The organism is Helicobacter anatolicus (assembly GCF_021300615.1).
GTDB lineage: Bacteria > Campylobacterota > Campylobacteria > Campylobacterales > Helicobacteraceae > Helicobacter_H > Helicobacter_H anatolicus.
This window is the reverse complement of sequence record NZ_JAJTMY010000002.1, coordinates 115344-230686: the sequence shown is the minus strand read 5'-3', so window position 1 is coordinate 230686 and position 115343 is coordinate 115344. Positions and strand designations below refer to the sequence as shown.

Annotated in this window: 110 protein-coding genes, 2 tRNA genes and 1 pseudogene (2 of these 113 cut by a window edge); 40 read left to right on the top strand and 73 right to left on the bottom strand. The window is 32.0% G+C overall.

From position 1 onward, the window contains the following. The 4 genes from acpS to LW133_RS03805 all read left to right on the top strand — a co-directional run. On the top strand, window positions 1-76 hold the 3' portion of the coding sequence (acpS, locus tag LW133_RS03820; RefSeq protein ID WP_233076697.1) for a holo-ACP synthase. 278 nt of this gene lie to the left of the window's left edge; 76 of the gene's 354 nt are visible here — the last part of the coding sequence; its start codon lies off the left edge, out of view; the stop codon is at window positions 74-76. 133 nt (window positions 77-209) lie between these two features. After that, a complete protein-coding gene (locus tag LW133_RS03815) occupies window positions 210-1385 on the top strand; it encodes a NifS family cysteine desulfurase (protein ID WP_233076695.1) in 1176 nt (391 codons plus the stop codon). Beyond that, window positions 1385-2365 (top strand): iron-sulfur cluster assembly scaffold protein, encoded by a 981-nt coding sequence (locus tag LW133_RS03810; protein ID WP_233076693.1) that lies wholly within the window; start codon window positions 1385-1387, stop codon window positions 2363-2365. The genes LW133_RS03815 and LW133_RS03810 overlap by 1 nt, the downstream gene beginning before the upstream one ends. Before the next feature lie 71 nt (window positions 2366-2436). Continuing rightward, complete coding sequence (locus tag LW133_RS03805) at window positions 2437-3111, top strand: DUF2715 domain-containing protein (protein ID WP_233076691.1); 675 nt, start codon at window positions 2437-2439, stop codon at window positions 3109-3111. A gap of 435 nt (window positions 3112-3546) precedes the next feature. On the opposite strand, the gene LW133_RS03800 is transcribed toward LW133_RS03805, so the two are convergent. Next, entirely contained in the window at window positions 3547-5541 is a 1995-nt protein-coding gene (locus LW133_RS03800) for a methyl-accepting chemotaxis protein (protein ID WP_233076689.1), read from the bottom strand. Between the two features lie 50 nt (window positions 5542-5591). Next, window positions 5592-6881, bottom strand: a complete 1290-nt coding sequence (locus LW133_RS03795) for an adenosylmethionine--8-amino-7-oxononanoate transaminase (RefSeq protein ID WP_233076687.1) — start codon at window positions 6879-6881, stop codon at window positions 5592-5594. Window positions 6882-6952: 71 nt separating this feature from the next. Here LW133_RS03795 and LW133_RS03790 point away from each other — a divergent pair, with 71 nt between their 5' ends. From LW133_RS03790 to LW133_RS03765, 6 genes are all read left to right on the top strand, one after another. Beyond that, window positions 6953-8101 (top strand): aminotransferase class I/II-fold pyridoxal phosphate-dependent enzyme, encoded by a 1149-nt coding sequence (locus LW133_RS03790; RefSeq protein WP_233076685.1) that lies wholly within the window; start codon window positions 6953-6955, stop codon window positions 8099-8101. After that, a complete protein-coding gene (locus tag LW133_RS03785) occupies window positions 8092-8736 on the top strand; it encodes a pimeloyl-ACP methyl esterase BioG family protein (protein ID WP_233076683.1) in 645 nt (214 codons plus the stop codon). The genes LW133_RS03790 and LW133_RS03785 overlap by 10 nt, the downstream gene beginning before the upstream one ends. Further along, on the top strand, window positions 8724-9425 hold the full coding sequence (locus LW133_RS03780; protein ID WP_233076681.1) for a methyltransferase domain-containing protein: 702 nt from the start codon (window positions 8724-8726) through the stop codon (window positions 9423-9425). The genes LW133_RS03785 and LW133_RS03780 overlap by 13 nt, the downstream gene beginning before the upstream one ends. Before the next feature lie 61 nt (window positions 9426-9486). Continuing rightward, window positions 9487-10533: an N-acetylneuraminate synthase family protein gene (locus LW133_RS03775; protein WP_233076665.1), complete on the top strand. Its 1047-nt coding sequence runs from the start codon at window positions 9487-9489 to the stop codon at window positions 10531-10533. Beyond that, window positions 10530-11660, top strand: coding sequence for a UDP-N-acetylglucosamine 2-epimerase (gene neuC, locus LW133_RS03770; RefSeq protein ID WP_233076662.1), 1131 nt, complete (start codon window positions 10530-10532; stop codon window positions 11658-11660). The genes LW133_RS03775 and neuC overlap by 4 nt, the downstream gene beginning before the upstream one ends. After that, on the top strand, window positions 11660-12352 hold the full coding sequence (locus LW133_RS03765) for an acylneuraminate cytidylyltransferase family protein (RefSeq protein ID WP_233076654.1): 693 nt from the start codon (window positions 11660-11662) through the stop codon (window positions 12350-12352). The genes neuC and LW133_RS03765 overlap by 1 nt, the downstream gene beginning before the upstream one ends. Window positions 12353-12381: 29 nt before the next feature. On the opposite strand, the gene LW133_RS03760 is transcribed toward LW133_RS03765, so the two are convergent. The 6 genes from LW133_RS03760 to moaA form a co-directional block, all read right to left on the bottom strand. Further along, on the bottom strand, window positions 12382-14007 hold the full coding sequence (locus tag LW133_RS03760) for a hydrogenase small subunit (protein WP_233076653.1): 1626 nt from the start codon (window positions 14005-14007) through the stop codon (window positions 12382-12384). 93 nt (window positions 14008-14100) lie between these two features. Next, complete coding sequence (locus LW133_RS03755) at window positions 14101-14490, bottom strand: group III truncated hemoglobin (protein ID WP_233077011.1); 390 nt, start codon at window positions 14488-14490, stop codon at window positions 14101-14103. 56 nt (window positions 14491-14546) lie between these two features. After that, entirely contained in the window at window positions 14547-15719 is a 1173-nt protein-coding gene (locus tag LW133_RS03750; RefSeq protein ID WP_233076652.1) for a glutathionylspermidine synthase family protein, read from the bottom strand. Between the two features lie 3 nt (window positions 15720-15722). After that, entirely contained in the window at window positions 15723-16310 is a 588-nt protein-coding gene (locus LW133_RS03745; RefSeq protein WP_233076651.1) for a UPF0323 family lipoprotein, read from the bottom strand. A gap of 13 nt (window positions 16311-16323) precedes the next feature. Continuing rightward, on the bottom strand, window positions 16324-17406 hold the full coding sequence (gene mqnE, locus LW133_RS03740; protein WP_233076650.1) for an aminofutalosine synthase MqnE: 1083 nt from the start codon (window positions 17404-17406) through the stop codon (window positions 16324-16326). 2 nt (window positions 17407-17408) lie between these two features. After that, window positions 17409-18380, bottom strand: coding sequence for a GTP 3',8-cyclase MoaA (gene moaA / locus LW133_RS03735; RefSeq protein ID WP_233076649.1), 972 nt, complete (start codon window positions 18378-18380; stop codon window positions 17409-17411). Between the two features lie 109 nt (window positions 18381-18489). Here moaA and mobA point away from each other — a divergent pair, with 109 nt between their 5' ends. Together mobA and flhB are read left to right on the top strand one after the other, a co-directional pair. Beyond that, entirely contained in the window at window positions 18490-19062 is a 573-nt protein-coding gene (mobA, locus tag LW133_RS03730; RefSeq protein WP_233076648.1) for a molybdenum cofactor guanylyltransferase MobA, read from the top strand. After that, on the top strand, window positions 19052-20149 hold the full coding sequence (gene flhB / locus LW133_RS03725) for a flagellar biosynthesis protein FlhB (RefSeq protein ID WP_233076646.1): 1098 nt from the start codon (window positions 19052-19054) through the stop codon (window positions 20147-20149). The genes mobA and flhB overlap by 11 nt, the downstream gene beginning before the upstream one ends. Here the strand turns inward: flhB and LW133_RS03720 are convergent. The 6 genes from LW133_RS03720 to abc-f all read right to left on the bottom strand — a co-directional run bounded on the left by LW133_RS03720 (window position 20108) and on the right by abc-f (window position 26438). After that, entirely contained in the window at window positions 20108-21415 is a 1308-nt protein-coding gene (locus tag LW133_RS03720) for a Na+/H+ antiporter family protein (protein ID WP_233076644.1), read from the bottom strand. The two genes, flhB and LW133_RS03720, sit on opposite strands and share 42 nt — an antisense overlap. A gap of 2 nt (window positions 21416-21417) precedes the next feature. Continuing rightward, on the bottom strand, window positions 21418-22287 hold the full coding sequence (locus LW133_RS03715; RefSeq protein ID WP_233076635.1) for a carbon-nitrogen hydrolase: 870 nt from the start codon (window positions 22285-22287) through the stop codon (window positions 21418-21420). Then, window positions 22287-22451: a hypothetical protein gene (locus tag LW133_RS03710; RefSeq protein ID WP_233076633.1), complete on the bottom strand. Its 165-nt coding sequence runs from the start codon at window positions 22449-22451 to the stop codon at window positions 22287-22289. Before LW133_RS03710 ends, LW133_RS03715 begins: the two co-directional genes overlap by 1 nt. Before the next feature lies 1 nt (window position 22452). Further along, a complete protein-coding gene (locus LW133_RS03705) occupies window positions 22453-23109 on the bottom strand; it encodes a ThiF family adenylyltransferase (RefSeq protein WP_233076631.1) in 657 nt (218 codons plus the stop codon). Window positions 23110-23129: 20 nt separating this feature from the next. After that, a complete protein-coding gene (locus tag LW133_RS03700) occupies window positions 23130-24422 on the bottom strand; it encodes a methyl-accepting chemotaxis protein (protein ID WP_233076620.1) in 1293 nt (430 codons plus the stop codon). Between the two features lie 72 nt (window positions 24423-24494). Continuing rightward, on the bottom strand, window positions 24495-26438 hold the full coding sequence (gene abc-f, locus LW133_RS03695; protein ID WP_233076618.1) for a ribosomal protection-like ABC-F family protein: 1944 nt from the start codon (window positions 26436-26438) through the stop codon (window positions 24495-24497). A 59-nt stretch (window positions 26439-26497) separates the two neighbouring features. On the opposite strand from abc-f, the gene LW133_RS03690 reads away from it, so the two are divergent. Then, on the top strand, window positions 26498-27268 hold the full coding sequence (locus LW133_RS03690) for an MqnA/MqnD/SBP family protein (RefSeq protein ID WP_233076616.1): 771 nt from the start codon (window positions 26498-26500) through the stop codon (window positions 27266-27268). On the opposite strand, the gene LW133_RS03685 is transcribed toward LW133_RS03690, so the two are convergent. Genes LW133_RS03685 through pyrH form a run of 7 tightly spaced genes read right to left on the bottom strand, consistent with a single transcriptional unit; the run spans window position 27168 to window position 34584 of the window. After that, window positions 27168-28004, bottom strand: a complete 837-nt coding sequence (locus LW133_RS03685) for a hypothetical protein (protein WP_233076614.1) — start codon at window positions 28002-28004, stop codon at window positions 27168-27170. The genes LW133_RS03690 and LW133_RS03685 overlap by 101 nt on opposite strands. Window positions 28005-28013: 9 nt before the next feature. After that, window positions 28014-29150 carry an N-acetylmuramoyl-L-alanine amidase family protein gene (locus LW133_RS03680; RefSeq protein ID WP_233076612.1) on the bottom strand — a complete coding sequence of 379 codons (1137 nt, stop codon included), beginning with the start codon at window positions 29148-29150 and terminating at the stop codon, window positions 28014-28016. Further along, complete coding sequence (locus LW133_RS03675) at window positions 29151-30242, bottom strand: nitronate monooxygenase (RefSeq protein ID WP_233076610.1); 1092 nt, start codon at window positions 30240-30242, stop codon at window positions 29151-29153. A 9-nt stretch (window positions 30243-30251) separates the two neighbouring features. Further along, window positions 30252-31454, bottom strand: a complete 1203-nt coding sequence (gene tyrS, locus LW133_RS03670; RefSeq protein ID WP_233077010.1) for a tyrosine--tRNA ligase — start codon at window positions 31452-31454, stop codon at window positions 30252-30254. 18 nt (window positions 31455-31472) lie between these two features. Then, window positions 31473-33623, bottom strand: coding sequence for a RelA/SpoT family protein (locus LW133_RS03665; RefSeq protein WP_233076608.1), 2151 nt, complete (start codon window positions 33621-33623; stop codon window positions 31473-31475). 16 nt (window positions 33624-33639) lie between these two features. Next, window positions 33640-33846 (bottom strand): DNA-directed RNA polymerase subunit omega, encoded by a 207-nt coding sequence (locus LW133_RS03660; RefSeq protein WP_233076606.1) that lies wholly within the window; start codon window positions 33844-33846, stop codon window positions 33640-33642. A gap of 21 nt (window positions 33847-33867) precedes the next feature. Further along, entirely contained in the window at window positions 33868-34584 is a 717-nt protein-coding gene (gene pyrH, locus LW133_RS03655; RefSeq protein WP_233076597.1) for a UMP kinase, read from the bottom strand. A 561-nt stretch (window positions 34585-35145) separates the two neighbouring features. On the opposite strand from pyrH, the gene LW133_RS03650 reads away from it, so the two are divergent. The 3 genes from LW133_RS03650 to ftsZ are packed head-to-tail and all read left to right on the top strand — an operon-like array spanning window position 35146 to window position 39143. Then, window positions 35146-36609, top strand: a complete 1464-nt coding sequence (locus tag LW133_RS03650) for a peptidylprolyl isomerase (RefSeq protein ID WP_233076582.1) — start codon at window positions 35146-35148, stop codon at window positions 36607-36609. 9 nt (window positions 36610-36618) lie between these two features. After that, window positions 36619-37977 (top strand): cell division protein FtsA, encoded by a 1359-nt coding sequence (gene ftsA, locus LW133_RS03645; protein ID WP_233076580.1) that lies wholly within the window; start codon window positions 36619-36621, stop codon window positions 37975-37977. Window positions 37978-37988: 11 nt separating this feature from the next. Next, a complete protein-coding gene (gene ftsZ / locus LW133_RS03640) occupies window positions 37989-39143 on the top strand; it encodes a cell division protein FtsZ (protein WP_233076570.1) in 1155 nt (384 codons plus the stop codon). Window positions 39144-39426: 283 nt separating this feature from the next. On the opposite strand, the gene rpoD is transcribed toward ftsZ, so the two are convergent. Genes rpoD through LW133_RS03595 form a run of 9 tightly spaced genes read right to left on the bottom strand, consistent with a single transcriptional unit; the run spans window position 39427 to window position 47384 of the window. Further along, window positions 39427-41286: an RNA polymerase sigma factor RpoD gene (gene rpoD / locus LW133_RS03635; RefSeq protein ID WP_233076568.1), complete on the bottom strand. Its 1860-nt coding sequence runs from the start codon at window positions 41284-41286 to the stop codon at window positions 39427-39429. Then, a complete protein-coding gene (locus LW133_RS03630) occupies window positions 41283-42083 on the bottom strand; it encodes a carbon-nitrogen hydrolase family protein (RefSeq protein ID WP_233076559.1) in 801 nt (266 codons plus the stop codon). Before LW133_RS03630 ends, rpoD begins: the two co-directional genes overlap by 4 nt. Window positions 42084-42087: 4 nt before the next feature. Next, window positions 42088-42285 carry an exodeoxyribonuclease VII small subunit gene (xseB, locus tag LW133_RS03625; protein ID WP_233076557.1) on the bottom strand — a complete coding sequence of 66 codons (198 nt, stop codon included), beginning with the start codon at window positions 42283-42285 and terminating at the stop codon, window positions 42088-42090. After that, window positions 42278-43663 (bottom strand): cation:dicarboxylate symporter family transporter, encoded by a 1386-nt coding sequence (locus LW133_RS03620; protein WP_233076555.1) that lies wholly within the window; start codon window positions 43661-43663, stop codon window positions 42278-42280. Before LW133_RS03620 ends, xseB begins: the two co-directional genes overlap by 8 nt. 5 nt (window positions 43664-43668) lie before the next feature. Beyond that, a complete protein-coding gene (gene ubiE, locus LW133_RS03615; RefSeq protein ID WP_233076553.1) occupies window positions 43669-44388 on the bottom strand; it encodes a bifunctional demethylmenaquinone methyltransferase/2-methoxy-6-polyprenyl-1,4-benzoquinol methylase UbiE in 720 nt (239 codons plus the stop codon). Then, window positions 44388-45770, bottom strand: a complete 1383-nt coding sequence (argH, locus tag LW133_RS03610) for an argininosuccinate lyase (RefSeq protein WP_233076551.1) — start codon at window positions 45768-45770, stop codon at window positions 44388-44390. The genes ubiE and argH overlap by 1 nt, the downstream gene beginning before the upstream one ends. Window positions 45771-45786: 16 nt before the next feature. Next, complete coding sequence (hemJ, locus tag LW133_RS03605) at window positions 45787-46227, bottom strand: protoporphyrinogen oxidase HemJ (RefSeq protein WP_233076549.1); 441 nt, start codon at window positions 46225-46227, stop codon at window positions 45787-45789. A gap of 9 nt (window positions 46228-46236) precedes the next feature. Further along, window positions 46237-46821, bottom strand: coding sequence for an IMPACT family protein (locus LW133_RS03600; RefSeq protein WP_233076547.1), 585 nt, complete (start codon window positions 46819-46821; stop codon window positions 46237-46239). Continuing rightward, window positions 46818-47384, bottom strand: coding sequence for an META domain-containing protein (locus LW133_RS03595; RefSeq protein ID WP_233076545.1), 567 nt, complete (start codon window positions 47382-47384; stop codon window positions 46818-46820). The genes LW133_RS03600 and LW133_RS03595 overlap by 4 nt, the downstream gene beginning before the upstream one ends. A 232-nt stretch (window positions 47385-47616) precedes the next feature. Between LW133_RS03595 and LW133_RS03590 the strand changes: the two genes are divergently transcribed. The 8 genes and pseudogenes from LW133_RS03590 to LW133_RS03560 all read left to right on the top strand — a co-directional run bounded on the left by LW133_RS03590 (window position 47617) and on the right by LW133_RS03560 (window position 59499). After that, window positions 47617-47704, top strand: a tRNA-Ser gene (locus LW133_RS03590). A 252-nt stretch (window positions 47705-47956) separates the two neighbouring features. Continuing rightward, window positions 47957-48154 (top strand): annotated as a pseudogene (locus LW133_RS07430) (site-specific DNA-methyltransferase); the annotation flags it as partial. A gap of 202 nt (window positions 48155-48356) precedes the next feature. Then, window positions 48357-49925, top strand: a complete 1569-nt coding sequence (locus LW133_RS03580; RefSeq protein WP_408610456.1) for a site-specific DNA-methyltransferase — start codon at window positions 48357-48359, stop codon at window positions 49923-49925. Then, on the top strand, window positions 49919-51889 hold the full coding sequence (locus LW133_RS03575; protein ID WP_233076534.1) for a site-specific DNA-methyltransferase: 1971 nt from the start codon (window positions 49919-49921) through the stop codon (window positions 51887-51889). The genes LW133_RS03580 and LW133_RS03575 overlap by 7 nt, the downstream gene beginning before the upstream one ends. Next, on the top strand, window positions 51889-54435 hold the full coding sequence (locus LW133_RS03570) for a DEAD/DEAH box helicase family protein (protein ID WP_233076525.1): 2547 nt from the start codon (window positions 51889-51891) through the stop codon (window positions 54433-54435). Before LW133_RS03575 ends, LW133_RS03570 begins: the two co-directional genes overlap by 1 nt. A 287-nt stretch (window positions 54436-54722) precedes the next feature. After that, complete coding sequence (locus LW133_RS07405; RefSeq protein WP_332908890.1) at window positions 54723-55211, top strand: DEAD/DEAH box helicase family protein; 489 nt, start codon at window positions 54723-54725, stop codon at window positions 55209-55211. A 98-nt stretch (window positions 55212-55309) separates the two neighbouring features. Beyond that, on the top strand, window positions 55310-57640 hold the full coding sequence (locus LW133_RS03565) for a restriction endonuclease (protein WP_332908889.1): 2331 nt from the start codon (window positions 55310-55312) through the stop codon (window positions 57638-57640). Then, a complete protein-coding gene (locus LW133_RS03560) occupies window positions 57637-59499 on the top strand; it encodes a site-specific DNA-methyltransferase (RefSeq protein WP_233076516.1) in 1863 nt (620 codons plus the stop codon). Before LW133_RS03565 ends, LW133_RS03560 begins: the two co-directional genes overlap by 4 nt. A 249-nt stretch (window positions 59500-59748) precedes the next feature. Here LW133_RS03560 and LW133_RS03555 read toward each other — a convergent pair whose 3' ends face one another. Next, the gene (locus LW133_RS03555; protein ID WP_233076514.1) at window positions 59749-60735 is read right to left on the bottom strand and encodes a transaldolase; all 987 of its coding nucleotides are present in this window, start codon (window positions 60733-60735) and stop codon (window positions 59749-59751) included. Window positions 60736-60837: 102 nt separating this feature from the next. Between LW133_RS03555 and LW133_RS03550 the strand changes: the two genes are divergently transcribed. Beyond that, window positions 60838-65859 carry an autotransporter outer membrane beta-barrel domain-containing protein gene (locus tag LW133_RS03550; protein ID WP_233076512.1) on the top strand — a complete coding sequence of 1674 codons (5022 nt, stop codon included), beginning with the start codon at window positions 60838-60840 and terminating at the stop codon, window positions 65857-65859. A 70-nt stretch (window positions 65860-65929) separates the two neighbouring features. Here LW133_RS03550 and mnmE read toward each other — a convergent pair whose 3' ends face one another. From mnmE to LW133_RS03485, 13 genes are read right to left on the bottom strand one after another with little or no spacing between them, the layout of a single operon-like run. Further along, window positions 65930-67291: a tRNA uridine-5-carboxymethylaminomethyl(34) synthesis GTPase MnmE gene (gene mnmE, locus LW133_RS03545; protein WP_233076510.1), complete on the bottom strand. Its 1362-nt coding sequence runs from the start codon at window positions 67289-67291 to the stop codon at window positions 65930-65932. Then, entirely contained in the window at window positions 67288-68139 is an 852-nt protein-coding gene (locus LW133_RS03540; RefSeq protein WP_233076508.1) for a Jag N-terminal domain-containing protein, read from the bottom strand. Before LW133_RS03540 ends, mnmE begins: the two co-directional genes overlap by 4 nt. Further along, window positions 68136-69788, bottom strand: a complete 1653-nt coding sequence (gene yidC / locus LW133_RS03535; RefSeq protein ID WP_233076506.1) for a membrane protein insertase YidC — start codon at window positions 69786-69788, stop codon at window positions 68136-68138. The genes LW133_RS03540 and yidC overlap by 4 nt, the downstream gene beginning before the upstream one ends. Beyond that, the gene (gene yidD / locus LW133_RS03530; protein ID WP_233076504.1) at window positions 69785-70108 is read right to left on the bottom strand and encodes a membrane protein insertion efficiency factor YidD; all 324 of its coding nucleotides are present in this window, start codon (window positions 70106-70108) and stop codon (window positions 69785-69787) included. Before yidD ends, yidC begins: the two co-directional genes overlap by 4 nt. Beyond that, a complete protein-coding gene (gene rnpA, locus LW133_RS03525; protein WP_233037325.1) occupies window positions 70109-70441 on the bottom strand; it encodes a ribonuclease P protein component in 333 nt (110 codons plus the stop codon). It abuts the gene before it with no gap. 4 nt (window positions 70442-70445) lie between these two features. Next, a complete protein-coding gene (rpmH, locus tag LW133_RS03520) occupies window positions 70446-70580 on the bottom strand; it encodes a 50S ribosomal protein L34 (protein WP_104697692.1) in 135 nt (44 codons plus the stop codon). 59 nt (window positions 70581-70639) lie between these two features. After that, the gene (locus LW133_RS03515) at window positions 70640-71035 is read right to left on the bottom strand and encodes an ExbD/TolR family protein (RefSeq protein ID WP_233037323.1); all 396 of its coding nucleotides are present in this window, start codon (window positions 71033-71035) and stop codon (window positions 70640-70642) included. Next, window positions 71035-71490 carry a TonB-system energizer ExbB gene (exbB, locus tag LW133_RS03510; protein ID WP_233037322.1) on the bottom strand — a complete coding sequence of 152 codons (456 nt, stop codon included), beginning with the start codon at window positions 71488-71490 and terminating at the stop codon, window positions 71035-71037. Before exbB ends, LW133_RS03515 begins: the two co-directional genes overlap by 1 nt. Then, a complete protein-coding gene (smpB, locus tag LW133_RS03505; RefSeq protein WP_233037321.1) occupies window positions 71490-71951 on the bottom strand; it encodes an SsrA-binding protein SmpB in 462 nt (153 codons plus the stop codon). Before smpB ends, exbB begins: the two co-directional genes overlap by 1 nt. Before the next feature lie 9 nt (window positions 71952-71960). After that, on the bottom strand, window positions 71961-72758 hold the full coding sequence (locus LW133_RS03500) for a 4-(cytidine 5'-diphospho)-2-C-methyl-D-erythritol kinase (protein ID WP_233076502.1): 798 nt from the start codon (window positions 72756-72758) through the stop codon (window positions 71961-71963). A gap of 12 nt (window positions 72759-72770) precedes the next feature. Next, complete coding sequence (gene csrA, locus LW133_RS03495) at window positions 72771-73001, bottom strand: carbon storage regulator CsrA (protein WP_233037319.1); 231 nt, start codon at window positions 72999-73001, stop codon at window positions 72771-72773. Beyond that, window positions 72995-73825, bottom strand: a complete 831-nt coding sequence (gene truB / locus LW133_RS03490; RefSeq protein WP_233076500.1) for a tRNA pseudouridine(55) synthase TruB — start codon at window positions 73823-73825, stop codon at window positions 72995-72997. The genes csrA and truB overlap by 7 nt, the downstream gene beginning before the upstream one ends. Beyond that, entirely contained in the window at window positions 73818-74459 is a 642-nt protein-coding gene (locus LW133_RS03485) for a non-canonical purine NTP pyrophosphatase (protein ID WP_233076498.1), read from the bottom strand. The genes truB and LW133_RS03485 overlap by 8 nt, the downstream gene beginning before the upstream one ends. 82 nt (window positions 74460-74541) lie before the next feature. On the opposite strand from LW133_RS03485, the gene LW133_RS03480 reads away from it, so the two are divergent. Then, window positions 74542-75864 carry an MFS transporter gene (locus LW133_RS03480; protein ID WP_233076496.1) on the top strand — a complete coding sequence of 441 codons (1323 nt, stop codon included), beginning with the start codon at window positions 74542-74544 and terminating at the stop codon, window positions 75862-75864. A gap of 8 nt (window positions 75865-75872) precedes the next feature. Further along, window positions 75873-76640: a tRNA 2-thiocytidine biosynthesis TtcA family protein gene (locus tag LW133_RS03475; protein WP_233076494.1), complete on the top strand. Its 768-nt coding sequence runs from the start codon at window positions 75873-75875 to the stop codon at window positions 76638-76640. A gap of 12 nt (window positions 76641-76652) precedes the next feature. Here LW133_RS03475 and coaE read toward each other — a convergent pair whose 3' ends face one another. The 4 genes from coaE to LW133_RS03455 are packed head-to-tail and all read right to left on the bottom strand — an operon-like array spanning window position 76653 to window position 80832. Continuing rightward, window positions 76653-77276 carry a dephospho-CoA kinase gene (gene coaE, locus LW133_RS03470; RefSeq protein ID WP_233076492.1) on the bottom strand — a complete coding sequence of 208 codons (624 nt, stop codon included), beginning with the start codon at window positions 77274-77276 and terminating at the stop codon, window positions 76653-76655. Beyond that, window positions 77263-78576, bottom strand: coding sequence for a M28 family peptidase (locus LW133_RS03465; protein ID WP_233076490.1), 1314 nt, complete (start codon window positions 78574-78576; stop codon window positions 77263-77265). The genes coaE and LW133_RS03465 overlap by 14 nt, the downstream gene beginning before the upstream one ends. Continuing rightward, window positions 78551-79216, bottom strand: coding sequence for a 3-methyladenine DNA glycosylase (locus tag LW133_RS03460; RefSeq protein ID WP_233076487.1), 666 nt, complete (start codon window positions 79214-79216; stop codon window positions 78551-78553). The genes LW133_RS03465 and LW133_RS03460 overlap by 26 nt, the downstream gene beginning before the upstream one ends. Window positions 79217-79272: 56 nt before the next feature. After that, complete coding sequence (locus LW133_RS03455) at window positions 79273-80832, bottom strand: flagellin A (RefSeq protein ID WP_233076484.1); 1560 nt, start codon at window positions 80830-80832, stop codon at window positions 79273-79275. 198 nt (window positions 80833-81030) lie between these two features. On the opposite strand from LW133_RS03455, the gene LW133_RS03450 reads away from it, so the two are divergent. Continuing rightward, window positions 81031-81795, top strand: a complete 765-nt coding sequence (locus LW133_RS03450; RefSeq protein WP_233077008.1) for an NAD+ synthase — start codon at window positions 81031-81033, stop codon at window positions 81793-81795. Between the two features lie 11 nt (window positions 81796-81806). Next, window positions 81807-82715, top strand: coding sequence for a tetraacyldisaccharide 4'-kinase (locus LW133_RS03445; RefSeq protein ID WP_233076482.1), 909 nt, complete (start codon window positions 81807-81809; stop codon window positions 82713-82715). A 121-nt stretch (window positions 82716-82836) separates the two neighbouring features. Here the strand turns inward: LW133_RS03445 and hemE are convergent, their stop codons facing one another. Both hemE and LW133_RS03435 read right to left on the bottom strand, forming a co-directional pair. After that, complete coding sequence (hemE, locus tag LW133_RS03440) at window positions 82837-83859, bottom strand: uroporphyrinogen decarboxylase (protein ID WP_233076472.1); 1023 nt, start codon at window positions 83857-83859, stop codon at window positions 82837-82839. A gap of 14 nt (window positions 83860-83873) precedes the next feature. After that, the gene (locus LW133_RS03435; RefSeq protein WP_233076469.1) at window positions 83874-84737 is read right to left on the bottom strand and encodes a menaquinone biosynthesis family protein; all 864 of its coding nucleotides are present in this window, start codon (window positions 84735-84737) and stop codon (window positions 83874-83876) included. A gap of 111 nt (window positions 84738-84848) precedes the next feature. On the opposite strand from LW133_RS03435, the gene LW133_RS03430 reads away from it, so the two are divergent. Continuing rightward, complete coding sequence (locus LW133_RS03430) at window positions 84849-85595, top strand: SDR family NAD(P)-dependent oxidoreductase (RefSeq protein ID WP_233076466.1); 747 nt, start codon at window positions 84849-84851, stop codon at window positions 85593-85595. A 242-nt stretch (window positions 85596-85837) separates the two neighbouring features. On the opposite strand, the gene mnmA is transcribed toward LW133_RS03430, so the two are convergent. The 6 genes from mnmA to LW133_RS03400 all read right to left on the bottom strand — a co-directional run bounded on the left by mnmA (window position 85838) and on the right by LW133_RS03400 (window position 91625). After that, a complete protein-coding gene (mnmA, locus tag LW133_RS03425) occupies window positions 85838-86866 on the bottom strand; it encodes a tRNA 2-thiouridine(34) synthase MnmA (RefSeq protein ID WP_233076451.1) in 1029 nt (342 codons plus the stop codon). 28 nt (window positions 86867-86894) lie between these two features. Continuing rightward, entirely contained in the window at window positions 86895-87821 is a 927-nt protein-coding gene (gene accA / locus LW133_RS03420) for an acetyl-CoA carboxylase carboxyl transferase subunit alpha (protein WP_233076448.1), read from the bottom strand. A gap of 6 nt (window positions 87822-87827) precedes the next feature. Then, complete coding sequence (locus LW133_RS03415; protein WP_332908888.1) at window positions 87828-89060, bottom strand: beta-ketoacyl-ACP synthase II; 1233 nt, start codon at window positions 89058-89060, stop codon at window positions 87828-87830. 52 nt (window positions 89061-89112) lie between these two features. Then, window positions 89113-89346: an acyl carrier protein gene (acpP, locus tag LW133_RS03410; RefSeq protein ID WP_233037299.1), complete on the bottom strand. Its 234-nt coding sequence runs from the start codon at window positions 89344-89346 to the stop codon at window positions 89113-89115. Window positions 89347-89449: 103 nt separating this feature from the next. After that, complete coding sequence (locus LW133_RS03405; protein ID WP_233076438.1) at window positions 89450-89995, bottom strand: anthranilate synthase component II; 546 nt, start codon at window positions 89993-89995, stop codon at window positions 89450-89452. Continuing rightward, a complete protein-coding gene (locus tag LW133_RS03400; RefSeq protein WP_233076435.1) occupies window positions 89979-91625 on the bottom strand; it encodes a bifunctional chorismate-binding protein/class IV aminotransferase in 1647 nt (548 codons plus the stop codon). The genes LW133_RS03405 and LW133_RS03400 overlap by 17 nt, the downstream gene beginning before the upstream one ends. A 160-nt stretch (window positions 91626-91785) precedes the next feature. Between LW133_RS03400 and LW133_RS03395 the strand changes: the two genes are divergently transcribed. Next, entirely contained in the window at window positions 91786-92007 is a 222-nt protein-coding gene (locus LW133_RS03395; RefSeq protein ID WP_233076431.1) for a hypothetical protein, read from the top strand. 58 nt (window positions 92008-92065) lie between these two features. Here LW133_RS03395 and LW133_RS03390 read toward each other — a convergent pair whose 3' ends face one another. The 14 genes from LW133_RS03390 to LW133_RS03325 all read right to left on the bottom strand — a co-directional run bounded on the left by LW133_RS03390 (window position 92066) and on the right by LW133_RS03325 (window position 103278). Continuing rightward, window positions 92066-93010 (bottom strand): thiamine pyrophosphate-dependent enzyme, encoded by a 945-nt coding sequence (locus LW133_RS03390; protein ID WP_233076428.1) that lies wholly within the window; start codon window positions 93008-93010, stop codon window positions 92066-92068. A gap of 12 nt (window positions 93011-93022) precedes the next feature. Next, a complete protein-coding gene (locus tag LW133_RS03385) occupies window positions 93023-94243 on the bottom strand; it encodes a 2-oxoacid:ferredoxin oxidoreductase subunit alpha (RefSeq protein ID WP_233076426.1) in 1221 nt (406 codons plus the stop codon). Window positions 94244-94255: 12 nt separating this feature from the next. Continuing rightward, on the bottom strand, window positions 94256-94645 hold the full coding sequence (locus LW133_RS03380) for a 4Fe-4S dicluster-binding protein (protein ID WP_233076424.1): 390 nt from the start codon (window positions 94643-94645) through the stop codon (window positions 94256-94258). 9 nt (window positions 94646-94654) lie between these two features. Then, window positions 94655-95215 carry a pyruvate flavodoxin oxidoreductase subunit gamma gene (locus LW133_RS03375; RefSeq protein ID WP_233076422.1) on the bottom strand — a complete coding sequence of 187 codons (561 nt, stop codon included), beginning with the start codon at window positions 95213-95215 and terminating at the stop codon, window positions 94655-94657. 382 nt (window positions 95216-95597) lie between these two features. Continuing rightward, window positions 95598-96242 carry an HAD family hydrolase gene (locus LW133_RS03370; protein ID WP_233076420.1) on the bottom strand — a complete coding sequence of 215 codons (645 nt, stop codon included), beginning with the start codon at window positions 96240-96242 and terminating at the stop codon, window positions 95598-95600. Then, window positions 96239-97585 (bottom strand): MATE family efflux transporter, encoded by a 1347-nt coding sequence (locus LW133_RS03365; RefSeq protein WP_233076418.1) that lies wholly within the window; start codon window positions 97583-97585, stop codon window positions 96239-96241. The genes LW133_RS03370 and LW133_RS03365 overlap by 4 nt, the downstream gene beginning before the upstream one ends. Before the next feature lie 57 nt (window positions 97586-97642). Next, entirely contained in the window at window positions 97643-98032 is a 390-nt protein-coding gene (gene rpsI / locus LW133_RS03360; protein WP_233037287.1) for a 30S ribosomal protein S9, read from the bottom strand. A gap of 9 nt (window positions 98033-98041) precedes the next feature. Then, complete coding sequence (gene rplM, locus LW133_RS03355; protein WP_408610458.1) at window positions 98042-98461, bottom strand: 50S ribosomal protein L13; 420 nt, start codon at window positions 98459-98461, stop codon at window positions 98042-98044. An 80-nt stretch (window positions 98462-98541) separates the two neighbouring features. Then, window positions 98542-99273, bottom strand: coding sequence for a tRNA pseudouridine(38-40) synthase TruA (gene truA / locus LW133_RS03350; protein WP_233076414.1), 732 nt, complete (start codon window positions 99271-99273; stop codon window positions 98542-98544). A 1-nt stretch (window position 99274) separates the two neighbouring features. Next, entirely contained in the window at window positions 99275-100291 is a 1017-nt protein-coding gene (locus tag LW133_RS03345) for an LptF/LptG family permease (protein ID WP_233076410.1), read from the bottom strand. After that, window positions 100284-100745 carry a hypothetical protein gene (locus tag LW133_RS03340; protein ID WP_233076408.1) on the bottom strand — a complete coding sequence of 154 codons (462 nt, stop codon included), beginning with the start codon at window positions 100743-100745 and terminating at the stop codon, window positions 100284-100286. The genes LW133_RS03345 and LW133_RS03340 overlap by 8 nt, the downstream gene beginning before the upstream one ends. A 152-nt stretch (window positions 100746-100897) precedes the next feature. Next, complete coding sequence (locus tag LW133_RS03335) at window positions 100898-101530, bottom strand: protein-L-isoaspartate(D-aspartate) O-methyltransferase (protein WP_233076396.1); 633 nt, start codon at window positions 101528-101530, stop codon at window positions 100898-100900. Next, entirely contained in the window at window positions 101523-102254 is a 732-nt protein-coding gene (locus tag LW133_RS03330; protein WP_233076394.1) for a nitrilase-related carbon-nitrogen hydrolase, read from the bottom strand. The genes LW133_RS03335 and LW133_RS03330 overlap by 8 nt, the downstream gene beginning before the upstream one ends. Beyond that, on the bottom strand, window positions 102244-103278 hold the full coding sequence (locus tag LW133_RS03325; protein WP_233076392.1) for a ribonucleotide-diphosphate reductase subunit beta: 1035 nt from the start codon (window positions 103276-103278) through the stop codon (window positions 102244-102246). Before LW133_RS03325 ends, LW133_RS03330 begins: the two co-directional genes overlap by 11 nt. Window positions 103279-103421: 143 nt before the next feature. Between LW133_RS03325 and LW133_RS03320 the strand changes: the two genes are divergently transcribed. The 3 genes from LW133_RS03320 to LW133_RS03310 all read left to right on the top strand — a co-directional run bounded on the left by LW133_RS03320 (window position 103422) and on the right by LW133_RS03310 (window position 105709). After that, window positions 103422-103506, top strand: a tRNA-Leu gene (locus LW133_RS03320). Window positions 103507-103722: 216 nt separating this feature from the next. After that, the gene (locus LW133_RS03315) at window positions 103723-104775 is read left to right on the top strand and encodes a glycosyltransferase family 2 protein (RefSeq protein ID WP_233076390.1); all 1053 of its coding nucleotides are present in this window, start codon (window positions 103723-103725) and stop codon (window positions 104773-104775) included. Then, window positions 104741-105709 (top strand): glycosyltransferase, encoded by a 969-nt coding sequence (locus LW133_RS03310; RefSeq protein WP_233076380.1) that lies wholly within the window; start codon window positions 104741-104743, stop codon window positions 105707-105709. The genes LW133_RS03315 and LW133_RS03310 overlap by 35 nt, the downstream gene beginning before the upstream one ends. On the opposite strand, the gene LW133_RS03305 is transcribed toward LW133_RS03310, so the two are convergent. Continuing rightward, window positions 105655-106383 (bottom strand): glycosyltransferase family 25 protein, encoded by a 729-nt coding sequence (locus LW133_RS03305; RefSeq protein WP_269843728.1) that lies wholly within the window; start codon window positions 106381-106383, stop codon window positions 105655-105657. The genes LW133_RS03310 and LW133_RS03305 overlap by 55 nt on opposite strands. Before the next feature lie 45 nt (window positions 106384-106428). On the opposite strand from LW133_RS03305, the gene LW133_RS03300 reads away from it, so the two are divergent. Beyond that, a complete protein-coding gene (locus LW133_RS03300; RefSeq protein WP_233076367.1) occupies window positions 106429-107397 on the top strand; it encodes a glycosyltransferase family 2 protein in 969 nt (322 codons plus the stop codon). Beyond that, entirely contained in the window at window positions 107394-108398 is a 1005-nt protein-coding gene (locus tag LW133_RS03295) for a glycosyl transferase family 90 (RefSeq protein ID WP_233076366.1), read from the top strand. Before LW133_RS03300 ends, LW133_RS03295 begins: the two co-directional genes overlap by 4 nt. 106 nt (window positions 108399-108504) lie before the next feature. Here LW133_RS03295 and rpsO read toward each other — a convergent pair whose 3' ends face one another. Beyond that, entirely contained in the window at window positions 108505-108777 is a 273-nt protein-coding gene (rpsO, locus tag LW133_RS03290) for a 30S ribosomal protein S15 (RefSeq protein WP_233076362.1), read from the bottom strand. Between the two features lie 160 nt (window positions 108778-108937). On the opposite strand from rpsO, the gene flhA reads away from it, so the two are divergent. The 4 genes from flhA to LW133_RS03270 all read left to right on the top strand — a co-directional run bounded on the left by flhA (window position 108938) and on the right by LW133_RS03270 (window position 113773). Continuing rightward, complete coding sequence (gene flhA / locus LW133_RS03285; RefSeq protein ID WP_233077006.1) at window positions 108938-111118, top strand: flagellar biosynthesis protein FlhA; 2181 nt, start codon at window positions 108938-108940, stop codon at window positions 111116-111118. Window positions 111119-111130: 12 nt separating this feature from the next. Further along, complete coding sequence (locus tag LW133_RS03280) at window positions 111131-112210, top strand: DHH family phosphoesterase (RefSeq protein WP_233077005.1); 1080 nt, start codon at window positions 111131-111133, stop codon at window positions 112208-112210. After that, complete coding sequence (locus tag LW133_RS03275) at window positions 112207-112425, top strand: hypothetical protein (protein ID WP_233076359.1); 219 nt, start codon at window positions 112207-112209, stop codon at window positions 112423-112425. The genes LW133_RS03280 and LW133_RS03275 overlap by 4 nt, the downstream gene beginning before the upstream one ends. A gap of 145 nt (window positions 112426-112570) precedes the next feature. Then, on the top strand, window positions 112571-113773 hold the full coding sequence (locus LW133_RS03270; RefSeq protein WP_233076358.1) for an NAD(P)/FAD-dependent oxidoreductase: 1203 nt from the start codon (window positions 112571-112573) through the stop codon (window positions 113771-113773). A gap of 401 nt (window positions 113774-114174) precedes the next feature. Here LW133_RS03270 and LW133_RS03265 read toward each other — a convergent pair whose 3' ends face one another. After that, window positions 114175-115343, bottom strand: the 3' portion of a protein-coding gene (locus LW133_RS03265) for a methyl-accepting chemotaxis protein (protein WP_233076357.1). 517 nt of this gene lie beyond the right edge of the window; 1169 of the gene's 1686 nt are visible here — the last part of the coding sequence; its start codon lies off the right edge, out of view; the stop codon is at window positions 114175-114177.

The following is a 115343-nucleotide window of genomic DNA, read 5'->3' as shown; positions in this document are numbered from 1 at the left end:
TCTTGGTTTTCAAGATTTTTCACTAAGTATTACGCATGATGGAAATTTTGCAATCGCTGTAGTCATTGCAAAATAAAATAAACTTCATTGAAAAATGATTACATTTTTTTACTATAATACACCCAACTTCACTATTTTTATGGAAGTCAATAAAATTATTAAAAACTAATTTTTACATTTTTTTATTATTACTTTAGGAGATTAAAACTATGCAAAAACGCATTTATTTAGACAATAATGCCACAACAATGCTAGATCCTAGTGTTAAATCTCTCATGGATCCGTTTTTTTGTGAGCACTATGGGAACCCAAATTCCCTACATAAATTTGGAACAGAAATTCATCCTGCATTACATGATGCATTTAATAAACTCTATGAAGGAATCAACGCAGCAGATAGCGATGATATTATCATAACTTCTTGTGCTACAGAATCTAATAACTGGGTTCTGAAGGGTGTGTATTTCGATCTAATTGCTACAGGTAAAAAAAATCATATTATTACCACAGATGTAGAACACCCCGCAATTGGTGCAACTTGTAGATTCCTGGAAACTCTTGGGGTAAAAGTCACTTATCTAAGTATCAATAAGGATGGTAATATTTCTGCCGAACAAGTAAAAAATGCTATTACAGAAGATACGGCATTAGTTAGTATAATGTGGGCAAACAATGAAACAGGGCTTATTTTCCCTATTGAAGAAATTGGTGCAATATGTAAAGAAAAAGGTGTTCTTTTTCATACAGATGCGGTTCAGGCAATCGGAAAAATTCCCGTTGATGTACAAAAAGCAAATGTAGACTTTCTCTCATTTTCTGCACATAAATTTCATGGTCCAAAAGGTATTGGTGCACTTTACATCAAAAAAGGTAAAGAACTTACTCCCCTATTTCATGGCGGAGAACATATGAGAGGTAGAAGAAGTGGTACTTTAAATGTTCCCTATATCATAGGAATGGGTGAGGCTATGCGAATAGCAAACTCTTATCTAGATTATGAAAATTCCACGATTTTAAAATTAAGAAATTATTTAGAAGACGAATTATTAAAAATTCCTGATGTTGTTGTTGTTGGTGATAGAAAACATAGAGTGCCAAACACTACATTAATTAGTATTAGAGGAATTGAGGGTGAAGCTATGCTCTGGGATTTAAATAAGGCTGGCATTGCTTGCTCAACAGGTAGCGCTTGTGCAAGTGAAGATTTGGAAGCTAATCCTGTTATGGTTGCTATAGGTGCTGATAAAGAATTAGCGCATACCGCAGTAAGAATCTCTTTATCACGCTTTAACACACAAGAAGAAATTGACTATACAATAGAAGTATTTAAAAAGGCTGTTGAAAGATTAAGAAAAATTTCTAGTTCTTATGAAGGGAGTTTATAATGGCAAAAAATGATTTAATTGGTGGTGCTCTCTGGGATGCATATTCAAAAAAAGTTAGCGAGAGAATGGATAATCCTACTCATCTTGGTGTTTTAACACAAAAAGATGCTGATGAAAAAAATGCAAAACTAATTGTTGCAGATTATGGCGCAGAATCTTGTGGCGATGCTGTACGACTTTATTGGCTAGTAGATGAAAATGATGTAATTATTGATGCAAAATTTAAAAGTTTTGGTTGTGGCACAGCAATTGCAAGTAGTGATATGATGGTAGAACTCTGCTTAGGAAAAAAAGTTCAAGATGCGGTAAAAATTACAAATCTTGATGTAGAACATGCACTAAGAGATGATCCAGATACTCCTGCTGTCCCTGGTCAAAAAATGCACTGTTCTGTAATGGCTTATGATGTTATCAAAAAAGCTGCGGGATTATATCTTGGAAAAAATGCTGAAGATTTTGAAGATGAAATTATTGTATGTGAGTGTGCTAGAGTAAGTCTTTCTACAATTAAGGAAGTCATTCGTCTCAATGATCTAAAAACTGTTGAAGAAATCACTCAATACACCAAAGCAGGTGCATTTTGCAAAAGTTGCATTAAACCAGGTGGTCATGAAAAGCGTGATTACTATCTTGTAGATATCCTAGCAGATGTTAGAGCACAAATAGAATCAGAAAAATTAAAAGAAAATATTTCTAAAGAAAATAATGGGGAATTAAGTTTTGCTGACATGACAATGGTGCAAAAAATCAAAGCTGTAGATAAGGCTATTGATGAAAATATTCGTCCTATGCTCATGATGGATGGTGGGGATATGGAAATTTTAGATATCAAAAATAGTAGTGATGGATATATTGATATTTATATCCGATATATGGGTGCTTGCAATGGTTGTGCTAGTGCTTCAACAGGTACTCTTTTTGCTATTGAAGGTGTATTACAAGAAAAACTTGATCCAAAAATACGCGTTTTACCTATCTAAAACAAACTTACACCTCCACAAAAAGGTGTAAGTTTTTGATACAATAGCAAAAATATTTTTAAGGTATTCATTTGCTAAAAAAACAATTGTTTTTTTTATGTTATTTTTGCAGCTTTTTGCTTGCAGATCTCAAACCTCTTTCACCTATAAGTCCTACATTTGTACAGGATTATATCAAAGGTGGCAATAAAAGTGGTTTTTTAGTTGGGGGTGGTGTAGGACTACCTAGCACCCCTATCCAATCTTTAGAAAAGAAAACTTTTTCCCATTCTAGTGCTTATGGAATCCATGCACTCATTGGTTATCAAAATTTTCAATCCATGCTAATTCCCCTACCTCCAAATCTATTTGGTGCTAGAATTCTTTTTGAAACCTACAACACCTTTCACATCACACAAGAAGGGCCAATAAGCTCTCATGCTCTACTTTTTAGCTATGATATGCTTTATGATTTTTTCCCCAGAGATCGTCAAACTTTTGGATTTATTTTTGGTATCAATATGGGAGCGATTAAAATCCAAAAATATCAAAACTTTTCTTTTGGGATTGGATTAAAATTAGGCTTTAGTTATCTTTTTGATGAAAATCATCGCTTAGAAGCTACTTATATTCTTGCTCAATCTGGCCCACTCAAAGGAAACCAATTCTATCTTTATAGTCCTTATACAATCAATATTACCTATACTTATCGCTTCACTATTCCTTTTGATAAAATTTTCCCTAAACAATTTACAAATTCCAAATAAAATCTCTAAAAATACAAAACTACGCTATTATGTATCGTAATACATAGAACCCGATAGAAAGAATCCAGCCAAATATAATCACCCTAATCTATTTAAAAAAATAGCAAGAAACAATCAAAATAAAATTAGTCAAATAGATAATTAAAAAAATACAAATAGCTACAAAATTTTACACAAAAACCATAATACCAATATATATTTACTCACTATATAAATTATCCTGCATCTTTTGCTACAAAGTGTGTACTCACATATTTAAGTTTAAAATAAACCTTTCCTACCCTTCTCAAACAAATACATAATACTTAACATTAAAGATTTGAAAGTCTATAAAAAAATTTAATTGATAATTAAAAAATATATCTTATATTAAGAAGGTTGTTAAAAAGAGCTAAACCTATCGCGGAGAATAAGATATTCCCACGATAGATAAAATTAATATTTTTTCTTATTAATATCCGTTAGAATCTTTTCAGCAATACTTTCAATTTTATTACTAATATCAGAAGATTGTTTAGCAATTTCCACATTTTCTTGAGTGATTTTTTCCAAATCATCGATTGTAGAATTGATTTGTGAAACACTTTCTACTTGCTCATTGATAGAAGTACCCACTTCATTAATTGATTGCACCAAAATATTGGTATTTGCTTCAATTTCTCCCAAGCTTTTTTGTGTTCTTTCAGCAAGTTTTCTTACTTCATCAGCAACAACAGCAAATCCTCTACCATGTTCCCCTGCTCTTGCTGCTTCAATCGCTGCATTTAATGCAAGAAGATTGGTTTGATCAGCAATATCTCTAATAATACCAATAACAGATTTAATTTCTTCAGATTGTTTAATAACTTGGGTAGTTTTTTTATTAACATCTTCCATTGTTTGTGTAATGTTATAAATAGACTTTGTAGTTTTATTTAAAGAATCTGCTTGTAAATCAGAGGTTTGTGTCAAGCTTCTTACAGCCAAAGAAAGATCACTAGACACACGACCTAGATTTTTTGCAAACTCTTCAGAAGTTGCCAACATCTTTCTAATCTCACCACCTAATTCATTTGTTACCAATTCCACATCACCATTTGCATTTTTTATTTCAGTTGTAAAATCAAGATTTCTATAAGAAACAAATACCCTATTAATCTCATTAAGATCTTTCCCAATCTTTCTCTCAAATGTCGCAAAAGTCGAGTTTAATAAATTAATCAATTCTGTAAGTTGTGGATTTTTTGGTACCTCTTTAATTCTCACACTAAGATTACCTCTTTCTAATATTTTACAGGCATTTGCCGATTCTCTTAATGCTTTTGCATCCTGTTCTAATATCGCTTTAGATTGTTCGATATTTTTATTTAACAATGCAGCCATTTGACCAAACTCATCTTTTGTATCCACTTGAATTCTTGCAATTTCATCTTTTTCATGATTAACATAAGCAAAAAAACTATTTAGACCTTCTTGGATAATTTCAACAGGTTTTAAATAGTAAGTTACAATAAAATACATCAAACAAATCCCAATTGCTCCCAAAATGATTGCCGTAATTACATGTATTCTAGAATCTTCTTCAATTAAATTCATTACCTTTGCGGTATTTTCCACACTACAAATTGTATATGTAAAAGGTGTGCCTGCTTCTTCAGTTTTACACACTACAATATTTGCCTGATCATTCTTATCTTGAAAAGTAAAGGGTTGTAAATTTTTTGTCATCAATGCTTTTTCATATAATTTTGCATAATCCACACTCGCATGACCAGAAATCTCTTGAAGAGAAGATGCTACAAATGGTTTCTTACTCCTATCAATTGCCACAATATGCCCTGGCATACTTGTAAATTGCTCTTGCAAACTTCTCAATCGTCTATCAACACCTAAAACCCCTAATAGTTTTCCATCTCTATACAATGGTATTGCATAAGTAAAACAAAGCTCTTTTGTCACTTTATCTATATATACGGGAGTTGTGATAAATTTTCTATTTTTCAAAGCAAGTTGATACCACTCTCTTTGTCTTGCATCAAAGTCCTGTATCTTGCCGTAAGTTGTGTATTTTTTTCCTGCTCTATCTGTATCAAGATTGCTTAAAATCAACTCCCCATCATTAAATGCAAAAAATACACTCAAATAATTCCCACCATCCTTAAATGGCTTAAGCATTAAACCAATCTTTTCTGTTATAACACTTCTATCTTGAAAAACACTATTAGAAAAATCATTAATTCCTCGTAAAAAATGTACCATGCTAGAAAAAATTTGTTGCTTTGAAGATACAATAGAAATATCAGCAAACTCCACAGCATTAATATACTCTCCAATAGCTTGCTCTAAAGCATTAGATTTTGTTGTCCTATAAGATATAGTTCCGATTACCAAAAGTATAATTGCGATCATGCTAAAAGATATCGCCATTAACTTTGCTTTTATGCTATTCATTTAGAATCCCTTATTTTTGTTTTAATCCCATAAGTATAACAAATTTTACTCTAGTCATTAAAATACTTTCTTATAAGTATTTTTTCCACACTATCAAAAACTTTATCTACCTGATCTCTTGTAATCACATAAGGAGGCATAAAATAAATAGTATTCCCCAATGGCCTTAATAAAACTCCTTCTTTTAATACTTCTTGAAAAAAACTTAAACCTACTCTATACTTTTTTACTCTCAAATCAAAGGCAAATATCATCCCGCAATGTCGAATATTCTCTACATTTTTAAAATCACTTAGTTTATTTAATCTTCCTTGTATATACAAAGAAAGTTCCTTATTTTTCTCTACCACATTTTCTTTTTCAAAAATATCTAGCACAGCATTTGCACAGGCACAAGCCAAAGGGTTTCCTGTATAACTATGAGAATGTAAAAAAGCTTTATGAATCTGTTTATAAGGCGCATAAAAACTTTGATAAATTTCATCTGTTGTTACCACTACCGCTAAGGGCAAGAAACCTCCTGTAATCCCCTTTGATAGGCAAAGATAATCTGGTATTACTTCACATTGTTCTAATGCAAACAAACTCCCCGTTCTACCAAACCCCACTGCAATTTCATCAAAAATAATCTCAATATCATAGCTCCTTGCAAACTCTACTGCCTCTTTAACAAACTTTTTGCTATACATATTCATATTACCCGCACATTGCACTAATGGCTCTAAAATAAATGCACAAATATTTTGATGATTCCTTGTAACAACCTCTTTAAATGCAATAATCTCTTTTTCATATTCATCTCCATTTGGTACATCTACCTCAATGCAATCAAGCAATAATGGCGCGTAAATTTTTTTATAAAGATCTACATTCCCCACACTTAATGCTCCCAAAGTTTCCCCATGATATGCATTACGCAAAGAAAGAAATTTTGTTTTTCTTTTACCTTCAATTTGAGCTTTATGAAAACTCATTTTTAATGCTACTTCAATTGCAGAAGAACCATTATCTGCATAAAAACATTTATTTAAAGGATTTGGCAATAACTCACAAAGCCTTTTTGAAAGTTCAATAACAGGCTTATGCGTAAACCCTGCCAATAAAACATGTTCCAAGTTCTCTACTTGATCTTTTAATTTTTGGGAAATATATGGATTACAATGTCCAAAAATATTTACCCACCAACTACTAATTCCATCAATATAAGATCTATTTTCAAAATCATACAAATACACCCCCTCACCCCGTTTTATCGGAATCAATGGAATACTCTCATGATCTTGCATTTGCGTACAAGGATGCCAAATATACTTCAAATCTTCTTGTGCTAAATTTTGCATTTCATTCCTTTGAAAAATATAAATATGTTAAAATAATCTACATAGATTATATAGAACTTTAGGAATCTAAAATGCAAGACAAGATTAGTGTTATACTTAAAGATTTACAAAAAGACTCTCATTTAAGAATCTTGCAGCCTCTAAGACATCAAGGCAAATACCTCTTGCATAATAAAAAAAAAGTTCTCAATCTTGCGTCTAACGACTATTTAGGAATTGCGCAAGATCTAACATTGCAGCAAAATTTCTTAAAACAATGTCAATTAGATTCTACACCCTTTTCTAGTTCCTCATCACGCAGTCTAAGTGGAAATTTTGCAATTTTTGAAGAATTGGAAGAATTTTTATCCCAACTCTATGCACCCAAAAATGCTCTACTTTTTAATAGTGGTTATCATGCAAATATAGGGAGCATTAATGCATTACACCAAATTGGTGGGGTTTTATTTTTGGTAGATAGTTTTGTGCATGCAAGTATTTTTGATGGCTTAAGATTAGCACATGCAAAATTCAAAAGATTTAAACATAATAACATGCAAGATCTTAAAAATCTCTTAGAATCTTCTATTCATCAATATGAACATATCATTATTGTTAGTGAGGGAATTTTTAGCATGGATGGGGATTATTGCAAAATTCAAGAAATTATCGCTTTGAAAAAAAACTATAAAAATGTCTTTATTTATCTTGATGAGGCACATTCTCTTGGGGTATGTGGAGAAAAATTATTAGGACTTAGCGAGAATTTTCTTTCCTCTATTGATTTTATTGTCCTTGCTTTCGGAAAAGCAATTGGATCAATAGGAGGTTGTGTGTTGTGCGACAATATTTTTAAGCAATACTTCATCAATAAAGCACGATCTTTTATTTTTTCTACCGCACTCCCACCAATTAACATTGCCTTTACACTCTATATTTTCAAGAATCTGCAAATTTTTTTTGAAAAAAATAGACATCTCCAAACCCTAAGCCTCTATCTACAAAAAAAACTCAAAGAAAATAATTTTGATTTTCTTGGCGAAAGTCAAATTATTAGCCTTATGACTTATACAAATATTAAAAGCTTAGAAGTAATGCACATGCTTTTAGATTCTCAAATTTATGCCCCCGCAATAAGACCTCCAAGTGTCCCTATCAATCAAGCTAGAATCCGTTTCTCGCTTCATGCAAATTTAAGTCTAAAAGATTTGGATCTAATCATCGAGGCACTATGCAAATAAAAATTTTTAATCCTCATATTACCCGCTCCACAATTTTATTTTTTCTAGGATTTGGAAGCAATCCTAATTTCTTTTCTCATTATATTGATGAAGCTTATCACAAAACCTATCGTATTATTTTTGTGTATGACTACAAAGACAATCATCTTGATCTTACATTTTTACAAAACCAAGAAGTCTATCTTATTGCATGGTCTATGGGTGTGGCAATAGCAAATTATTTTATACCAAAAAATCTTAATATCAAAAAATCCATCGCTATCAATGGCACAAATCTTGGTATACATAAAACCTTAGGCATACCTCCTGTAATTTTTATGCATACAATCAAACATTTTAATCTTTTAGATTTTTATATCAATGTTTTTGATTCTAAAAATTTTTTAGATAACATTAAAGATATTTGCAATTCCCAACTTATTCTTGAATTACAAAACCTCTACGCCACACTTACTACAATACCTCCTAAGCAAAGCTTATGGGATTATGCTATTACAAGTCAAAATGATAAAATTTTCCAAGCCAAATATCAGCTACAAGCGTGGCAATCTCAAAATCTCTCCCCTATTATTTTGCCAAATTCTCCACATTTTATCTTCTTTGATTACTCTTTGGAATCCCTATGCAATTTATAGCAAATAAATTTTTCTCTGCCAAAGAAAGTTATGCACAACATGCCCATATACAAAAAATTATGCAAGATAAAATTTTAAAATTACTCCCCCATAATCATTTTTCACATATTTTTGAATTTGGTGCTGGAACAGGAACTTTTACACAAAAAATTATTAAAAATCTCACATATAAAAAGCTTACATGTAATGATATTAATGATTATGCAAAATCTTTTGCTCCACATATTCAATTTTTGCAATTTGACATTAATGATATTTCAAAACATCTTGATCAGCAAAATTTTGACCTCATTATCTCTAATGCTTGCATACAATGGCTTGATCAAAAAAAATTTTTTACAAATATCCAAAATTTTAGTCCAAAAGATGGAATCTTAGCTCTAGGAAGTTTTGGAGAATCTAATCTCCATGAAATTGCTACCATCACAAAAAAATCCCTAAAATACCTAAGTTTAGATCATTATCGCTCTTTATTACAACCTCAATGGAAAATTTTACACCTTTTTGAAGAAAAAATCCCCTTGAGTTTTCCCACTCCACTTGATGCTTTTAAACATCTCAAATTAACTGGCACAAATTCTTTACAGCAAAATTTCCCTCTCACAAAAAAACATCTCCAAGCCCTAAAAGAAAAATTTTACAACACTCTCACCTATCACCCTATCTACATTATTGCCAAAAAGTCCTAAACTAAAATATTGAAAAAATTGCTATAATCTGCAAAGTTTTACAACATATCTAAGGAGTAATGTGGAAAATAATTTTATACAAATACAAGATAGAAAAATTGGCAAAGATTTTCCCCCTGTTGTAATCGCAGAACTAGGAATCAATCATAATGGAAGTCTTGAAATTGCTAAAGAAATGGTTGATGCGGCATGTTTAGCAGGTGTTGAAATTTTAAAGCACCAAACCCATATAATCCAAGATGAAATGAGTAGTGCCGCAAAAAAAGTGATTCCGGGTAACAGTAATAAAAGTATCTATGAAATTATGCAAAATTGTGCATTAAATATGGAAGATGAAATCGCACTAAAAAATTATGTAGAATCCAAAGGAATGATTTTTTTATCTACACCTTTTTCGCGTGCAGGAGCGGATCGCTTGGAAAAAATGGGGGTTAGTGCTTATAAAATTGGCTCTGGTGAAATGAATAATCTCCCACTTATCAAACATATCGCGAATTTTAAAAAACCTATGATTATTTCTACTGGAATGAATAATCTAATCAGCGTGCGACAAACCGTAACAATTCTAGAAGACCTCAAAGTCCCCTATGCACTTTTACATACTACAAACCTCTATCCAACACCACCTCATCTTGTAAGATTTGGTGCTATGCTAGAATTAATGCAAAACTTCCCCAATATCCCTATTGGTCTAAGCGATCATACTTTAAATAATAATGCATGCAAAGGTGCAATTGCCATGGGTGCAAGTATTGTTGAGAGACATTTCACAGATCATAAAAACCGCCAAGGTCCTGATATTGTCTGTTCCATGGACACAGAGGAAGCAAAAGATCTTATCATGAGTGCTAAAGAGATTTTTTTAATGCGTGGAGGCAAAAAAGAAGCTACAAAAGAGGAACAGGTGACAATTGATTTTGCATTTGCTACTTGCGTAAGCATTGCCCCTATTAAAAAAGGAGAAAAATTTAGCATGCAAAATCTTTGGGTCAAGCGCCCTGCAATCGGCGAAATACCAGCTAAAGATTTTGAAAAAATTTTAGGATATACAGCAGACTGCGATATTCCTACTGATACACATATCTCTTGGAATATGATACAAAAATGAAAAAAATTGTTTTTTTAACAGGCACAAGAGCAGATTGGGGTAAAATCAAAAGCCTTGTAAGTGAAGTAAAAGATTCTAAAAGTTTTGAATATAAAATTTTTATCTGTGGTATGCATTTGTTAGAACTTTATGGAAGCACTTATTATGAAATTTTAAAAGATGGTTTTAATGAAGTAGCTTTTAGCAAGCCCTATCAAAATCATGATTCAATGGATCTTATCCTCTCTGAAGCCATAGAAAATTTTTCCTTTTTTGTTAAAGACTATCAACCTGATTTGATTGTGATACATGGAGATAGATTAGAAGCCCTATCAGGCGCACTTGTAGGAGCATTTAACAATATTTTAGTGGCACATATTGAGGGGGGTGAAGTAAGCGGCACGATTGATGAATCTATCCGGCATAGTATTAGTAAATTTGCTCATCTACATTTTGTGGCAAACAATGAAGCGTATATAAGGTTATCACAACTTGGCGAAAAAAAGGAAAAAATTTTTATCATTGGATCACCTGATATTGATTTAATGTTAAGTAAAAAACTTCCCACTTTTGAAGATGTACAAAAACATTATTATCAAATAAAAAACTTTCAAAAAGATTATGCAATTTTTATTTATCACCCCGTAACAACAGAAATAGAGACACTAGAAAACGATCTCATCAAAATTACAAATGCCCTAATAGAATCTAAAATCAATTACATCGTCATCTATCCCAACAACGACAATGGTTCAAAAATTATCATCAAACATCTCACACAACTCCCAGAAACCCACTTTAAGATTTTTACTTCTATTAAATTTGAATTTTTTCTTACTTTATTAAAAGAAGCAAAATTTATTATTGGTAATAGTTCTGCAGGAATCCGAGAAGCACCAGTATATGGTACTCCATGCATTAATATAGGAACAAGACAAGAAGGACGCTATAAAAAAGATAATCATATATTATCCATCAATCCAGAAAAAGAAGAAATCCTGCAAGCAATTCAAAAAATTCCTAGTATCCAAAATCTTGAGGTAAATTTACATTTTGGTACAGGAAATAGTGCTAAAAAATTTATAAAAATTCTTGAAGATCCAGAAATTTGGAAAACAAAACTTCAAAAAAAGTTTATAGATTTATAATGAAAGTTTTGGCGATTATCCCCGCTAGAAGTGGTAGTAAGGGCGTAAAAGATAAAAATATTCGCCCTTTTTATAATATTCCACTTATGGCTTATAGTATTCATAGCGCGCTAAAAAGTGGTGTATGTGATGAAGTATTTGTATGCACAGATAGTGAAAAATATGCAGAAATTGCTAAAAAATATGGTGCAAATGTTCCTTTTTTGCGTTCCAAAGAAAGTGCGCAAGATACAAGCAAGAGTATAGATTGCATTTTAGAATCTCTTGAAAAATATTGTCAAATTGGTAAAAACTTTGATACTCTTATTTTATTACAGCCTACATCGCCGCTAAGAACTGCATTTCATATTAAAGAAGCTTATAAGCTTTATTGCAAACATCAAAAAGATTTGGCAAGTATTTGCGAGGTAAATGAACATCCTATTTTTATGCGCACTACCAAAGATAATATTCTCACTCCATTATTGCAAACAAATAGCACAACACGTAGGCAAGACTTACCACCTTTTTATCGCATTAATGGAGCAATTTATATCAATAAAATTTCTACCTTAACAACAAACACAAGCTTTAATGATAATCCTATTGGCTATATTATGGACAAAGAATATTCTTTAGATATTGATGAAGAAAAAGACTTCACTCATCCCTTGCCAAAAAATTTTACCCTACCCTCATTTTTAAGATCATAAATTTAACAAAAATCAAAAAACTATTCTCATTATTTAAGTAACCATTTTTCTATCAAAGAATTTTGTACCAAATCCCCTCCAAGCACTACATCATTTTTTATCCCCTTTAAAACAATAAATTTAGACACTCCTTCTTTAAGTGCTTTACATAAGGTAGCCAGAATTCCATAAGCAATCCCATCATATTCCAATCCACCCAAAGCGTAACACAAAACAAGACGCATACCCTTTACTGTATCAATCACTATATTATCTTCACTCACTTTTACAGAAAAATCCATATCGCTCACCACCTTAAAAGGAAAAGACATGGCCTCTTGAAGTGCAAAATAATGGGTATTTTCTTTCTTTTCTAAACTAAGGATTTCATGCATCAAAAGGAGTATATCTGCAGGATTTTGTGATATTTTACTATCTAGCATATTGTGCATATTCTTTTGATAAAGTTTGGGAAAGTAAGTTTGATAATTTTCCACCAAACGCGAAGTAAGTTTGCTTTTTTTTGCCAATCCTTCCAAAAATAGATGCGTATTTAATTCTAAATTAAAATTTAAAATATTCTTGCCATTAAAAAGAATCTGCGTTTGCTTAGAATCTAAAAAAATCCCTATTTGATGGCTTTGTAAATTTAAAACAAAAGTATAAAAATCCTGCATACTAACAGCCTCTTTTTTTTCTTCTTTTGCAAAAGATTTATTTTGTTTAGTCATAGGAGTTTCAAAAACTCCAAAATCATCCCAAAAATTTGGCTCACTGCAAGCAATACAGCCATGCCCTGCTTGAATCGGCCAACTCGTCTTAGAATTAAATTTTACTTTTGGGCAATTATTGTATGCATAAGGTCCTTTACACCCTACTTTATAAAGACAATAACCTTGTGTCATTTTTTCATCACCGAAGGTTTGCACAAAATCACCAGATTCAAACTTTGCTTTCCTTTCACAAGTATCATGCACAGTTTTACCATACGCCCATAAGGGTCGATTTAATATATCTAGGCTCGGAGCTTCTTCAAAAATAATAGCATACATTAATGTGTAGATAATATTAATATCACTAGGTGGACAACCCGGAATATTCACCACTTCTCTTTGTATTAATTTGTCAATACTTTCTGTATTTGTAGGGTTTGGATTTGCAGCTTGCACACCACCAAAGCTCGAACAAGTCCCCACGCAAAGAACCATAAATGCATCTCTACCTAAATGCAATAGCTCTTCTGCACCGCTAGATGCCTCTGCTCCAAAAGTTGCAAAATACTCTTGTTGTGCACACACACTTCCTTCAACAACAAGAAAATATTCACCCTTTTTTAGTTTTTTGAGATTCTCTCTTGCTTGAAAACCTGCTGCACTCATCAACACTTCATGATAGTCTAAATTTATATATTCCAATAATAAAGAATCTATCCCTGGAATCTCATTACGCAAAAAACTCTCTGTACATCCCGTACATTCTGAAAGGCTGAGCCATACTAAATTTGTAGGTTTTTTATGTGATAAAAATTTTAAAATTGGCTCAACAAAGTCTTGAGAAAATTTAAAGGTTTTTACAAAAGATTCTACAAATTTTCTATCTTCATCTCTAATAATAAATTTTTGTGCCTGATCTATGTGTTGTATTTTCTGTTTGAGGTTATTGAGTAAAAAATCCATTTTTATGCCTTAAGTTAAAAACATATCTTATTTTAATAAAAAATTCTATATTTTCCAACTTAAAATACATAAAAATGAAAAGAAAAAAATTAACTATCCATGTATTTGCATATCATAAATAGCAATCTGAAATCTTTGTGCAATCATTGTTGCTTTTTGTAAAATAGATTTTGCAACATCATTTTCATAAATTTGATGTAAAGATTCTGAAAATAAATTTAACCATACATTAAAAAGTTCTCTAGGGAAAGGTGGTAAATCTAAATGTTTTTTTAAAGGTTGTCCATCAAAAACAGGTTCTCCTAAAAGCATTTGTCTCCAAAATCTACCAATTTTTTCTTTATGTTTTTCCCAACTTTCATTATCTTCACCCACAGCTGGCAAAAAAATCTTTGATAATTCTGGATCTTTTCTAACTTTTGCATAAAAAATATCCATAAGTTTTTGTATATTTTGTTGATTAATTACTGTTTCCATATTTATCCTTAATTTTGATACCGAATTGTGACAAAAAAAGATAAATTAATACATATAAAAAATTACTTTAAATAATGACCTACAAATTTAGAGTAATTATCTAAAATCAATCCACCTTTTCTAAATCCTAATCCGCAAGATTCATAGGCAAAAAACACATTTGGCTGATAATAAAATTCCCCATTCTTATTAAGTTCGCAAAATTCTTGATAAACTGCTTTATGATTTTGATAAATTCCAGTATTTTTTGTAATAATGTTTTGATTTTTATCTAAGATTTCTATATTTGCCCCTTCTCTACCAAAAGCCCTTTTTAACACTTGCTTTTTATCTTTTAAAGGCTCATAACTTGTCTCTAATAATAAAGGATGATTTGGAAAAAGATCCCATAAAATTTTTAAAATTCTCTTGCTTTGGAATAACAAAGTATATGCAGGATTTAAGAAAATTGTATTTTTATTTTCCATCATTTTTTGCATAATACTTGCAAGCTCTGGCTCATCAATCGCAATATTTTCCCATGGAATTAACTTAAATAAAAATTCATAATTCACACCCTCAAAAAGAACACCATCATGAGGTGAAAATTCTACTAAATCAATAGGTGCATAATGTGTTTCAAACCCTACAGATTGAGCAATTTCTTTTAAAAACTTTGTTGTTCTCTCTTCCTCAACATTTCCCCCAATGCTTGAAAATAAAATTTTCCACCCTTCATAAAGTTCTACAAACCTTGATGGATCATCTCCAAGGGTAATAATACGCTTAAAATTTTCTCCAATCATTTCAAAAATATTATTAAATTGCTTATTTTCATCTAAACCATTAGATTTTAACAATGCCCATTGCACAACAGCAGTTTCATATAGCATTGTAGGAGTGTCTGCATTAAATTCTAAAAGTTTAATAGGCTGTCCATCAAGCCCACCAGCAAAATCAAATCTCCCATACAAATGCCAATGAATATCCTCTTCAAAACTTTGCTTAATCATAGGAATAATAGCATTTGGAATATCTAATTCAAAAAACAAATCATTCTCAATCACATATTCAGCCGCCTCTACAAACATATCATAAAGCTCATTACCCGCCTCATAAAACTTTTGTGCCTCCTCTTCTTTAAGCACAACAAGCTCATCAGCAATATAAGGCGTATTATCAGGATCACTATGCCATTCTAAACCAATTTCTTCTAAGGTTTGGTTGTCTAAAGAATGAATTTTTTTTATTTCCATATTTTATCCCCCTATACTTTGTGATGTAGCACTAGAATTTTTAAAAAATCCACTTTTTGCACCACTTTTTGCTGCTGTATTTGACGTTGAACTCGTATTTTTAAAACTATTCTGGCTTCTCTCATAAGCCTGAGGGGATTTATAATTTCTTTGTTGATTTTGCTGGTAGTTAGGATTATTAAATAATTTATTTCCGATATAACTCCCCAAAATCGCACCAGCAGCACTTGCTAAAATTGCACTCCCCAAACCTAATCCTTGCGATCCACTAGAGGTTAACTCACTTGTATTATTATCAATTTTTCTTTCTTCCTCTTTCAATAATTGATCAATTTCTGCTTGACTCAAAACACGCTCTATACCATTTTTATCACGTACCACCACATGTGTCGTACCACTAGGATATTCTTCCAATATTTTATAGCTACCATCATTTTGTTCCTCTAACAAAACAAATGCACCTTTTTTAACACTTTGATTCAACTCTTGTTTTTGAGACTGATTATCACACCCCTGTAATGCAAAAACTACCATGGCACTTATTCCACCTATCATTGCCACATCTTTAATTACTCTAAAATGTCTCATCATCTCTCCTTTTTTCTCAATATTCCTGTAACTCATTATATAAGCTATCACGCTCAATAGGTCTAAATCCCGCATCTTTAATTTGTGCAATCATAAGCTCTTTACTGACACCATTTTTGCTTTTTGCACCACCTGCTGACTGGATTGATTCATTTTCAATTGTTCCATCCATATCATCTGCACCAAATTCTTGTGCAATCAATGCTACATTTAAAGACAAACTAGCCCAATATGCCTTAATGTGTGGAATATTATCTAATATAATTCTTGCAATACTTAAAGTTTTTAATATCTCTTGACCACTCAAATTTTCTTTAATATTTAAAAAATTATTTTGATTTTGATAAAGCAATGGAATAAAAGCATTAAAGCCTCCTTTTTTTGCCTCGACTATATTGCTATCTTGTTGAATATTACGCAATCTTAGCATATGATCAATACGATGCTCTCTTGTCTCAACATGCCCAAATAGCATTGTTGCATTACTCATTTTTCCAAGTTGATGCCAATAATTATGAATCTCTAACCACCTTTGAGAATTTACTTTTCCTTTACAAATATACTGACGCACTTTTTCATCAAAAATCTCTGCTCCACCCCCAGGCATAGAATCTACCCCACACTTTGCCATATCTTCAAGAATTTTTTGATATCCTTTTTCAAATTTTCTATCCAAATAATCTACTTCTGCTGCGGTCATGGCTTTGAGATGAATATTTGGTGCTGCTTTTTTCACTGCCATAAACATATCTAAATACCATTCATAAGAATAATTTGGACTATGTGCTGAAACAATATGCACTTCTTTTATTCCACGATTTTGACATGCTAATACTTGTGAGACAATCTCATCAATACTCATTTCATAGGGATTTGGATTTTTTCTACTTGCAGAAAAAGCACAAAACCTACATACATCTGCACAAATATTTGTCGGATTAATATGACGATTAATATTAAAAAATACTTTATTGCCATACTTTTTTTTACGCATTTCATCTGCAACTTTACCCAATGTAAAAATATCATAATCATAAAGCGCACTAAGCTCACTTGGTTTTAAATTTTCTTTATTTAATACTCGCTCCAATAAATCCACTTTTATCCTCCAGTATGATAGAAAGCACGCGCTGAAATTTTATCTTTTGGCATACTTTCATCCCATTGATTTTTTTCAGGTTTGTTAAAAACTGCTTGTTCTAAAACTTTTTTAATCTCCTTGGGATCTTTAGACATTAATGCAGATCTTGCATCTACGCTATCTTGATAATACAAACAAGGGCAAATCACGCCTTCTGCAGTCAAGCGGATTCTATTGCAAGTTTGACAAAAATCATCATTATGAGGTGCAATAATCCCAAAAATATAACCATCATCACATTGATAAAGTTTTGCAGGTCCAATAATTTGTTCATCAAGTATTTTAAATTTAAATTTTGTTGCGATTTTTTCTAAAATATCTTTTTCTCTAACCCCTAATATCACATCACTTGCATGGATATTTTCCATATATTCAATAAAGCGTATACTAATATTTTTACTCTTTGCATATTCCATGAGATCGAGAATCTCATCATCATTTACACCTTTTAAAATCACAGAATTAATCTTGATTCCAAATCCATGACGCAATGCTTCATCAATACCCAATAAAACATTATTTAATCCGTCTTTTTTGGAAATTTGCATAATTTTTTCACGCTTTAAAGAATCAAGTGATATATTAATGCGATCTAGCCCTGCCTTTTTTAAGATTTCAGCACTTTTTTGCAACAAAAATCCATTTGTAGTCAAAACAAGTTGCACATCTTTAGAATATTCTCGCAATTTTGCAATAAATTCCGGCAAATCTTTTCTTAAAAGTGGCTCTCCACCTGTAATTCTAATTTTTTTAATCCCTTGATCAATGCCAACTTTTAAAAATTCTAAAACATTATCCAAAGGAATATATTCATCTTTATCAAAAGCATCAAATGGGGTATTTGGCATACAATACTGACATCTAAAATTACACTGCTTTGTTACAGAAACACGTATATAGTCAATCGTCCTTCCAAAAGTATCTTGCAACATTTTATCAACCTTATTTATTTTATAATTAACTACATTACCTTATTCATTCTTAATCAGATTTTAAACTCTATAATCATACAATTAAAATTTTAATCTAAAAAGGGAAAATATGAATATACCTTGCGTAATTCTTTGCGGTGGAAAAAGTTCTCGAATGGGGAGTAATAAGGCTCTTTTGCCATTTGGAGAAAAAACCCTCCTGCAATATCAATTTCAAAAAATGCAAAAAATTTTTTCCCAAGTTTATATTGCAAGCAAGCAAGATTTTTTCAACCTTCCTTGCATTAAGGATAATCCTTTAGAAAGCACGCTCTACACCCCACTATTAGCTTTAGAAAGTGCATTTTTATCTCTAGATTCTGAAAAAATATTTTTTATTTGTGTAGATACGCCACTAGTACCTCCTAGCCTAATTATAAACCTCCTTACACAAGCACAAAAGAATACTCATGATGTTTTTTATATCAAAACGCCAAAAAAAGAACATTATCTTACAGCAATTTGGCATAAAAATACATTATCAAATATACAAAATGCTCTGAAAAATGAAAAATATAAAATCAAAAATATTTTACAAGAATGTAAAATATTTGAACTAAATCATGATAGCGATAAAGATTTATCCAATCTTAACACACCGCATGATTATCAACTTATTTTAAGGGAATATTATGGCAGATGAACAAGAAAAACAAGAAGCCCCATCTAGTAGAAAAATACAAAAAGCAAGAGAAGAAGGCAATGTTTCAAAAAGCCCAGAACTTGTGGCATTTATCAGCTTTATAGTAGGTATATTCACCCTTTTTGCTATTTTTCCTTTTTGGCTTAAAAACCTAGAGGGAATCTATATAACTTGTCTGCAATTCTTCCATCTTGATTTTAGTTTTAATAATATTTTCAATCTTTTCCTCACATTGCTCTGGAAAACCTTATTAATATTATTCCCTATTTTTGCAGCCTTGATGCTTGCGGGTATTATTGGAAATCTTGCACAAATTGGCTTTTTATTAGCCCCAAAAGTTTTACAACCAAAATTAAGCAAAATTAATCCCATCAAAGGTCTTAAAAACCTATTTTCTTTAAAAAAACTTCTTGATGGTTTTATGATTACTCTAAAAGTTTTTATTGCATTTTTGCTAGGTGGAGCAATTTTTATCAGCTTTTTACAACAAATCCCCAATGTAGCGATGATCAATATTTTTTCTCAAGCTGTATGGGTAAGAGACAAATCGCTCATTTTGATTTCAAGCTTATTGGTATTATTTTTTATCATGGCAATTGCAGATTATCTTATTAAAAGATATCAATATATTAAATCTCTCCGGATGAGTAAACAAGAAGTCAAAGATGAGTACAAACAACAAGAAGGAAATCCTGAAGTAAAAGCCAAGATTCGCCAAATTATGATGAAAAACACTCTAGGAAAAATGATGCAGGCTATCCCTAGTGCAGATGTTGTTGTAACAAACCCCACTCACTATGCAATTGCATTGCGTTTTGCACCCAATGATCCAGCTCCTGTTGTAGTAGCTAAAGGTATAGACCATCTTGCCATCAGAATTAAAGGTATCGCGCGTGAACACAATATTGAAATTGTAGAAAATCCAAAACTTGCCCGTACATTATACAAACAAGTAGATCTTGAAGAGCCTATACCTCATACACTCTTTGAAGTCGTAGCAGCTATCTTTGCACAAATTAAATCTTTTCAAGAAAAATACAAAAACTTATCCCAAGATAAAGGTACCAATAACACCAAAAATAAGTAGAGAGATATTATAAACCAAAAAGGTGGGTACACAGGTATCCCAAATATGATTATGTTGTCCATCAATATTTAATCCCATTGTTGGTCCAATAGTGGTATCTGAAGCAGGTGATCCCGCATCGCCTAAAGCTCCGGCAATCCCCAAAAGCAAAATTATTGCGGAAACACTAAAGCCTAATTCTATGCACAAAGGGCAATAAAAAGTTGCAATCACAGGTATAGTTCCAAAAGAAGTTCCTATCCCCATTGTCACAAGCAAACCTACAAGAAGCATTAAGACAATACCACCCAATTTTCCTCCAACTACATTAGCAGTAACTTCAACAAGTTGTTGTACACCTCCACTTTCTTTCAAAACCTCTGCAAATCCAGAGGCAATAAGCATAATAAATGCAATTAACGCCATAGATTTAATTCCATCATCTACAACCTTATCCATTTTTTCCCATTTAATCACACCTGTAACAATCATAAAAATGATACCTATAAATGCTCCTAATGGTAAAGAAGAAGTGATAATTTGCGCAGAAAACGCTATTGCAGCTCCTAATAATGCCATATAATCATCTTTTTGCAACCTTACTTCCTTAAGCTGCATAAATTTTTGATCCAATAACTCTCCATTGTATTCTCTAGGTTTTCTATATAATATTAAAACTGCAAGCATCAAACCAAAAAGCATTGCAAGTCCACCTATCCACATTACACTTGCAATATCAAAAATACTTACCCTAATCCCATTTTGCAACATCTGCTCTTGAATAATAGTTTGATAAATCAATCCAAAACCCACAGGAATACAAATATAAGGCGCCTCAAGACCAAAAGCAAGAGCACATGCCACTGCCCTTCTGTCAATTTTGAGTGCATTCATTAAACCCAAAAGTGGTGGAATTAAAATTGGAATAAAAGCAATATGAATAGGAATAAGATTCTCAGCAAAACACGCCAAGAAAGCAATCAAAAAAACAAAAAGATTTTTTTTATTCTCAACAAGCAAAGAAACACGATATACAAGAACTTTTGTCAAATTTCCTGTACTGATTGCCACTGCCAAAATCCCCAAGAAAATATAACTTAAGGCTATAGACATATTACCACTCATGCCTTTAATCATCAAATTTATTGTCTGAACAAGTCCCATATCAGACAATAAACCCGCAATCAACGTTGAAAAAACTATAGATAAAAGCACATTCACACGCAACAAACATAGGACAATCATTACAAAAATAGAAATTACAGCAGGATTAGTTAATAACAACATTTTTAATCACAATATCTTTTTAAAATTTCTGCATAATCTTCGATACGTCTATCACGCAAAAATGGCCAAATTCTACGCACTTCCTCGCTACATTTTTTATCAAGATCTGCATATAAAATTTCTTCTTTTTCTACCCCTGCTTGCACAATCAATTCACCTTGAGGTCCAAATACAAATGATGAACCCCAAAACAAGATTCCATTACTTTGTGCGCTATCATCTTTTTCAAACCCTACACGATTTACTGCAACAACTGGTATACCATTAGCCACTGCATGTCCTCTTTGAACAGCAATCCATGCATCAAGCTGTCTTTGTTTTTCATCCTCTGGATCTTCATTAAACCATCCAATAGCAGTAGGATAGATCAAAACCTCTGCACCCTTTAATGCCATAATACGTGCCGCTTCAGGATACCATTGATCCCAGCACACCAAAACACCAAGCTTTCCTACACTTGTAGATATAGGATTAAAACCTATATCACCAGGTGTAAAATAAAATTTCTCATAAAAATTTGGATCATCAGGAATATGCATTTTTCTATATTTTCCTGCAATGCTACCATCTTTTTCAAAAACTACTGCAGTATTGTGGTAAAGCCCTGCAGCCCTTCTTTCAAATAATGAGGTAACAAGCACCACTTGATTTTCTTTCGCAATTTGAGAATAAAATGCAATATCTTCATCAAAATGACAAGCAAAATCAAAATTTTGCGTATTTTCATTTTGACAAAAATAGTGCGTATTATGCAATTCCTGCAACACCACTAATTCTGAGTGTTTTGCAGCCTCTTTAATCTTTTGAAGAATATAAGAGCAAGTTTCCTCTCTAGTTGTTTTAAATGCATGTTGTATTAAAGCGATTTTCATTAGTCTTCTTCATAATCATTGTCGGGATTTTGATAGTCATCATCATCATATCCATTATAATAGTGACCTACTTTTTCATCCTCTTCATCAAAGTCATCAGAATACTCTGCTTCATCATCAAAATCATCATCTTCATACATCTTATAAACAAAACAATTTAACATTTCATCTCCTCGTTATAATATCTCTTATAATTTCACTACCAATTTGAAGTCCAAAACTCGCAGTTACCGCACTAAAACTCCCCAATTGCTTGCACTTCGGTTCCTCGGGACTAAAAACCACTTTAAACTTTCCTTTAAATCCACTCTTTTTTAACTCATCACGCATTTTTCTACCAAATCTATCACCATAACTATTCCAAATACTATCAACTTTAATCATTAATGGATTAAGTTTTTTTGCACTTCCTGTAGAGCTAATATATGTCCCATATAGCATCTTTTCACATCTTTTTGCCAATAATACCTTTGCAGGAATATCATCAATCGCATCAACGACATAATCATACTGATCAAAATTATGATTCTTAATAAACTCTTCATCTACTTTTTCTTGTAAGGGAATAACACCATGATACATTTCTGCTAATACATGAACTTTTGCCTTTCCTATCTGATGGGATCCAATCTGACGATTTTGATTAGTAATATCAAAAAAATCCTTATCAACAATAGTAATATTCCCAATTCCAACACGATAAAGACAATCCAGTGTAAAACCTCCAACTCCTCCTACACCAAAGATAATTACCTTTTTACCGGAAAATAATTCAAAATCATCCCCAAATAAAAATCTTGTCCGCGTAAATCTATCTTCCAAATATTTCTACCCAAAAAAGATTATTGCACAGAAATTGCACCAGCAACTTCTTCAGAACTTGCACGAATTTTATCCATAAATTCTTTTGCCTCATTGGCAAGTTTTACACTACTTTCTACTTCATTAATAGAAACATTAATAGATTCTACAACTTGCGAAGTTACATCCCTAATAGAGTTAATAGTAGTTGTAATTTCTGTAATTGATCTTCCTGTTCTTTCGGCAAGCTTTCTTACTTCATCAGCAACAACTGCAAATCCTCTACCATGCTCTCCTGCCCTTGCTGCTTCAATCGCTGCATTCAACGCAAGAAGATTGGTTTGATCAGCAATATCTTTAATAGTTTGAATAATAGATTTAATTTCATCAGATTGTGCATTCAAAGATATAACAAGGCTTGAACTTGTTTGCATTGTTTGTGCAATATGTCTTACATTTTGCGCAGTCTTCTCAATCACTTCTTTTCCATCGCGTGTTAATTTATCATTTTCCTGTGCAAGATTCAATGCGAGTTCATTTTTTTGTCTATCTCTTTCTATTTGTCCTGTAACATTAGATGCAAACTTAATTACTTTATAAATCTTCCCATCAACATCATAAATAGGATTATAACTTGCCTCCAAATAAATAACTTTGCCATTTTTAGCAATACGTTCAAACATTCCAGACTGATAACTACCACTTCTTAATCCATCCCAAAACTTTATATAATCTTGCGTTTTGATATATTTTTGATCACAAAACATACTATGATGCTTACCCACAACTTCATCCAATGCATACCCCATAGTTCTCAAGAAGTTATCATTTGCGTAAAGAATACTTCCATCTGGCTTAAATTCAATTATAGCCATGGATCTTTGTACTGCATTTATAGCACTTTGCAAATTCAACTCTTCTTCTTTGATTCTGGTAATATCATGAGCAAAAACAATAATTTTTATTACTTGTTTATTTGCATTTTTAATAGGCAAGAAGCTTGTTTCCAACCAAAGATTTTTACCACCTCTACCAATGCAACGCAATAAAACAGAACTATTTTTACCAGACTGCACATCACTCCATGCAGCCAAAAACTCTTGACTATTTGCTGTAGCTGGATGAATAAAATCTTCCACTCTCCTACCAATTGCCTGCTCTTCAGGAATCTCAAATATATTAGATAAATTTCTATTGGTTTCAAGTATAACACCATTAGGTTGCAACACAGCACCGGGAACACCGCCTCTAATTGCTTCTACTACACTTTGCAAATAATCATTCTGATTCTTTAGTGCTATAAATTCTTCTCTTACCTTATTGCCGAAAAGCATTTTTTCTCCTTGCTTAAACTAAAAAATAAATTGTCACAATTCTACCATATTTTTAGTTTTTATATAGACACTTTAAATTAAGTTTTGTCTTTTTTCTTCTAAAAAAAAATATCTCTCTAATTTTTCTTCCAAAATTCCTCGTTTCTCTTCTAACTCCTCAGCAATTTTTACCACCCCTTTTTCTGCATAAACACTAGAATCTGATAGTTCTCTCTCATTTTTTTTAATTTCTTTTTCAAGCGTATCAATAATCAATGGTAATTCTTCTAGCTCTCGCTGCTCCATATAACTTAATTTGCCTTGTTTTTTTTCCTTTTTTTGCTCATTTGCTAATGCTTTTTTTACCTCTTCATTAACTAATTCATCAGAAATTTTTTGATATTCAAGTAGTTCTTTTTGATTCTCCAAAAACTCGCTATAAGAAAAATAACTCTCTTCAATCACGCCATTTCCTTGAAAAACTAAAAGCTTATGGGCGATTTTATCTACAAAATAACGATCATGACTCACAAAAATAATACTTCCTTGAAAATTCTGCAAATATTCCTCTAAAATATTAATAGTTTGTATATCCAAATCATTTGTAGGTTCATCTAGTATCAAACAATCATATTTTTTTGTAAAAAGCAATGCTAAGCCCACACGATTTTTCTCCCCTCCACTTAAATTTCCAATCTTTTGATCCAACAACTCTTTAGGAAATAAAAAGTTTTTTAAATAACCATATACATGAATATTTTTACCATACACTTCCACATGATCTCCCCCATTTGGACAAAAAGTCTCTAAAAGTGTCTTACTGTCATCTAAAAATGTCTTTTGTTGGTCAAAATAACCAACACTAATTTCCCCTCTTTTAATACTCCCCTTATCTTGCTTTTCACCAAGCAAGATTTTCAACAAAGTAGATTTTCCACTCCCATTTTTTCCCACAATAGCAATTTTTTCATTTTGTAAAATTCTAAAACTAAAATCTTTTATCAATACTTTATTTTCAATACTTTTGCAGACCCCATCAAGCTCAAATAAAAGTTTTTTATTATTTTTAGGTTGATTTTCCTTAAGCACACCCTGTTCTCTTTGTAATTCTAGTTGCATTTTCCGTATTAAAGAAGGATTACTACGCGCTTGTTTGCGCAACTCCATCACCCTAGCCTTTCTACCCTCATTACGTTTTCTTCTTGCTTGCACACCCCTTTGCAACCATTCTTCTTCATTTTTCAAAAGCTTTAATAAATTTTCATGTTCTTGTGTAAGTTGATGCAAGATTTGCTCTTTGGTTTGCAAATATTTTTGATATCCACCAGAAAAATTTTGCAACCCCCCATTATCTACTTCTAAAATTCTATGTGCCAATGTATCAATAAAATAACGATCATGACTGATAAAAACTACACTTCCTTGTAATCTTAAAATCTGTTCCTCTAAAAACTCTACACTTTCTACATCTAGATGATTAGTTGGCTCATCCAAAATAAATAAATCTGCCTTTTTTACCAAAATTGTAGCCAAAGCAAGTTTTTTTTGCTCCCCTCCACTCAAGGTATTAGCATAGCGATCTCTAAAATCATAAAGATCAAAACGCTCTAGCATTTCTTTAATCTTTTCTTCCAAATTCCATGCGTTTTGTCTTGTAATAAAATCAATACATTCTGCTTGTTCTTCCAATAGCGCCTTATCTTGTCGTGTTGATAGTATTTTTTCAATCTCCTTTAGTCTTAAATGTGCATAACGCAAATCATCTAAACTTTCCTCACAAATCTCATATACATATTTTAATGGGTCAAAATAACTTTTTTGCTCTAAACTAACAATTTTTAGATCATTTCTAACCGCCCTTTTCCCTTCATCAAAATCAAGTGCCCCCAAAAGAATTCTAACAAGACTAGACTTACCACTTCCATTTTTTCCTATAATTGCTACTCGCTCCGAATTTTCAATACTCAAACTTACACGATTCAAAATCACTTTATGATCAAATTGTTTGCTCACTTCAATCAGACTTAACAATGCCATAAAAACCTCGATATTAATAAAAAATCCTTAAAATACTATCAAAAAATTAAAGTGTTTTTATGCGTTTTGGAAAAATCGATTATCTCAATCTTGCACCATTTGATGTTTTTATCAAAAGTTATCCTATGCCCTCAGGATTTAAAAAGTTCTTACAAATTCACAAATCCTACCCCGCAAAACTTAATCAAGAATTTTTATTTAAAAGAATTGATGCAGGCTTTATTTCCTCAATTGCTGGTTTTCACTCTTTTATAAAAAACAAACATACAAAAAGTGGAATTATCGCAAAAGGAGATGTGTGGAGTGTAATATTACTCCCCAAAGAATCAAAAAAAGACTATCAATCTGCAACTTCAAATGCTCTCTCTCAAGTCTTAAAATTACAAGGCGAAGTATTAATTGGCGACAGGGCTTTGTGTTATCACTATGCAAATAAACCTCATATTGATATGGGTAGAGAGTGGTTTAAAACTCATCATACACCATTTGTTTTTGGGTTACTATGCTACAACAACCACCAAAAACTCTATAAAAAAATCTCTAAAGAATTCAATGCAAAAAAAATCAAAATTCCTCACTATATTCTTGAGCAGTATGCAAAAAAAATCAATATTGATAAAAAATATATCCTAGAATATCTCAAGCATATTTATTATAAAATTGACTCTAAAGAAATGTTAGGACTCAAGAGATTTTACCGACAATTACTATTTCAAGGTATTAAAAAACCTATGCGTTTTCACTCTTTGTCAAATCTCCAAACATCCACTCACAGCACCAAGAAAAAAATGCAATTAAATATAAACAATACCGCACATTATAATAATTAGCCTTTGCTAAAATATCAGAACACGACAAAACAAGTAGTATTAAAAAAATAAGAATTAATAAATTTGCATATTCATAAAAATTAAATAAAAATTTCTTTTTAAAAAATAAAAAAATCATTATCATGAAAGCTATAATAAATAAGAAAAAATCAATATAAAGATAGAAATTAGCCTTATCATAATAGGGTTGAAAAGCACTTGCAATAAGCACCATGATACAAATATTTGTTGAAGGAAAAAATTTTAATGCAAAATTATGTAAAGGTTTTTGAATATCAAAATGCCAATTAAAAAGTAAAAAAACACAAGGGAGAAACAACAAAAATACATAAAAAAACCCCGCTACTAAAATTTCAAAAAAATTTAAATCTAACAAGGAAAAAAAATCCAAATACGCAATTCTATAAGAATAAAAATGCAGAGTATCAATATAGTTCTCCTCCGGCAAACTTACTAGATAAATAAAAATAAATAAGAAAAAAATACAAACACAAGATGCTAGGATATTTTTTGCAAAATCTTCTTTTTCACGATAATGCGCAGCAAATAAATACAGCAAACCTACAATAAAAATAAAAAAACATAGCATTTTAATCATTAAACTATAAGCTATTTTACTTTTACATAATAAAAAAAACAATTGTGAAAAAGCTTGCGTAGTTTCAGAAACCAAGATTCCTAAAAATACAAACACCACAAAAAAAAATAAAATACCAGAAGAAAAAATTTTAATCAATCCAGTCCCTTAAAAATTTTTTGTCACAAAACTATCTATACCATTAACAATACCATTAGCCAAACTCTCTTGATATTCCTTAGTGCTAAGTTTTCTCCCTTCTACAGCATTAGAAACATACCCAATTTCAATTAGTACAGAAGGCATCAAAGCACCAGCCAAAACCCAAAAAGGCCCCTCACGCACCCCACCATCTGTAACATTATTATATGTTCTTTTTAATTCACGCAAAATCCCAATTTGTATATCAATGGCCAATTTATTAGACGCAATAAGCCGATGCGAGTTCAATGTATTTAAAAAAGAAAGTTTGGAAAAATAACTCATTGTCTTCACATCCCCCTTATTTTCTTGCTCTGCAACATCTAATGCGCGCTCACTTCTTGCTGTAGAAAGAAAATAAGTTTCTACACCTTGTGAATGAATATTTCCAGTTTTTGCAACAGAATTTGCATGAATAGAAATAAATAAATCTGCATTTTTTGCATTTGCCATATCTGTTCGTGCTTTCAAATCAATATATACATCGCTATTACGTGTCATAAAAACCTGATAATTCTTTGCATTGAGCTTTTTTTTCACAAGTTTTGCTACATCTAATACAATAGTTTTTTCACAAATTTTATTTACCGCCATTGCCCCACAATCCTTACCACCATGTCCAGGATCAATCACCACACGATATTTCCTTGGAGATATATTATTAGATACACTTTGAGTGAGGGTTTTTGACTTATTTACTACAGGTCTTGCAATATTTTTTTTAGTGCCCACTTCTTGTTGCATACCTGTTTTTTCTTGAAGTTTTATATAGAGATTTTGATTAAAAAAGTTCGTGCTATATTCTTTTTTACCATAATTTACCAAAACAATACGCACGATTTTTGGAGTATTTTGTCCAATGACTATTTGATTTTTACCAGGAAAATTAAAGACCTTTCTAGAATAAGGAATTAAAGTCGCTTCTACTTCCATTATTACTTTATTTTTATCCAACCTTTTGATAATAAAATCATCTTTTTTAACTGGTTTATTAAAAATAATTTTTAAATTATAAGTATCAAAAGGTATTACTTTAAGAATCTTTAAATTATTCGCATTTAAAAAATTACATAAAAAAATAATGCAACAAAATAACGCACGCATTTATCCTCTTACTAATTCTCCTATCAATTCCTCCACACTCAGAATCTTATCGATTCTATAGCCATTTGCCCCACTAAAATATAATCCTTCCTGCAAATCCCCTAAGTGTCCTTTACCTAAGCTGTCTGCAATACAATATCCTACCATTTTTGCTTCTTTACCTCGCTGACAAGGTGATACGCAATTGCTAATACATCTTATTTTTGGTGCATTTCCTTCTTTAAGACGCTCAATCACACCCATATTTAAAGCTCTAGCAGGATATCCAACAGGGGATTTGACCAATAAAATATCTTCTTTCTTAATTAATGGTAGTATCTTTGCATAAGCCTTAGCATCACATTCATGAGTACCCAAAAAGCGTGTTGCCATTTGCACACCACTAGCTCCCAAAGAAATCATACGGTCAATATCAGAACGATCCCAGATTCCTCCTGCCGCAATTACAGGAATATCGCCCCACTGCTTAGCTTCATCTACTACATGAGGTAAAATGTTCTCAAGCTGATATTCTTCTTTAAAGCAATCTTCATATTTAAAGCCTTGATGCCCGCCACTCAATGGCCCTTCAATAATCACAGCATCAGGCAATCTTTTATAACGATCCTGCCATCTTCTGCATAATATTTTTAATGCCTTAGCTGAAGATACAATAGGAATCAACGCGACATCAGGAAAGTTTTTTACAAATTCTGGCATATTAGTTGGCAATCCCGCACCTGTAATAATAAAATTTGCCCCTGCCTCACAAGCATCACGCACAACACGTCCATACTCATTGATAGCATATAAAATATTTGCTCCTAATGGTTTATCACCACAAATTTTTCTTGCATTTTTAAAAATTTCATTCAAGGCATTTTTAGAATAAAAATTAATCGCTTCAAATGGCTTAGAAGCAACAATCTTTTCTACAAATCCCATTTTTTTATAATAGCCCGTCCCTACGGCACTAATAATGCCAAGTCCTCCTTGTTTTGATACATTGCCAGCAAGTTCATCCCAGCTAATACCCACTCCCATCCCTCCTTGAAAAATTGGATACTTGATAGTAAACTTCCCAATTTTTAATGGTTTTAATGTTGTTTCCATTTTTTTCCTTTACTTTATAATTATACGAATAAATTTTCTTTTTCCCATTTGTAGAACATAAGTTCCTTCTACAAACTTGTAATTTTCATCCTGAAGTTTTTCTTGATTAATTTTAATAGCACCCGCTTTAATATCGCGTCTTGCTTGCGAAGTTGAAGGACAAATCTTAGAATCTACCAACACTTTGCAAATCCACTCTCCTTTTTCAAACTCCATTGTCGCAATATCCTCAGGAATATTGTTTTTTCCAAAAACATTATCAAAAGCATCTTTTGCCATCTGTGCATCTTCTTGTGTGTGATATCTCTCTGTAATCTCTAATGCCAACATTTCTTTTGCTATTTTTGGATGCAAATCTTGATTTTCTACCCTTTGCTTTAACGTTCTTATCTCTCCAAGAGATTTACTACTTAATAATTCATAATACTTCCACATTAATTCATCAGATATGCTCATAATTTTAGCATACATTACTTGAGATTCTTCTGTAACACCAATATAATTTTTCAAACTTTTACTCATTTTATTAACGCCATCCAATCCTTCCAGCAAAGGAACAGTCATAATAGATTGTTCTTTATTTAAACCATAGGATCTTTGTAAACTTCGCCCCATCAATAAATTAAATTTTTGATCATTCCCACCAAGCTCTATATCACATTCCAATACTACAGAATCATAACCCTGTAACAATGGATAAATAAATTCCACCATACTAATTGGCATATTATTTTTATAGCGTTTTTCAAAATCATCTCTTTCTAACATTCTGGCAACAGAAAACTTTGTTGTCAAAATTATCATCCCCTCTGCCCCCAATGTATTTAGCCATTGGGAGTTAAAACAAATTTCTGTATATTTAGGATCTAAAACTTTAAAAACTTGTTCTTTATAGGTTTTAGCATTTTGCTCCACTTCTTCTTCACTCAAAGGCTTTCTTGTTTCACTTTTCCCAGAAGGATCTCCTATTCTTGCTGTAAAATCACCAATCAAAAATTTTACATTTCCACCGAATTTTTGAAAAGTTGCCATTTTTTGCAGTAAAACAGTATGTCCTAAATGCAAATCAGGCGCAGTAGGATCAAATCCTGCTTTTACTATAAACCTCTGATTATTTTCAAAAAATTTTTTTACAAGTCCTTTAATATAATCTTCTCCAATAAATTCCACACAGCCTCTTTTAAGCTCATCCATAGCCTCTTCAATCTTTATCTCTAATGCTTCCACTCTTCATACTCCTTCATTCTTATATGCATCCTGCATACTTTTAAACTCCACTATTTTGTATTGATTTAACAAAATATCTTTAATATTTTTCATTTCTTTTTTATCAACTTCAAAAATCACTTCACAATTTACAGAAAATTGATTTTTATATGCCATATAATTTAAACCTATAATGTTACAATGATTTTCAGAAAAAGTATGCAAAAATCTTACAATACCCCCTTTTTTATCTTCCAAAGCAGCTACTACTTTAAAAGATGGCAATGCATCTTGTATCCACTCCACAAAAACCATGGGAGATTCTTTTATAATCTCTTCATAGAGTTTTTCACACAATCTATGATGTACAACTACACTTTGATTAACATATACTCCTAAAATTTCATCACCATATTTAGGATGACAACAACAATCATAAATTGCTTCTTGAACGTTTTTTGTAGTATATACAATAAATCTCTCTAATCGTAAGCTTTTTACTTTAATAATATTTAATCGCAATCTTGCAAAAAATCCACTATTTTTCATAAGTATTTGCTTAATTGCAAAAATAGTTTCATGGAAAAAACTTTTATCTCTCACAACTTTCCACAATCCTTGCGTTGCAATACCTTTAATAGACAAAAATCTCTCAAAAGTCTTAGGGCGTTTATTAAAAATACCTGCCAATATATTAATAGCACTCTTTTTTTCTATATCTCTAATTCTATTTTGTCTTTGTGTTTTTAAACGACTTTTTGCCCTAGAAGTCTTTACTTCATCAATCCAAGCATACTTTGGCAATGCAGTTTTACTTGTAATAATCCTCACAATATCGCCACTTTTTAATACTTGCAACAAAGAAGCTTTTTGGTTATTTACATATGCTTTAAACGCGGTATCTCCAATTTGTGAATGTATCGCATAAGCAAAATCTAATGCCACTGCTCCAACAGGCAATGTGTATGTATCTCCAGCAGGTGAAAAAACTACTATATCTTCTTGATATAAATCGTTTTTTGCTAACTCATAAAATTCTTCAATAGAATTATTTTGATATTCAAAATTATTTAGCCAATCCATATTTGGTGGAAGTGCACCTGCTTTATATTTCCAATGAGCAGCAACACCAAATTGTGCACTGATATGCATATCAAATGTGCGAATCTGTATTTCATGCACCAAAGATTCATTAAAAACTGTAGTATGAATAGTTTGATAACCATTTTCTTTTGGCAAAGCAATATAATCCTTAAAACGCGACATAATAGGCTTAAAATAAGAATGAATAATTCCTAAAACCTTATAACATTGCAAGACATCTGATACAATAATTCGCACCGCCAAAAGATCTAATATTTCATCAATATCTACACCCTTTCTCTGCATTTTCAAATAAATAGAATAAGGGCGTTTTACACGATTTTCAATCTTAAAATCCCCTTCTATAAATCCATTTTTTAAAAGCAAGCTTTGGATTTTTTCTGTAAATTGATGAAGTCGCAAAGAAAAAGGCTGATTATTTTGCTCTAAAAAACTTTTAATTTTTTGATACTCTTGTGGAAAAAGATAATAAAATCCCCGATCCTCCAATTCATTTTTAATAGAAGAGATGCCAAGACGATGTGCAATAGGAGCATAAACTACAAGTGTCTCTTCAGAAATACTTTTTTGTTTTACTTCAGACAATGCATCAAGAGTTAACATATTATGTAATCTATCACTAATTTTTACGACTAAAGCTCTTGGATCTTTAACTGCTGCAACAAGCATCTTTCTAAAAGTCAATGCAGTGATAATAATTTTTTCTGAGGCCTTTGTTTGCAACTCTTCTTTGCGAACCTCAGAAATTTTAGTTAATGCATCAACCAAATTAGCAACATCTTTGCCAAAATTTTTTTCAACAGATTCTATACTATAATCTGTATCTTCTACCACATCATGCAATAATGCAGCACAAACCATAGAATCATCCCCACCGTAATTTGCAACAATACAGGCAACACAAATAGGATGAACAATATAAGGCTCACCGCTCTTACGATACTGGCCTTCGTGATATTTTGTAGCAATTTCTAAAGCATGTTGCAATTTTGGCGTTGGTGATTTAATAGAAAAAAGCTTTTCTATACCATCTTTAGGATCTTTAATTTTTGCTAATTTACCAAAATCCAATACACACGCTCAAAGATTAACTCATTTTTTCAAGTTTGATTTTCCCAGCAGCAATTTCCATCATCGCAATATCAGCAAGTTTATCAACTTTAATATTAGCAGATACCAAAGGCTGTGCTCCATTTTCCAATTGTTTCACGCGTGTGAATACCATATTTGACAAAATATATCTATCATTTGATGTTTGTTCTAACGCCTTTGCAATAATTTCTTCTATTCTCATTTGAACTCCTTAATTAATGATTTATTTTACAATCGAGCAAATGCCCGCACCATTTTTAATAATTTCAAAAAGATTTTGTTCTTTAAACATATTACACACAACAATTGGTAAGCGATTAACTTTTGCTAGTGCTATTGCTGTATCATCCATGACTTTTATATTTTCTTTCAAAGCATCATCATAACTTAAAATATCTAGTTTAACAGCATCTTTAAACTTTTCAGGATCTTTTGTATATACACCATCTACTTTAGTTGCCTTAATAATCATATCTGCATCAATTTCTACAGCCCTCAAAGTTGCAGCGGTATCGGTTGTAAAAAATGGATTCCCTGTACCTGCACCAAAAATCACTACGCGCCCCTTTTCCAAATGGCGTATAGCTTTGCGATAAATATAACTTTCACAAATTTCTTTAATTTCCAAAGCACTTTGCACACGCACATCCAAACCAATATATTCTAATGCTTCTTGCATTGCCACTGCGTTAATCACAGTTGCTAACATACCCATATAATCACCACTGGTTCTTCGTATAATCCCTCCAGCAGAAGCAGTTACACCTCTAATAATATTCCCCCCACCAATTACAATACCAACCTCAATATTGTTTTCCGCCAACAATTTAATTTCACCTGCAATATAACGCAAAATCTCTGTGTCAATACCAAAACCATTAGCTCCTGCCATAGCTTCACCAGAAAATTTAACCAAAACACGCTTATTTTTTTTATTCATAATTACACCCTATAAAAATAATCACTAACTAAATATGCTAAGAAATACCTCTAATCCACGATATAATATAAAAGCCAAAAAAATTACTAACTCTACACATAATAAGATTTGCGAGATTATACTATAAAAATTAAAAAATCCCAAAATTATTATTTATTACCCTACTCCTCTTGTTTTTTAAAATATCTCAATGGTCTATTTTAAAACCTCCGATCCCTGCATCTCAGGATCGCTGTTTTTAAAAATTATGCAATACCTTTAAAGAACAATAAAGTTTAAATAAATCTAATAAAATCGTTAATTTTTTATTTTTTTAAATCAATTTTAGGTGTTTATTCTGATATAATTACGCGAGATATCAGTATTTGATTTATAGATTCAAGTTTCCTAATTTTTCATCAAAACTTAATCTTATTTTCAATACTCTCAAAGAATCTGTAGTGTATTTGAAATTAAAAATTGCTGACTTTTAAATAAATTATTAAAAGTTTTAAATAAACACATAACAATAACATCTAAACAGATTCAAAGCTTTATTTATAAAGAAATTAAGGACATCAAATGATAGAATGGATGCAACGCCATAAAAAATACCTTGTAGTAACAATCTGGGTTAGCGTTATTGCACTTGTCTTTGCTGGTATGGTAGGATGGAATCCAAGTGATATTTCTTTATCTGGAGACAATGTTGCTAAAGTGGGAAAAATCAAAATTTCTAACCAAGAATTTCAATTTGCTTATGAAAAAACATTTAATGAATACAATGAATTATTAGGAGGAAATCTCACACCAGAACAAGCAAAGACTTTTAAAATTGATTCTATTGCATTGCAACAACTCATTCAAAAAGCGAAATTACAAAATTTTGCATTAGATATTGGATTAAGAATTACTGATAATGAAGTAAGAGATTTTATTTTAAAGTATGAAGCCTTTCAAAATAATGGTGTTTTTGACAAAAATCTCTACACTGAAGTTCTCAAAAATAATCGTTTGACAACAAAGTTTTTTGAAGAATCTATTCGCGAAAGTCTATTAATCCAAAAACTCCTTACTTTATTTCCCACCTCGATTACAACACTTGAACAAAAAAGCATAGGTGCATCTTTTGCTCTGACAGACACTATAGAATACACATCTTTCAAACTCCAACCATTAAAACAAAAAATCACACAAGAATCCATTAAGGAGTATTGGGAAAAAAATAAAGAAAAATATATCAACTACCCACAAGCAACTCTATTAATCACAAAAATTGCTATAGCAAAACAAGAGTATACGGATTCGGCCCTACAAGAATTTTACAATGAAAACAAGACACTCTATCTTGATAGTGCAGGCCAACTATCTAGTTTTGATGTGGTAAAAAAACAAGTAATAAAAGATTATCAAACTCAAAAAGCAAAAGAAAATGCACTTAGATTAAAAAGTAAATTCAAAAAAGATGATTTACAAGATCTTGAGATTTCAACCCTTCAAATCACCCTGGATCCTAAATTCAATAATCAAGAATTACGCGAACAGCTCCAAACTCTTAAACAAGGAGAAGTTATAACTCCTATACTTTATGATGAACAAAACTATATCATCGGAAAAATCAAAGAGCTTAAACCACAAAGTATTCAAGATTTTATACAAGCCAAACAACAGGCGCAAAAAGACTTAGAAAATGATTTACAGCTTAAAGAACTCAAAGAATTTGCTCAAAAACAATTGCAAAATTTTAAGGGTAAAAAAGCAAAAATCAACAATCTTGCTTCTGCGAATTTTGCAAATATTGATGAAAAATATTTCACTTTAATTGTTGGCAATATTTTTAATTCAAAAAAACAAAGCGATGTGATTATGCTTGATGATCAGGCATTTATCTATAAGATCGAAAAACAGATGCTTCCGAATGAAACGCCAAGTAATTTAATTCCTTTGGTACAAAATATTAAGTATCAATATATTTCTAATGCACTAATGGAATATATTTCTAAAAAATATCCGACAAAAATCTATAATAATCAAATTTCGCAATAGGAGTCTCACTTGAATAACAAAATCTTAGCCATAGATATTGGCTCAACAAAAATTTGCACAGCAATTGCAGAAATAAGAGATAACGAACCTCATGTAATCGGTTATGGCAAGCAAAAATCTCAAGGCATCAAAAAAGGTATGATCAATAACATTGAACTTGCCGCACAAGCCATAAAAAATGCAATCAATGAAAGTAAAAGAATGGCAGGGGTAGAAAATCTTCCTAGCGCCATAGTCTCTCTTTCTGGTAGTTACACAAAAAGTTTTAATAGCTCAGCTGTCGTAAATGTTGCAAATAATGAGATTACTATTAAAGAAGTTACTAGAGTGCTAGAAACTGCCCTCTATAATTCTACCGTTCCATCAGATCATGAAGTAATCCATATTTTACCTTTTAGATTCAAGCTTGATGATCAAGATTATGTAGAAGACCCTATTGGTATGGCTGGTTCAAGATTTGAAGCCTTTGTTCACATTGTCACTGTTAAAAAAACAAGTCTTGATACTTTCAAAAAAACAATCAATGCTGCCGGTGTAGAAATTGACAATATTGTATTATCTTCTTATGCTTCTTCTCTTTCCACACTTATTGATGAAGAAAAAGAATTGGGTGCAGCTTGCATTGATATGGGTGGAGAAAGTTGCAATATCATGATCTACCTTGGTAACTCCATGCGTGCCAATTATATTTTACCCGTAGGTTCAGAACATATTAACAACGATATTGCCTTAGCCTTTAATACCACAAAAGCTGCTGCAGAAGAAATAAAAATCAAACATATTGACCTTGCAGGATCTCCGCAAGATCTTGAAGGACAACTTGAAATCCCTTATGTAGGTAAACCTGGAAGCTTTCTAATCTCAAAAGAAATGATCTGGAACACTGCTACCGCTAGAGTAACTGAGACTTTTTCTATTCTTCATGGCTTTATTCAACAAAGCGGTCTTCAAGAGCAAATTGGTGCTTTAGTGCTAACAGGAGGTATGACAAAACTTAACAATATTATTAAAATTGCTGAAATGTTTTTCAAATTACCTATTCGTATTGCAAAACCTATAGAAATCAAAGGACTTAATGCAGAAGAACTTAATGATGAAAGCAATGCAGTTGTTATTGGTCTTATACTCTATGGTATAGGAAAACATACAAACTATGAGCGTGATTCTAAAAAAATTATACGCCATAAGATTAGCAAAACCTATAATGAAATTGTCATTCAGGATAATGATACACATATTCACACAGACTTAAGCAATCTTTCAAATAATTTCCCAAAAAATGAGAAAAATATGCAAAAATCTGTTATAATCCACAAGAAAAAAAGTCTTGCAGAAGCTTTTAAAGGAATGCTAAGTAAATTATTTTAAAGGAATAATCGATGAACAACGAACAGCTACAATCCCACAAAGAAAATTCTTCATCTCTAGGAGCAAAAATCATTGCTATTGGTGTTGGTGGTGGTGGATCCAATACAATTGCCCACCTTTTTAACACAGGTGAAGGAGATAATATCTCACTAGTTGTTGCCAACACAGATATACAACACCTCAATGCTTCTCCTATTAATAAGAAAATTACACTTGGTGAAAAGCTTACTAAAGGATTGGGAGCAGGAGCAAGACCTGAAGTTGGAAAAGAAGCAGCACAAGAGAGCTATGAAACTATTAAGGAAAATTTAGATGGTGCAGATATTGTTCTTATTTCTGCTGGTCTTGGTGGTGGCACAGGAACAGGAGCTGCGCCTATTATTGCCAAAGCTGCAAAAGAATTAGGTGCACTTACTATTGCAATAGTAACTAAGCCATTTCAAATGGAAGGTAAAAAAAGATCAAAATTTGCAGATGAAGGATTAAAAGAACTTAGAGATAACACTGATGGGATTGTAGTTATTCCTAATGAAAAATTGCTCTCTATTGTTAGTCGCAATACAGGAATCAAAGAGAGTTTTAAAGAAGTAGATTCTGTTTTGGCTCGTGCGGTAAATGGTATTTCTAGCATTGTAATCAAAAAGAGTAATAACAATGATATTAATACAGACTTTGCAGACCTCAAAACCATTATGCAATACAGAGGACTAGCTCTCATGGGTATTGGCGAAGCCAGTGGAGAAGATTCTGCAATTGAAGCAGTAAAAAAGGCTATAGAATCTCCTTTGCTTGATAATCTTTCTATTAAAGGTGCCAAGGGTGTTCTTATATCCTTTGAAATCCATCCAGATTATCCTTTAATAGAAATTAATCAAGCTATGAATCTTGTTTATGAGACTGCCAACGAGGATGCAGATATTGTTTTTGGTACTCACACATCTGACACTTTCCAAAAAGATGAAGTTAAAGTAACAATTATTGCAACAGGTTTTGAAAAAGATATTGTAAATAATACAACACAACCTGCGACAACTCCATCATCTAAAGAGCAACAAGGTATTTTAAGAAATATCGATACTACATCAATTATAAAAATTAGTGGTGGTGAAAATTTCAATATGGATGATCTTGATACCCCTACTTGGATGAGAAACCAAAAAGATTAATTCTCTCTTAGTTTTTACTTATCTTCTATTTATAAAATCCTATAAATAGAAGATTGCTATTTCACTTCATTTTAATTTTTATAACAATACAAATATTCTCGACTCACATTTCTAAAATAGATAGCCTTGCATCATCTCTTTTATTTCTTTAGTACTAATACAAATTTTATTTTTATATAAAAGTTTTATGCCACTATTTATTTTAATAATATTTTTTTACACAATAAATTTTTTAATCTCTTGTTTTTGGTGGGGAATTTAAAAAAGAAACAATGAAGAGATTTTACTCTTCAATATAGCTTTTTAATTTTCTGCCAACTTTAGGATGTTTTAATTTTTTAATTGCACTAGACTCTATCTGTCTTACCCTCTCTCTTGTCACATTCAATTCTTTACCAATCTCCTCTAAAGTCCTATCACTCTCATCATCCAATAGACCAAATCGCATCCGAATTACAGCCTGCTCCCTTTCATTTAACTGATCTAATACTTCAAAAATCTGTGCTCGCAAATCCTCTTTCATAATTTGATCCATCGCATTTGTAGAATTTTTATCCTCTACAAAATCACCAAACTTTCCATCATCATCACTACCAATTGGTGCTTCCAAAGAAATTGGCTCTTTTGTAATTTTAATCACATGTTTGACTTTATCTACACTAAGCCCAACTTCTTCTGCTATTGTTTCTACATCGGGTTCTTTTCCTGTTTCTTGAAGATGTTTTCGCATAATCTTGTGAATTCTATTAATCGTTTCAATCATGTGAATAGGAATTCTAATCGTCCTTGCCTGATCTGCAATTGCTCTTGAAATCGCCTGTCGAATCCACCAAGTCGCGTAAGTAGAAAATTTAAAATTACGCTTATAATCAAATTTATCTACTGCTTTCATTAAACCAATATTCCCCTCTTGTATCAAATCTAAAAATGGTAATCCTCGATTTGTATAACGCTTTGCAATACTCACCACAAGACGCAAATTTGACTTTGCCATCTTATTTTTTGCCTTATCAGAGATAACCTTACCACGTTTAATTTGTTCTAAAATTTCTTTGAGTTTTTCAGGTTCAAGATCAAACCCCTCTTCGCTTGCCTCTTTAGTTTGAAATAATTTTTTAATATCCATATAGATGTTTACCATTGTTGCTTCTGGAACAGTAGCTACAATATCCTCTCGAGACATATTTGTAATATTTTCTAAAATCTTCTTATGGTTTTCCACCAAAACATCATTAAAAAGTGGTAAACGATATTCCAAACGCTTTAATTCTTTTTCAAACCCATCACCACTTTTTAATGTATTTTCCATTGCTTTTACAAGTTCAGTAATAAGCTTACTTGTTGGGCCAAGATCTAATAGTTTTTCTTTTAAAACTTGCTGTTTATGTGCCAAACCTAAAATAAAAATCCACTCATCTTCATCTTCATTATTAGCACCCCCTTCCAAAAACTTCAACCAATCTTTTTTTGCTGTATCTAACGCCTTAAAACTCTCTAAAACTTTTTCAACGCGTTTTTGATCTTTTTTAGAAATTGGCTTTTTACTCTCTTCCTCTTCGCTCTCCTCTTCTTCGTTTTCTTCTTCGTTATTAGAAGTATCCTGCTCTTCTTCACTCTCATCATCAAAGCTTTTAAACAATTCTTTTACTCTACGCTCACGATTGATCAATGCCTCACGATAATCATAAATAAAATCAATTAAATAAGGTACAGAACAAATTGCATCAAGAATAATATTTTCACCCAGCTTAATTTGTTGACTAAGCTCTACTTCATCTTCTTTTGTCAATAGTTCAATTTGTCCCATTTCACGCAAATACATACGCACAGGACTATCACTACGACTCCATTCTAATAAGTCCCTTTCTTTCATTAAGTCAAATTCACTATCAAGCTCTTCATTCAAAATCTTTCGCTTTTCCTCTGCTTGCTTGATTTTATCTTTAATATTTAGCGTTTTTGCCAATTCTGAGGAACTTACCAACTTAACTTCATAATTTTTACAAAGCTCACGAATCTTCTTTACTTGTGCTGCTGTTGGCATTTTTGCCAATACTTCTGCAACCTTTTCAAAAGATAAAAAATCATTCTTATGTTCATTAAAAATACTTTCTAATTTTTGAGTTACTTCTTTTGCGCTCATTTTTTCTTTCCTTTTATTGATTTAAAAGTTCTAAATCCCCACTCTTTTGCCTCATTAACAATCTGTTCTTTTTGTATCTCAAGGCATAAAATTTCATCATTATTTCTCATTTTTGTCATCAAGTTTCCATTAGGAGTGACAAAAAAACTCTCACCATAAAATTCTATATTATGCTTTTCCAAAGTAGATCTACCCACACGATTAACTCTTAATAAGGCACACCCGTTACAAAAAGCGCGCATTCTACAAAGCATTTCCCATCTCTCATTACTTTGCAAAGCAGAAGCAGTAGGCATTATAACCATATCGACATTTTCTTCTTTAAGTTTGAGCCATAAAGCATCAAAATGTATTTCAAACCCAAATATTACACCAATGCGCATACCTTTATATTCAAAAACTAGAGGTGTTTTCAAGCGTTTATTTTTAGGATTATCAAAAAACTTTCTCTCATTCCAATGTTCATACTCAATCAAACATTGCTGCATATAAAATTGTGTTTTTTTAGAATCAATTACTGCAATTTGCTTATAAAGCTTATTTTTTTCATCCGTAGTAATCAAAGGTGCAATAATCACAACTCTATAATCTTTGGCCATTGATTGTAATAATTCCAACTTTTGCATACTCAATTGCGCAATCATATCCTTAGAAGTTTTTTGTAATTCACTCAAAAACAAATCAAAAACATACTCTCCAAAAACAACCACACTATCTTTTTCTACATATCTAAAATAAATTTCCAAACTTTCTTTTTGAAGCGGCACATTATTTGTCTGGCATATTGCTATTTTCAAATTCCTATCCTTTTATCTGACTTTTAATTTCTTCATACTCAATTTGTGCATTTTCTAGCATTTTTTGTGCTTCTTGTAAAATACTAATCCCCTCTTTATAAAGCAACACCCCTTCTTTAAGACTAAGATCGTCATGATTTAATTGCGACAAAATTTCTTTAATTTTTTCTACTTTTTTTTCAAAGCTTTGTGTCTCATCCATTATACACCTCCTTATTCAAACTACCCATTCCCTTATCTGTACAAATTGCTGATACCATGGCACCTGCTACATTACTTGTAGTCCTTGCCATATCAATAATAGGATCAATTGCAAGTACAATGCTTAATAACATAAAATGATCTCCAAATCCAATACCCGTTAGCATAATGCTTGCTGCCATTGTTGCTGCTCCTGGCACACCTGCAATCCCTAAAGACCCTAACACCACCATCAAAACAATCATTACAATAAAACTAAAATCAATCTGTACCCCCAAAGTATTTGCAATAAAAATTGCTACAAAAGCAGGAAAATATCCCGCACAACCATTAATTCCTATCGTAGTGCCAATAGAAGCCACAAAATTTGCCACTCCTGTACTCACTCCAAGTTTATTATGCAAGGTAGAAATATTTAATGGCAATGTCCCTACAGAAGAACGACTTGTAAATGCAAACACAAAAACTGGTAAAGCTTTTTTAAAAAACATCAAAGGATTAAGCCCCATAAAAAGTAAAATAATTGCATAGACTACAAACATCGCCATCATCGCAATATAAATCAAAATAACAAAATCAACCGCGGTTTTAATTGCTTCTAAACCATTAGACAACAAAACCTCACTCATCATACAAATCACTGCATAAGGCATAAAGCGAATAATAAATAAAGTCATATCCATAATAATTTTATGCATTGCTGTGATAAATTTTTCAAACACACCATAAGCATCTTTTAGCCCTTCTTCCCTACTTAATGCCTTAGCACCAAAGCCAATCAAAAATGCAAATACCACTAAAGCAATTACATTATTTTTTAGCATAGAATCTATAATATTGCTTGGTATAAGTCCTAATAAAATTTGCGTAAGATTTTTTACTTCTCTAATCTCACCTTGTGGTTCAAAACCATTAACATGTAAGCCCAAATGAAAACTATATCCCAAAAATACACCTACACATCCCGCAATTGCTGCAGTAAATAAAATCCAAAATAACGCTCTAGTAAGTAAAGAAGAAAGCTTAATATCTTTATCAATATCAAGCATTACTTTAATAATAGAAATTCCAATAATTGGAATTACAAGCATTTTGATAAAACCTACAAAAGCATCGCCAAAAAATCCAAACCAATTTCTCAATTCATAAAGCCATGTAATATTTTTTATTTCTTCTTGACTTGGATATCCTGCCATAAACTGCAACCCTATTCCAAAACAGATTCCACAAAATAATCCAATCAGCATACGCACAGAAAAATCAATCTGCTTATCCTGCATCTTTTTTAGCATAAAAAATAACATAAATAATACAAATAAAACCCCCAATGTTTGCCATTGAGAAATCATTACAAATGTCCCCAAAAAACTATTTTGCATAATCCTTACTCCTTGGTCGCAATAAATAATGTCGAAATATTTGCGCTATAACTTTTTAGCATCTTGATTTTCAGGCCATTATTTTCAATTTTTTCTATCAGATCTTTATTGCTTAAAAAACCATCAATAGAATCAGGTAAATATGCATATGCCTTATAATTACGCGATATTATTCCGCCAATAAATGGTAAAATTTTTTTTGTATAAAACCCCATCATTTTATCCATTAACCCTTTTTGCTCTTTTTTAGTAAATTCTAAAATTACAAGCAATCCTCGTGGTTTCAGAACACGTGCAAATTCGCTAAGCGCTTCATCAAGTCCAACAACATTCCTAATTCCATAAGCAATAGAAACAATATCCATACTCTCATCTTCAAGCATTTCTAGATTCTGTGCCTGTCCAATAAAAATCTTTGCCCTATTATTTTCTAATAAATCTTTTAGTTTTTCTTTTGCAACTTCAAGCATTCCTTTTGAAGGATCAATTCCAAAATACTCTACCTCTTTTGTATCTTTGTATTGCTCCCAATGTAAAATCATATCTCCTGTCCCACAGGCAATATCTGCGATTTTTAAATGCTTATTTTGTTGCATTGACAAAGCCTTTTTGCATGCATCTTTTCTCCATGCAATATCAATTCCAAGACTTAAAATCCGATTTGCTCTATCATAGCTAGGCGCAATGCTATTAAACATTTCTATAATTTTTTCTTGCTTATCCATCACTTATCCATTAAAAATTGTTGTAATTGCAAAATTTGCTCTCTTGTTTGCGTAGTTGCCGTTCCTCCCAAAGAATCTCTTGCATTCATTGATGCATGCAAACAAAGCACCTCTTTAACTCCACTTTTAATTCTAGAATCAATTGATAAAATCTCTTCTTCATCTAACAAAGAAATATCTACACCTTTCTGCTCTGCATAAGCCACTACCCTACCTGTAATATGGTGTGCCTCTCTAAAAGCAATACCACATTCTCGCACCAAAAAATCCGCCAAATCTGTAGCACTCAAATGTCCAATTTGTGCCATTTTTAACATATTTTCTTGACACACTTCCATATTTTCTAACATTGCATTTAAAATTTCCAAAGAAATTTTCAAAGTCTCTACGCTATCAAACACCCCTTCTTTATCCTCTTGCGTATCCTTATTATAGGCAAATGGCAATCCTTTCATTACTACCAAAAGCCCCATCAAATTTCCAAAAACTCTTCCGCTTTTTCCTCTTAATAATTCTGGCACATCAGGATTTTTTTTCTGTGGCATAATCGAACTTCCTGTAGCATAATCATCAGAAAGTCTAATAAATCTAAATTCATAACTACTCCAAAGCACAAGCTCCTCTGCCATGCGTGAAATATGCATCATCAACACAGAAAGATCATACAATAAATCTAATGCAAAATCCCTATCGCTCACGCTATCCATTGCATTCAAAGTAGGAGCAATAAATCCCAATTCCTTTGCCATCATCACGCGATCATTTTTATAAGGTGTACCTGCCATAGCACCAGAACCAAGTGGTAAATAATTATTACGCTTATAACTATCAGACAAACGCTCTAAATCTCTTTTTAGATTTGCACACCATGCTACAAGATGGAATCCAAAATTTATAGGTTGAGCATGCTGCAAATGTGTCATACCAGGCATAATATCTTCTGTGTGCTTACTTGCAATTTCTAAAAGTGTATGCATTAACTTTTTGATAAGTTCTTGAATTTGACGATTAGAATCCAAAACATACATTCTGAAATCTAAAGCCACTTGATCATTGCGACTTCTTGCGGTGTGTAATTTTTTGCCCACCTCTCCAATTTCTTCAATTAAAGCCTTTTCGATTGCCATATGAATATCTTCATCTGCAATATCAAATACAAAATTCCCTGCTTTAATTTTTTTTGCGATACATTCCAACCCTTCTATAATTTTTTGATATTCCTCATCCATCAAGATCCCAATTTTATTTAACATTTTTGCATGTGTCTTGGACCCTAAAATATCATAATGCCACAATTTATAATCAAAAGGCAAAGATGCATTAAACTGCTCTAGTAACTTTGAACTTTCTTTATTAAATCTTCCACCCCATAACTTTGCCATTTTTTCTCCTTAAATCTCAAAAACGCAATACAACACACACAACAATCACAACAAGTAAAATTGTAGGAATCTCATTATAAAAACGAAAAAACCTACCACTTGCTACCCGTATATCACGCATAAATTTTTTAAGATAATATAGACAAGAAAAATGAAAAACTAGCAACAAAATCACAAAAAGTAATTTTATGTGAATCCACATTCCTGTTTTAAACAACTCTGGCTGTAAAAAAATCATCGTGATTCCACTCAAAATACTCATCACCATAGCAGGAGTAGCAATACCATTAAAAAGCTTACGCTCTTGTATTTTTACCACTTCTACAAAATTTTCATTTTCAAAATTTTCGCTATGATAAACAAAAAGTCGTGGAAGATAAAAAAGTGCTGCCATCCAAGAAATCACAGATAAAATATGAAAAACCTTTACATAGTTAAAAAATTGTATAATCTCCATTATTCTCCCTTATAAATTAAATTGCATTGTAGAAAATTCTTGTCTAAAAATATCAAGCCCCTTCCTCTCTCCCATCAAAACTATCACGACTCCATCTGCTTCAAAAGTTTTTTTCTCCATTCGCAAAGCTAATTTTTTTGCCAAATACTCTACTTTACCTAACAAAGCATATTGACAACAAATTTCACAGCTCTCCTCTAACAAAAACTCATCTAACAATAAAGATTTTTCCGCTTCTTTAATACAATCTACCACACTTTGAGTATAAGCACGCACAAGTCCTCCCACACCAAGCAAAGTCCCTCCAAAATACCGCACAACAATCGCAGCACAATCTACTAAATCTCTACCACGCAATACATTTAAAACTGGCATTCCTGAACTCCCCTTTGGTTCTCCATCATCGCTAAATCGCTCAATAACTTTCCCATCTTCATAAATACGATACGCATACACAAAATGCACTGCCTTTGGATGTTTATCTTTTAATTTTTGCATTTTGGTTACAAAATTTGTATAGGGCAATAAAAATCCCAAGAATATAGATTTTTTAATTTCATTAGAAGAACAAACTTCTTGCACTATTTTTTTCATTTACTCTTTAAATAAATCATCACATCTTGATTTCTCAAAATCATAGCATTTTTACCTTTTTTTTCTACAAAAAATACACCCTTTAAAAGTCGTGAAAAGCGTATTTCAAAATTCATCACCACAAAAGGCGTGCAAAGCTTTCTTGTAACATTTACTCCATAAATCTCTATATTATCCGCATCTCTCCAGGTATAATCTGCAGAATAATGATTACACCCTGCAATGCCATAAATCTTATTTTGTGTAGGATCAAAACTCCAGGTAGAAATATTGTCATTTTGTGCTAACTCCTGCAATTCACCAACACCAATTGGCGTTTGTCCTTCATAAGGAGCAAAACTTTCATCATCAAATTTTTCACCCTTTAAACTAGATTTTTTTTCTTGCTGCTCCTCTTTTGTATCCAACACATTAAGATCTTTATTTTCAGAATCTTTTGTATTAAGCATTTCTAAAGCTTTATTTTTCATTCCCCGCAAGCCTTTATATTCCTTATTTTCAACTACAATTTTTTCCAACTCCCACTCATTGCGATCAAAATTGCCTTGAAAAATATTTAACAAAGAGCATCCACTAAAAATCACAACAAATACAGCAAAAAAGGGTAAAAACCTTGACACCAAAAAACTCCGATTATAAAAATTAGGCGATATAAATAAGGTTTGTATTTTAACAAAAACTTGATAAAAAAAAACTTAACAAAACCAAACTTTACGACTTTTTTACTCATTACAAAATCGCAAACTTCCTATAAAAATTGCATTTTTTTGCTATAATTTCGCACCCACTTTTTTTGGGGAGATGTCCGAGTGGTTGAAGGAGCACGCCTGGAACGCGTGTAAGGTGCAAGCCTTCGAGGGTTCGAATCCCTCTCTCTCCGCCATAGTTTTTCTTCATAATTTATAAATCATACATAAAAAATCACAAAACTTACTAAAATAGCTAAATAAAGGATATTTAGGTTATAATAAAAATTGCTTTTTTAATAAAATAAACCTAAATCATACCTAAAAAATATAAAAAAATACATTGACTGGGGACGGATTGGGGATAGGAAAAGCTTCAAAAATACCTAAACAAAAAGTATTAAAAAACAATCCTTAGCAAAATGAGGATGAGTTAAAAGGAAAAAATAATGCTAAAAGATTATTTATTACAAGATTTAAAAAATCGTTTTGAAACTTTGGGAATGGTGAGAAATTTAGCTCAAAAATATGATGAAGTTTTACTCAAATATCTTTTGGAAGAAAGTAAATATCAAGAGGAATTTAAAAGTCGTTTTTTTATGCAAACTTCTTTAAGCTTAATTTTTAAACTCAATGATTTTTTAAACTTTTTAGATCTTAAGAGTTTAGGGGGAAGCTATACAGGTTATGTAAGCAAAATCGGATTATCTACTAAAACAAAAGGTTTTTTAAAATCTAGCAATGAAGTGGTTTTAAATTTTGCTTTTAAAGATGGAGTAATCAAAGGAAGTCAAAGCAAAGATGAGCAAAAATCACAAGAAATATTTTTTCATGAGATTCTAGCAAAAGATGAAATCGATGTGCTTTTTTCAAAAAAGGCTTTGCAAAATTTTGAATTTATCCAAAAAAGTGATGGGGGGGGGGGAGCAACACAATAGCCTTTTATTAGATACTAATCCCCTATTAGATTCTGTAGAATCTAACTTAATTGCAAAATCTACTAACAATAAGCAAAGTTTAGAATCTAACTTAAGCTTAGCACTTACTAACTCACCCAACCTCCTTATAAAAGGAAATAATCTCCTAGCCTTACATTCTCTAAAAAGTAAATACGCCAAACAAGTTAAACTTATTTATATTGATCCACCCTATAACACTGGCAATGATAGCTTTAATTACAATGATAGATTCAATCATTCTACTTGGCTTACCTTTATGAAAAATCGCCTTGAAGTAGCCAAAGAATTTTTAAAAGATGATGGAGTGATATTTGTACAATGTGATGATAATGAACAAGCTTACCTTAAGGTGTTGATGGATGAAATTTTTGGGAGGGAGAATTTTGTGGGAGATTTTATACGAAAAACAAAATCGACAACAAATGATGCTAAAACGGGCATTAATATTCAGCATGAAAACTGTTTGTGTTTTGCAAAAGATAAATCAAAAATTTGCTTATTAGGTGGTCAAAAAGATTTAAGTAAATATAAAAATCCAGATAACGATCCAAATGGCGCTTGGATCAGCGATAATCCAAGTGCAAAAAGTGGCAATATAGAGACAGGTTATTTCGCAGTAGAAAATCCCTATACAGGAAAAATTGACTATCCGCCAGATGGGAGATTTTGGATTTTTTCAAAAAATACAATGCAAAAACATATTGATGAGGGGCGAATTTGCTTTAAAAAAGAGCATAGAGAAGATGAAAGAGGATTTATTTATAAAAGATATTTAAAGGATTTAAAAACAACATTAAAAACTTTTGATACTTTAGAATTTGCAAACAATGAATATATGAATCAAGTAGCTACAAAAGAAGCTATTCCATTAGGATTTGTAGAGAATTTTAAATATCCTAAACCAGAATCTCTATTAAAAAGAATTATAGAAGTAAGCACAAACTCTAACGACCTCATTATGGATTTTTTTGCAGGTAGCGGGACTACATTAGCAGTGGCTCATAAGATGCATAGAAGATATATAGGGATTGAACAAATGGACTATATAGAATCTATTACCAAAGAAAGACTTAAAAAAGTAATAGATGGAGAGCAAGGAGGAATCTCTAAAGCAGTGAAATGGAGCGGTGGAGGAAGCTTTATCTATGCAGAGCTAATGCCTTTAAATGCCCTCTATAAAGAAAAAATAGAAAACTCAAAAGATGAAAAAGAGCTAGAAAAAATCTATCAAGATTTAGAATCTAAAGCATTTTTAGATTATCGAGTGGATTTAGAAGATGTAATTAAAGATAAAGATTTTAAAGATCTAGATTTAGAGAATAAAAAAGAAGTCTTAAAGCTTATTTTAGATTCTAATATGGACTATCTCCCTTATGAAGAGATCAAAGATATGACTTACCAAGTCTCTCAAGAAGTGATCGCTTTGAATGAAAAATTTTATGGGGATAAGCAATGCTAAAAGATTATTTATTACAAGATTTAAAAAATCGTTTTGAAACTTTGGGAATGGTGAGAAATTTAGCTCAAAAATATGATGAAGTTTTACTCAAATATCTTTTGGAAGAAAGTAAATATCAAGAGGAATTTAAAAGTCGTTTTTTTATGCAAACTTCTTTAAGCTTAATTTTTAAACTCAATGATTTTTTAAACTTTTTAGATCTTAAGAGTTTAGGGGGAAGCTATACAGGTTATGTAAGCAAAATCGGATTATCTACTAAAACAAAAGGTTTTTTAAAATCTAGCAATGAAGTGGTTTTAAATTTTGCTTTTAAAGATGGAGTAATCAAAGGAAGTCAAAGCAAAGATGAGCAAAAATCACAAGAAATATTTTTTCATGAGATTCTAGCAAAAGATGAAATCGATGTGCTTTTTTCAAAAAAGGCTTTGCAAAATTTTCAAGCCTTTGGTGAGCAAGATCTTCAAACTCAACTCTCCTCTTCCCCTAATCTCCTCATCAAGGGAAATAATCTCCTAGCCTTACATTCTCTAAAAAGTAAATACGCCAAACAAGTTAAACTTATTTATATTGATCCACCCTATAACACTGGCAATGATAGCTTTAATTACAATGATAGATTCAATCATTCTACTTGGCTTACCTTTATGAAAAATCGCCTTGAAGTAGCCAAAGAATTTTTAAAAGATGATGGAGTGATATTTGTACAATGTGATGATAATGAACAAGCTTACCTTAAAGTGCTAATGGATGAGATATATGGGAGGGAGAATTTTGTGAATTGTATAGCTGTTAAAAGAGGTACAAAAAGTCTAAATTCACAATTTGAAAAAATTAAAACTTTAAATGTTGGATTTGAATATATTTTAGTATATAAAAAAAGCTCTGAGTTTTATTACACAAATCCTTATGTTAAAGAAGCCAATGAAAAACAAAAATCAGGGTTGTGGGCTGGATTGTATTCTAATGCAAACAGACCAACAATGAGATATGAAATAGATGGTATAAATATCACAAGGGGACAGTGGAAATGGAGTAAAAGTAGAGGATTAAAAGCTCTACAAAATTACAAGGACTTTGAACAATCAGACTTTCATGATTTGAAGTCATATTATGAATATCATAAAAATCGAGGCAATGATTTAGAATTTGTAAGAAGAAATCAAAATAACACTATAGAATATTGGGTAAAACCAAGAGAAAAACTAATTATTGATACTAATTTTATGGATTTACATACCAGCGGGAATAGTGAAATCAAAGCCCTTTTCTTAGATCAACAGCGTGCTGGGGGTTTGGGGGATAAAAAGGGGGATAAGGGGGACGCTTCGCAAGTAGAGCTCCTTGTCCCCCTTGATAAAGAAAAAGATAATTTACAAGAAAATCAAAAAATAGAGCTTTTTGCTACCCCCAAACCCGAAGCCCTACTTCAAAGAATAATCGAAATATCTACCAATGAAAACGACCTTATTATGGATTTTTTTGCAGGGAGTGGGACTACATTAGCCGTTGCTCATAAGATGCATAGGAGATATATAGGCATTGAACAAATGGACTATATAGAATCTATTACCAAAGAAAGACTTAAAAAAGTAATAGATGGAGAGCAAGGAGGAATCTCTAAAGCAGTGAAATGGAATGGTGGAGGAAGCTTTGTGTATGCAGAGCTAATGCCTTTAAATGCCCTCTATAAAGAAAAAATAAAAAACTCAAAAGATGAAAAAGAGCTAGAAAAAATCTATCAAGATTTAGAATCTAAAGCATTTTTAGATTATCGAGTGGATTTAGAAGATGTAATTAAAGATAAAGATTTTAAAGAATTGGATTTAGAGAATAAAAAAGAAGTCTTAAAGCTTATTTTAGATTCTAATATGGACTATCTCCCTTATGAAGATATTGAAGATAATAGCTATGAGATTGATACAGAGGTAATAGAGTTAAATAGAATATTTTATGAGGATAAGTAATGAGTGATAAAAAATTATATGAAAAGCTTACAGAAGAATTTGGAAAAAGAGGATTGAAGGATCTTAAGATCCCTGCGTATATTAAAGAAAATCTAAGTAAAGAACTTAGAATTTATCAAGAAGAGGCACTTAAATATTATCTTGCAAACTTTGAAAGTATTAAAGAAAGACATTTGATGTTTAATATGGCCACAGGGAGTGGAAAAACTCTTATGATGGCAGCATTAATTCTTGATTGCTACAAAAGAGGTTATAGGGATTTTATTTTCTTTGTGGATAAAACAACTATCGTAGAAAAAACAAAAGCAAATTTTGCAGACAAAACTTCAAGTAAATATCTTTTTAAAAATCCGATTGTTGTTAATTCTTCTCATGTAGAGATTAATGTAATCCATAATCTTTTTGAAAGCAAAGAAGGATGCATCAATCTTTATTTTACTACGATCCAATCTCTTTTTTCGCTTTTAAAATATGAAAGAGAAAATGCTTTGAGTTTTGAAGATTTTAAGGATAGAAAATTAGTTTTTTTAGCAGATGAGGCACATCATTTAAATGCCGACACAAAAAAACAAAATAAAGAAGAACAAGAGAAAAAAGAAGGATGGGAAGCCATTACCAAAAGAGCTTTTGAAAGCCATAAAGAAAATTTAATGTTTGAATTTAGTGCAACAATCCCAAGAGATGACAATGTTTTAAAGAAGTATAGAGATAAAATCATCTATGAATATAATTTAGCAAAATTTTGCAAAGATGGATATTCTAAGCGTATTTTTGTGATGAAATATGAAAATAAAAGCCTGCAAGATCGCTTCTTAGGTGGGATTCTTTTAAGTCTTTATAGAGAGCTTCTTGCCCAAAAATATCAAATCGCTTTGAAACCTGTAATTCTTTTTAAAAGCGAAGCTATCAAAACTTCAGAGGCAAATCAAGAGGTTTTTTTAGAATTTTTAGACAATCTTGATATACGCATGATTGATAATTTTTACAAAAGCACTGATTCAAGGGAGAGTGAGCTTTTTGCAAAAAGTTTAGAGTTTTTTCAAAAAGAGTTTAAAGAAGCATATTTAGAAAATATTGTCAATTATCTTAAAAATAATTTCAAACAAACCTACATTCTTAATACAAATGATGAAAAAGAACTTGAAAAAAATCAAATTCTTTTAAATTCTTTGGAAGATTCTCATAATCAAGTGAGAGTAATTTTTACTGTGGATAAACTAAATGAAGGCTGGGATGTGCTCAATCTTTTTGATATCGTAAGACTTGGAAATAAAACAAGCGGAGCCGTTACAACAAAAGAAGCTCAACTCATAGGAAGAGGAGCAAGATACTATCCTTTCAAAACTAACGAGTTTGCTCCAGATTTAACCTATAAAAGAAAATTTGACAATGATTTAGATAATGAATTAAGTATGTTAGAGAGGTTAAGCTATCACACGCTAAATGAAGTAGAATTTATCAAAAATCTTAATAAAAGCATGAGGGATCAAGGACTTTCATTTGAAAACAAAAAAAGATGCATTAATCTTACCCCAAACAAAAAACTAGAACATATTATCAAAGACAATAAAATTTATTATGCAAAAAATAAACGAATTAAAAAGCAGGATTTGAAACATTTTGAGATCACAAAAGAGGAAATGAAGCAAAAAATCAAAAGAAATATTCCATTATTTGCTAAAGGAATCAAAGAAAGTGAAGAACAATTTAAAGAGATAAAAGAAGAACGCAACTTTCAAGAGCTTGCAAAACTAAATCGCATTCCTACAAAATTTTTTCTTAAGGCAATGAATATGCTTGGATTAGGCTTTAAAGAAATTAATGAAAATTTTAATGTTAAAAGTAAAAATGAGTTTATAGAGAATTATTTAAAAAATATTGATTTTTCATTTTCAAAAAAACAAGTTTTTAACACAGAAAATAATTTAGAAATTGCAAAATTTATTCTAGAGAATTTTAAAAAGATAAAAGAAGAAATCAAGCAAGAATACGAAGTGACAGAATTTAAAGCCTATAGGCTAAATTTAGGGGAACGAGTAATTTTTAAGTCAGAAGAAAAAGATGTCACTAATTTAAATTTAGATTCAGATAATTTTGAGTGGCTTTATTATCATAACTTAAGTCATGATAGTGGTTTAGAAAAAGAGTTTTTGAATTTTATTGAAGGAAATAAAGAGAAAATTAATGCAGTTTTTTCGCAATGGTTTATTGTGAGAAACGATGGATTCGAAGAATTTAAACTCTTTGATAATCGCGAAGGCTCAACTTATGGACAAGGTTTTGAACCTGATTTTATTTTCTTTGGAAAAAAGAAAAATGAAAATGATAAGTTTTTAAGCATTGAATGTTTTTTTGAGGCAAAAGGTGGGCATTTAACCACACAAGATGCTTGGAAAGAAGAATTTTTGCAAACTATCCAAAATAAAAAAATGCAAGCTGAAGATAAAAAACTCACTCTTTACTCTCTACCATTTTTTATAGAAAAAAAAGTTGGAAAAAATCAAAAATTTATTGATGCCTTTAATGATTTTTTTAGAGAAAAATAAAAAATATTTTAAATTATCAAAGATCTAAGGCTTAGCAGAAAAACTCTAAGCCTAAAGAAAACTAAAATTAATCATTTTGACTTAAAACAATATAAAAAACTCCATCAATAAAATTTAAGTTTAGATATAATTTGAGCAAGTTTATATAATAAAAACCCAAAAAATCTCGAATTTTAATCTATAAAAACATCAATCACGAGAAAAAATATAAAGTGTTTTATTGTGTAAAAAGAGAAAAAATGAGATAGAATTTTCAATCCCATTAAATCATAAAACTAAGGTATTTGATGATTTTTGAAACACAAAAGTATCAACAAGATTGTATTAATAACATCATTACACTTCTAAAAAATTTTGACTTTAGTACCCATGATGCTGAAAGTTTGCGGGAGTGTTTTAAGGCTTTTTATACGCAAAACCCTCAACCTATGCAAAATCTAAGCAATAGAAAAAATATTGATATTTTGATGGAAACAGGGACGGGCAAAACTTTTACCTATCTCAATACGATTTTTGAACTCCACAAACATTATTTTCAAAATAAATTTATTATTTTTGTCCCGCGTAAGGCTATTGCTGAATCTGTTAAGCAAAATATCAATCTTACAAAAGAGTATTTTTATACTCAATATTCCAAGCATCTTAAAGCCTATTATTATAATAATGAAAAATCCTTGAGCCAAATTATCAATGGCTACATTAAAAATGAAAATGAACTCTCTGTATTGATTCTTACAAATAGTTCTGTCGATAAAGGGGGGGGGATAATAAACTAAATCTTTTACGACGCCAAAATGAAAAAGTTTTTAACAACAACACAATATTAGATAATATCATCAATCTTAAACCCATTTGCTTTATTGATGAGCCTCATTTGCTTAAAGGTGAGGAGTTTGATAAGGTATTTCAAAGTTTTCAAACGCTTTATTTTCGCTTTGGTGCTACATTCCCCACAGAAGAACCCCACAATCTAAGCAATCTTATTTATTGTCTTGATAGTATTAGTGCTTTTAGAGAATACCTTGTTAAGCAAATCAATGTCCATACTCTCTATGAAAATACACTCACCCCTAAACTTATCTCAAGCCACCCTAAAGAAAAATACGCTACCTTTTCTTATATGCTTGAAAATATCACTCATAAAGCAAGTGTATCTTTTGGGGATGATATTGGAGAGAAATTACGTTATCCACAATGGAAGGGCAAAGAAATTCTTAGAGGTAAAGCAAATTCTATCATTCTAAGCAATAGTGAAGAAGTCCATAAACTCTCTACTTCTTATGAGCTAGATGATTCTCAAATCTCAAATCTCATTGCCAAAGCCATAGATTTGCATTTTGAAAAAGAAGAAAAACTTTTTAAAAAAGGAATAAAAGCGCTTTGTTTATTCTTTATTCCTCACATTGATGATTTTAGAGGAGAAAACCCAAAAATTAAAACTACCTTTGAAAAACTTTATATTCAAAAACGAAACCAAATTCTTGCAAAGTCCAACCTCTCAGAAGAATACAAATCCTATCTAGCCAAAGATTTTAATGATAAAAATGAACTTTGTGTCGCAGAGGGATATTTTAGTGGGGATAAGGGAACAAAAGATGATAAAGAAGCTGAAGGAGTAAAACTTATTCTAGAAGAAAAAGAAAAGCTTCTCTCTATCAAAATCCCTCTAAAATTTATTTTTAGCGTTTGGGCTTTGCAAGAAGGGTGGGATAATCCCAATATTTTTACTCTTGTTAAACTTGCAAGCTCTACCACTTCTACAAGCCGTCATCAGCAAATCGGAAGAGGGTTAAGACTTGCAGTCAATCAAGAGGGAAAAAGAATCACACATCACTATTGCAATGAAAATGACAATCTCTTCTATGATATCAATGCTCTTGATGTGCTTATTAGTGGAGAAGAGGGATTGTTCATCGAAGAGCTACAAAAGGAGATTGAGGACACAAGTTTTACCTTCAATGGGCAAACAATCCAACTGGAAGCATTAGAAAAAATCATCAAAAATAAATTCAAAGCAATGCAATTTATTATTAAACTTAAGGAGATGGGAGCTGTAGATAGTGATGAGTGTAGTGATAAAATTGCTTGCACCAAGCCCATTTTTCCAATACTCCAAGAAAATGAAAATGTGTTTTTGCAAATCTTTGACAAAGAAACTTTTGATGCCATCTTCAATTTCTTTAAGCCCTCTTCTAATAAACACAAGCAAACCAATGATGCCAATAGAAAAAAACTCACAGCAGGGATACGAAAAGAACTTGCAAAAGAGTTTTCTACTCTATGGAAAAGTATCAATCAAAAAGCACAAATCATCTACAAAGATATTCAAACTAAAGAGCTTGTGGATAATATCAGTAAGACTTTTAATTCCCTCTCTATTCTTGAAGAAACTACCACCCTTATTTCCAAGACTTATAATTCCCAAACTAGTAAAATCAAAAATACTAAAGAAGAAGTGCTATCTACCAAGCTTTACACAGATAAGTCATTATTAATGAATAACTTCATTGAGTTTGCAAAGAGCGAAAAACTCCCTCTTAACTTTTTGCTTCAAGTCTATCAAGCTCTCGATAAAAACAAATTCTTTACAAACCCTAAGCAATCTTTCCAAGAACTCAAAACCATTATTAAAGATGAAATCCACTCCAGCATTATTCAAAGTATCTCTTATGATTTTATTCAAACTCAAGTTAGCAGTGAAGATTTGCTCTATGATTTACAAGGCAATCCAAAAGGGAATATTCTTTGTGAAAAACTAGGGCGATATATTAACAAAGAGCATAAACCTCCAGAAAATTATCTCTATGAAAATGTTGTTTATGATAGTCAAATTGAGCTTACAGCCATCACACAAGATCCTAAACAGATCAATAACCTCACAATCCAAGTCTATGCCAAACTCCCCAAATTCTCTATCCCTACACCTTACAAAAACTATGAGCCAGACTTTGCCTATCTTATTAATACTCAAGATAATCAAAAAATCTTCCTTGTTTGTGAAACAAAAGGCTATGAGAGTGAGAGGGATATCCCACCCACAGAACAAAAGAAGATTGATTATGCTAAGAAGTTTTTTGAAAAATTGCAAGAGTATTTGAACAAAAAAGAGAATAAGAATGTGAAGATCTACTTCAAAACACGCATCAATAAACAAAATCTTACAAATTTACTTCAAAACATCACCACTCAAGGAGAGAATAAATGATAGATAAGCAAAAAGCACAACAAAATGGACTAAATATCATCGATAGCACGAAAGAAAATAATCCTCTAAAATCCATACTAGAAAAACACTTCCCTAACACTCTAAGTGAGGGGCAAGTCAATCTCAAAGCTCTTGCTATGCTTTTAGGACTTGATTCTCACTCCAACACTCAAGGCTATGAGCTCACTTTCACAGGCAAAGGCTTAGCCAATACTCTCTACACCACACCAGTAGAATATGAGCTAAAAGAAGAAGTAGAGATAGGAAAAGAAAGAGAATTGACAGAGAATTCAGTCATCATCGGTGATAATCTTGATGTGCTAAAAATCCTCAAGTCTGCCTATTATGAAAAGATTAAAATGATCTATATTGACCCGCCCTATAACACCAAGAGCGAAAATTTCATCTATCCTGATGATTTTAGAAAAGACTACAAGAAAATCTTGCGTGAAGTGGGATTACTTGAGATTGATGAAGAGGGTAATGAAATAGAGAGTAAAACACTTCAAACTTTTAGAAATATCACGGGTTCAAGAAGTCATAGTGGATGGCTTAGCTTTATGCTCCCACGCCTTAAACTTTCTAGAGATTTGCTCCGTGAGGATGGAGTGATTTTTATCTCTATTGATGATAACGAACAGGCTAACCTTAAGATTCTGTGTGATGAGATTTTTGGTGAGGAGAATTTTGTAGGAGATTTTATACGGAAGACAAAAAGCACGACAAATGACGCAAAAATAGGCATTAATTATCAGCACGAATTTTTGCTCTGTTATGCAAAAAATAAAGAATCAGCTAACCTACTTGGAGGACAAAAAGATTTAAGTAAATATAAAAATCCAGATAATGATCCAAATGGCACTTGGATCAGTACTGATCCAAGTGCAAAAAGTGGCAATATAGAGACAGGTTATTTCGCAGTAGAAAATCCCTATACAGGAAAAATTGACTATCCACCTAAGGGAATGTTTTGGCGTTTTTCAAAAAATACAATACAAAAACATATTGATGAGGGGCGAATTTGCTTTAAAAAAGAGCATAGAGAAGATGAAAGAGGATTTATTTATAAAAGATATTTAAAAGATTTAAAGACTAATCTTAAAACCTTTGATTCACTTGTTTTTACAAATAATCTTTTTATGAATCAAAGAGCTACAAAAGATTTGATTAAGCTTAATATGGTTGAATATTTTTCTTATCCAAAAGGTGTGGAATTTATCAAAACAATTCTCAATCACTCAACAAACAAGGATTCTGATCTCATTCTTGACTTCTTTGCAGGAAGCGGAACAACTGCACAAGCAGTAATGGAGCTTAATGCAGAAGATGGAGGGAATCGCAAATTTATCCTAGTGCAACTCCCTGAAGAGATCAAAGAAGATAAAAATAAAATAGCCTATGATTTTGTTAGAAATGAGTTAGGTAGAAGCAAGCCAAAGATTAGCGACATTACGATTGAGAGGGTAAATCGTGCAGGAGAGAAGCTAAGGGGTGAAAGTGGTGAGGAATTTAGTGTAGATATAGGCTATCGTGTGTATTCTCTAAGAGAAAAAGCAAGACTAAGTGATGAGGGAAGTATCATCCCTCATAGTGCCAATATCACTCCTTCTGATATTGCTAGGAATCTTGCACTCTTTGCAGGAAAGCCTTTACATATCCCACTAGAAGAGCTTGTCAAAGATAAGCTATTTTCCTGTGAAGATATCCTCTGTGTGGTAGAAATTGATAAAGAAGCAGAATTAAAGATTTTAGAAGATAAAAACAAAGCCATTTTTATCGATGGCTATGGTACTTATACTTTGGAATCCTTCCTCAATCTCAATATCCCCAATAATGAGCGTGTAAATGTGGTTTATTAAAAGATACCAAAGTAATCCCGCTTCTATTCTCAAATCTCAAATATTCTTACACACAAAAAACTACAAATTTTTACACAAATATACAAAAATCCCTACCCCTCTAATCCATTCAACAAGCTATCTTAAAAGATTCTAAATCACTTAATCCCCCTCTTTTTTCCATACCCCTTTTTTACAAAGCACCATAAAAACTTCAAGCCCTTATTTTTACCTAAATCCTACTTTTTTAAGTCCTTTTTCCCTAGATTCTCACAGACTTTTTAGCATCATCTCAAAAGCCACTTCAAAAGCATTCAACCCCTCACTTAATAACTTTTTAGTCAAATCTTCATATACCATGCCTTTTTGCGCCAATTCTTCCTTGATTTTTGCAAGATTTTCTCTAAAATCTCTAGCAGGTAGTCTTATATCACCTACACCATCATTACGCCCATGTTCCAAATAAGCCTTAATACTCTCAAGCGGCGCTGTATTTATGCTGTGTGGATGCATCAACTCCTTGATATAATAATCCTTTGGCATAGCCTCCCCCTTCACCCCAGTAGAAGCAAAAAGTGTCCGCGTATAGCCACCACCATTATTTTCTACATATTCATAACATTCCTGTGCATTCAAGATTCCAAGCCTTGCTTGCATTTCTTCCCCCAGCATAGAATCCACAGCACGATCAAATCGCGATACAAACACACTAATCACTCCTCGCACATCATCTCTACCCCCTTTTTTTCGCCCTCTAGCAAATGCCTCAAAACACTCTTTAGTTTGATTTTTATCAAAAATCAGTGTTGCATTTACTGCGATATTATCCCCCATCAATGCTTCCATTACCTCATACCCAGCACTTGTCGCAGGGACTTTGATCATCACATTTGGCATATTAATACTTTTATATAGTCGTCTCCCCTCATCTACACTCTCCCCTACCTTATCCCCCAAAAACGGATCAATTTCCAAACTAATATATCCATTATCTTGATTTTTTTCCCATAAAACAAAAAGAGATTTTGCCGCCATCTTAATATCATGAATTGCCAAATTCTCATAAACTTCCTTAGCCTTTCTTCCTTTTAATCTTTGAATCTCTTCTTGATAAATAGGATTTTTTAACGCATTTGCAAAAATCGCTGGATTACTTGTCGCACCATTAAAAGCCCCGTTTGCCAAAAACTCTGCAAATTCTTCCTGTAAAAACCCTCTTTCAATAAAATCACACCACAAACTAAAATTCTTATCCATTATCTTCCTTTCCTAAAAATATTTAAAATCTAAGTTAAATTTATTATACAATATCAAACTATTTTTTATAAAAGACATAAATCGTAAATCAAAAGGGACAGCATGAAAAAAACAAACCGCATTCTAGCCACCTCTTCTATTTCTTTGATTCTTAGTTCTTTTCTCACAACAGCCACAGCCACAGATGTAAATCTTGATCTCACCACCCCAACAGGAGAAGAAAAACCCTCCACAGGCCACCCAATTAGCTTTGATTATTCTTTTACAAAAGATGGCATGAAAAAATCAAGTCCTGAAACACCTACAAAACTCACACAAAATACTGATTATTTCTGGGCAAAAGATAATGGCTCTACCCTTTCACTAAAAACTAAAAGCACCGATGTAGCCACCGCTATTTTTTCCGCACCAGGCAATAGCGATAATCTTATCCTAAGCTCTTTTAACTACATATCTGTAAATACTGATAACACCACTAAAGGGCGTGATGACACATATTTTGCTATACTCAATGGTCCTATCCCTTATGCGAGTTTTGTCTTAAATGGTGCAAATATCTTTTCTGGTTCCAATCTCTATATCGGTGCAATAGGAGCAAAAAATAGCAAGACAGGGGGCTTTGCTAATGTCACACTAAAGGGTAATATCAAAGTTGATGCTAACGCGATTGATCAATCAGATACTAAAGGCAGCGGACAAAAAAATGCTACACTAAATTTTTATAGCGAATATAATAATGCTACCTATACAATTGATAGTAGTGCTACCTTAAATCTTACTTCTACCACCAGCACCAACTCAAGTCAAGTGATTTTTAATCTTGGTGAAACCAAAGATGGGACAATAGCCACAGGACAATCTGTAAGGAATCTAGGGACTATAAATATTACTAATCTTAATGCTAATAAAACCCCTGAAACAAACAATAAAGAAAAAAATTCAATTTTATTTAATATTGATCTAAACAATGAAGGCACAATCAATCTTCAAAATTCCACCTTGCATCTCACCTCTTCTCATCTAAAAATCTCAGAAAATGGAAGTAATGGAACGATCAATATCAAAGCTCTTGCTACAACAAAAGAAGAAGCATCAAGCATGGGAACAATGAAAATGCAAAAAATCGGAGAATCTCAAGTTGCAAATATCACAAACAATAGCACGATATTTTTTGAAAAAGGATCTATGGCTCCTAGCAAAGATGCAAATGACACTTCAAATGATATTATCTTTAAAATCCAATCTCAAAATATCAATATCACAGGAATTAGTGCTACAGATGCTTCAAAAGATGATGCACTCATCGGTGCAAAACTCACCATCAATATAGGCAAAGATGCAACCGCAGCTGCAGGTGTAGGTGGTGTCCCAGGCGCAGCTGCCGCTCAAGCTATGGACAAAAGAATCGTTCTTCTTACTGGTAGCAAAGATAAGCATACTACCATCACACTTGGTGATAAAGCAAATGATGATAGAAATACCACCCTATCCCTTGTTGGCGAATCTAGCAATAAAGCTACTTTCAAAATGGATAATTTTGCAACTATTAATATCGCAGGTGGTGCAAAACTTGATCTTAAAGATACAAACATCGCCACTGAGCGTAGCTATACATTAAAAGATTCTTCTGTGAATAAAAAAGCAACACCTACAAGCAACCTTCTAAGCTTTTATAATCAAGGAAATATCACTATCACAGGTGTAGAAAAATACTACACTAAAGATGGAGCTAAATCGCCACCAGAAAATGGCAAGATTTATATCAAAAATGGTTCGACAGACTACTTTACCTCTACTATTAATCCAAATGTAAGCCTTGATGCCACCGACAAAAAAGTAGTCCTTACTGACTATGCTACAACTATCACCACCGGTAAGAAAATCACCGATAGCAAAGCAGATTGCACTGACCTTACAGACTGTACCCTTGAGACCAAAGAAACTGCAAGCGCAGGATCACTAACCTTTAGCGGTGGCTACCATCAAATCCTAGCTGATGTTGTTTATAACTTTGGAAATCTCTATCTCAAAGACAATGCCACTCTCGATTTAACCACAATCGCCAAAACCCAAGATGGCATGACAGGAATTATGCTACAAGATGGAAAACAATCGCTACAAGATGGTATGCAAGACACTGCGATTGTAGGCTTTGTCAATGCGGGGATTTTTACCTCCACAGGTGGTATAATCGAGCTAAGAAAAACACAAGAAAAAGATGCTGAAGATATTGATGGAATGAATGCTAACAATAAAGCTTCTGCAGAAAAAACAATGACACCAAATGCCTACAAACTCATCATCACAGAAAATCAAAAAGAAAAAATCAATGACACTACTAGCGCTACCAAGACAATTGATAGTGCCATGACAGAAGGAGCACTCTGGAAAGCTAATAAACACAATGAAACACGCGCAGAATTTATCGTAGATTCTGGATATACAACTATCCGTGCACAAAGCCTAATCAACAAAGGCCTTACCACTATTCAAAATAATGGTGTGCTAGACCTTACTTGCATAGGCACAGATTATTGCTACAATAACCGCTACTGGACAAAAGCTACAAGTAGTGGCGGAAAAGACAAAGACTATGTAAAACCACCAACACTAGATTCTACCACATCTACTAGCTCTAGTTCTAATGATACAGCAAAATTTAAACCTATCCAAATTGTATTTGACAATTTTAACGACACTACCACACAAAAAAAGGACAACGAAGGAATCTTGCGTCTATCAGGCGGAACGCTTAATGTAGTAGATAGCTACCGCTACCAAGACAAGGATAAAAACTATGCAGATGTGACAAAATATATCTACCATAGCCTAAAAATTGAAAGTGGAACACTAGAAGCAAGCGGAAACACAGGCTCAAGAATCATTGTCGGCTTGAATGACGCAAAGGATATGACAAGTGCTGTATTACAAGGTGAAGACATGGATCCAAATGCCAAAAAATACTCCGCACTCACGCTTAATAACACAGATCTAGGAATTATCGGAAATTCTAGTCTTTTTATCTTCACACAAAAAGATGAAAATACCACTAATACAAAAGCTGATGTCACTTGGGTTATCGGACCAAGTCAATCTATGTCACCACAAGCTGCTGGGACAAATACTTTTACCATGCATTTAAATGATGATAGCTTCACAAATAACACTGGAGGATTCTATGTCCTTGGAGCTGTTAATCAAGATGGCAACTACACTGGCGGGGTGTTTAATATCGATACTATGACAAATAAAGCAATGAAATCAGAGAGTGCAAATAATTTTGAATTTCTTGTTGATCTTAGTAATCTCTCACTAAAAAACACTATTTTACTTGATAAGCAATATAATTTCATCATCGCTAAAGAAATACAAAAAGATGGCACGGCAATTAGTAATGCAGATGATTTTACCATGAAAGTAAGCTTTGGCAAAAGTGTAGATAGTAGTGGCAAAGAAAAACCTTATGGCAAATATGATCAAGAACTCTGTAAAACTGATGCAAAATTCTGTCTTGAAGTCACAGATACAAATAAGAAAAATGGCTTAAGCGGCATGAAAAGTAATGGAGATAGTGGAAGTGATACCATCACCATCGGAAATTCTGACAATAAAGAAGGTGTGCTTGTTGTAGATAAAAGTGATGATTCTAAAATCTCTGATATTACAAGCAATGCTTGGATGAATGATAGCAATGCTTACGCAGATTTTGTAACTTTCAACAAAATCTACCAAAAAGGTAGCGGAAATTGTAATTTTGACACGCTTGAGGGTTGCGCACTTATTGGCTTTAGTGCAGTAAAAAGCAAAACTCTAGAAGAAGATGGTGTTCTTGCAGTATTTGATAGCATCAAAAAACGCGCTGCCCAACTCCCAAATACAGACAACACAAATCTTAAAAATGTCGCCATAGGTGTAACAAATATCGAAAATGCTAATCAAAACTCTAGCGCAATCTTACAAAGCATTATCAATACAAACAGCGCATTAAGCTCTAATATCTTGCTAAATTTACAAAAACTGCAATACACTGGCAATCTAGATACAGCTAATGGAATTGCTACAATGCTAAATACTATCAACAATTCTTTGGATTCTTTAGCACATATCACAAGACAACATGCAGATATTACAACACAAGTAAATTTTACTTCTACACTCAGCACAAATGCGCGTCTTGCACAAATTTCAAACCCTTATAACACTCGCTTTGCCAAAGCAATTAGATCTTTAAAAGATAAGAAATTTGCAGCCGCAGGAATTGATACAGAAGTTTATAATTACACAGATAGATTTGATTATGATCACAATGTTTGGGGAATGTTAATTGGTGGTGTTGGCGGACAATATACAAATGGTTTTGGCGCACTTGGCGGATTTAGCGCAGGATATGACAAAATCTTTGATAGAATCTTATTAGGAGGCTATGCAACTTATGCTTATAGCTACTCTAGTCTTGATAAATTTAACGATGATGCCACTGCAAATAGCAATACAAAAAGCCATAACCTCGAACTTGGGGGATATATGAGGGCTTATATTAATTCACATGAAATTGATGTGGTGTTAAATGAAACCCTTGGATTTAATAGTCTAAATTTTGATATCAATAATCCAATCAATCAAAAAGTAAATTTCAATACATTTACTACAAATATCAACACAAGATATGGTTATGTCTTCCCCATCAATCCACAAGAAGGATTTTATATTAAGCCGTATGGTGGAATCAACCTGTTTTATCAATACAATGGCACACAAACTGGAAAAGGTGCACTTGAGCTACATGGAAATTCACGCCATGCTGTAGGAATGACAATATCAGCTTTTGCAGAACTTAGAAAATATACCGATGAGAAAAAGTATTTTTATTTTACTTCAGGGCTTGAACAAGATTTATTCAATATCAGCACAGATTCCCAAATCTACATCGCACACAATATAAATCATGCACTAAACTACAAAATCGGCAATCAAGTACGCACTTACCTCACTTTAATTGGTGGTGGTGAAATTGAAATGACAAATAACTTATTTTTAAATTTTGGCGTGGGTGCTAGAATCTCATGGGATAGATATTTTATCAATGCAAATGTCGGATTAAAATACAAATTTAATACAAATTAACTTAAAAAAGGAGGGGTAATTAAAAATTTAAATAGCAATGACACAAAAAAAATAATCCAAAAAATGAGAATTATTTGCCTAGGCAAAATTCTCCAAACATCTTATCAAACATTTCATCAATATCATAAGGCTTTGTAAGTTGAGAAATAAAAGTAATCACTTCTTTTATATGATAAGAAAATAATTCCAACTCCAAAGTCTCTAGCATACTTTTTGCCGCTTGAAGTGCAGTAATTGAATCTCTTATAGCTTGTAATTGAAATTCTGCACAAAGCAATATCTCCCCATCTTTGCTATTTTCTAGCATTTTTTGTGATAATATTTCCTTAATTTGCAAAACCCCTTGCGTGTCCTTGGTATGCATACTTAAAGTTTTCACGCCCTCTAATCTCTCTTGAAAAATCCCTATATCCAACACACGGGGCAAGTCACTTTTGTTGTAAATTATGAGTAAAAATTTTTCTTGCGATAATGTAGTCAAATATTCTAATATTTGCAAATCTTCTTCATCTAAAGCACGAGATAAGTCAAATACAGCAAGGATAAAATCACTTTGTCTCATCGCTTCAATACTTCTTTGTATGCCAATACTCTCTACCCTATCTTCACTCTCTCTAATCCCCGCAGTATCAATAATTTTTACCAAATTCCCCTCAAGATTGATTGTTTCTTCAATCGTATCTCTTGTAGTCCCTGCAAAATCACTCACAATTGCACGATCCTGCATTAAAATTGCATTCAAAAGCGAACTTTTTCCGACATTTGGCTTTCCAATAATGCTTAGCGTATAGCCCTCTAAAAGCTTATTACGCATCTTAGAAAATTCTAAAATTTCTCCTAACTTCTTTTCTAATTTCTCTAAATTTTGAAAAAGATTTTGCGTGGTATCCTCAGGAATATCCTCATCACTATAATCAATCATCACTTCAGAAAATGCCAATGCTCTAAGTAATTCCTCACGACTCTCTTCTACAAAATCATTCAAAGAGCCCTTGAGCTGCTTACTCATCATTTTACTAGCCTGCAAACTCTGTGCATTGATAATTTGTGAGATCGCTTGTGCTTGTGAAAAATCAAGCCTACCATTTAAAAAAGCGCGTTTTGTAAATTCTCCTGATCGCGCAAGACGCGCACCAAAAAAAAGACAAAGCCTTAGAATCTCCTTTGCCAAAATCACTCCACCATGGCATTGAATCTCACAAACATCTTCACAGGTGTAACTTCTAGGGTTTGCAAAAAATAAGACAATCACTTCATCTAAAATTTCATTTTTTTCATCATAAACATGGCATAAAGTTGCATAGCGATCTTTAAAATCTTGATGTTTTGTAAGTTTTTTTACAATCTCTAAAGCCTTATCTCCACTCAAACGCACGACACTTATTGCACCCACCCCCATAGGTGTAGAAATTGCTACAATAGTATCTTTCATTCCGTACAACTTATTATAATATATTGTTCATTTTTTTCTTGTTTTAGAGTGATATATCGCCCTGGATATATTTCGCGTAATCTCTTTAGCATAATCACACCAAAGATTCCATACAAGGGCTTAGTTTTAAATGTTTGAGAAGTTTGCAAATCTTTTTGAATATTTTGAATATATTGCTCCACAATCTCTTCTTGCATTTGCAAAAAATGCGCAACCTCAAGACGAATATTATAATGATATTGATGCCAAATCCAATTAAAAAGCAAATAAGAAAGTGCCTTATATCTATAGCCTTTTTCTCCAATCAATAACGCACTATCCTTGCCATCTAAAAAAATTTTCAAAGTTTGTTTATCATAAGGTGTGACACAAACCTGATCAATTTCATAAGGCATAAAACTCAAAAGTTTCTTTAATTCTTCTTCAATATTTTTACATAATTCCTCTATATCTTCTTTTTCCTCCTGAAAAGAAACAAAAGACTTAGCAACATAAGATTCAGAGCTTTTATGTATATTTTGAACACCATTTGTAAAATCTTTATGAACAGATTCTCTATCTTCATAAGAAGAATCTATACATAAATCTTTTTCATAATGTGAAACAAAATTCTTATCCATAGAAGTGAGATTACTTGCATGATTTTCTATATCTTCAAAAGCATGAGTACTAAATTTTTGGTAATTTTTAACATTTGCCACAATAATGGCAGGTTTTTTGCCAATTCCTAAAAATCCTCTACTTCCCTGCTGAATAATCTCATATTCCAAATCAATCACAGAGCAATTAAAATCTATCGCTGCTTGTGTGATTGCTTCTTGTAATGTAGGAGCACTAATCTTTTTCATTTTTTTACAGAACTTTTCTTTTCTTTATGCTCGGCAATTTCTTTTGCTTTTTGGCGATCTAGCATTTTATTGATTGAGAGTTGCTGGAAAATTGAAAGAATATTATTAATTGTCCAATAAAGCACCAAACCTGCTGGGAAAAAAATCAAAAAGATTGTAAAAACCACAGGTAACATTCTAAAAATTTTTGCTTGCATTGGATCACTTAACCCACTAGGTGTGAGCAATTGTTGAATATACATGGATACACCCATTAAAATCGGTAATACAAAAAATGGATCCATCACAGATAAATCATTAATCCAAAAAATAAATGGTGCACTTTTTAGCTCCACAGAATTATAAAGCACACGATAAATAGCATAAAAAATTGGAATCTGAATGAGCAACGGAAGACAGCCACCCATAGGATTTGCTCCATGTTTTTTATAAAGTTGCATCATATGTGATTGCAATTTTTGCGGATCATTTTTATATTTTTCTTGAATCTCCTTCATTTTAGGAGTAAGATCTTTGAGTTTTTGCATACTTACCATTCCTTTATAACTCAAAGGATAAAGAATAATTTTTACAATAATTGTCAAAACAATGATCGCCCACCCCCAATTTGCCAAATACTGGTGCAAAAACTCTAGCAATAAAAATACAGGTTTAGCAAAAAATGTAATTAATCCATACTCCACAACATTAATTAAATTTGCATCAATTTTTTTTAGCTCTTGATAATCCTTGGGTCCGATAAAACCACCAAATGCGATATCTCCACTTGCATGAATGTAGGGCATAGGATTTTTATTCTTATCTCCATCTATCATCGCATGCAAATCTTGGTTTTGCAAATAAAACAAACTTGTATAGTAGCGATCTACACTCGCAATAAATTTAACAGAATCAAAGCTAATTACTTTTTTTGCATCTTTATCTTCAATTTTTTCAATCTTTTCTTCTGCTGTTTGCAAAATCACGCCATTAAACGCATAATTTTCTCTATCTGTCACAGGTCGCGAACCATTAGTAATAAAATAAGATTCCTTGGGATTACTCATTGTAATTTTTAAATCGTATTTCAAATTTTCATAAAAAGTAATAGTTTTTTTAAGCTCAAGATTTTGTAATTTTTGTGTAAGAACAAGAGTTTTGGGTTCTCCATCGATAAAAATCTCTTGTTGTGAGGCTTCATAATCTCTACTAAAAGCTTCTTGGTTGATATTTTCATTAGAAAAGCGTATTTCAAGGGGTTTTAAAGCATCAGGATCCAACAAAGGAAGTTTTTCCAAAGACTTCGGCTCTTCCATCATTCCAAACAATACCTTAAAATGCTCAAAAAACCCTAATTCTGGCGCACCAGTATATTTTTTGTCTTTCAAATATACTTGATGAATGCGTCCCAAAGAATCTATTTGAATTTCAAAATCCTTAGATTGCACTACTGCAATAATTTTTTGATTTGAGATATTAGAAACAGGAGCCTTATTTTGTATTTCTTGTGTAGTTGTTGTTATTTTTGGAGCATTATTTTCTTGTATTTTTGTTTGTGTATTTTCTTGTTTTTCTGGAGTTTGCGGTGCAAGATAGCGACTATAAATCACAATAAATAAAAATGAAAATGCTACTGCTAATATAACGCGTAAATTTGAGTTATCCTTCATGAAGCTTCCTTAAATGATTTAATAATAAAAAATTTGTTGTGATGATTTTGTATAGGTATGTACCAAAATACAATTTTACAGGGTCCAAAAAAGTTTGGCACAATCAAAGCTTTTTTAATAGGATAATCAACACCACCCCTAAAAAGCTGGTTGCATTTTAAAATCCTGAAAAAAATCTGAAAAATTGCTTGATAAAAACTCTGATTTTTTAAAGCCCAAATTGCAAATTCTGAACAAGTAGGATAAAATCGGCAAGAGTTTGGCATCAAAAAAGAAATAAACTTTTGATATTGTTGAATAAACCATACTCCTATATGCATTTACCTATCCTGCTGTTTTTGAAAAAAATTTAAACATTTTAAAAAATCAATCTCTAAATTTTTGTAATCCAAATCCAAAATCCCTGCTTTTGGCACAATAATCAAGGACAAAGATTCTAATTTTTGATAATGCAAGCGACACAATGCCCTAAAACGCCTCTTAATTAAATTGCGCTCGCATGCAATACCTACTTTTTTTGCCACACTCAATCCTAAAAAAACTCCCTCCTGCTTTTCCTTTTTTAAGATGTAGATCAAAAAATTCCTTGCATAAATTTTCTTACCTTTTTTATAAACAAGGTTAAAATCTTGCTTTGTTTTTAAAGATTGCAAAAACTTAAACCGCTAAACGCTTTCTTCCTTTTGCTCTACGCGCATTAATCACTCTGCGACCATTTTTTGTTTTCATTCTTACACGAAAACCATGAGTTCTTTTCTTTGGAGTATTGTGAGGTTGATATGTTCTTTTCATTATAAATCCTTAAAAAATATTAAAAAATAAAAATAAAGAGAATTATACTATAAAAAGCCTTAATTTTTCTTTTTTTCCTCCACTAATACATACACTTCTTTAAGCTTTAGATTCTGTAGAATATCAAAAATCTGAATAAAACTATCCAAATTACTCCCCTTGTCTCCTCGAAGTATTATGGGCGTATCTTTTGGCAAAATCGCTAATTGTGCCTTCAGTGTTTGCAAAGACATTAAATCTTCATTAAAAAAATATTCCCCCTTTGCATTAATCGTAATATCAATGTTCTTTTTTTTAAGTTCTTGTTGATTCTTTGAAGAATTTTGTTCTACTTGTGGAATTGCAATGGGTAATTTTGAAGTATTAATAAAAGAAGCGGTCGTAAGCACAATCACCAGCAAAACCAACATAATATCAATAAAAGGGACTAAGTTTAAAGAATCAATTTTTTTCATTACAAATCCAATCTTTTGGGAAAATTTTCCTGTTCTTTTACAGGATAATGATAAATATCCCATTTTGTAAGAATAATCTCACTTTTTCGTACAAGCATATTATAAAATACAATCGAAGGAATTGCCACAATAAGCCCCATTGCTGTAGCTTTGAGTGCTAAAGCAAGTCCTTTCATAATCTCTGCTGTATCATTTACAGAAGTATTACCAATCCCAACAAAAGTAATCATAATCCCAGCAACAGTCCCCAAAAGCCCTACATAAGGTGCATTAGAGCCAATTGTAGCAATAAGTGCTAAACGCTTATGTAAATCTAACTCCAACTCTCTTTTATCTTTATAATCATCCACGCGTAAAGTAGCATAAAACCAGATTCTCTCAATCCCTATTGCCAATACAATCACTGATAAAAAAAGCAAAAAGCCAATCACTCCATAATCTACCCATTCTTTCATTAAATTCCCTTTGCATAATTTTTCATATTCATTCTTGCTTCTCTATCCAGCATTTTTCTCTTAATACTCTCGCGTTTATCATGTAAATTTTTACCTCTTACAAGCGCAATTTCTATTTTTGCACGATTTCTTGCATTGAAATAAATTTTCAATGGCACCAAGCTCAACCCCTCTTGCATAACACTACCAAAAAGCTTATCAATTTGCTTGCGATGTAGCAATAACTTCCGTTCTCTTGTCTCACTAGGTTTGTAATAAGTGTAGGTAGTCTCCAAAAAAGAAATATGCATCCCAAAAACAAATGCCTCACCCTTGATAATTTTAATAAAACTATCTTTGAGATTTGCTCTACCTTTTCTCAAGGCTTTTACCTCAGATCCTAACAAAGATATCCCCGCCTCATAAGCCTCTAAAATCTCATAATCAAAAAAAGCCTTTTTATTACGCGCGATAATATTCACTATACTTCCTTAAATATCCTTAATACGAAAAAAGCTACTTCCACTCCCGCTAAAAAACCAATTTTCATCAAGAGTTTTTTCAAATTCTGTAAGTTTAGGATAAAGATGCAACGCAGGCAATAAAAGATCATTTAAATCTCTGCGATTCATATTTTCTAGAATCTCTTTGCTTGTTTTTTGTCGCATTTTTTGTACAAAATTTTTCAAATCTCTTTTTTCTTGATTCCTTAAAAGCTCTTGCATTTTATCATATTCCTGATAAACTCTTTTTGTATCGCAAAAAACACGAGGAGTAATAATTTCAAATTCTAAATTTTTTTCTTTAAATTCCTCCACTACTTCCCCAACCCCAGAAACATTCGCACTATAAAAATTTGAAACAAAAAACGCCACATCTGCCCCCACTTGTTGTGCAATTTGTAAAATTTCTTCTTTTTCCAAGAAAAAATATTTTTGATTAAGATGAAAAAGAATTGCTCCAGCATCTGCACTCCCTCCGCCAAGCCCCGCACCTGCAGGGATATTTTTCTCAACTTCAATTTGCAAATAATCTAATATTTTTGATTCTATATTTTTTTGTATCAAATATTTTTTTAAAAACTGCACGGCCTTATAAATTGTATTATCCTGCACACTACAATCAAAATTCCCTGACAATTTAAAAACATCTTTTTCTTCTATTTGTATAATATCTTTTAGCACCCCTCTAGCCAAACAAAATCGAGAATCTAAAAAGTGATACCCTCTAGCATCACTCCCTACAATTTTTAAAAAAATATTTATTTTTGGATAAACATCAAAAATCACGCTATAACCCAATTAAGACTTAAAATGTTTCCCTAAGACATCAAGCACATCTTTTGTGGTCTCTTTGACTGCCTTTTGATTTTCTTGCTCTACTGCTTGTTTTAATTCTGCACGCAAAATCACAGTATCTGCGGGTGCTTCAAACCCTAGCTTTACATTTCCTCTATCTACCGAGATTATCTTAACAATAACATCATCTCCAATAACTATACTTTCTTCTACTTTTCTTGATAAAATTAGCATTTATTAATCCTATTGAGCAGATATTGAATTGATCCATCTTTTGCAATTTCAATTATAGAAAAAAAATCATCAAAATCAACTATATAAGTTCCAAATTTTACATTTTTTAAACAAGTTTTTTTACCATGATAGATAATATCTCTTAGTCTCTGATCCTCTTTTTTTAAAACTGGATAATCCAAAACCTCTAAAACTCCAAGCTCTCTTTCCTCTCTTTGCATCACTCTAACACCTCCATCTTCTACACGCTCTAACATTGATAATGCTCCAAAACTCCCCAATCTTTCAGCAATCATATCTCCAAGACTTCTTACATACGCCCCACTACTCACACGCACTTCAAAACTCAAAAAAGGATGATTATAAGATAATAATTTAATCGCATAAATTTGCATTTGAGATTCTTTGAGAGTAAATTCTACTCCTAACCTTGCTAAATCATAAGCACGTTTTCCATTAACATGTTTTGCACTAAATTTTGGAGGATAATACTTTATCACCCCTTGCAAACTCTGCAAAACCTCATGAATTTTTTCCAATGACACAGAAGGTACTTCCTGTACATTTTTAATATTTTCAATATCAAGACTGTCACTTTTTATCCCCAGCCACAAAGTCGCTCTATAAACTTTTGAAGGCTTTTTGATATGGGGCAATAATCTTGTATATTGCCCAAAAGCAAGAATCATTGCGCCTTTGGCAAACGGATCTAGCGTCCCTAAATACCCTCCAGATTTAATTTGATACTTTTTTTTCAATCTATGTAGATATTGATTTGAACTCAAAAAAACAGGTTTATACCCAAGAAGTAACAAATTATCCATGGAGCACTTTTTCTAATTGTATAATCAATTGTTTTAAAGCATTAAATCGATGTGAAATAGCATTTTTAATCGTAATATCAAGTTCTGCCATTCTTTTATCATACCCCAAGGGCATAAACATACTATCATAGCCAAACCCTCCCTCTCCTTTTTCGTTATCAAATACAATTCCCTCGCATTCCCCTTGAGCTTGCAGACAAATTATTTGATTATTTATTTTTCCATACAACACCATGCTTGCTACAAAACGCGCACTTGATTGCTTACTTCCCACTTCATGCAAACGCTTCTGTAAATACAAACGATTATCGCTATCTTCTGCATTTTCTGTTGTATCATCATGCCATTTAGCATACCTCGCACTATAAACCCCTGGCTCCCCATCTAAACAATCTACACATAACCCACTATCATCACTTAAAACCAAAATATTTCCTTCTTGTTTTAATGCTGCAAAGATCCCCTTAGCCTTTAAAAGTGCATTTCCCATAAAATCTGGTGCATCTTCAATGATTTTTACATCTACCCCTGCTTCTTTCTTGCTTATAACTTCATAATTTTCACCAAGCATTGCACAAATCTCTCGTATCTTCCCTACATTAGAACTCGCAACAATAATTTTAATTTTTTCCACCACTAACCTTTAAATTTTAGTTTTATTTTCTATTCTCTCTCTTTAAGTTATAATCATAACAAAAAAATTTTTAAGGATTTCAATGTTTAAACAAATTTTTCCACTTGTAAGCATCGTTGTTTTAAGGTTTTTTGGGCTTTTTATCATTCTACCCATTATCTCACTTTATGCAAATGAATTTCATAATGCTTCACCTCTTATGATAGGGCTTGTTGTAGGTGGAGCATACCTCACACAACTAATCTTTCAAACCCCACTTGGAATCTTAAGTGATAAATACAATCGTAAAATTATTATTTTTATCGGGCTTTTAATTTTCTTTATAGGATCTATAATTTGTGCATTAGCTCAAGATATTTATATACTAGTTCTAGGGAGGATTATCCAAGGAATTGGTGCTATTGGGGGAATTGTAAGTGCACAAATCACTGATATTACCAAAGAAGAAGAACGCACAAAAGCAATGGCGATCATGGGTGGCGGTATTTTTTTAAGTTTTATTTTGGCAATGATTCTAGGACCATTAATCGGAGTAAAACTAGGAGCTTCATGGCTTTTTGCACTCACTGCATTTTTGACTTTTTTATCTATGATTCTACTTCTTAAAACGCAAGAATCTCCTAAACTTAGTTATTCTTTTGAGCATGGCAAAACAGAATGGATAAAAAGTTTTCAAGACAAAAATCTCTGGATTATGTATCTTAGCTCATTTTTAGAAAAAGCCTTAATGACTTTAATTTTTGTCATTATTCCATTAGCACTTGTAGAATCTTTTGATTTTAACAAAGAAAATTTATGGCAAATCTATCTTCCTAGTGCCATAATTGGTATCTTTGCAATGGGTCCAGCAAGTATTTTGGCAGAAAAATACAATAGAGCCAAACTTGTTTTATTTATTGGAATTTCTTGCTTCATTCTTTCTTATTTTTTGATTGCATTTTCTTTACAAAATTTAGGATTATTTATTGGAGGAGTGCTTATATTTTTTGTCGGTTTTGCCATACTAGAACCCATTATGCAATCACTTGCTAGCAAATACGCAAAAGCCCATTTAAGAGGTGCTGCGTTGGGAAATTTTACTACTGCATCTTATTTAGGATCTTTTGTCGGAGGTGTTTTTGGTGCAATTTTATACCATGATTTAGGTCTAAAAACCCTTGCTTTTAGTGTTGTTATTTTATCTGCTATTTGGCTTTTAATAATCCTTTGTCTCAAAGCTCCACAAAAACAAAAAAATCTTTATATCCCACTAAATTCTCATTTAAGAAATCAACTTAAAAAAATTGCAAATTTACAAGGAATTATTGAAACCTATATCAACGAGAATGAGAAAATTATCATTATTAAATATAATAGCGATTTTACAAATCCAAAAACAATTCAAGAAAATATTAAAAATTTATAGGAATATTTATGGAAGAAAAATATCAAATTAGTAAAAAAATACTCAATACAGTTGGAAGAACCAACGCACAATACAATCTTATACAAGAAGGTGATAAAGTTTTATTAGGTCTAAGTGGCGGAAAAGATTCTATTCTTTTGGCTTGTATCTTAGAGAGAATGCAACGCCACGCGCCCTTTAAATTTGAATTCAAAGCAGTTACAATTCATTATGGATTAGGTGAAGATTTTAGCTATCTTACAAAAATTTGCCAAAGACAGGGAATTCCACATGAAATCTATCATACCTCTATTGCAGATACAATTAGAGAAAAACGCAGAGAGGGGAGCTCATATTGCAGTTTTTGTTCGCGTATGCGTAGAGGGGCACTATACTCCAAAGCTCTGGAGATGGGTTATAATAAAGTAGCGATCGCTCATCATCTTGATGATGCTGCAGAAAGTTTTTTTATGAATCTCACTTATAATGGCTCTTTGCGTAGTATGCCTCCAATCTATCGCGCAGAAAATGGCATACAAGTCATTCGTCCGCTTATTCATATCCGCGAACGCCAAAGTCTAGATTTTGTCTTATCACAAAACATTCCTACTGCCCCTGATTGCAATTGTCCTGCCAAACAACCAGACTCTGATAAACCGCCAATTGCAAGACTAGCAACGAAAAATTTTCTAGCAGAATTAGAAAAAAATAATCCAGAATTTTTTAAATCCCTAAAAAATGCTTTTTCAAATCTCCATGCAAATACCTTTAGCGATGAAAGGTTTTTGGATAAATAATCCCTATTTTCCTCATTTTTGAGGAAATAGTAAGGGATAGTTTTTTTCAAGATTTTGTAAAAATAACTTCACAGATTCTAAAAGCTCTTCAAGATTCCCATTATTTTCTATAACAAAATCACTTTTTTTTCGTTTATCTTCCAAAGATATTTGTGCATTCACGCGTTTTAATGCCTCAGATTTTGAAAGTTTATTACGAAACATCAATCGTTGTATCTGCACCTCTCTATCCACATACACACTCACCACTAAAAAAGGAAAATATCGTTCCCTCCCGCCTGTTTCAAAAAACAATGGAATATCCAAAAAATAAAACTTTTTATTTTGCTCTATTTTTTTTGCTTGTGACAAAATTTCACAAAAAATCTTAGGATGCAAAATATTTTCTAACATGATTCTTTTTTCTTGATTATCAAAAACGATTTTTCCAAGCCTTGATCTATCAATTTCTCCATTTTCCAAAATCCCCTCTCCAAATTTCTTTACAATCTCCCCCTTACTTCTTTTTAGAATCTCATGCGCAATTTTATCAGCATCAATAATCTCAAATCCCTCATTACATAAGATTTTACATACACTACTCTTCCCGCTAGCAATCCCTCCTGTAAGCACAATTCCATACTCAAGTTTCTGCATATTTTCTCACAATTTTTTCAAGTATATTTTCAAATTCCTCCATACTCCAAAGATCTAAAACTTCATTTTTAGAATGTGGATAAAAAATTGTCGGTCCAATGGATAATGCCATTTTTTCTCCCAAGCCCATTTTCTTAAATCGCTCCAACAAAACCCCGCATTCAAGTCCTGCATGCAAAGTTTCTACACACACATGACGCCAAAAAAATGCCTGCTTTACTACAGACAAAAATTCTCCATAATCTTTTATATCCTGTTCCCATGGCAAATAAAATTCTATAAGTTTAGAATCCAGAGTATATTTTTTGCAATTTTCTTGCTGAATTTTTAAATTCTCTTCTAATCCTTTTTGATAATTTGCTCGCCCCATTAAAGTTACAATCATATTTTCCTTATCTTGCCTTAACATTGCAACATTCAAAGAATTACACACTCCAAAACTATCTTCCTCCCACACCCCATGTTGCAAAGACAAAATATAATTTTGCAAATTTTCTTTGGAATAAATTTGATAATCTTCTCTATATTCCAGTCTTTCTATAAAAAATTCCCCTGTTTTTTCTTTATCACACAAACTAAAATCCAAATTTTCATCATAAGCAATCCATGCCTCAAGTTTTGTAGGAATTGCATTATTAAATTCACCCGCACACAAAAAAAGGATTCCATAATTTTTATCTTTCATAAAAGTAAAAAAATCAATAATAGGATTTTTTCTCCCCTTTTTAATATCAATACCACTATGTCCCCCTAAATAATTTTGCGCAATAATTTTGTAAAAATTTCTATATTTTTTAGTAACTTTTTGCATAGATAAGGTATTTTCTAAAACAAATCCCCCCGCGCAACCTACAACAATACTCCCAAAAAACTCAGAATCTAAGTTTAATAAATGTTGTGACTTGATAGGGATATTTAAAGAATTTGCCCCAACTAACCCAATTTCCTCATCATTTGTAAAAAGACATTCAAGCTGATTATATTGCTGCAACATTTTTATCATGAGTGCTACGCCAATGCCATTATCTGCCCCTAAACTAGAATCTTTTGCACGCAAAAAATGATTTTCTTCTTGCAATACCAAAGGTTTTTTCTCTCCAACTAGCACCATATCATAATGCGCTTGTAAGCAAATTTTTGGTTCTCCTTTTTTGCAATAAATATTCCCTGCGGTATCAATTTTAATCTCATCAACATGAGGTTTTAATACCTCAACAATCCATTGCATTAACTGCCTAGTATCCCCACTAGAATGAGGAATCTCACTAATTTTTTTAAAAATCTCCAAAGTGTTTTGCATTGAACACCAACTTTTTTTTACTAAATTCTACAATCTTTCCATGAAATCTCGCATAAACAAGACTTAAACTTTTATATTCTTGAAGTTGAGAAAAGTTTTCTTCAATTCCCCTTTCTAGCCAACTTTGTATCTCCTCATAATCATCAAATTCATACCCTAAAGATGCCAAAAGTTTTTGTGTATATTTATCTACTACCATAATCTCGCGATCACAAGCATAGTTTAAAATGCTATCTGCACTCTCCATTCCTATGCCTTTTTGCGACAATAGCCATTCTCTACTTACATTTTCTACAAAATTTTCAAAATTACCAAACTCTTCTAAAATCGCTAAAGAAAGCCTATATAAACGCGAAGATTTTTGGTTATAAAAACCACTAGGATAAATAAGATTTGCAAGACTTTGCACAGATAATTTTGAAAAATTTTTTAAGCTTTGTGTGTTATCTTTACAAAGAATATGAGAATCTTTAAGGTTTTTAAGAGACTTTTCTACATTTTCCCATTTAGTATTTTGTGTCAAAATAGCGCCCACTACCACTTCAAAGCTCAGAGCATTAGGCCACCAATACAAAGAAGAATTTTTTAGTAAATCCATTTTTTTTAATGCCAAAAAAAGTGAATAACTACTTTCTAACATCACAACCACCAAAAATAAATTTACTAAAAATTCCAATCCCCAAAAGGGGATCTGGATTAACTTAAAAGTCTCAAAATATTTTGCTGAACAGCATTAGCTTGGCTCATTGCATAGCTTCCAGATTGTGCAAGGATATTATTTTTGTTAAATTCTGCAGACTCAGCAGCAAAATCAACATCTCTAATACCACTTTCAGCAGCTTTAACATTCACTTGTGTTACAGTGATATTATTTACTGTACTTGTCATTTGACCTTGAACAGAACCGAGATCTGAACGAATCTTATCTAGCATCTTTTGTGCTGATTCTGCAATATCCATAACAAGCATAGCACCTGCAAGAGTTGTAACACCTGCACCTAGACTTGTATTACCACTTGCAATAACTGCATTATAATTCACACCTGCTGCAGATTTTACAGAAGCGTTAAATTCACCTAATACATCACGCAAGTTTACAGTAGCTTGTGCAGTTTGTCCTTCGCTAAAACCAATTGCACTATATGAATTTTCATCAGGCTTTTCGCTATTTGAAATTACAATATCTCTAGAATCTAATCTTACAAGAGATAGTCTTCCATAGTTTGTAGAACCTGTTTCATTAGTAATGCTTTGACCACCATTTACAGTTTCAATAGCAATTGCAGCTTTATTCTCTTCTTGACCCTCGCCATCTTTATTATTGCCATCTACTTTCAATACAATACCGCGTCCATCAACACTTCTAAGACTTAAACGACCATTTGCATCTGTAGAAGCTTCAACACCTGTACTTGAACTAAGAGCATTAATTGCTTGCACCAAACGACCATCAGAGTCACCTTTTTTAATATCAACGATATTACCAATATTTACACCATTGATAGTAAGATTTTTAAGGTTACCTGACATAATTTCTTTATCAGAAGTTGTTACAACATTTGCCTGTGCTCTAATTCCTGTTTTACCGCTATTTTTATTAATAACTTCAGCAAGAGCTCCAAGACCTGTACCTACTGAGTGAGAAATTTTAACAGTTTCAAGATTGATTTTTTTATCACCATCTCTAAGTGTCAAACTTGCTTCGCTCGCTGCAGTAATCATTGCACCTGTATTAATTCTTACTTGTCCAATCTTATCAGAAGTTGTAGCACCAACAGAAACTTTGATACTTTGATTTGAATAAGCACCAATTTGGAATTCTTTGTTTGTCCATTGTCCAGAAAGCAATGCTTGACCGTTATAAGATGTTGTGTTACCAATATTATCAAGCCCTTGAATAAGTCTTGTAATATCAGCTTGAATTGCCTTTCTAGATTCTAGAGATTGACCATCTTGTGCAGCTTGTGTAGCTTTCACTTTAATAGTATCCAAAATTTTAAGTTGCTCATCCATTGCTTTATCAGCAATTTGGATAATCCCTATACCATCATTTGCGTTGCTAATTGCCTGACCCAAAGCATTTGCTTGAGATCTCAAACTATCTGCAATTGTCATACCAGATGCATCATCTGCTGCCTTATTGATTCTCAAACCAGAGCTCAATTTCTCCAAAGAGTTTCTTAAACTAGATTGAGTTAAAACTGAAGACGCATGCGTATTTAAAGCATTAATATTTGTATTGACTTGAAAAGCCATAAGTTACTCCTTTAAAATTAAAAAAATCCAAAAGCTTCCTTGCGTTTTGGTTAAAAATAAAATCGTAGCTTTTGTATTTTTCTTTAATGGTTTTTTAGTATTTTTTTATTTTTAGATAAAATAACCATAAACACTATCTTAAAAGGAATTCCTTTGACATCTATAATAGTAGAATCACAAAATTTATTGACAGCACAAATCTCATCTCATACCATAGAAAAAACCTGTGATTTTTTGCAATCTTCTTTGGAAAAAAAGAATTTTGATTCTATTGTTTTTGGGCTTAGTGGAGGTATTGATAGCGCTGTTGTTGGAGTATTATGCAAAAAAGCCTTAAAAAAACATCAAAAGATTCTAGCTGTATGCATGCCAGCAATTCATTCAAATCCCATGCATTTACAAGATGCTAAAACACTTTGCACACAATTTGACATTCCCTACACTATCCATTCTATAGCACCTTATGAGAAAATTTTCAGAGAAGAAAATCCGACAAGATTACGATTAGGAAATTTTTTGGCACGCATGCGCATGAATATTCTTTATGATTATTCTGCAAAAAATAATGCCTTAGTCATTGGCACTTCAAACAAAAGTGAACTAATGCTTGGATATGGAACACTTCATGGAGATCTTGCTTGTGCAATCAATCCTATTGCCACATTCTATAAAACGCAAATTTTTCAAATTGCAAAAATTTTAAATTTGCCACAAAATATCATCCAAAAAGCCCCGAGTGCCGATCTCTACCCTAACCAAAGTGATAGTGATGAACTAGGCTATAGCTACGAAATTTTAGATCCACTACTTTTTTATATTTCTCAAAATTTTCCTGTATACAAAACAATAGATTCTCAATTTTTAATTTCCCAAGGATTTGATACAAAAATGGTGCAAACAATAGTAAAAAGAATCCAGAATAATCTTTTTAAACACGAGCACCCCTTAATACAAAATTTTTAAAAAGGATTTTTATGCGTTTTATTGATCGTTATTTTTACAAACCAAATTTTTGGCAAAAAATTCTTGCTATATGCCTACTCCCTATTAGTCTTTTATATTTTATTGCCTCCACTTTACGAAGAAAATTTAGCAAATTTCAAGATTTTCAAATTCCAATTATTAGCATTGGCAATCTTGTAGCAGGAGGTAGTGGCAAAACTCCCTTTATTATAGAAACTGCCAAAGATTACAAAAATGTAGCAATAATCTTGCGAGGCTACAAACGCAAATCTAAGGGGCTATTAGTAATAAGTCATAAAGGAGAGATTCTAAGCACACAAGAACAAGCAGGAGATGAGGCCTATCTCATTGCAAAAAAACTCCCTAATGCCAGTGTAATTGTTTGCAAAAAACGCCACCTTGCACTAGAAAAAGCAAAAGAAATGGGAATTAAGATTGTATTTTTAGATGATGGTTTCCGATTTAACTATAAAAAACTTAATATTTTACTAAAACCTAAATTGCAACCCTATTTTAATTTTTGTATTCCTAGTGGAATTTATCGTGAAAATCCCTATCTTTACAATACTGCAGATCTAACAATCACAGAAGATCAAGATTATAAACGCATTGTCACACTTAAAAATCCCACCAAACACATGCTTTTGGTTACTGCTATTGCAAATCCCTCGCGTTTAGATCAATTTTTACCTAATGTTGTTGGAAAAATCACCTTTAATGATCATAGCACTTTTAATAAGGATTTTTTAACACAGCAACTAAAAAACCATAATGCAACCTCACTACTTGTCACACAAAAGGATGAGGTTAAGCTTCTTAACTTTGGATTACCCTTAAGTATTTTGGAGCTAAAACTAGAGATCAAACCAGAAATTTTACAAAAAATTGACAACTATATTAAAAATTATAACAGCAAGTAAAATATATATTTACAATATATATTGAGAATATATGAAAAGTCATTTTATCTTTTAAGTCTATAAGCCCCTAAATAATATTTAAAACCCTTCATATAGCCCTATTAGATAAAAAGTCTATTGCCTACCTTTTTGTTTTTTTATGTACCATTTCTACAAGCTTAATTACATTTTCTCTTGGTAAATCTGGCAACATTCCATGCCCTAAATTGAAAATATGCCCTGCTTTTTTTCCCATAATCCCAATAATCTCATCCACGCCCATTTCCATAAAATCTTCGTTATAAAGTCTACTAGGCTCTAGATTGCCTTGTAATACATATTTTCCTCCTAAATGCTGTTTAGCAAATTCCATAGGCGTTCCCCAATCCACGCCAAAAACATCAAAATTACCATCAATATGCTTTAAATATCCTGCAATCCCCTTAGGAAATAAAATTACTGGTATCTCTGGATAATGCATTTTGATATATTTTGCAATATCTTTCATATACCCCCAGCTAAATTCAAAATATGCTTCTTGTTCCAAAGCACTCGCCCAAGAATCAAAAACCATAACCGCATTTGCACCTGCTTCAATTTGTCTAATCAAATACCCTTTAAGTTCGTCTGTAATTTGCTTTAAAAGATAATGCATTGTTTGAGGATTTTCATAAAGCATTTTTTTACTTTTTGCGTAAGTTTTACTACCCTCACCCTCTATCATATAAGTGGCAAGTGTCCAAGGAGAACCACAAAAACCAATCAAAGCCTTGTCTTTTGAGAGTTTTGCGCGCACACTTGATATTGTATCATATACATAATCTAGCTTTAAAAACGCATCTTTTTTAAGATTGCAAACATCCTGATAATTTGTGATAGTTCTTTGAAATTGTGGACCTTCACCTGCTACAAACTCTAAAGGCAATCCCATCTCAAGAGGCACAACCAAAATATCACTAAATAAAATTGCAGCATCTACATTAAGTATCTCTACAGGTTGTAAAGTCACCTCTGTAGCCAACTCTACATTATGACAAAGATCTAAAAAATTTCCTGCTTTTTTACGCGTTTCTCTATATTCTTCAAGATAGCGTCCTGCTTGTCTCATCATCCATATCGGTGTATAAGGTGTTTCTTTTCTTTTACATGCATCAATAAAAATCATTTTTTATCCTTTCTTTAATTAAAACGCAATGACTCATATTCCATAGGAATAAGATAATCATCACAATTTTCTATAGCTCTATCATAAATTTTTGCATCATATCCAAGCTTAAACATTTTTTCTAGACCTTTTTTTTGCTGACTATTTAATATTACAGAATCTTCATTTGCATAAAGATTTAAGTAAATATCAAGTTTTTGAGAATCGACACGAATAATACCTTTTTGCATCAACATTTGCGATAAAGTTTTTTTACCCCTCAAAGCCACATCTACAGCTTTTATTAAAGTTTTTTCAATATCAATAGCCCTATTTAACGGGATAGATCTTCTTAATGCCATGCCACCCAAAGGTAGAGGTAAATTTTCTTTTACAAGTTCTCGCCAAATATCCCAAAGCTCTACCTCTACCTCCAAAGCATCATCATAACACAAAATAGATTCATGTATCAACACGCCAGCATCAACTTCGCCACTTAAAACAGCTTGCTCAATCTCTAGAAAATTCTTATAAACAATCCTTGCTTCTGGATAAAAAATCCTAAAAATTAAAGCATTACTTGTGTGTTTTCCACTCAATGCAACTTTAAAATTCTTTTTTAATTTTACACCTTTTTTTTTAACAAGCTTAGGGCCATATCCATTACCAAAACTAACCCCTGTCCTTAATAAAGCATACTGATCCTTGATTAAAGGATAAAGTGCAAATGAAATAGCACTAACATCTAACTCTCCCATTAGGGCTTTTTCATTTAAAGTTTGAATATCTAAAGCAATATTTTCAAATTTTTGATTCAAAGCACTATCCACCCAACCAAACACAATTGCATAATACATAAATAAATCATCAGCATCTGGACTATGGCCAACACTAATCATTTCTCACCTTTATCAAAAATATATCCTTATATTATAAAATGTATTATTCAATACACATTTAATCAAACAAGATAGACTGCTCTATAAATCAAAAATTATTAAGGAGAATTTATGCTAGCATTTATCACAGGTGCAAGCTCAGGAATCGGAGAAGCAATTGCAAGAAAATTTGTAGAACAAAATCATCAAGTAATTTTACTAGCAAGACGCAAAGAAAAATTACTAACACTCCAAAAAGAACTTGGTAAGCAATGCTTAGCAATCTTGCCTTGTGATATCAATAATACCAAAGAAATTTCTGCAATGTTAAAAGTACATGGAAAAGATATTGATATTCTTATTAATAATGCGGGATTGGCCCTTGGAATTTCTAATGCTCAAGAAAGTTCATTAAAAGATTGGGAAACCATGATTGAAACAAATATTTTGGGTCTTGTAAAACTTACTCATCTCATATTGCCTTTTATGATAGAAAAAAATCTTGGACACATTATTAATATTGGTTCTATCGCGGGTACATATCCCTATCCTGGTAGCAATATTTATGGTGCAACAAAAGCTTTTGTTAAGCAATTTAGCCTCAATCTTAGAGCAGATTTAATTGGAAAAAATATCAGGGTAAGCAATATTGAACCCGGTCTAACAGGTGGTAGTGAATTTTCTCTTGTAAGATTCTATGGAGACAAAGAGCGTGCAGAAAACCTTTATAAAAATTCCCAACCACTTATGGCACAAGATATTGCTGAAAGCGTGTATTGGTGTGCTTCACTTCCTAAACATATTAATATCAATCGTATAGAAATAATGCCAACCACACAAGCACCTGCAGGACTAAAGGTTTATGAAAATAATAATTAATTCTATAACAATAATTACAAATCCAACATGCTAGAATATTTTTTGAGATCCTAAGATATAAATATCATTCTAGCATTACAAAGGGATAGTGCCCTATAAAATTATGCTTTTTTCTATAGTAATAGGTAATAGTTTTATAACCTACCTTATATTTTTATGCGATATCTTTATTAAAATCCTACTTCACTCACTACATGATTCTAAAATACTTCTTATTGCATGTTAAAATTTTCTCAAAAAAATTAAAGAATCACGCCTCCACCAAGTACATTATCATCTACATATACTACAAGAGCCTGTCCCTTTGCTACACCATACACAGGTTCCTCAAACTTTGCGATAATCTTCTCATCTATTAAACTTACAAAAGCTAGTGCAGGGGTACTTCGATAGCGTATTTTGACATAATAATTTCCTGATACAAAATCACCAGGCAATGTTTTATTCATCGCTTCAACTTCAAAAGTAGCTAGATCTTCTTTTTTACCCACAACGATCTCATTTTTCTCTGGAATAATCTTTAAAACAAAATGTGGATCATGCGCACCTTTTACACTAAATCCTTTTCTTTTACCAATAGTATACTGCATATATCCCTTATGCATCCCTACTTCCTGGCCATGCACATTACGCACGATACCTTCTTTTTCCACATCTACATGCTTCTTTAAAATATCAATATAATCTGTCTCTACAAAACAAATTTCTTGAGATTCTTTATAAGTCTCTAAACTTCCAAGCCAAGGCATTGCTGCAAAAGCAAGAGGTTTAACCTCTTCTTTTAACATATCTCCGAGAGGAAAAATCAAAGAGTTGATAGCTGTTTGTGAGATTGCATAAAGAAAATAACTTTGATCTTTTGTTTTATCTTTAGCTTCCCTAATTCTTAAATGCTCACCAATTTTTCCAATTCTAGCATAATGCCCTGTCGCAATTTTTTGACACCCCTGCTCCAAAGCAATATCAAGTGCCAAGCCAAATTTCATCAAAGGATTACACAAAGCACAAGGATTTGGTGTTTCACCACGCTTATAACTTTCTACAAATTCATTATAAACTTTTTGTCTGAAAGCCTCTTGTGCTTCAATAATTTCAAAATCAATCTGTAAATTTTCTGCAACTTTATAACAATTACGTAAAAAAACTTGATGTTTTTCTTCTTTATCGTGCAATTTGAGATAAAATCCTTTAACTTCATATCCTTGTTTTTTTAGTAAATAAGCAGAATAAGAACTATCCACTCCACCACTCATCAAAAGAGCTACTTTCATACCTATTCCCTTTCTATACTACTTAATATTATACAAAAGCCCCATAAGACATTAATTTTTCATAGCGTTTTTCAACAAAATTTTTCTCCGCCTTAATAGTTTTTAAACTTTCTAAAAAATACTTTTTAATAGCTTGTGCTGCAAGCTCTTTATCTCTATGAGCACCACGACTAGGCTCTATAATAACATCATCAATCAAACCAAAATTTTTCAAAGCATCTGGGGTGATTTTCATTGCCTTAGTAGCAGATTCTATTTTTGCAGGATCATTCCACAAAATTGCTGCACACCCCTCAGGAGAAATTACACTAAAAATAGAATATTGCATCATTGCTAATTTATCTGCAACACCAATTGCTAATGCTCCACCACTACCACCCTCACCAATAATAATTGATATTGTAGGGACATTCAATACAGCAAAATCTTGTAAATTTTTTGCAATCGCTTCGCTTTGCCCTCTTTCTTCTGCTCCAATTCCAGGATATGCTCCAGCAGTATCTACAAGCATCAAAATAGGAATATCAAACTTCTCTGCAAATTTTGCTGCCCTTAATGCCTTTCTATATCCTTCAGGGTTAGGCATACCAAAATTACGCATAAGTTTAGTTTTTGTTCCCCTACCTTTTTCTTCTCCGATCACCATTACAGGCTGCTCATCGATTTTTCCCAAAAAACAGACAATTGCCTTATCATCACTAAAATGCCTATCTCCACTAATCTCATAAGCATCTTTTAAAAGAAGTTCAATATAATCCATAGCATAAGGGCGATCAGGATGTCTAGCAAGTTGTAATTTTTGATAATCCGTCATATTACCATAAATCAATCGTACTTCTTTTTCTAGATCAATCTCTAAAATTTCTCTAGCTGCATTATCCCCCCTAATAATAGCCATCTCTATTTCATCTTGCAAAACCTTTATACGTTGTTCAAAATCAAGATATGTAGCCATTATTTCTTAAACCTTTTTAAAGATTACTACCCCATTAGTTCCACCAAAACCAAAAGAATTACTCATTACAACATTAGCTTTTTTTTCTCTAGCAACATTGGGTATGTAGTCCAAATCACATTCTGGATCTTTTTCTTCCTGATTAATTGTTGGAGGTAGTATACCTTCTTCCATCGCCATAATAGAAATCACCGCCTCTAATGCACCAGCAGCACCCAAACAATGTCCAATCTGTCCCTTAGTAGAACTTATCAAAGGAATATTGCTTCCAAATACCTGTTTGATTGCCATAGTCTCATAAAGATCATTATACGCGGTACTTGTCCCATGTGCATTAATATAATCCACTTCAACTTGCGCCATACTTAATGCTGCCCTCATCGCCCGTGCTGCACCTTCACCAGCAGGAGCAGGGGTAGTAATATGATTTGCATCGCCACTCTCACCAAAACCAACAAGCTCTGCATAAATCTTTGCCCCTCTCGCCTTAGCACTTTCATAGTCTTCCAAAACTAACGCTCCTGCACCTTCACCCATAACAAAACCATCGCGATTTTTATCAAAAGGTCTTGAGGCCTTTTGCGGATCATCATTTCTATCACTCAAAGCCTTCATTGCCGCAAAACCACCTATTCCTACAGGACAAATCGCAGATTCTGCACCAATAACCAACATTCTATCTGCACCATTTAGCATAATTGTTTTTCCAGCTTCAATGATTGCATGTGTTCCCGCTGCACAAGCTGTCACACTAGCTAAATTTGGTCCCTTAATACCAAACTCAATAGATGTAAACCCACCAAGCATATTCACAAGTGCTGAAGGTATAAAAAAAGGATTAATTCTTCTGGGGCCTTTTTCAAAACAAGTGATTGAATTTTTCTCAATATTACCAAGACCGCCAATACCAGCGCCGCTACTTACCCCAAACCTATCTGCAATATTTTCATCACATTTTCCTTCACTATTTAAAAGCCCACTATCTTGCATTGCTTCTTGTGTAGCTTTAAGTGCAAGCTGGATAAAACGATCCGCTTTTTTTACTTCTTTTGGATTCATCACTTCATTTGGATCAAAATTTGTAATCTCTGCTGCAATCTGAACGGGAAACCCACTTGTATCAAAACTAGTTATTCTTTTAATTCCACACTGACCTTCCGCTATAGATTTAAAAGAATCTCTTCTATTTAATCCTAAAGAATTCACCATTCCTAAACCAGTTACAACTACACGACGCACATTAACTCCTTAAATATAATCAATCAGAAATTTTAGAGCAAAATTGCTCTAATTATTTTTTATTTTCTTCAATAAATGCTACAACATCAGCAACAGTGGTAATTTTTTCTGCTTGCTCATCTGGAATCTCAAGATCAAATTTTTCTTCTAAGGCCATAACAAGTTCCACAACATCTAAAGAATCTGCACCCAAATCCTTTACAAAATCTGCTTCTGGTTTTACTTGATCAGCATTTACACTTAATTGCTCAACCACAACTTCTTTTACTTCATCAAAAATTGCCATTTTTTTCTCCTTGGTATATTTTAAATAATTCAACATTTTAGCAAACTTTTTTATAAAAAAGCACTTAAAATTTTTAAACGTGACACAAAATCCATAATTTATACTACAAAGACAAGAAATTCAATAAAATTTCCTTCCCATAATTAGATAACACAGATTCAGGATGAAATTGCAATCCAAAAATTGGCAGACTCTCATGTTCAAAAGCCATTAAAACACCATCTTGGCTATAGCAATTTGCTATCAAACGCCTATCTAATTTTGCAACATATAAAGAATGATAACGCCCTACTGTTAAATCCCCCTTAATATTTTTAAATAACCTTCCTTGATAATGTGTAATTCTTCCCTCTTTACCATGACAAGGGTGTTTTAACTTTAAAATTTTACTTCCAAAATATAAGGCAATAATTTGGTGTCCAAGACAAATTCCCAAAATCTTTTTTTTCTGATAATAATATTTTAGAATTCCTAAGGCAATCTTACAATCTTTAGGGTGGCCATATCCTGGTGATAAAATAATATGAGAATAAGAATCTAAATCTTTAATGACAACCTCGTGGGGCAAAAAAACCTGTATATCAAAATCTTTTAGATAATGCACAATATTATAAGTAAAAGAATCATAATGATCAATCAAAGCAATCATATCTCACCTCAATCATGCCACGCAAAGCATTAATACAAAAAATTTTTTCTGCACTTCTTACATCCTCTAAAGTTAATTTTTTTTCTTTTAATTCTCCTTTTTTTATCATTTTTTGTCGCATAACTCCATTTAAAATTCCACTATCAAGCATAGGAGTATAAAATTCACCCTTAATTTGCAATACAACATTGCTTCTTGCACCCTCGCTAACTTCCCCATGTTCGTTATAAAATATACAATCAAAAATATCTCCATTTAAAATTCTTTTTCTTGCCTCCTCATACCATGGTGCATAAGTTGTTTTATGATACAAAAAATCATTTTGATTTTCCTTACGATGTGCAAAGACAATTTTATTTGTCGTATGCAATTTAAATTCTTTATATTCTTGATGTAATTTACCATCTTTTTGCACCCGCAATCGCAAGACTCCATCACAAATTTGTGGATTAATATTTATATCTGGCCGCACAAAACCAAAATACTTTACTGATTGCAACAATCTTTTTTTATGATAAGAAAAATTCATAATTTTTTTATTCTTAACTCTCATGGTTTCAATGATTTCAAAATCGATTTTTGGATAAATAAATTGTGATTTTAATAGGCTTTCATGATACTCTTCCCTAGCATCACTATCCCAAACAATCCCACTGCCAACACAAAGTTGTAATTTCCCTTGTTTATATATCATTGTTCGAATTGGAACATTAAAAAGCATAGTGTCTTTAGAAATTACACCGATCATGCCACAATATACCCCTCGGTTATATTTTTCTAATTGTTCAATTAACTGCAGAGTTTTAAATTTTGGCGCACCAGTTACAGAACCACAAGGAAATAATGCAATCAAAATATCTGCAAAAGTTATATTTTGTTTAAGTTGGGCTTTTATTGTAGAGATCATTTGATGTATAGTTTTTAATGTTATTACTTCAAAAAGATTTTGTACCTCTACCTTGGAAGAAATTTTACTTAAATCATTACGCAATAAATCTACAATCATCACATTTTCACTACGATTTTTAATATCATTTTGCAAAAATTTTTTATTATTTTCATCTTCAAGTATATTTTTTCCTCGCTGAATTGTTCCTTTCATAGGCTTTACAACAATCTCTCTATCTCTCACCTCAAAAAATAATTCTGGAGAAAAAGATAAAATACTTTCATATTTATTTTCTATATAAGCTGCAAAAGGAGTTTGTTGATTTTGCAAAACATCAGTAAATATATCCTTAGGGGCACATCTTGTCTCCAACTCTATAGGATAAGTATAATTTAACTGATAGGTATCCCCTCTTCTGATTGCATTTTTAATAGCTTGAATCTTTTTTGCATAAACACCAAAGTTTTGTTTTTTTAAAATTTTTGGATAAAAAACTTTATTACCACTTTTTTGATTCTCCAGCTTATCTCTATTTTTAAAAAGTTCAAAATATAATAAAGGTCTATCGCTTTGCAATTCATAAGATTCTAAAATTTTATAGGCATCATACCGAATATATCCTACCAAATACCCTTGAAAACGTAATTCCTCTATTTTTTTTAAAGCATCAAAAAACTCGATTTTATTAAAAGCCACTATCTTTAATATGCTATTTTTATAGATAAAATCACCAAAAATCATTCATTTTTCCTAAAAAAATATAAAAATATTTTAAATATTAGTTAAAAAAAAATTAAAACTATATACTTTAATTTAAAAAAATATAAACTATATCTTTAAAATTGCTTCATATTTATATTAAAAATATGATAGAATAATGCCATTATTCTAAAGAAGACAAATGAATTATACAGATTTCTCCAATAAATTAAAACAATTGCAAATTTCAAAAGAAGAATTTGCCAAAATGGTTGATATGAATTATCATTCTGTTGCAAATTGGAAGTCAAAAGGAGTGCCATATTGGGTAGAAGTGCTTCTTTATCATTACGAAAAAAGCAAAAATCTAGATGTTATACTAAATATTATTAAACAATACGACGATAGCATAGTCCCACTATAAAATAATAAAAAAAATACTTATCACTGTCTTGTAATAATAAAAATAAAAAAGCAAGAGTTTACACTCTTGCTTCCTCTCTTCTTTGTAGCATTTCCCATTTTTTATCAACATCTTTTTGAAATTGTTCAATGATATGCTCATTTTCTGGTTTAAATAAATGTTTAAATCTTCCTTGTGCCCCCAAATAATCCCTTACTGGTATAATATTTTTTGGACGATAGGTAATGTTTAATTCGTGACCATCAATAATCTCATAAAGTGGAAATACTAAAGAATCTACTGCAAGATCCATGATATCTACTGTATTGTTGCAATCAAATCTCCATTCTGTTGTACATGCACTAAGGGCATTTATAAAAGTTGGGCCTTCAGTATCAAGTGCTTGTTTAATTTTTTTATTCATATCTTTCCATTTATTTGGAGCCACTTGTGCCACATAAGGAGATCCATGCGCTGCCATAATTGCTAACATATCCTTCTTTTTATCTTTTTTACCATAACTTACACGCCCTGCAGGAGTTGTAGAAGTTGAGGATCCAATTGGTGTAGAACCGCTTCTTTGACCACCTGTATTTGCATACACTTCATTATCAAAACATACATAAGTAAGATCATGCCCTCTTTCAAAACATCCACTAATCCACTGAAATCCAATATCATAAGTAGACCCATCACCACCAAATGCAACAAATTTAGGCTTATCACCAGTATATTTTTGTTTTCTACTTAATGCCTTATACATTGCTTCTACACCAGCAACTGCTGTTGATCCATTTTCAAATCCTATATGTATCCAAGGAACATCCCAAGATGTATAAGGATATACTGCTGTAGACACCTCAATACAACCTGTGGAGTTACCAATTACTATATGTCCATCAACCGCATTTAAGATTTCTCTAATAATCATACCATGGGCACATCCTGGACAAAGTAGATTGGCTCCCTCAAATTTTTCTGCCGCTCTTGAAAATTGTTTTAGATTCTTAATTTCTTTTGTCATTTTTTACTCTCCTTAATTAAAAGCCATTTTTTTACCACGAAGCCCAATAAATTGTTGAGTAGGATGAGTAAGCTTATTTGCTTTAGCATTTGCATCCAAATCTCTATAAATTTGCAATAAATTCTCTTGTGTCATATCTCTACCACCCAAACCATAAATATAATTAGATAAGATAGGCTTTTTAGTTGAATTTTGCAACACAGCTACACCAACCTCATTGAAGAGCATACCCATAGCACCTGCAGGTGAACTTCTATCTAACATTGCAATTGCTTTTACATCTTTAAGTGCTTCAGCAACAAGCTTATAAGGGAAAGGTCTTAAAGTGCGTAATGATACTACACCCGCCTTAATTCCTTCTTCTCTTATTTTTTTTGCTGCAACTCTTGCGGTCTCAACCGTAGTTCCTAATGCAACAATCACTACTTCTGCATCATCCATGTCATATTTTTCAACGATATTATATTTTCTTCCTGTTTTTTTAGCAAAAAGATCAAATACCTCCTCAATCACTACATGAGAATTCATAAGATCATGATGTAATTGTGCTTTATGTTCAAAATGCCAATCTTCTTCTGCTTGAGCACCATAAGTAATGGGCTTAGAGAAATCCAACATTGCATTTTTTTGTTTATATTCTCCGATAAATTCATATGCTTCCTCATCGCTTAATGGAGCAACATTCTGTGCAGTATGTGAACAAATAAAACCATCTTGATTCACAATCACTGGAATTCTTACACGCAAATCCTCAGCAATTTTAAATGCCATAAGATTAAAATCATAAGCTTCTTGAGGATTATATGCACAAAGGCTAATCCATCCTGTGTCTCTACTTAGATACATATCAGAATGATCCCCATTAACATTCAAAGGTGCAGCCAAAGCACGATTTACCAAATTTAATACCAGCGGAATCCTCATACCAGAAGCCTGATAGAGCACCTCTACCATTAAAGCAAAACCCTGTGAACTTGTAGCAGTTGCCACCCTACCTCCTGCTGCACCTGCACCCACACAAGCACTCATCGCAGCATGTTCAGATTCCACCATAACAAACTCACCATCAATATATCCATCACTTAAAAATTTTCCATAGTTTTGTACAATAGGAGTTGAAGGTGTAATGGGATAAGCAGCTACCACATCAACCTGAGCTTGTCTTAAAGCGTGGCTTGCAGCCATATTGCCATCCCAAACCTCAACTTTTGATAATTCATATTTTAAAGCCATTTTCTTATCTCCTTACTTCTGTTTTTCTTCTTTTTGTGGCCACTGCTTGAGGGCTTCTTCATTAGCCTCATTTTCGTCAAACATCAAAAGAGACTTTGGATTTGTAGGACACACAGAAACACAAACTCCACACCCCTTACAATGCACATAATCAACTCCACTCATTTGGTCATCTTTTGCCAAAATCGAAGAATCTGGACAATATACCCAACAAAAAAAACAGTTAATACAATGATCATGGTTGTGCACTGGTTTTTGCACTCTCCAATGCGCCACACTTGCACTTCGTGAACTATTTTCTGTATAGCTTCTTTCTTCTCTCATTTTTCCTTGTGCTTGCACACCATCTTCATTAAAAGGAAACAATACTGAACCAATTTCAAATTCATTCCAACCCTTCATCTCTACTCCTTATTTTACTTCATTATAAGCTCTAATAATAGCTTCCTTATTTGCATCAATAATCTTTTGAGGCAATTTTTTACCTAAAATCTTAATAAATGCATCCAAAAAATAATCCAGATCAAGCATGTTAGAAACTTTCATTAATGCACCAAGCATAGGAGCATTTGGTATTGGTTTTCCAATAGTATCTAAAGAAATTCTAATACAATCTAATACATAAACTTCCTTACCCTTCAACTCTGGTTTTTTTGCAATCAATTCTTCCTTGCTCAAATGTGTTGTAATAATATATTTAGTATCTACCTTTTCATTTACACAAATATCAGTAATAAAAGTCAAGCCAGGGTCTATAACCAAAACATAATCAGGCTTCATGAATTTTTCATGATTTAAGATAGGAGAATCATCAACTCTATTATATGCAGTCATTGCTGTTCCTCTTTTTGCAGAACCATAAAAAGCAAAAGCTTGCACCTGCTTTCCTGTCCCTGCAACCACATCCGCTAAACCCTTTGCACCTGTAACTGCACCTTGACCAGCCCTAGAGTGCCATCTAATTTCTAACATTATCTTCTCCTTATAAAAAGAATAAACCGAGCTATTTACTTAAAATAGTTTCATATTGTAGCAAAGTTTATCAAATAAATTGGCACAATAAGTAAAATAAATCTTTACTTAAAGTTTATCTTATTTTTTAATCTCAATATTTTTTCTAAAATTCTTTCACAATAATCAGAAATAAAATAATGATAAACAAAAATTTTAAAAGAGGATTTATCAATTTTTTGGTTTTAGCACAAAAAGATTATAAAAATTATAGAAAAAAATCTCCAATCAAATTAATAAGATAAAAAAATATTTAGCACTCCAACTCATATATATAAAAATTCTATACCCTTCTAAAGATAGATCTATAGTTATAACTTCTTTACATCACTTATATAAAAAATTAAATAATCTTAGAAATAAAAGACACTGCATCTAAAACATGATTAAATACTTCAATATTTTGATGTAATAAAATTTCTTTTTTAACATAGCCGCTACTTACTGCAATAGGTGTCACGTCTGCTGCTCTAGCTGATTCTATATCCAACAAAGTATCCCCTATCATAAAACATTTTGTAATGTTATTGCCAAAAGCACTTCTAGCTTTTATTATTGGTTCTGGATGTGGTTTAGGAAATTTCACATCATCTCTTCCTACAACTATTTGAAAGTATTTTAAAACACCAAAATAATCCAACAATTCCTTTGAAGCGCTACCTGTTTTTGTTGTTACAACCCCAAGTTGTGCAAATTCATAAGCCCTTTTAATCGCCTCAATCGCAAAAGGAAGCATTGTAGTTTTTTCTTTACTAACTTTTTTATAATGAGTTTTATAACATTGCACAATTTCTTGAATATCTTGTGTTTGCACCCCAACTTTTAAAAACATGTCTTCAAGAGTATGACCAATATTCTCTACAACTTTCTGGGTATGAGGGATAGGATAGCCCATATTTTGCATTGCAACGCCAAAACTCTCACAAATCGCAGGAGTAGAATCAATTAATGTCCCATCTAAATCAAATAAAATAATTTTCTCTTTCATTTTTTCACTCTAAAAATTTTTTTATTTTGATAATATAAAATAGGTATCACGACTAAAAATGCTAAAAATTGTGCAATGGGATTACTTGCCCAAATCCCTATTTGTCCATACTTATCACTCATAATTGGAATCAAAATTCCAAGAAAAACTACAGAATAACATAAAGTAATTATTAAAGAACTTTTAATTCTTCTTAAAGATTGGAAAAATATTGCACTCAAAATATTAATACCCAAAAAAATAAATCCCATGTAATAAATTCTCATTGCCACAATCACTTCTTCTAAAAATGATGGGTCTTTTAGCTGTTCGGCATTTAAAAACCAAACAACAAGCCAATGTCCAAAAAAATAAAAAACCATATAAATCGCAACACTAACCAAAAAAACCATAACAAAACAAAAGCGATATACCTGCTTAATACGATCAAACAATCTTGCACCAAAACTATAACTTACAATAGGTTGCATACCTTGAGAAATTGATAATAAAACAGAATAATATGCAATCCCACTATATAACACGATGCCATAGATTGCCACACCTCGCTCCCCTGAAATTTTCATCAAAAAAACATTAAATAAAAACATAGCAATCGCAGCAGAAAGTTCAGCACTTGATTGTGGCACTCCCGTTTTAATCGCTGTTAAAATATACTTAAAAGAAAAAGCTTTTGCAAAATATAAATCTCCTTTTTTTCTCAAAAAATGTTGAAGAATCATAAAAAATCCAATACAGTGTGCCAAGATAGTTGCCCACGCACTGCCTGCCACCCCCCACTCAAACACAAAAATAAAATAATAATTCAAAATAATATTACTCACAGCCCCTACTAACATAGATACTGTAGCCAAAACTGGTCTTCTGTCATTTACCACAAAAGTATCTACTAAAGGATGTAGAATAATAAAAATTAACCCTAGAGAAATTACCTCAAGATATTGTGTAGCATAGTGTTCTAATGCTATACTAGCCCCTAATAATTGCACAATCTTTTCTGCATATATATATCCCATCACACTACAGCACAAAGCAGACAAAAATGCAAAATAAAAAATAGAACTAAAAACAACTCTTGCAAGCCTTGCTTTATCTCTTCCGATATAAAATGCCGCTAAAGTCGAACCGCCAAAACTAAGCAATAATTCAAAAGCAATAATAATTGGAAATACCGGCCAAACAATTACAATTGCCGCTAAAGCATCAGAACCCATCTTTTGTCCTACAAAGATTCCATCGATTGTAGAATAAGTCGATAAGGCCAACATTGTAAATAAAGCGGGAATAAAATAAGTAAAAAATAAACGAGGAATAGGAGTTCTTTTTAGATCAATTTTTTGCATACTAAAAACCTTAAAATTCCCCAAAATAGGGGAAAAAAGTAAAGATAAATTTGTAAATTATCTTTTTGAAAATTGTGGGCTTCTTCTTGCTTTCCTTTTTCCGTATTTTTTACGCTCTACCACTCTTGCATCTCTTGTTAAAAGTCCTTTAGGTTTTAAGATTGCACGGAATGCAATATCATAAGCATTTAAGGCTTTTGAAATACCATGTCTTAATGCTTCAGCCTGTGCTGAATAACCACCACCAAAAGTAGTCGCCATAATATCAACACTTTTATCTTGATTTGTCAAAATTAAAGGTTGCATAACCTTCATTTTAATAGCCTCATGACCACCTAACCAAGTATCAAGATCTACTCCATTGATAGTTAATTTTCCACTACCATTAGATAACCACACTTTTGCAATTGCAGTTTTTCTTTTTCCAGTTGCATAAACTTTTGCCATTTCTTATCCTTACTTACTTTTTGATACTTGTGCAGTATGTGGATGCTCTGCACCTCTATAAACTTTCAATTTCTTAATCATTGCACGACCGAGTTTTGTTTTAGGCAACATTCCTCTTACAGCCAAATAATAAAGCTTTTCTGGAGACTTCTCCAACATTTCTTTCAAAGTCTTGCTCTTAGTGCTACCAAAATAACCTGAGTGTGTAAAATATTCTTTATCCTCAAGCTTCATACCAGAAAACTTCACAGCAGTTGCATTTACTACAACAACAAAATCGCCACAATCCACATTTGGAGTAAAACAAGGCTTATGCTTTCCTCTCAATAATATAGCGATCTCTGTCACCAAACGACCAAAAGTTTTATCTTTTGCATCAAGCACAACCCAATTACGGTTGATTTCATTCACCTTAGTGGTTTTTGTAATTTCCATAACCAAACCTTTCATTTTAATAAGGATATAATTATATATATTATTTCTTAAAAATGACTTAATTTAAGCAAAAATTAATAAATAACCTTTGTGAGATACAACCCATTAGGACTTGCAGGATAAGAATAAACACGCTTTACCCCCTGAATTTGATCTTGCAAATCCTGCAAACTTATTTGATCTAAAGAATAAGCCAAAATAGCTCCCATCATTAAACGAATTTGTGAATACAAAAATCCATTAGCTTGAAATCCTGCAATATAATATTTTTGTCCAAAAATCTGATGCGTATAAAAATAAGTTTTATAAATTTCACGCTCTGTGCTTTTATTTTCCTTACAAGTTTTACTAAAAAATTTAAAATCTTTTTTACCTACAAATAACCCCAATCCCTGCTTAATTTTTTCTACATTACCAAAATTTTCTTTAGAAATATATGGAGATAACCACACATTCCCATAAAATTTTCCAAAAATATAGCGATACTCTCTTTTTTTAGCTTGAAATCTCGGATGAAACTCCTCTTTAACATGCCATATTCTTCTTACAAAAATATCAGGGTAAAGTTTTTGATTAAAAAGTTTTAAAAATCGCTCAATTTGCCAAAAATCTGGAATCTCCATTCTAATTACTTGACCAGTCGCGTGCACCCCCCTATCCGTCCTCCCCGCACCAACCACATTACACGTAATTCCAAAAGTTTGCAAAACCTCTTCAATTCTTTGCACCACACTTCGATATCCATTTTGTCTTGCGAAGCCAAAAAACTTACTCCCATCATAAGCAATTTTCGCCGCCAAAATCATGTTAATACACTTTTAATATTTTCTTTTTAAATAAATAATACCCCCCAAAAAACCATATAACGGGCAACAATACCATCCCTAAAAAAGGTATATTTTCACTCAAAATATGCACCAACACAAAATATAAAGTTACAGAACCCAAAATATATACATAGGAAAGATTTTTTTGGAATCTCGGATTAGCAATCCCAAACAATGGAATAAGAAATATACTTGCTAATGGAAAAAAAGAAGTCATAATAGCCTGTGCAAATCTCCTTGCTTGCGACTTTTTCCCCTCAAATGCACTCTTCCAATATGCCACTAAATCATAAGAACTAAGATTGATTTTTTTTACTTCGCTTTGAATAATCATATTTTCAAAATTTACCTTATGCAACTCATTATTTTTTGCAAAATACGCATCTCCATTATCTAAACTCAATTTAAATACACCCTCCAAATTCTCTACCCTTCCTTTTTGGGCGACAACAAAACTCTCCTGTCCTAAATCTACTCCCGAAAATAATACCAATCCACCATATTCATTATCTTTTGCACTATCAATATATACAAGCCAATCTCCAAGCTTTTGCCCCAAATCCCCCGCACGAATATTAACATCTACCTTTGTCCTTTTTTCTGCAATAAAATCAGAATATGCACTTTTTGACAATGGAATTAATGCCAAAGAAAAAGCAAGTAAAACAACACTGACAAGCAAAGCTGTAGGAATAAAATAAAACAAAATTTTCCTAGGCGATACCCCTAGTGAAAAAAATACCAAAAGTTCATAATCATAAGAAAGCCGTGAAAGCCCCAAAATACAAGCAGCAAAAAAGGTAATTGGAATAATAAAAAATACTGTTCCTGGTAATAGATATAAAAATACCAGCATTAAATCCATGAAATTCATTTTCACCACAAGTGTAATACTTGCAATACTAATCAACAAAACTACAGAGGAAATAAAAAACAAAACAATAAAAAAAGAGAAAAAAATTTGTGATACAGAGCTAAAAAGATAGTTTTTAAACATATTGCATTCCTAGTAAAAACTCTACAAAAGTCCCCAGTATGATAACAGGAATCAAAGGCACCTTTTTTTTATTTTTAATACTAGCAAAAACTATACCTACAATACCACCAAACATCATAGCAAACAAACTTTCCAAAAAGCCAAATAGCATCACCCAAGCAAAAATAAAAATAATGTCACCGTCACCTAAAATCTCCTTTTTTAGCACCACTCTACCAAAAATTTGCATCACACTAAAAGCCCCTGCCATAGCAAGAGATTCTATAAACAATAAATGCCAATCTATTCGATAAAAGTAAAGACCAGCCACCCCAATCATACAAAGCAAAAAATTCCACAATGCAGGTACAAAAAAATATTTGTAATCAAAAATCATCAACAAAAATGCAACCGCCAAAAAACTACCTAGCCAAATTGAAAAATCCCCATAACTATAAAAAATTAAAAATTCCAAAAAGCAAAGTATTATAAAATACACATAAGATAGTCTAAAGCAAAAAAATACCCAAGAAAAAATAGAAATTAAAGCTATGTACCAAAAAAAGCTTCTTTTTAAACCAAAATCAAATGTATAAAAAATATCATCAAGACCAAATCCCTCAAGCATTAATGACTAATACCATCAAGCACTGGCACAAAAAGACATTCTTCCAAAATCTCTCCTGCATCTAGCTGTCCATTTTTTTTGTAAAAACGCATAATCATTTGCTTATTGCCTCTCAAAATGGGTGCAACCAAAATTCCTCCTTCTTGCAACTGATCAATAATTGCTTGAGAAATATTCTCTGCACACGCAGAAAACAAGATTCTATCATAAGGGGCATATGCACTCCATCCTCTTTGCCCATCATCTAATTTTGTATTAATATTATAAGCACCAGATTTGCGAATTCTCTCTTGTGCTTCAAGTAGAATTTTTGAAATACGCTCTACTGAAAAAACTCTTCTAAAAATCTTAGATAAAACCATTGCTTGATATCCGCTTCCGCATCCAATCTCTAACACACTGTCCCCGCTTTGTGGCAAAAGATATTGTGTCATTTTTGCCACTGTCAAAGGGGAACTAATCCACTGCTCTTCTTTCATTGGCAAAGGATTAAGATCATAAGCACGCATACGCATAGAAGAAGGCACAAACATCTCGCGATCAACCTCTTCTATTGCTCTTCTCACCTCTTTATCAAGAGGAAAGATTTTTTCTATCTCTTCACACATCAGCAAACTCTTTATATTAAACACTTATACCCCTTAATTGAATATGTTTTCTCATATGCTCCACTTCTTCCAAATTTATCTCTACTTCAATACAAGGTTTTTTATCATTTTTATGCATAATTCCATAAGGAGTAATAATGGCACTATTTTTTGCCATTTGCAAATTCCTAGGGTTGCTTACCACAACATAACATTGATTTGCAATAGCTAGTGCCCGAGCCAATGTTACAAAATGTTCTTTTCTCACCTCTCCCCATTGTGCGGGAATAAAAATAATCTCTACATCTTGTATTTTTTGCCACTTTTCAATAAAACGCAATTCATAACAAATCAATGCTGCACATTTCACACCATCTATCACAAATGGGACACACTCTTCCTCATCACCTGCTTGAAAATGTAAATGCTCATTTCCCAATGCAAATAATTTGGATTTAGATTGCTTATGAATTAAAGTATTATGCCAAAACACCTTAAAATTATTAAAAAATCCACGACCTTTTTTTTCAATCATTGTCGTCATAAAAGTCTTATCCGTGCTTGCATCTAAAAATTTTTGTGTAGCAATTTTAGAAAACTCACTTGCCTCTTCCATGCGCTGATAAGAAAATCCAGTTAATGCAACCTCTGGTGCAAGTATCAAAGAATCCTTTGGGGCTTTTTGTATTTGCTCTACTAAAAAATCAAGATTTGCATAAAAATCTTGATAAATCTTAGGCTGTAAAGTGACAATATTTTTAAAAATCATCAACTAAACTTCCTTTCGCGTAGTTGGTTACCTTAGCTTCAAAAAAGTTTGTTTTTTGATCGTTAAAAGAAGAATATTGATCAATCCACTTCATAGGATTCTCAACATTATAAAGCTTTGGCATACCAACTTTTGTAAGTCGTGTATCTGCCAAATATCGAATATATTGCTCAATCACCTCTGAAGTAAGTCCAAGAATCTGTCCCTGAGTAATATACTCTCCCCATGAACTCTCTATTTCTACCGCTCTTTTAAACATTTCAATAACTTCTTCTTCCAAGCTACTGGTAAAAAGATCTGGGCGCTCTTTTTTTAATGTGCGTATCATGTTTTGAAAAATAATTAAATGCGTAACTTCATCTCTTTGAATAAAGCGTATCATTTGTGAAGAACCAAGCATTTTTCCTGAAGATGCAAGAGTATAAAAAAATGCAAAACCACTATAAAAATAAATCCCCTCTAGAATCTGATTTGCAAACATTGCCTTTACAATATTTTTTTCCGTAGGATTTTTTGCAAGCTCCAAATAGACATTTGCAATATAATCATTTTTGCTTTTTAGCTGCATATCCACACGCCACATGTCATAAATCTCTTCAGTATTTGCTGAAATAGATTCTACCATCACCGCATAACTTTGTGAATGTAAAGCTTCCTCATAAGCCTGACGCACCAAAATTAAATTAATTTCTGGACTTGTAATATAAGGATTTACATTATCAATAAGATTGTTTGTTTGTAAACTATCCATAAAAATTAATTGTGCCAAGGCCCTATCATACCCGATTTTTTCTTGTGCTGTAAGCCCTCCATGATAATCACGCTTATCATCATTCATTGCCACTTCCTCAGGAAACCAGGTATTTGCAAGCATGGTTTTCCATAAATCATATGCCCATTGATATTTGATTTTATTAAGATCGAACATACTAGTTGGATTACCCCCAAAAATTTTACGATCATTGACACCTTCTGTAGAATACGGGTTATAGATCTTCTTGCGATGTACTAACTCATCTTGCATAATTACTCCTTTTTAAGGTTATTTCTATAAAATTTTATCTTATTTTGCATGAAATATTTCAAAATTAAAAGATTTTATGATATAATTCTAACATCTTTAATGACTTTATACAAAATTATTAAGTTATCTTAGATTTTAACAATGCGGAAATGGCGAAACTGGCAGACGCACCAGACTTAGGATCTGGCGCCGCAAGGCATGGAGGTTCAAGTCCTCTTTTCCGCACCATTCTTATTTCCTCTATATCCACCTTGAATCCAAAAAATAAAATCCCATCAAACTTTTACGTTATTTATGAAAAATAAATTTTATGAATTTTTATATATAAAAATCTTCGAAAACACATCTACCCCCTTCTTTTGTCTATTAATATTTTTTGCCAAAATATTAGTTTTTACTTATTTTAAGATAAAATTAACAAAAGTAATTATCAAGGAAAAATCCATGCCATTTTTTTCAATCATTATCCCCATTTATAATGTTGAAAACTATCTCAAAGAATGTTTAGATTCTGCAGTTTTTCAAACTTTTAGAGATATTGAAATTATTTGCATAAATGATGGTAGTAGTGATAAAAGTGGAGAGATTGCTAAAGAGTATGCAGAAAAAGATTCTAGAATCTTACTTATTCATCAAGAAAATCAAGGGCCAAGTATTGCAAGAAATAATGCATTAAAAATTGCTCAAGGAAAGTATATAATCTTCTTAGATTCTGATGATTATATAGAAAAAAATCTTTGTGAAAAACTCTATGAAATCTTACAAAATCATCCTGTAGATGTTTTATTGATGGATTTTTTCCATCATACCAAAAACAATAAAATCTACAAATTACGCAATACTTTTTATATATTACAACCCAACAAAATTTTTTCCTCCAATGAAGCCTTAGAAGTCATGATGAAATATTATAAAAAACATGATCTTTTTATCACTACCATAGCACATTTTGTGGTAAAAAACCAATTTATAAAAGATCATTGCATAAGTTTTGATCCTGATGTTTTTTATTATGAAGATATTTTATTTTGCACCAATATTTTTCTTAAGGCCCAAACAATTTATAATAGCGATATTCGTGCATATTATTATGTTTTAACACCAAATTCTATAATGCGTGGCAAATATAATCAACAAAAACTTATTAAATCTGCTAATAGTTACTACTATATCGCAAAAATCCTAAAAGAACAAAGTCTGCAAGAAGTTACGATTCTTAAAAAAAATCTTCTGGAAAAAGAATCAAAAACAGCTGTACACAAACTCCTCTCTCCACTTAGAAAACTAAAATATCACAAAGATCTACATTTTAACGCTACAGATCTCTACAAACTCAATCATCATTATTCAAAAATCAAACGAATTAATATCAACCACCCTGTTTTTTACCAATATATTCACCCATTAGTTGTTAGCATGAAATATGGGATAATAACGGGAAAAAATCTTGCAAGGAGGGTTTATGCCATTTTTTTCAATCATTATCCCCATTTATAATGTTGAAAACTATCTCAAAGAATGTTTAGATTCTGCAGTTTTTCAAACTTTTAGAGATATTGAAATTATTTGCATAAATGATGGCAGTAGTGATAAAAGTGGAGAGATTGCTAAAGAGTATGCAGAAAAAGATTCTAGAATCTTACTTATTCATCAAGAAAATCAAGGCTTAAGTATGGCGCGAAACAACGCAATCACAAGAGCTACAGGTAAATATATAGTCTTTTTAGATTCTGATGATTATATAGAAAAAAATCTTTGTGAAAAACTCTATGAAATCTTACAAAATCATCCTGTAGATATAATTAAATACAAAACTATCAATCATGATCGCCAAACCCCCTACCCCATTCCTCCAAAAAATCCTCTATCTGGCAAAGAATATATACTTTTTTACCCTAATTGTCTTGGTAGCGGATGCGTATGGCTTTTTACAGTCAAGAGAGAATTTTTACTCACAAAAAACATTACTTTTATCCCAAATATTATTTATGAAGATATGACCTTTATTGCTCATATTCTTTTAGAATCACAAACTTTTTTACTTACTGACAACCCTTTGTATTTTTATCGCGTTCGAGAAGATTCTATCACGAATACTCCCCCTTCATTAGAAAAAAACCTTCTTTCTATCAAAAGCTATTTTGAAATTGCAAAATTTTTCTACGATATTGCGCAAAATATGCCAGAAAAAATCCAAAAAATCTTATTACGACAAATTATTGTTTACTATAACCTTGCTTTGCAAAAATGTGATAATCCCGAGATCATGAAACAAATCAAAAAAGATTTTAAAATTTTTGCAGCCCATATTCCTAAAAAAATACATTTGCAATTTTTTTTACAACCTATCAAAATTTTTCTTAAAAAAACTCCTCTTTATCCTATTTTTCGATTTTTCAAATTAAAAATAAAACGCAAAACATTCCAATAAATTATCATAATTTCTCTTGTACACTTAAAAATCCCCCTGGGTTTTTTATCTCTATATCCAATCATAGATTCCATTACCTGTTCTTTTAATAAATATGGCTCACACACCACCGCAGGTAAACCATACACAAAATAACGATCCAAAAAATCATCTACTGGACTTAGCCATTTTTGTGAATACTTCACCAAAGTTTTTGCCGCACTAGGCTCTAAATAATATCCTTGCGTACCACCTAATTTTGAATTTTTTACAACCAAAGTATGATTATTTTTTGGATGAATATTTTTTTTAGAATCAAAAAGTGCAAAAAATCGTACAAAACTATAATTACTCTTTATAATTTCTTCTACTCCTTTTTGAAAATGCTCAAATAAAATCACATCATCTTCTAAAATCACAATTGGCTCATCAAGTACAATACATTTTTCCCATAAACTAAAATGGCTCGCATAACATGCAATTTCACCCCTATAAAGCTCCCTACCATGTGTAATCTTTGCTAATGTTTTTTGGTAATATTTTGTAAAATTTTGCATCTGTAATGCATTTTTTGCATCAATAGCCTCAAAAAAACTAAAATCAAAAATAGTATTTTCAAACTTTAGTATCTCTTGCTGCATGCTTTTTCTTCTCTCGGTCGCATTTTCTAAATTTATAATAAAAACTTTTATCAATCAAAACTCCATTTTGATATAATTTCACACAACAAAAGGAGTATTATGCCATTTTTTTCAATCATTATCCCCATTTATAATGTTGAAAACTATCTCAAAGAATGTTTAGATTCTGCAGTTTTTCAAACTTTTAGAGATATTGAAATTATTTGCATAAATGATGGCAGTAGTGATAAAAGTGGAGAGATTGCTAAAGAGTATGCGGAAAAGGATTCTAGAATCTTACTTATTCATCAAGAAAATCAAGGGCCAAGTATTGCAAGAAATAATGCATTAAAAATTGCTCAAGGAAAGTATATAATCTTCTTAGATTCTGATGATTATATAGAAAAAAATCTTTGTGAAAAACTCTATGAAATCTTACAAAATCATCCTGTAGATGTTTTATTGATGGATTTTAATAATCTTACCCCTCCCAATAAAATCCAAAAAAATTCTAGCAATTTTCTCCATCATATTACACAAAATACAACTCTTCCTATTTATAGCTTTTTTACACAAATCAATAAAACCAAACACATTGCCACCACAATTGCGCACTTTGTCTGTAAAAATTCCATACTCAAAAAAATGCCTCAACCTCTTTTCCCTATCAATCTTTTTTATGAAGATTTATATTTTGCCACCCACTTGCTACGTACCTCTAATCAAGTTTATTGCAGCGATCTTTCACTTTATTTTTACCGACAAAACCCAGAATCAATTATGCATCAAAAACCCACTCAAGAAAAATTTAATAAAATGTTGCAAAGCTACCTCACACTTGCAAAACACTTTAACACTTCTCTTCAAGACATAGAGGACCAGATTTTAAAAAGCTATTATCAAAAAGTAAGTAAGTTTTGTCTCAAAAAAGCTTTAAAAACAAGTTTTATATACAACCACTACCTTAATTTATATCTTAAAGATTTTTTTATGTTATATTCTCTATTTTCCATAAAACAAAAGCTAGCTTTTAGCTATTATATTTTTTGGCAAAAAATTAAAAATCTTAAAAATAAAAGAATTTCATGAATAACACATTTTGCTACAATATTCAAGGGATCTATTTTACATTGTTTTCAAAAAATCCAAAAAAAATTCTTGCAAAACTTCGTGAAATTCCTGATTCTAAGCTTACAGAAATCTCACAAAGAGTCTCTTATTATTGTGGTGCTAAAATTTCTCCTTCAAATATATTGCAAAATATCACTCCTAGCAAAAAAGAAATGCTGACACACTCGCGATACTGCTATGACTTTTGGGAATTTATGCGATTTTTTCCTAAAAACCTCTCTTTTTCTTTTTGTGCTGGTGATGTCAATACTCCTCTTATGCATCCTACTTTTTGTAAATCTCGTCCAATCCCATATGGCACAATGCAAGATTCTAAAAACAATATTTTACTCAAACTGGACAAAAAACGACATTTTGGCTCTATGCATTTACTTAGCCAAAAAACACACCCCATCGCCTCTTTTTACGAAAAAAAAGATTTAGTATTTTTTCGTGGAGGTTGTTATCAAAAACATCGCAAAGATTTTATGCGATTATTTTTTCATCACCCCTTACTTGATGCAGGGCATGTAGGCAGTCTAGAAGATGAGGAACTAAAAAAATGGTTTAAAGGAAAAAGCAATCTCTCCACACATTTAAAACATAAATTTATCCTTTCTCTTGAAGGTAATGATGTAGCCACAAATCTCAAATGGATTATGGCATCAAACTCTCTAGCAATTATGCCAAAACCAAAATTTGAAACATGGTTTATGGAAGGAACACTACTTCCTGATATACATTATGTTTTACTTGATGATGATTTTAAAAATCTTGAAGAAAAGGTAGATTGGATCTTAAAAAATCCAAAAATTGCTGAAACAATCATCCATAACGCCAATATTTATGTAAAAAAATTTTTAGACAAATCACAAGAAGATTTATTAAACTTTTTAGTGCTTAGAAAATATTTTTATCAAACAGGACAAATAGAGGTAACTAAGATTGAAGAAGAAATTTTTAAAATTCACTGTTATTAAAAATTAAAAAAATAAAATAATCCAAACTTTAAAAATAAAGATTGATTATAGAAATCGCTTATATATTTAATCTTAAAACCCTTCCAAAACAAGGAAGGGATAAGAATTATCTATCTTTAATGCCGAGTTCCGCAATTAATTTAACATATCTTTCATACTGTGTGCGTTTAAGATATTTTAAAAGATGCTTTCTTTGTCCCACAAGTTTCAAAAGCCCCAAGCGACTAGAATGGTCTTTTTTATTACTTTTCAAATGATCTGTAAGATAAGAGATTCTTTGGGTTAAAAGCGCAATTTGCACCTCTGAAGAACCTGTATCTTTTTCGCCTCTTGCAAACTTTTGAATAATTTCTTGTTTTTTCGCCGTATCTAAAGCCATAATGACCTCCTGAATGGTATAAATTTAAAGCATAATCTTACAATAAAAAAAGTAAAAATACAGCAAAATATAGTAAAATTACACTTTAATTTCATTCCAGCTATAGCTATAAGGATTATTGTTGGCAAAAAAGAAGCAAATCAATTTTATACAATCGCTTATGTCTTTTCTGCACACTTTTACGCAATCAAAAGATTTAACTGTTGTTGTTTTTGTAATTTTGATTCTCGCCATTATTATCGTACCCCTTCCTCCCTTTTTACTAGATTTCTTGCTTACTATTTCCATTGCTTTATCTGTGCTAATTATCCTAATCGGGCTTTATATTACCAAACCCACGGACTTCTCTGCCTTTCCAACATTATTGCTCATAGTTACACTCTATCGTCTTGCGCTCAATGTGGGTACCACAAGAATGATACTCACAGAAGGCTATAAGGGTGCAGATTCTATAAGTGATATTATCGCTGCTTTTGGAGCTTTCACAGTAAGTGGAAATTATGTAATTGGAAGTATTATTTTTGTTATTTTAGTGCTTGTAAATTTACTTGTAGTCACTAATGGTTCTACACGTGTTACAGAAGTGAGAGCAAGATTTGCACTTGATGCTATGCCTGGAAAACAAATGGCTATTGACGCAGATTTAAATGCTGGATTAATCGATAATGAAGAAGCAAGGGCAAGAAGAGCTACACTCACACAAGAAGCGGATTTTTATGGCGCTATGGATGGAGCTAGTAAATTTGTCAAAGGTGATGCAATCGCCTCAATCATTATTACAATAATCAATATTATTGGTGGCTTTCTTATTGGTGTTTTTCAACGCGGAATGCCAGTTAGCGATAGTGCAGCCACTTTTACCATTCTTACAATTGGAGATGGTTTAGTAGGACAAATTCCTGCACTTATTATTGCTACAGCCACAGGTATTGTTGCAACAAGAACCACACAAAATGAAGAAGAAAATTTTGCCAGCAAGCTTGTAACCCAACTCACAGACAAAAGCAAAACACTCATTATTGTGGGTGTAATTTTATTGCTTTTTGCCACAGTACCAGGACTACCAACCTTTTCTCTAGCCTTTGTGGGATTACTATTTCTCTTCATCTCTTGGCTTATTTCTAGAGAGGATAAAGAAAGCTTATTTAGTCTCTTTGAAAATTGGATCAATAAAAAAACAAATCTCAATCTAAATATTGCGCAACAACAAAAAACCTCGAGTAATCCTATTGAACAACACGCTCCAAAAGCCATACCACAAAAAAGCCCTGAAGAAATTAAAAAAGAAGAAGAAAAAGCAATTGATGAGGCATTAAAAGTTGAATTACTTGCATTGGATCTTGGCTATCAACTCATAAGTCTTGCAGATGTCAAGCAAAATGGAGATTTATTAGAGCGTGTGCGAGGTATCCGTAAAAAAATTGCTAATGATTACGGATTCTTAATGCCACAAGTGCGCATAAGAGACAACCTCCAACTTCCTCCAAACAACTATGAGGTCAAACTAAAGGGTATTACAATTGGTGAAGGTAGTGTAATGCCTGATAAATTTTTGGCAATGAATACAGGATTTGTTGGTAAAGAAATTGATGGAATCCCAACAAAAGAACCTGCTTTTGGCATGGATGCCCTATGGATTGATCCTAGCATTAAAGAAGAAGCAATCATTCAAGGCTATACAATCATTGATCCTGCAACTGTTGTAACGACACATATTAGCGAACTTGTTAAAAATTATGCAGAAGAATTTATCACTAAAGATGAAGTAAAATCTATCCTAGATCGCTTAGCAGAAAGCTATCCTGCAATCATCGATGAAGCAAGAAAAATCCAAACTGGAATTATCCGCTCTGTATTGCAAGAACTATTGCATGAAAAAATCCCTATCAAAGATATGCTCACTATTCTTGAAACCATTACTGATGTGGCAGCACCATTGCAAAATGATGTTGCATTAATCACAGAACAAGTACGGGCAAAACTCTCAAGAGTGATTACAAATATTTTTAAATCTGATGATGGAATCTTAAAGCTTATCACCCTATCACTAGATACAGAACAATATCTACTGGGAAAACTAAGAGAACAACCCTCGGGAAAAACTCTGTTACTTAACACTAATGAAATGCAAAAGTTAGTGGATACAATTTCTCAAGAATCCATGACGATTTTACAAAAAGGTATTGCGCCAGTAATTTTAATAGTAGATCCACTTTTAAGACGCTCTTTGGCTGCAAAACTTGAACAATTTAAAATCGATATTGTTGTATTGAGCCATGCAGAACTTGATATGAACACAAAATATGAAGTTTTGGGTAATATAAATATAAATTTTAATTAAGGTATAAAAATGATGCAAGTTTTTCATTTATCACACATTGATTTAGATGGTTATGGTTGTCAATTTATTGCTAAAAATTTTTTTGATCGCATACAATTTTATAATGCTAACTATGGAAAAGAAGTTTTAGCAAGATTACAAACCATTGTGCAACAAATCCAAAATCAAGTTAAATTAGAATCTAAATTTCGCAGCAAGAAGCCACAAAAATTTTTGATTCTCATTACAGATCTTAATCTCTCTATGCAAGAATCCCTTTTCTTGCAAGAAAAAGTGGATTTTATGAGAATTGATGGTATTGATATTGAAATCATCTTGCTTGATCATCATGTTAGTGGAGAAGAAAGTGCAAAAAACTTCGGATGGTATTTCCTAGATACTCAACGCTGTGCAACAAAAATCACCTACCACTATCTTAAAGAACACTACACACTAAAAAATCCTCAAGATGAAAAGATTCTTGATTTGATTGTTGAAATGATTAATTCTATTGATATTTGGAAAGAAGAAAATTATGGCTTTGAATTTGGTAAGGTTGCCTTGAGTTTAATTGCAAACTCAAATGAACTCAATCGTTTTATGTTTGATGAAGAACACAGAAACTATAAATTCAAACTTTTAGAATCTATTAAAGATTACATTACTCTACCTAACGCAGAAGTAGCATTTGACAACGCAATTTTTAGACTCAAAAAAATCGCATTAGGCGGAAATCCTGAAACACAAACTATGGATAATATCACCTCAATGGCACAAGTAAAACTACTCACAGAAAAAAAGGATACTTGCACGATTAATTACAAAGATAAAAAGGGATTTTTAAGCTATTCTATGGGAGGAATCAGTGTCCTTGCTAACCTATTTTTAAAAAATAATCCAGAATATGATTTTTATATTGATATTAATGCAAAAGGTAATGTGTCACTGCGTGCAAATGGCAATTGCGATGTAAATACCCTTAGTAAAGAATGTTTTAATGGTGGTGGTCATAAAAATGCATCTGGAGGAAAATTAGAACATTTTAGAGAAAGTTTTGTTTATGAAGATATAAAAAATCAAGTAATCAAAGCACTAACAAAGGAGAAAGAATGAAAAACACAGAATACGAAGAATTAGCGCTTGAAGTTTTAGACATGTTAGCAGTTGCCATGTATTTTGCAGGTGCAAAAAAAGAATATACAGAAAAACTGATTGATATTTACATAGAAGAAGTTGAAAAAATAGATAATGATAAAGATTATGATCAACAAGCCATTATTGACTTAATTCAAACAATCAAAAGAAAAAATCCTAAGCTTTTTACCTAATTACTATTCTATTTATATCAAATTTTTTACATCTCTACTAGTAGATAATACTAGCATATTTTGAATGCTTTTTATTTACTTTTAACTTTTTATAAGCATAAAAATGCTTTAATAGTTAAATAAAATTTGACCATTAAGGATGGAGATGCAAAAAACTAGAATCTTAATTGTCGGTGGCGGTTATGGGGGGTTAAAAACAGCAATGACTCTACAAAAAAAACATGCAGATGCAGACATCACCCTGATTAGCAAGCATGATTATCACTATCAAACAACACTTTTGCATAAAGTCGCCATTGGAACACTTAGTGAAAGAAAGGCAAAAATTTATTATAGAGAACTCTTGAAACAAGTAAAATTTATCAAAGACAAAGTAATGGAAATCTGCCCAGAAAAAAATCAAGTAATTGGAAAAATCAATAATTATTCTTATGATATTTTAGTAATTTCATTAGGATTTAAGGCTGATTATTTTGGAATAAAAGGTGCAAAAGAATATACCTACAAACTTTCCTCCCTAAATGCTGCCCTAAGATTATGTCGTCATATAGAATGGAAATTTAAAGACTACCATATCACAAAAGAAAAAAATAATCTTTCCTTTATTGTTTGTGGTACTGGTTTTACAGGTATTGAATTTACCGCGGAACTTGCACATGATATCCAAAGAGTATGCCGTATCTATGGACTCAATAAAGAAGATATTAAAATTACTTGTGTAGGAAGATCAAAAAGAATTCTTCCGGTATTTGATGAAAAACTAAGCCTTAAGGCAGAAAAAAAATTAAAAGATTTAGGAGTAAACATAATTAATGGCGCAACCGTAGAAGAATGCCAAAAAGATGGAATTATTATTACCAAGGACGGAAAAAAAGAAAAAATCTTTGGTAACACAATCCTTTGGAGTACTGGTGTAAAAGGGAATGACACGGTTGAGTATTATTCAAAAATTAATAGCCAAAAAGGCAGAATCAAAGTAGATTCCAAGCTTAGAAGCATTGATTATGAAAATATTTATGTAGTGGGTGATTGTGCGATTTTTGGACAAAAAGATATAATCTGCGCACCTACTGCCCAAATTGCAGCACAAATGGGCGAATATGTCGGCAATCTTTTAAATGACAAACTTAAAGGCAAAGAAACAAAAAAAGATTTTTATTTTATCAATCGTGGATCAATCTGTTCTATTGGGCATACCGATGCTGTTGGGAAAGTTTTTAATAAAAATATTTCTGGAGAGTTTGGTGCATTTATGAAAAATCTTGTAGAAAATCGTTGGCTCTTTGGAATAGGTGGATTAAAGATGGTATTTAAGAAAGGTCAATTTAGATACAGAAGTAGTGATTGATTTAAATTTTATTTTTTGATTTATTATCTATCTTTTTCTAAAAAACTTTAGAGCTTAGCTTAAAATATTAAATCTAATTTTTTAGATTTAATATTTTAGTTACTACAACAATAGTCTAGTAAGTATTTTATGTTTGTTTTTTACTTGTGAAAATATATTATTTAGAATTTTTGTCAATATAAAGCATGTAATATAAAATTTACAAACAACACTTATTGCCTTTTCTATATTTAAATCAAACCAAAGAATCGAAAAATTAAATCTTAAGAAATAAAACCAACACAAAAGAATTGGTAAGCATTTTAAAAATACAAATTTCTTGACTTATAACTTCAGGCATGTTTCAATAAATTTAATTCTATTTTTTAAACTATGGTTTTGCTTAAATGCAAAACCATAGTTTAACTTTTAAATTCACAAAGTTTTTTGTCAAGATCTTCTGATGAAATCTTAATATTATCTACTATTTCAGAAATTTCACCAATATTTTTAACTGCACCATCATTAATATCAACAATTTGTTTTACAGATTCAAGCATTTTTGTCATTTCATCATTAACATAAATATAGTCATTTATCGTATTTTCGCTTGTATCAAGCACTTTTGCAATAACTTCTCGCATTCCATTAATCTCAGTTTTTGTTTGGTTTGAAATAGAAATAAGCTCATGCATAGACTTACTATTTTTATCCATTTGCTCGCCAGAATCTTTAATAGCCTGAACAATCACAGAAATTATTGTATTAATCTCATTTAGAGATTTTTGAGTTCGTTCTGCTAAGTTTCTAACCTCATCTGCAACTACGGCAAATCCTCTTCCATATTCACCAGCTCTTGCTGCTTCAATTGCTGCATTAAGCGCAAGTAAATTTGTTTGATCTGCTATATCTTTGATAATATCTAAAACATTTTTAACACTATCTGCATCTTTACTTAACTGCTCAACTCGACAACTTAGATTTTTTTCAATTTCTGAAACATTTGATATTTTTAAATTAAGATCCCCGATAATTCTTGTAACATTTTCTAAATAATGCGTAGCCTCACCTAATGCTTCTTTACTTGCTCTAGCTCTCTCAACACCACTATTTAAATTTCTTTTTGTTTCATTTCCGCCAGCTTCCATTTTTACCAAATACTGAGCACTATTTTTTACTTGCTTATCTGTTTGACCGCTAACTTGCATTAATCTTAATGCAATACTTAAATTTTCTTTTGCAATATTTTTTGATTGATTAACAATTTCTCGAATTTTTTCAATAAAAATATTAATCGCATTACTTGTCTCTGAAATTTCATCATTGCCTTTTACAACAAGTTTTTTTGTGAGATCACCATGGCCATTTCCAAGATCTACAGAATGTTTAGATAATTCATTTAGCGGTTTACTCAATGTAATATTTACAATAAACAAAATCACAAGTATAACAACAATCAATATTACAACAGAAATAACGATATTTTCTGTTAAAAGACTAACAATTTCTTTATTTACACCTTCATCAATAGAGGCGATTTTTTTGTTTGCTGCATTAAGATCAATTGTAACACCATAAATGAGATCAAGAT

Excerpts from the sequence above, each read along its gene's own strand:
- LW133_RS03475 (WP_233076494.1), top strand. The coding sequence starts at position 75,873 with ATGGAAGAAAAATATCAAATTAGTAAAAAAATACTCAATACAGTTGGA.
- LW133_RS03280 (WP_233077005.1), top strand. The coding sequence starts at position 111,131 with ATGCAAGTTTTTCATTTATCACACATTGATTTAGATGGTTATGGTTGT.
- rpoD (WP_233076568.1), bottom strand. The coding sequence starts at position 41,286 with ATGAGCGCAAAAGAAGTAACTCAAAAATTAGAAAGTATTTTTAATGAA.
- LW133_RS03600 (WP_233076547.1), bottom strand. The coding sequence starts at position 46,821 with ATGAAAAAAATAGTGCAAGAAGTTTGTTCTTCTAATGAAATTAAAAAA.
- truB (WP_233076500.1), bottom strand. The coding sequence starts at position 73,825 with ATGGATAATTTGTTACTTCTTGGGTATAAACCTGTTTTTTTGAGTTCA.
- hemJ (WP_233076549.1), bottom strand. The coding sequence starts at position 46,227 with ATGGAGATTATACAATTTTTTAACTATGTAAAGGTTTTTCATATTTTA.
- mobA (WP_233076648.1), top strand. The coding sequence starts at position 18,490 with ATGAATATACCTTGCGTAATTCTTTGCGGTGGAAAAAGTTCTCGAATG.
- moaA (WP_233076649.1), bottom strand. The coding sequence starts at position 18,380 with ATGTTGCAAGATACTTTTGGAAGGACGATTGACTATATACGTGTTTCT.
- rpsO (WP_233076362.1), bottom strand. The coding sequence starts at position 108,777 with ATGGCTTTAGATACGGCGAAAAAACAAGAAATTATTCAAAAGTTTGCA.
- LW133_RS03540 (WP_233076508.1), bottom strand. The coding sequence starts at position 68,139 with ATGAAAAAGATTAGTGCTCCTACATTACAAGAAGCAATCACACAAGCA.
- LW133_RS03295 (WP_233076366.1), top strand. The coding sequence starts at position 107,394 with ATGAATAACACATTTTGCTACAATATTCAAGGGATCTATTTTACATTG.
- LW133_RS03560 (WP_233076516.1), top strand. The coding sequence starts at position 57,637 with ATGATAGATAAGCAAAAAGCACAACAAAATGGACTAAATATCATCGAT.
- yidC (WP_233076506.1), bottom strand. The coding sequence starts at position 69,788 with ATGAAGGATAACTCAAATTTACGCGTTATATTAGCAGTAGCATTTTCA.
- truA (WP_233076414.1), bottom strand. The coding sequence starts at position 99,273 with ATGATTTTGGCGGCGAAAATTGCTTATGATGGGAGTAAGTTTTTTGGC.
- LW133_RS03580 (WP_408610456.1), top strand. The coding sequence starts at position 48,357 with ATGAAATCGATGTGCTTTTTTCAAAAAAGGCTTTGCAAAATTTTGAAT.
- LW133_RS03315 (WP_233076390.1), top strand. The coding sequence starts at position 103,723 with ATGCCATTTTTTTCAATCATTATCCCCATTTATAATGTTGAAAACTAT.
- LW133_RS03465 (WP_233076490.1), bottom strand. The coding sequence starts at position 78,576 with ATGCAAAACACTTTGGAGATTTTTAAAAAAATTAGTGAGATTCCTCAT.
- mnmE (WP_233076510.1), bottom strand. The coding sequence starts at position 67,291 with ATGAAAGATACTATTGTAGCAATTTCTACACCTATGGGGGTGGGTGCA.
- LW133_RS03550 (WP_233076512.1), top strand. The coding sequence starts at position 60,838 with ATGAAAAAAACAAACCGCATTCTAGCCACCTCTTCTATTTCTTTGATT.
- exbB (WP_233037322.1), bottom strand. The coding sequence starts at position 71,490 with ATGAAAGAATGGGTAGATTATGGAGTGATTGGCTTTTTGCTTTTTTTA.
- LW133_RS03795 (WP_233076687.1), bottom strand. The coding sequence starts at position 6,881 with ATGCAAAATTTAGCACAAGAAGATTTGAAGTATATTTGGCATCCTTGT.
- LW133_RS03750 (WP_233076652.1), bottom strand. The coding sequence starts at position 15,719 with ATGGAAATAAAAAAAATTCATTCTTTAGACAACCAAACCTTAGAAGAA.
- LW133_RS03275 (WP_233076359.1), top strand. The coding sequence starts at position 112,207 with ATGAAAAACACAGAATACGAAGAATTAGCGCTTGAAGTTTTAGACATG.
- LW133_RS03660 (WP_233076606.1), bottom strand. The coding sequence starts at position 33,846 with ATGAGAATAGAAGAAATTATTGCAAAGGCGTTAGAACAAACATCAAAT.
- LW133_RS03405 (WP_233076438.1), bottom strand. The coding sequence starts at position 89,995 with ATGATTGCTTTGATTGATCATTATGATTCTTTTACTTATAATATTGTG.
- rpsI (WP_233037287.1), bottom strand. The coding sequence starts at position 98,032 with ATGGCAAAAGTTTATGCAACTGGAAAAAGAAAAACTGCAATTGCAAAA.
- rpmH (WP_104697692.1), bottom strand. The coding sequence starts at position 70,580 with ATGAAAAGAACATATCAACCTCACAATACTCCAAAGAAAAGAACTCAT.
- LW133_RS03700 (WP_233076620.1), bottom strand. The coding sequence starts at position 24,422 with ATGCTTTTCGGCAATAAGGTAAGAGAAGAATTTATAGCACTAAAGAAT.
- flhA (WP_233077006.1), top strand. The coding sequence starts at position 108,938 with ATGTCTTTTCTGCACACTTTTACGCAATCAAAAGATTTAACTGTTGTT.
- LW133_RS03715 (WP_233076635.1), bottom strand. The coding sequence starts at position 22,287 with ATGAAAATCGCTTTAATACAACATGCATTTAAAACAACTAGAGAGGAA.
- LW133_RS03455 (WP_233076484.1), bottom strand. The coding sequence starts at position 80,832 with ATGGCTTTTCAAGTCAATACAAATATTAATGCTTTAAATACGCATGCG.
- LW133_RS03370 (WP_233076420.1), bottom strand. The coding sequence starts at position 96,242 with ATGAAAGAGAAAATTATTTTATTTGATTTAGATGGGACATTAATTGAT.
- LW133_RS03810 (WP_233076693.1), top strand. The coding sequence starts at position 1,385 with ATGGCAAAAAATGATTTAATTGGTGGTGCTCTCTGGGATGCATATTCA.
- ubiE (WP_233076553.1), bottom strand. The coding sequence starts at position 44,388 with ATGGATAAGCAAGAAAAAATTATAGAAATGTTTAATAGCATTGCGCCT.
- LW133_RS03515 (WP_233037323.1), bottom strand. The coding sequence starts at position 71,035 with ATGAAAAAAATTGATTCTTTAAACTTAGTCCCTTTTATTGATATTATG.
- accA (WP_233076448.1), bottom strand. The coding sequence starts at position 87,821 with ATGGCTACATATCTTGATTTTGAACAACGTATAAAGGTTTTGCAAGAT.
- LW133_RS03800 (WP_233076689.1), bottom strand. The coding sequence starts at position 5,541 with ATGAATAGCATAAAAGCAAAGTTAATGGCGATATCTTTTAGCATGATC.
- LW133_RS03460 (WP_233076487.1), bottom strand. The coding sequence starts at position 79,216 with ATGTTAGAAAGTAGTTATTCACTTTTTTTGGCATTAAAAAAAATGGAT.
- LW133_RS03555 (WP_233076514.1), bottom strand. The coding sequence starts at position 60,735 with ATGGATAAGAATTTTAGTTTGTGGTGTGATTTTATTGAAAGAGGGTTT.
- LW133_RS03270 (WP_233076358.1), top strand. The coding sequence starts at position 112,571 with ATGCAAAAAACTAGAATCTTAATTGTCGGTGGCGGTTATGGGGGGTTA.
- LW133_RS03675 (WP_233076610.1), bottom strand. The coding sequence starts at position 30,242 with ATGGAAACAACATTAAAACCATTAAAAATTGGGAAGTTTACTATCAAG.
- LW133_RS03710 (WP_233076633.1), bottom strand. The coding sequence starts at position 22,451 with ATGTTAAATTGTTTTGTTTATAAGATGTATGAAGATGATGATTTTGAT.
- LW133_RS03570 (WP_233076525.1), top strand. The coding sequence starts at position 51,889 with ATGAGTGATAAAAAATTATATGAAAAGCTTACAGAAGAATTTGGAAAA.
- LW133_RS03690 (WP_233076616.1), top strand. The coding sequence starts at position 26,498 with ATGCGTTTTGGAAAAATCGATTATCTCAATCTTGCACCATTTGATGTT.
- LW133_RS03785 (WP_233076683.1), top strand. The coding sequence starts at position 8,092 with ATGCAAATAAAAATTTTTAATCCTCATATTACCCGCTCCACAATTTTA.
- LW133_RS03380 (WP_233076424.1), bottom strand. The coding sequence starts at position 94,645 with ATGAAGGGTTGGAATGAATTTGAAATTGGTTCAGTATTGTTTCCTTTT.
- LW133_RS03390 (WP_233076428.1), bottom strand. The coding sequence starts at position 93,010 with ATGACAAAAGAAATTAAGAATCTAAAACAATTTTCAAGAGCGGCAGAA.
- LW133_RS03445 (WP_233076482.1), top strand. The coding sequence starts at position 81,807 with ATGCGTTTTATTGATCGTTATTTTTACAAACCAAATTTTTGGCAAAAA.
- LW133_RS03815 (WP_233076695.1), top strand. The coding sequence starts at position 210 with ATGCAAAAACGCATTTATTTAGACAATAATGCCACAACAATGCTAGAT.
- pyrH (WP_233076597.1), bottom strand. The coding sequence starts at position 34,584 with ATGAATAAAAAAAATAAGCGTGTTTTGGTTAAATTTTCTGGTGAAGCT.
- neuC (WP_233076662.1), top strand. The coding sequence starts at position 10,530 with ATGAAAAAAATTGTTTTTTTAACAGGCACAAGAGCAGATTGGGGTAAA.
- LW133_RS03385 (WP_233076426.1), bottom strand. The coding sequence starts at position 94,243 with ATGGCTTTAAAATATGAATTATCAAAAGTTGAGGTTTGGGATGGCAAT.
- LW133_RS03395 (WP_233076431.1), top strand. The coding sequence starts at position 91,786 with ATGAATTATACAGATTTCTCCAATAAATTAAAACAATTGCAAATTTCA.
- acpP (WP_233037299.1), bottom strand. The coding sequence starts at position 89,346 with ATGGCAATTTTTGATGAAGTAAAAGAAGTTGTGGTTGAGCAATTAAGT.
- LW133_RS03435 (WP_233076469.1), bottom strand. The coding sequence starts at position 84,737 with ATGATTAGTGTTGGCCATAGTCCAGATGCTGATGATTTATTTATGTAT.
- LW133_RS03760 (WP_233076653.1), bottom strand. The coding sequence starts at position 14,007 with ATGGATTTTTTACTCAATAACCTCAAACAGAAAATACAACACATAGAT.
- coaE (WP_233076492.1), bottom strand. The coding sequence starts at position 77,276 with ATGCAGAAACTTGAGTATGGAATTGTGCTTACAGGAGGGATTGCTAGC.
- LW133_RS03480 (WP_233076496.1), top strand. The coding sequence starts at position 74,542 with ATGTTTAAACAAATTTTTCCACTTGTAAGCATCGTTGTTTTAAGGTTT.
- abc-f (WP_233076618.1), bottom strand. The coding sequence starts at position 26,438 with ATGGCATTGTTAAGTCTGATTGAAGTGAGCAAACAATTTGATCATAAA.
- LW133_RS03375 (WP_233076422.1), bottom strand. The coding sequence starts at position 95,215 with ATGTTAGAAATTAGATGGCACTCTAGGGCTGGTCAAGGTGCAGTTACA.
- LW133_RS07405 (WP_332908890.1), top strand. The coding sequence starts at position 54,723 with ATGATTTTTGAAACACAAAAGTATCAACAAGATTGTATTAATAACATC.
- LW133_RS03790 (WP_233076685.1), top strand. The coding sequence starts at position 6,953 with ATGCAAGACAAGATTAGTGTTATACTTAAAGATTTACAAAAAGACTCT.
- flhB (WP_233076646.1), top strand. The coding sequence starts at position 19,052 with ATGGCAGATGAACAAGAAAAACAAGAAGCCCCATCTAGTAGAAAAATA.
- LW133_RS03780 (WP_233076681.1), top strand. The coding sequence starts at position 8,724 with ATGCAATTTATAGCAAATAAATTTTTCTCTGCCAAAGAAAGTTATGCA.
- LW133_RS03745 (WP_233076651.1), bottom strand. The coding sequence starts at position 16,310 with ATGATGAGACATTTTAGAGTAATTAAAGATGTGGCAATGATAGGTGGA.
- LW133_RS03325 (WP_233076392.1), bottom strand. The coding sequence starts at position 103,278 with ATGCAAGATGAGTTAGTACATCGCAAGAAGATCTATAACCCGTATTCT.
- ftsZ (WP_233076570.1), top strand. The coding sequence starts at position 37,989 with ATGAACAACGAACAGCTACAATCCCACAAAGAAAATTCTTCATCTCTA.
- LW133_RS03330 (WP_233076394.1), bottom strand. The coding sequence starts at position 102,254 with ATGATTTTTAAAAATATTGTCACTTTACAGCCTAAGATTTATCAAGAT.
- LW133_RS03620 (WP_233076555.1), bottom strand. The coding sequence starts at position 43,663 with ATGCAAAATAGTTTTTTGGGGACATTTGTAATGATTTCTCAATGGCAA.
- LW133_RS03720 (WP_233076644.1), bottom strand. The coding sequence starts at position 21,415 with ATGTTGTTATTAACTAATCCTGCTGTAATTTCTATTTTTGTAATGATT.
- LW133_RS03765 (WP_233076654.1), top strand. The coding sequence starts at position 11,660 with ATGAAAGTTTTGGCGATTATCCCCGCTAGAAGTGGTAGTAAGGGCGTA.
- LW133_RS03680 (WP_233076612.1), bottom strand. The coding sequence starts at position 29,150 with ATGCGTGCGTTATTTTGTTGCATTATTTTTTTATGTAATTTTTTAAAT.
- mnmA (WP_233076451.1), bottom strand. The coding sequence starts at position 86,866 with ATGAAAGTAGCTCTTTTGATGAGTGGTGGAGTGGATAGTTCTTATTCT.
- yidD (WP_233076504.1), bottom strand. The coding sequence starts at position 70,108 with ATGCATATAGGAGTATGGTTTATTCAACAATATCAAAAGTTTATTTCT.
- LW133_RS03345 (WP_233076410.1), bottom strand. The coding sequence starts at position 100,291 with ATGTTTAAAAACTATCTTTTTAGCTCTGTATCACAAATTTTTTTCTCT.
- csrA (WP_233037319.1), bottom strand. The coding sequence starts at position 73,001 with ATGCTAATTTTATCAAGAAAAGTAGAAGAAAGTATAGTTATTGGAGAT.
- LW133_RS03365 (WP_233076418.1), bottom strand. The coding sequence starts at position 97,585 with ATGCAAAAAATTGATCTAAAAAGAACTCCTATTCCTCGTTTATTTTTT.
- LW133_RS03650 (WP_233076582.1), top strand. The coding sequence starts at position 35,146 with ATGATAGAATGGATGCAACGCCATAAAAAATACCTTGTAGTAACAATC.
- xseB (WP_233076557.1), bottom strand. The coding sequence starts at position 42,285 with ATGGATGAGACACAAAGCTTTGAAAAAAAAGTAGAAAAAATTAAAGAA.
- LW133_RS03310 (WP_233076380.1), top strand. The coding sequence starts at position 104,741 with ATGCCATTTTTTTCAATCATTATCCCCATTTATAATGTTGAAAACTAT.
- LW133_RS03300 (WP_233076367.1), top strand. The coding sequence starts at position 106,429 with ATGCCATTTTTTTCAATCATTATCCCCATTTATAATGTTGAAAACTAT.
- argH (WP_233076551.1), bottom strand. The coding sequence starts at position 45,770 with ATGGCAAAGTTATGGGGTGGAAGATTTAATAAAGAAAGTTCAAAGTTA.
- LW133_RS03400 (WP_233076435.1), bottom strand. The coding sequence starts at position 91,625 with ATGATTTTTGGTGATTTTATCTATAAAAATAGCATATTAAAGATAGTG.
- LW133_RS03575 (WP_233076534.1), top strand. The coding sequence starts at position 49,919 with ATGCTAAAAGATTATTTATTACAAGATTTAAAAAATCGTTTTGAAACT.
- LW133_RS03430 (WP_233076466.1), top strand. The coding sequence starts at position 84,849 with ATGCTAGCATTTATCACAGGTGCAAGCTCAGGAATCGGAGAAGCAATT.
- hemE (WP_233076472.1), bottom strand. The coding sequence starts at position 83,859 with ATGATTTTTATTGATGCATGTAAAAGAAAAGAAACACCTTATACACCG.